General features: G+C 68.4%; 110 protein-coding genes, 1 tRNA gene and 3 pseudogenes (1 of these 114 running past the window's edge). 64 read left to right on the forward strand and 50 right to left on the reverse strand.

Translation table 11 applies throughout. The features are described from left to right. The first annotated feature begins 116 nt into the window (after positions 1-116). The 4 genes and pseudogenes from A5781_RS23695 to A5781_RS26620 all read left to right on the forward strand — a co-directional run. Positions 117-497, forward strand: coding sequence for an MmpS family transport accessory protein (locus A5781_RS23695; RefSeq protein ID WP_067213181.1), 381 nt, complete (start codon positions 117-119; stop codon positions 495-497). Beyond that, positions 494-3,430 (forward strand): RND family transporter, encoded by a 2,937-nt coding sequence (locus tag A5781_RS23700; RefSeq protein WP_067212885.1) that lies wholly within the window; start codon positions 494-496, stop codon positions 3,428-3,430. The genes A5781_RS23695 and A5781_RS23700 overlap by 4 nt, the downstream gene beginning before the upstream one ends. Positions 3,431-3,621: 191 nt before the next feature. Next, the gene (locus A5781_RS26480) at positions 3,622-4,851 is read left to right on the forward strand and encodes a PPE family protein (RefSeq protein ID WP_067212887.1); all 1,230 of its coding nucleotides are present in this window, start codon (positions 3,622-3,624) and stop codon (positions 4,849-4,851) included. A gap of 18 nt (positions 4,852-4,869) precedes the next feature. Beyond that, positions 4,870-5,055: pseudogene (locus A5781_RS26620) on the forward strand (PE/PPE C-terminal domain-containing protein); the annotation flags it as partial. A 35-nt stretch (positions 5,056-5,090) separates the two neighbouring features. On the opposite strand, the gene A5781_RS23710 reads toward A5781_RS26620, so the two are convergent. From A5781_RS23710 to A5781_RS23720, 3 genes are read right to left on the reverse strand one after another with little or no spacing between them, the layout of a single operon-like run. Further along, complete coding sequence (locus tag A5781_RS23710; RefSeq protein WP_067212890.1) at positions 5,091-6,944, reverse strand: GMC family oxidoreductase N-terminal domain-containing protein; 1,854 nt, start codon at positions 6,942-6,944, stop codon at positions 5,091-5,093. Next, positions 6,941-7,270, reverse strand: a complete 330-nt coding sequence (locus tag A5781_RS23715; RefSeq protein WP_067212893.1) for a hypothetical protein — start codon at positions 7,268-7,270, stop codon at positions 6,941-6,943. Before A5781_RS23715 ends, A5781_RS23710 begins: the two co-directional genes overlap by 4 nt. After that, positions 7,267-8,223 carry a hypothetical protein gene (locus tag A5781_RS23720; protein WP_067212895.1) on the reverse strand — a complete coding sequence of 319 codons (957 nt, stop codon included), beginning with the start codon at positions 8,221-8,223 and terminating at the stop codon, positions 7,267-7,269. The genes A5781_RS23715 and A5781_RS23720 overlap by 4 nt, the downstream gene beginning before the upstream one ends. 42 nt (positions 8,224-8,265) lie before the next feature. On the opposite strand from A5781_RS23720, the gene A5781_RS23725 reads away from it, so the two are divergent. After that, the gene (locus A5781_RS23725) at positions 8,266-9,018 is read left to right on the forward strand and encodes a FadR/GntR family transcriptional regulator (RefSeq protein WP_067212897.1); all 753 of its coding nucleotides are present in this window, start codon (positions 8,266-8,268) and stop codon (positions 9,016-9,018) included. On the opposite strand, the gene A5781_RS23730 is transcribed toward A5781_RS23725, so the two are convergent. Next, positions 8,981-9,766, reverse strand: coding sequence for a hypothetical protein (locus A5781_RS23730; RefSeq protein WP_067212899.1), 786 nt, complete (start codon positions 9,764-9,766; stop codon positions 8,981-8,983). The genes A5781_RS23725 and A5781_RS23730 overlap by 38 nt on opposite strands. Before the next feature lie 115 nt (positions 9,767-9,881). Here A5781_RS23730 and A5781_RS23735 point away from each other — a divergent pair, with 115 nt between their 5' ends. From A5781_RS23735 to A5781_RS23775, 9 genes are all read left to right on the forward strand, one after another. Then, positions 9,882-10,898 (forward strand): Ppx/GppA family phosphatase, encoded by a 1,017-nt coding sequence (locus A5781_RS23735; RefSeq protein ID WP_067212902.1) that lies wholly within the window; start codon positions 9,882-9,884, stop codon positions 10,896-10,898. Next, complete coding sequence (locus A5781_RS23740) at positions 10,895-11,830, forward strand: hypothetical protein (RefSeq protein ID WP_067212905.1); 936 nt, start codon at positions 10,895-10,897, stop codon at positions 11,828-11,830. The genes A5781_RS23735 and A5781_RS23740 overlap by 4 nt, the downstream gene beginning before the upstream one ends. A 24-nt stretch (positions 11,831-11,854) precedes the next feature. Beyond that, the gene (locus tag A5781_RS23745; RefSeq protein ID WP_067212909.1) at positions 11,855-12,697 is read left to right on the forward strand and encodes a sugar phosphate isomerase/epimerase; all 843 of its coding nucleotides are present in this window, start codon (positions 11,855-11,857) and stop codon (positions 12,695-12,697) included. Between the two features lie 14 nt (positions 12,698-12,711). Then, entirely contained in the window at positions 12,712-13,557 is an 846-nt protein-coding gene (locus A5781_RS23750) for a thioesterase family protein (RefSeq protein ID WP_067212911.1), read from the forward strand. A 27-nt stretch (positions 13,558-13,584) separates the two neighbouring features. Then, positions 13,585-14,460: a pyrroline-5-carboxylate reductase gene (proC, locus tag A5781_RS23755; RefSeq protein ID WP_197503839.1), complete on the forward strand. Its 876-nt coding sequence runs from the start codon at positions 13,585-13,587 to the stop codon at positions 14,458-14,460. 140 nt (positions 14,461-14,600) lie between these two features. Then, positions 14,601-14,855, forward strand: coding sequence for a cell division/environmental response transcriptional regulator (locus A5781_RS23760; protein WP_066956383.1), 255 nt, complete (start codon positions 14,601-14,603; stop codon positions 14,853-14,855). A gap of 159 nt (positions 14,856-15,014) precedes the next feature. Next, positions 15,015-15,116 (forward strand): 30S ribosomal protein bS22, encoded by a 102-nt coding sequence (locus tag A5781_RS25355; protein WP_003402602.1) that lies wholly within the window; start codon positions 15,015-15,017, stop codon positions 15,114-15,116. A 51-nt stretch (positions 15,117-15,167) separates the two neighbouring features. After that, positions 15,168-16,295 (forward strand): SDR family oxidoreductase, encoded by a 1,128-nt coding sequence (locus A5781_RS23770; RefSeq protein ID WP_067212914.1) that lies wholly within the window; start codon positions 15,168-15,170, stop codon positions 16,293-16,295. Further along, positions 16,277-17,365 carry a lysophospholipid acyltransferase family protein gene (locus tag A5781_RS23775; RefSeq protein WP_197503841.1) on the forward strand — a complete coding sequence of 363 codons (1,089 nt, stop codon included), beginning with the start codon at positions 16,277-16,279 and terminating at the stop codon, positions 17,363-17,365. Before A5781_RS23770 ends, A5781_RS23775 begins: the two co-directional genes overlap by 19 nt. Before the next feature lie 59 nt (positions 17,366-17,424). Here the strand turns inward: A5781_RS23775 and A5781_RS23780 are convergent, their stop codons facing one another. From A5781_RS23780 to A5781_RS23800, 5 genes are all read right to left on the reverse strand, one after another. Continuing rightward, positions 17,425-18,354, reverse strand: a complete 930-nt coding sequence (locus A5781_RS23780; protein ID WP_067212920.1) for a cyclopropane mycolic acid synthase family methyltransferase — start codon at positions 18,352-18,354, stop codon at positions 17,425-17,427. Between the two features lie 10 nt (positions 18,355-18,364). After that, positions 18,365-18,874, reverse strand: coding sequence for a MaoC family dehydratase N-terminal domain-containing protein (locus A5781_RS23785; protein WP_067212923.1), 510 nt, complete (start codon positions 18,872-18,874; stop codon positions 18,365-18,367). Between the two features lie 45 nt (positions 18,875-18,919). Beyond that, positions 18,920-19,825: an HAD family phosphatase gene (locus A5781_RS23790; RefSeq protein ID WP_067212926.1), complete on the reverse strand. Its 906-nt coding sequence runs from the start codon at positions 19,823-19,825 to the stop codon at positions 18,920-18,922. 176 nt (positions 19,826-20,001) lie between these two features. Then, positions 20,002-20,292 (reverse strand): WXG100 family type VII secretion target, encoded by a 291-nt coding sequence (locus A5781_RS23795; protein WP_067213184.1) that lies wholly within the window; start codon positions 20,290-20,292, stop codon positions 20,002-20,004. Further along, entirely contained in the window at positions 20,285-20,593 is a 309-nt protein-coding gene (locus A5781_RS23800) for a WXG100 family type VII secretion target (RefSeq protein WP_067212929.1), read from the reverse strand. Before A5781_RS23800 ends, A5781_RS23795 begins: the two co-directional genes overlap by 8 nt. Before the next feature lie 59 nt (positions 20,594-20,652). Between A5781_RS23800 and A5781_RS23805 the strand changes: the two are divergent. From A5781_RS23805 to A5781_RS23835, 7 genes and pseudogenes are all read left to right on the forward strand, one after another. Then, positions 20,653-21,017: pseudogene (locus tag A5781_RS23805) on the forward strand (glutaredoxin family protein). 7 nt (positions 21,018-21,024) lie between these two features. Then, positions 21,025-22,395: a glutamyl-tRNA reductase gene (locus A5781_RS23810; protein WP_067212932.1), complete on the forward strand. Its 1,371-nt coding sequence runs from the start codon at positions 21,025-21,027 to the stop codon at positions 22,393-22,395. A 13-nt stretch (positions 22,396-22,408) separates the two neighbouring features. Further along, positions 22,409-23,353, forward strand: coding sequence for a hydroxymethylbilane synthase (hemC, locus tag A5781_RS23815; RefSeq protein WP_067213192.1), 945 nt, complete (start codon positions 22,409-22,411; stop codon positions 23,351-23,353). 23 nt (positions 23,354-23,376) lie between these two features. Then, positions 23,377-25,032 (forward strand): uroporphyrinogen-III synthase, encoded by a 1,656-nt coding sequence (locus tag A5781_RS23820; RefSeq protein WP_067212935.1) that lies wholly within the window; start codon positions 23,377-23,379, stop codon positions 25,030-25,032. Between the two features lie 3 nt (positions 25,033-25,035). After that, positions 25,036-26,016, forward strand: coding sequence for a porphobilinogen synthase (gene hemB / locus A5781_RS23825; protein ID WP_082939499.1), 981 nt, complete (start codon positions 25,036-25,038; stop codon positions 26,014-26,016). A gap of 1 nt (position 26,017) precedes the next feature. Beyond that, positions 26,018-26,584: a DUF3093 domain-containing protein gene (locus tag A5781_RS23830; protein WP_067212938.1), complete on the forward strand. Its 567-nt coding sequence runs from the start codon at positions 26,018-26,020 to the stop codon at positions 26,582-26,584. Next, entirely contained in the window at positions 26,581-26,844 is a 264-nt protein-coding gene (locus tag A5781_RS23835) for a hypothetical protein (RefSeq protein ID WP_067212940.1), read from the forward strand. The genes A5781_RS23830 and A5781_RS23835 overlap by 4 nt, the downstream gene beginning before the upstream one ends. On the opposite strand, the gene A5781_RS23840 is transcribed toward A5781_RS23835, so the two are convergent. After that, on the reverse strand, positions 26,831-27,256 hold the full coding sequence (locus A5781_RS23840; protein ID WP_067213199.1) for an STAS domain-containing protein: 426 nt from the start codon (positions 27,254-27,256) through the stop codon (positions 26,831-26,833). The two genes, A5781_RS23835 and A5781_RS23840, sit on opposite strands and share 14 nt — an antisense overlap. A 312-nt stretch (positions 27,257-27,568) precedes the next feature. Here A5781_RS23840 and A5781_RS23845 point away from each other — a divergent pair, with 312 nt between their 5' ends. Together A5781_RS23845 and A5781_RS23850 are read left to right on the forward strand one after the other, a co-directional pair. Beyond that, on the forward strand, positions 27,569-28,807 hold the full coding sequence (locus tag A5781_RS23845; protein ID WP_067212943.1) for an acyltransferase: 1,239 nt from the start codon (positions 27,569-27,571) through the stop codon (positions 28,805-28,807). 91 nt (positions 28,808-28,898) lie between these two features. Next, a complete protein-coding gene (locus tag A5781_RS23850) occupies positions 28,899-29,585 on the forward strand; it encodes a GDSL lipase (protein ID WP_067213202.1) in 687 nt (228 codons plus the stop codon). 1 nt (position 29,586) lies between these two features. On the opposite strand, the gene A5781_RS23855 is transcribed toward A5781_RS23850, so the two are convergent. The 3 genes from A5781_RS23855 to A5781_RS23865 form a co-directional block, all read right to left on the reverse strand. Next, on the reverse strand, positions 29,587-32,904 hold the full coding sequence (locus A5781_RS23855) for a LuxR family transcriptional regulator (protein WP_067212946.1): 3,318 nt from the start codon (positions 32,902-32,904) through the stop codon (positions 29,587-29,589). A gap of 257 nt (positions 32,905-33,161) precedes the next feature. Beyond that, positions 33,162-35,309: an acyltransferase family protein gene (locus A5781_RS23860; RefSeq protein ID WP_067212948.1), complete on the reverse strand. Its 2,148-nt coding sequence runs from the start codon at positions 35,307-35,309 to the stop codon at positions 33,162-33,164. Between the two features lie 8 nt (positions 35,310-35,317). Then, positions 35,318-36,211, reverse strand: coding sequence for an alpha/beta hydrolase-fold protein (locus A5781_RS23865; RefSeq protein ID WP_156625020.1), 894 nt, complete (start codon positions 36,209-36,211; stop codon positions 35,318-35,320). Positions 36,212-36,570: 359 nt separating this feature from the next. Between A5781_RS23865 and A5781_RS23870 the strand changes: the two genes are divergently transcribed. Genes A5781_RS23870 through A5781_RS23885 form a run of 4 tightly spaced genes read left to right on the forward strand, consistent with a single transcriptional unit; the run spans position 36,571 to position 41,287 of the window. Then, entirely contained in the window at positions 36,571-37,716 is a 1,146-nt protein-coding gene (locus tag A5781_RS23870) for an LLM class flavin-dependent oxidoreductase (protein WP_067212952.1), read from the forward strand. 4 nt (positions 37,717-37,720) lie between these two features. Next, on the forward strand, positions 37,721-39,076 hold the full coding sequence (locus tag A5781_RS23875; RefSeq protein ID WP_067212955.1) for an MFS transporter: 1,356 nt from the start codon (positions 37,721-37,723) through the stop codon (positions 39,074-39,076). 55 nt (positions 39,077-39,131) lie between these two features. Next, the gene (locus A5781_RS23880; protein WP_156622574.1) at positions 39,132-39,872 is read left to right on the forward strand and encodes a class I SAM-dependent methyltransferase; all 741 of its coding nucleotides are present in this window, start codon (positions 39,132-39,134) and stop codon (positions 39,870-39,872) included. A 20-nt stretch (positions 39,873-39,892) separates the two neighbouring features. After that, entirely contained in the window at positions 39,893-41,287 is a 1,395-nt protein-coding gene (locus A5781_RS23885) for an amino acid permease (RefSeq protein ID WP_067212959.1), read from the forward strand. Here the strand turns inward: A5781_RS23885 and A5781_RS23890 are convergent. Next, positions 41,284-41,811, reverse strand: a complete 528-nt coding sequence (locus tag A5781_RS23890; RefSeq protein ID WP_067212962.1) for a hypothetical protein — start codon at positions 41,809-41,811, stop codon at positions 41,284-41,286. The genes A5781_RS23885 and A5781_RS23890 overlap by 4 nt on opposite strands. A 144-nt stretch (positions 41,812-41,955) precedes the next feature. Between A5781_RS23890 and A5781_RS23895 the strand changes: the two genes are divergently transcribed. After that, complete coding sequence (locus A5781_RS23895) at positions 41,956-42,342, forward strand: MarR family winged helix-turn-helix transcriptional regulator (RefSeq protein ID WP_369817787.1); 387 nt, start codon at positions 41,956-41,958, stop codon at positions 42,340-42,342. A gap of 106 nt (positions 42,343-42,448) precedes the next feature. Next, positions 42,449-43,411: a non-homologous end-joining DNA ligase gene (gene ligD, locus A5781_RS23900; protein WP_067213213.1), complete on the forward strand. Its 963-nt coding sequence runs from the start codon at positions 42,449-42,451 to the stop codon at positions 43,409-43,411. Positions 43,412-43,438: 27 nt separating this feature from the next. Here the strand turns inward: ligD and A5781_RS23905 are convergent, their stop codons facing one another. Further along, positions 43,439-43,831, reverse strand: a complete 393-nt coding sequence (locus tag A5781_RS23905; RefSeq protein ID WP_067212968.1) for a nitroreductase family deazaflavin-dependent oxidoreductase — start codon at positions 43,829-43,831, stop codon at positions 43,439-43,441. 73 nt (positions 43,832-43,904) lie between these two features. Here A5781_RS23905 and A5781_RS23910 point away from each other — a divergent pair, with 73 nt between their 5' ends. From A5781_RS23910 to A5781_RS23945, 8 genes are read left to right on the forward strand one after another with little or no spacing between them, the layout of a single operon-like run. Then, the gene (locus tag A5781_RS23910) at positions 43,905-44,249 is read left to right on the forward strand and encodes a hypothetical protein (RefSeq protein ID WP_067212971.1); all 345 of its coding nucleotides are present in this window, start codon (positions 43,905-43,907) and stop codon (positions 44,247-44,249) included. Between the two features lie 57 nt (positions 44,250-44,306). Continuing rightward, a complete protein-coding gene (gene hemL / locus A5781_RS23915; protein ID WP_067212974.1) occupies positions 44,307-45,638 on the forward strand; it encodes a glutamate-1-semialdehyde 2,1-aminomutase in 1,332 nt (443 codons plus the stop codon). Then, a complete protein-coding gene (locus tag A5781_RS23920; RefSeq protein ID WP_067212977.1) occupies positions 45,638-46,246 on the forward strand; it encodes a histidine phosphatase family protein in 609 nt (202 codons plus the stop codon). The genes hemL and A5781_RS23920 overlap by 1 nt, the downstream gene beginning before the upstream one ends. Before the next feature lie 2 nt (positions 46,247-46,248). Further along, entirely contained in the window at positions 46,249-46,836 is a 588-nt protein-coding gene (locus tag A5781_RS23925) for a TlpA disulfide reductase family protein (RefSeq protein ID WP_067212980.1), read from the forward strand. Next, on the forward strand, positions 46,833-47,612 hold the full coding sequence (locus tag A5781_RS23930) for a cytochrome c biogenesis CcdA family protein (RefSeq protein ID WP_067212983.1): 780 nt from the start codon (positions 46,833-46,835) through the stop codon (positions 47,610-47,612). The genes A5781_RS23925 and A5781_RS23930 overlap by 4 nt, the downstream gene beginning before the upstream one ends. Before the next feature lie 47 nt (positions 47,613-47,659). Continuing rightward, a complete protein-coding gene (locus A5781_RS23935) occupies positions 47,660-49,237 on the forward strand; it encodes a cytochrome c biogenesis protein ResB (RefSeq protein WP_067212985.1) in 1,578 nt (525 codons plus the stop codon). Continuing rightward, entirely contained in the window at positions 49,234-50,211 is a 978-nt protein-coding gene (ccsB, locus tag A5781_RS23940; RefSeq protein ID WP_067212988.1) for a c-type cytochrome biogenesis protein CcsB, read from the forward strand. Before A5781_RS23935 ends, ccsB begins: the two co-directional genes overlap by 4 nt. 42 nt (positions 50,212-50,253) lie before the next feature. Continuing rightward, a complete protein-coding gene (locus A5781_RS23945) occupies positions 50,254-51,552 on the forward strand; it encodes a MinD/ParA family protein (protein WP_231990849.1) in 1,299 nt (432 codons plus the stop codon). Between the two features lie 8 nt (positions 51,553-51,560). Here A5781_RS23945 and A5781_RS25745 read toward each other — a convergent pair whose 3' ends face one another. Beyond that, entirely contained in the window at positions 51,561-51,722 is a 162-nt protein-coding gene (locus tag A5781_RS25745) for a hypothetical protein (protein WP_156625004.1), read from the reverse strand. Positions 51,723-51,807: 85 nt separating this feature from the next. Between A5781_RS25745 and A5781_RS23950 the strand changes: the two genes are divergently transcribed. Continuing rightward, positions 51,808-52,128 (forward strand): DUF4229 domain-containing protein, encoded by a 321-nt coding sequence (locus tag A5781_RS23950; RefSeq protein ID WP_067212992.1) that lies wholly within the window; start codon positions 51,808-51,810, stop codon positions 52,126-52,128. Between the two features lie 6 nt (positions 52,129-52,134). Here A5781_RS23950 and A5781_RS23955 read toward each other — a convergent pair whose 3' ends face one another. Beyond that, positions 52,135-53,142 (reverse strand): beta-ketoacyl-ACP synthase III, encoded by a 1,008-nt coding sequence (locus A5781_RS23955; protein ID WP_067212995.1) that lies wholly within the window; start codon positions 53,140-53,142, stop codon positions 52,135-52,137. A 168-nt stretch (positions 53,143-53,310) separates the two neighbouring features. Next, a complete protein-coding gene (locus A5781_RS23960) occupies positions 53,311-54,183 on the reverse strand; it encodes a 1,4-dihydroxy-2-naphthoate polyprenyltransferase (RefSeq protein ID WP_067213218.1) in 873 nt (290 codons plus the stop codon). 70 nt (positions 54,184-54,253) lie between these two features. Here A5781_RS23960 and A5781_RS23965 point away from each other — a divergent pair, with 70 nt between their 5' ends. Together A5781_RS23965 and A5781_RS23970 are read left to right on the forward strand one after the other, a co-directional pair. Further along, on the forward strand, positions 54,254-55,033 hold the full coding sequence (locus A5781_RS23965) for an S-methyl-5'-thioadenosine phosphorylase (protein WP_197504034.1): 780 nt from the start codon (positions 54,254-54,256) through the stop codon (positions 55,031-55,033). After that, the gene (locus tag A5781_RS23970; protein WP_067213000.1) at positions 55,030-56,058 is read left to right on the forward strand and encodes an NAD(P)-dependent oxidoreductase; all 1,029 of its coding nucleotides are present in this window, start codon (positions 55,030-55,032) and stop codon (positions 56,056-56,058) included. Before A5781_RS23965 ends, A5781_RS23970 begins: the two co-directional genes overlap by 4 nt. A gap of 5 nt (positions 56,059-56,063) precedes the next feature. On the opposite strand, the gene A5781_RS23975 is transcribed toward A5781_RS23970, so the two are convergent. After that, on the reverse strand, positions 56,064-57,737 hold the full coding sequence (locus tag A5781_RS23975) for a hypothetical protein (RefSeq protein ID WP_067213003.1): 1,674 nt from the start codon (positions 57,735-57,737) through the stop codon (positions 56,064-56,066). Positions 57,738-58,015: 278 nt separating this feature from the next. Between A5781_RS23975 and A5781_RS25750 the strand changes: the two genes are divergently transcribed. The 3 genes from A5781_RS25750 to A5781_RS23990 are packed head-to-tail and all read left to right on the forward strand — an operon-like array spanning position 58,016 to position 60,949. Beyond that, entirely contained in the window at positions 58,016-59,632 is a 1,617-nt protein-coding gene (locus tag A5781_RS25750) for a hypothetical protein (protein WP_067213005.1), read from the forward strand. Between the two features lie 7 nt (positions 59,633-59,639). Beyond that, positions 59,640-60,293, forward strand: a complete 654-nt coding sequence (locus A5781_RS23985) for a glycosyltransferase family 2 protein (RefSeq protein ID WP_067213009.1) — start codon at positions 59,640-59,642, stop codon at positions 60,291-60,293. Then, positions 60,290-60,949, forward strand: a complete 660-nt coding sequence (locus A5781_RS23990; RefSeq protein ID WP_067213012.1) for a DUF2064 domain-containing protein — start codon at positions 60,290-60,292, stop codon at positions 60,947-60,949. Before A5781_RS23985 ends, A5781_RS23990 begins: the two co-directional genes overlap by 4 nt. 7 nt (positions 60,950-60,956) lie before the next feature. Here A5781_RS23990 and A5781_RS23995 read toward each other — a convergent pair whose 3' ends face one another. The 10 genes from A5781_RS23995 to A5781_RS24040 form a co-directional block, all read right to left on the reverse strand. Continuing rightward, positions 60,957-62,309, reverse strand: a complete 1,353-nt coding sequence (locus A5781_RS23995; protein WP_067213015.1) for a hypothetical protein — start codon at positions 62,307-62,309, stop codon at positions 60,957-60,959. 11 nt (positions 62,310-62,320) lie between these two features. Next, positions 62,321-63,409, reverse strand: coding sequence for an o-succinylbenzoate--CoA ligase (gene menE, locus A5781_RS24000; protein ID WP_369817790.1), 1,089 nt, complete (start codon positions 63,407-63,409; stop codon positions 62,321-62,323). Positions 63,410-63,468: 59 nt separating this feature from the next. After that, positions 63,469-63,771 carry a DUF3349 domain-containing protein gene (locus A5781_RS24005; RefSeq protein WP_067213021.1) on the reverse strand — a complete coding sequence of 101 codons (303 nt, stop codon included), beginning with the start codon at positions 63,769-63,771 and terminating at the stop codon, positions 63,469-63,471. 56 nt (positions 63,772-63,827) lie between these two features. Then, a complete protein-coding gene (locus tag A5781_RS24010; protein ID WP_067213024.1) occupies positions 63,828-64,127 on the reverse strand; it encodes a hypothetical protein in 300 nt (99 codons plus the stop codon). Then, positions 64,127-65,362, reverse strand: a complete 1,236-nt coding sequence (locus A5781_RS24015) for an inorganic phosphate transporter (protein ID WP_067213027.1) — start codon at positions 65,360-65,362, stop codon at positions 64,127-64,129. Before A5781_RS24015 ends, A5781_RS24010 begins: the two co-directional genes overlap by 1 nt. Positions 65,363-65,459: 97 nt before the next feature. Continuing rightward, positions 65,460-65,867, reverse strand: a complete 408-nt coding sequence (locus A5781_RS24020; protein ID WP_067213030.1) for a VOC family protein — start codon at positions 65,865-65,867, stop codon at positions 65,460-65,462. Between the two features lie 27 nt (positions 65,868-65,894). Further along, a complete protein-coding gene (locus A5781_RS24025; RefSeq protein WP_067213033.1) occupies positions 65,895-66,791 on the reverse strand; it encodes an SDR family oxidoreductase in 897 nt (298 codons plus the stop codon). A 40-nt stretch (positions 66,792-66,831) separates the two neighbouring features. Further along, positions 66,832-67,734, reverse strand: coding sequence for a 1,4-dihydroxy-2-naphthoyl-CoA synthase (locus tag A5781_RS24030; RefSeq protein WP_067213034.1), 903 nt, complete (start codon positions 67,732-67,734; stop codon positions 66,832-66,834). Between the two features lie 13 nt (positions 67,735-67,747). Beyond that, entirely contained in the window at positions 67,748-68,203 is a 456-nt protein-coding gene (locus tag A5781_RS24035) for a nitroreductase family deazaflavin-dependent oxidoreductase (protein ID WP_067213038.1), read from the reverse strand. A gap of 11 nt (positions 68,204-68,214) precedes the next feature. Then, positions 68,215-69,138 (reverse strand): aldo/keto reductase, encoded by a 924-nt coding sequence (locus A5781_RS24040; RefSeq protein WP_067213041.1) that lies wholly within the window; start codon positions 69,136-69,138, stop codon positions 68,215-68,217. Positions 69,139-69,219: 81 nt separating this feature from the next. On the opposite strand from A5781_RS24040, the gene A5781_RS24045 reads away from it, so the two are divergent. Beyond that, on the forward strand, positions 69,220-69,774 hold the full coding sequence (locus A5781_RS24045) for a TetR/AcrR family transcriptional regulator (protein WP_369817788.1): 555 nt from the start codon (positions 69,220-69,222) through the stop codon (positions 69,772-69,774). A gap of 117 nt (positions 69,775-69,891) precedes the next feature. Here A5781_RS24045 and fadD8 read toward each other — a convergent pair whose 3' ends face one another. Further along, positions 69,892-71,493 (reverse strand): fatty-acid--CoA ligase FadD8, encoded by a 1,602-nt coding sequence (gene fadD8, locus A5781_RS24050; protein ID WP_067213046.1) that lies wholly within the window; start codon positions 71,491-71,493, stop codon positions 69,892-69,894. A 66-nt stretch (positions 71,494-71,559) separates the two neighbouring features. Here fadD8 and A5781_RS24055 point away from each other — a divergent pair, with 66 nt between their 5' ends. The 6 genes from A5781_RS24055 to A5781_RS24080 are packed head-to-tail and all read left to right on the forward strand — an operon-like array spanning position 71,560 to position 78,338. Beyond that, the gene (locus A5781_RS24055) at positions 71,560-73,164 is read left to right on the forward strand and encodes an amidohydrolase (protein ID WP_067213049.1); all 1,605 of its coding nucleotides are present in this window, start codon (positions 71,560-71,562) and stop codon (positions 73,162-73,164) included. Positions 73,165-73,214: 50 nt separating this feature from the next. Beyond that, on the forward strand, positions 73,215-74,141 hold the full coding sequence (locus A5781_RS24060) for an o-succinylbenzoate synthase (protein ID WP_231990854.1): 927 nt from the start codon (positions 73,215-73,217) through the stop codon (positions 74,139-74,141). Continuing rightward, positions 74,138-74,920 carry an alpha/beta fold hydrolase gene (locus A5781_RS24065; RefSeq protein WP_067213055.1) on the forward strand — a complete coding sequence of 261 codons (783 nt, stop codon included), beginning with the start codon at positions 74,138-74,140 and terminating at the stop codon, positions 74,918-74,920. The genes A5781_RS24060 and A5781_RS24065 overlap by 4 nt, the downstream gene beginning before the upstream one ends. A 58-nt stretch (positions 74,921-74,978) precedes the next feature. Then, complete coding sequence (gene menD / locus A5781_RS24070; RefSeq protein ID WP_067213057.1) at positions 74,979-76,604, forward strand: 2-succinyl-5-enolpyruvyl-6-hydroxy-3-cyclohexene-1-carboxylic-acid synthase; 1,626 nt, start codon at positions 74,979-74,981, stop codon at positions 76,602-76,604. Further along, positions 76,579-77,145: a DUF3592 domain-containing protein gene (locus A5781_RS24075; protein WP_067213060.1), complete on the forward strand. Its 567-nt coding sequence runs from the start codon at positions 76,579-76,581 to the stop codon at positions 77,143-77,145. The genes menD and A5781_RS24075 overlap by 26 nt, the downstream gene beginning before the upstream one ends. A 38-nt stretch (positions 77,146-77,183) precedes the next feature. Beyond that, positions 77,184-78,338, forward strand: a complete 1,155-nt coding sequence (locus A5781_RS24080) for a glycosyltransferase family 1 protein (protein WP_067213063.1) — start codon at positions 77,184-77,186, stop codon at positions 78,336-78,338. Between the two features lie 89 nt (positions 78,339-78,427). Here A5781_RS24080 and A5781_RS24085 read toward each other — a convergent pair whose 3' ends face one another. Further along, complete coding sequence (locus A5781_RS24085; RefSeq protein WP_067213066.1) at positions 78,428-79,282, reverse strand: hypothetical protein; 855 nt, start codon at positions 79,280-79,282, stop codon at positions 78,428-78,430. Between the two features lie 395 nt (positions 79,283-79,677). Between A5781_RS24085 and A5781_RS24090 the strand changes: the two genes are divergently transcribed. Next, the gene (locus tag A5781_RS24090; RefSeq protein WP_067213069.1) at positions 79,678-80,301 is read left to right on the forward strand and encodes an FHA domain-containing protein; all 624 of its coding nucleotides are present in this window, start codon (positions 79,678-79,680) and stop codon (positions 80,299-80,301) included. 10 nt (positions 80,302-80,311) lie between these two features. Here the strand turns inward: A5781_RS24090 and A5781_RS24095 are convergent, their stop codons facing one another. From A5781_RS24095 to A5781_RS24120, 6 genes are all read right to left on the reverse strand, one after another. Then, positions 80,312-81,064: an RNA polymerase sigma factor gene (locus A5781_RS24095; protein WP_082939510.1), complete on the reverse strand. Its 753-nt coding sequence runs from the start codon at positions 81,062-81,064 to the stop codon at positions 80,312-80,314. Positions 81,065-81,262: 198 nt separating this feature from the next. Beyond that, positions 81,263-81,448, reverse strand: a complete 186-nt coding sequence (locus A5781_RS24100) for a hypothetical protein (RefSeq protein WP_067213074.1) — start codon at positions 81,446-81,448, stop codon at positions 81,263-81,265. Positions 81,449-81,662: 214 nt separating this feature from the next. After that, on the reverse strand, positions 81,663-81,899 hold the full coding sequence (locus tag A5781_RS24105; protein ID WP_067213077.1) for a hypothetical protein: 237 nt from the start codon (positions 81,897-81,899) through the stop codon (positions 81,663-81,665). A gap of 89 nt (positions 81,900-81,988) precedes the next feature. After that, positions 81,989-85,072: a lantibiotic dehydratase gene (locus A5781_RS24110; RefSeq protein WP_067213079.1), complete on the reverse strand. Its 3,084-nt coding sequence runs from the start codon at positions 85,070-85,072 to the stop codon at positions 81,989-81,991. A 9-nt stretch (positions 85,073-85,081) separates the two neighbouring features. Further along, on the reverse strand, positions 85,082-87,238 hold the full coding sequence (locus A5781_RS24115) for a peptidase domain-containing ABC transporter (protein WP_067213082.1): 2,157 nt from the start codon (positions 87,236-87,238) through the stop codon (positions 85,082-85,084). Then, the gene (locus tag A5781_RS24120) at positions 87,235-87,690 is read right to left on the reverse strand and encodes a hypothetical protein (RefSeq protein ID WP_067213084.1); all 456 of its coding nucleotides are present in this window, start codon (positions 87,688-87,690) and stop codon (positions 87,235-87,237) included. The genes A5781_RS24115 and A5781_RS24120 overlap by 4 nt, the downstream gene beginning before the upstream one ends. A 291-nt stretch (positions 87,691-87,981) precedes the next feature. Here A5781_RS24120 and A5781_RS24125 point away from each other — a divergent pair, with 291 nt between their 5' ends. The 4 genes from A5781_RS24125 to A5781_RS25370 all read left to right on the forward strand — a co-directional run bounded on the left by A5781_RS24125 (position 87,982) and on the right by A5781_RS25370 (position 89,993). Beyond that, positions 87,982-88,230: a hypothetical protein gene (locus A5781_RS24125; RefSeq protein ID WP_067213087.1), complete on the forward strand. Its 249-nt coding sequence runs from the start codon at positions 87,982-87,984 to the stop codon at positions 88,228-88,230. A 244-nt stretch (positions 88,231-88,474) separates the two neighbouring features. Further along, complete coding sequence (locus A5781_RS24130; protein ID WP_067213090.1) at positions 88,475-89,149, forward strand: LuxR C-terminal-related transcriptional regulator; 675 nt, start codon at positions 88,475-88,477, stop codon at positions 89,147-89,149. Positions 89,150-89,406: 257 nt separating this feature from the next. Further along, entirely contained in the window at positions 89,407-89,718 is a 312-nt protein-coding gene (locus tag A5781_RS25755; protein ID WP_156622579.1) for a hypothetical protein, read from the forward strand. Next, the gene (locus tag A5781_RS25370; RefSeq protein ID WP_231990856.1) at positions 89,718-89,993 is read left to right on the forward strand and encodes a DUF3761 domain-containing protein; all 276 of its coding nucleotides are present in this window, start codon (positions 89,718-89,720) and stop codon (positions 89,991-89,993) included. The genes A5781_RS25755 and A5781_RS25370 overlap by 1 nt, the downstream gene beginning before the upstream one ends. 101 nt (positions 89,994-90,094) lie before the next feature. Here the strand turns inward: A5781_RS25370 and A5781_RS24140 are convergent, their stop codons facing one another. Further along, entirely contained in the window at positions 90,095-90,919 is an 825-nt protein-coding gene (locus A5781_RS24140) for an SDR family oxidoreductase (protein ID WP_067213094.1), read from the reverse strand. Between the two features lie 55 nt (positions 90,920-90,974). Between A5781_RS24140 and A5781_RS24145 the strand changes: the two genes are divergently transcribed. Continuing rightward, a complete protein-coding gene (locus A5781_RS24145; protein WP_067213096.1) occupies positions 90,975-91,667 on the forward strand; it encodes a demethylmenaquinone methyltransferase in 693 nt (230 codons plus the stop codon). Positions 91,668-91,674: 7 nt separating this feature from the next. Here the strand turns inward: A5781_RS24145 and A5781_RS24150 are convergent, their stop codons facing one another. Both A5781_RS24150 and menJ read right to left on the reverse strand, forming a co-directional pair. Beyond that, on the reverse strand, positions 91,675-92,028 hold the full coding sequence (locus A5781_RS24150; RefSeq protein WP_067213104.1) for a DUF732 domain-containing protein: 354 nt from the start codon (positions 92,026-92,028) through the stop codon (positions 91,675-91,677). A gap of 91 nt (positions 92,029-92,119) precedes the next feature. Continuing rightward, complete coding sequence (gene menJ, locus A5781_RS24155) at positions 92,120-93,358, reverse strand: menaquinone reductase (protein ID WP_156622580.1); 1,239 nt, start codon at positions 93,356-93,358, stop codon at positions 92,120-92,122. A gap of 15 nt (positions 93,359-93,373) precedes the next feature. On the opposite strand from menJ, the gene grcC1 reads away from it, so the two are divergent. The 3 genes and pseudogenes from grcC1 to A5781_RS25375 all read left to right on the forward strand — a co-directional run. After that, positions 93,374-94,390, forward strand: coding sequence for a nonaprenyl/(2E,6E)-farnesyl/geranylgeranyl diphosphat synthase (gene grcC1 / locus A5781_RS24160; protein ID WP_067213111.1), 1,017 nt, complete (start codon positions 93,374-93,376; stop codon positions 94,388-94,390). An 84-nt stretch (positions 94,391-94,474) separates the two neighbouring features. Beyond that, complete coding sequence (htpX, locus tag A5781_RS24165; protein WP_067213114.1) at positions 94,475-95,335, forward strand: zinc metalloprotease HtpX; 861 nt, start codon at positions 94,475-94,477, stop codon at positions 95,333-95,335. 39 nt (positions 95,336-95,374) lie between these two features. Then, a pseudogene (locus tag A5781_RS25375) lies at positions 95,375-95,529 on the forward strand (toxin-antitoxin system HicB family antitoxin); the annotation flags it as partial. A gap of 9 nt (positions 95,530-95,538) precedes the next feature. Here A5781_RS25375 and A5781_RS24170 read toward each other — a convergent pair. From A5781_RS24170 to A5781_RS24195, 6 genes are all read right to left on the reverse strand, one after another. After that, on the reverse strand, positions 95,539-97,092 hold the full coding sequence (locus tag A5781_RS24170; protein WP_067213117.1) for a SulP family inorganic anion transporter: 1,554 nt from the start codon (positions 97,090-97,092) through the stop codon (positions 95,539-95,541). Positions 97,093-97,337: 245 nt separating this feature from the next. Next, entirely contained in the window at positions 97,338-98,363 is a 1,026-nt protein-coding gene (locus A5781_RS24175; protein ID WP_156625012.1) for an NAD(P)H-dependent glycerol-3-phosphate dehydrogenase, read from the reverse strand. Between the two features lie 71 nt (positions 98,364-98,434). Next, positions 98,435-99,946 carry an NAD(P)/FAD-dependent oxidoreductase gene (locus tag A5781_RS24180; protein WP_067213123.1) on the reverse strand — a complete coding sequence of 504 codons (1,512 nt, stop codon included), beginning with the start codon at positions 99,944-99,946 and terminating at the stop codon, positions 98,435-98,437. Between the two features lie 71 nt (positions 99,947-100,017). Continuing rightward, a complete protein-coding gene (locus A5781_RS24185) occupies positions 100,018-100,644 on the reverse strand; it encodes an RES family NAD+ phosphorylase (protein ID WP_197504032.1) in 627 nt (208 codons plus the stop codon). Then, a complete protein-coding gene (locus tag A5781_RS25760) occupies positions 100,641-101,147 on the reverse strand; it encodes an antitoxin Xre/MbcA/ParS toxin-binding domain-containing protein (protein WP_067213130.1) in 507 nt (168 codons plus the stop codon). The genes A5781_RS24185 and A5781_RS25760 overlap by 4 nt, the downstream gene beginning before the upstream one ends. Positions 101,148-101,210: 63 nt before the next feature. Beyond that, positions 101,211-101,702, reverse strand: a complete 492-nt coding sequence (locus tag A5781_RS24195; protein WP_067213133.1) for a YajQ family cyclic di-GMP-binding protein — start codon at positions 101,700-101,702, stop codon at positions 101,211-101,213. A gap of 69 nt (positions 101,703-101,771) precedes the next feature. Between A5781_RS24195 and A5781_RS24200 the strand changes: the two genes are divergently transcribed. Then, positions 101,772-101,855: transfer RNA gene (locus A5781_RS24200), tRNA-Tyr, on the forward strand. A gap of 166 nt (positions 101,856-102,021) precedes the next feature. Here A5781_RS24200 and A5781_RS25765 read toward each other — a convergent pair. From A5781_RS25765 to A5781_RS24215, 4 genes are all read right to left on the reverse strand, one after another. Beyond that, the gene (locus A5781_RS25765) at positions 102,022-102,255 is read right to left on the reverse strand and encodes a hypothetical protein (protein ID WP_156622583.1); all 234 of its coding nucleotides are present in this window, start codon (positions 102,253-102,255) and stop codon (positions 102,022-102,024) included. Between the two features lie 241 nt (positions 102,256-102,496). Next, the gene (locus A5781_RS24205) at positions 102,497-103,633 is read right to left on the reverse strand and encodes a PPE family protein (protein ID WP_067213136.1); all 1,137 of its coding nucleotides are present in this window, start codon (positions 103,631-103,633) and stop codon (positions 102,497-102,499) included. Positions 103,634-104,461: 828 nt separating this feature from the next. Continuing rightward, positions 104,462-105,391 carry a DMT family transporter gene (locus A5781_RS24210; RefSeq protein WP_067213139.1) on the reverse strand — a complete coding sequence of 310 codons (930 nt, stop codon included), beginning with the start codon at positions 105,389-105,391 and terminating at the stop codon, positions 104,462-104,464. A 46-nt stretch (positions 105,392-105,437) separates the two neighbouring features. Continuing rightward, complete coding sequence (locus A5781_RS24215) at positions 105,438-106,307, reverse strand: oxidoreductase (protein ID WP_067213142.1); 870 nt, start codon at positions 106,305-106,307, stop codon at positions 105,438-105,440. A 91-nt stretch (positions 106,308-106,398) separates the two neighbouring features. On the opposite strand from A5781_RS24215, the gene A5781_RS24220 reads away from it, so the two are divergent. The 4 genes from A5781_RS24220 to A5781_RS24235 form a co-directional block, all read left to right on the forward strand. Continuing rightward, complete coding sequence (locus A5781_RS24220) at positions 106,399-107,385, forward strand: diacylglycerol kinase family protein (RefSeq protein ID WP_067213146.1); 987 nt, start codon at positions 106,399-106,401, stop codon at positions 107,383-107,385. A gap of 459 nt (positions 107,386-107,844) precedes the next feature. Beyond that, positions 107,845-111,084: a fatty acyl-AMP ligase gene (locus A5781_RS24225; RefSeq protein WP_067213149.1), complete on the forward strand. Its 3,240-nt coding sequence runs from the start codon at positions 107,845-107,847 to the stop codon at positions 111,082-111,084. 18 nt (positions 111,085-111,102) lie between these two features. After that, positions 111,103-112,011, forward strand: coding sequence for a metal-dependent hydrolase (locus tag A5781_RS24230; protein ID WP_067213151.1), 909 nt, complete (start codon positions 111,103-111,105; stop codon positions 112,009-112,011). A 17-nt stretch (positions 112,012-112,028) separates the two neighbouring features. Beyond that, positions 112,029-112,475: the beginning of an alpha/beta fold hydrolase gene (locus A5781_RS24235; RefSeq protein WP_067213154.1), read on the forward strand. It continues 459 nt past the right edge of the window; the window shows 447 of its 906 coding nt (coding positions 1-447); its start codon is at positions 112,029-112,031; its stop codon lies off the right edge, out of view.

The following is a 112,475-nucleotide window of genomic DNA, read 5'->3' on the forward strand; positions in this document are numbered from 1 at the left end:
ATGCGATCGTCGGCAGCGTCAGATGTGTATAAGAGACAGGAATTAATTCCTGCGGTGGGCCGCCGTGTCGCAACCACGTCACCGCCCGGGCCGTGACCGCGCCGCTCGTCGTGGTCGTGGCAGCGGTGATCGGAGGCGTTGCGGTGGACCGCCTCAACGGTGTCTTCCCGGGGCCCGGCGTACCCAAGCCCGATCCGCGGGACGCGACCCCGCCGTACGCGGCCAAGACCGCCATCTACGAAATCCTGGGACCGCCCGGCACGACCGGCGTCGTCAACTGGATGGATGCGGACGCGCAACCGCAGAAGGCCAGCTTCACCACGCTGCCGTGGTCGCAGACGATCGTCGCCGAGATGCCCGGCATCTTCGCCTACGTCATCGCCCAAGGTGACAGCCCCTCCCTCGGCTGCCGGATCACCGTCGACGGCAAATTGGTCGACCAGCAACAGGTCGACGCGCGTGATGCGCAGGTTTCCTGCTTGGACAAGTCCGCGTGACCGACGACGCCGGCGACACTGACGAAATCCCCGTCGCACAGCCCACCGACGTTGAGCACAAACCGCGGCTGGCCCGCACCATCCGCGTGCTGGCGCTGCCTATCGTCGTGTTCTGGGTGCTGATCGCGGTCGGCGTCAACGTCTTTGTCCCACAGCTGGAAAAGGTTGCCGAGGAGGTCTCGGTGCCGCTCTCGCCATCCGACGCGCCGTCGGTGACCGGGATGAAGAGAATCGGGGAGAAATTCAAGGAGTACGACTCCGACAACCTCGTCCTGGTGACCCTGGTTGGTGACAAACCCCTCGGCGAGGACGCTCACCGGTACTACGACGATCTGGTCAAGAAGCTGCAGCAGGACACCGAACACGTCGAGCATGCGCTGAATTTCTGGGGGCAGCGATTCACGTCTTCGGGTGTCGAGAGCTACGACCACAAGGCCGCCTACGTCCAGGTCAACCTGCGCGGTGACCAGGGCGGGGCCGTCGGCGACAAGTCGGTCGCCTCGGTTCGCAAGATCGTTGCGGACTCGAAGCCGCCGCCGGGGGTGAAGGCATACGTCGCCGGTCAGGGAGCCCTGACCGCCGACACGATCGTTGTCGGCGACGCGAGTCTGGCCAAGATGACGATCATCACCATCGTGATCATCGCGATCATGCTCACGTTCGTCTACCGATCCGTCGGCACCGTGCTGTTGACGATGGTCATCCTGTTCGCCGGACTGGCCACCGGCCGAGGCGTGGTCGCGCTGCTGGGCGCGACCGGCATCATGGGGCTCTCCACCTTCGCCGTCAACTTGCTGACGGCACTGGCCATCGCGGCCGGTACCGACTACGCGATATTCATGGTGGGCCGCTACCAGGAGGCTCGCGAACGGGCCCTGGACCGCGAAGCCGCCTACTACGACACGTTCGCCGGTGTCAGCAAGGTGGTGCTGGGCTCGGGACTGACGATTGTTGGGGCGCTGGCCTGTCTGCATTTCACTCGGCTGCCCTACTTCAGTTCGCTGGCATTTCCGTGCGCAGTGGGTCTGCTGGTCGTGGTGGCCGCCGGGGTGACCCTGACGCCGGCGCTGATCGTAGTCGCCAGCCGCTTCGGTCTTTTCGACCCGAAACGAAAGTTCAACTACACGCGCTGGCGCCGTCTGGCGACGGCCATCGTGCGGTGGCCGGCGCCCATCCTCGCGACTTCCGTCATCCTGGCGATCGTCGGCGCCCTGGGCTTGATGGGCTTCAATCCGCGCTACAACGACCTGTACTACCTGCCGCAGAGTGCTTCCTCTATCCGCGCGTACACCGCGGCCGATCAACACTTCACCCAGGCCCGTTTGAATCCGGACCTGCTGATGATCGAATCGGACCACGATCTGCGCAATCCCGCCGACATGCTGGTCCTCGACAAGGTTGCTGGAGCAATCTTCCGGGTGCCGGGCATCGAACGGGTGCAGAGCATCACCAGGCCACTGGGTCCGCCAATTCAAAACGGATCCATCCCGTTTCAGCTCAGTGTGCAGAGCGCGCCGATCCGGGACAACCTCAATTACCTGAAGGCCCGTGTCGGCGACATCAAAAAGATTACCGGGTTTCTCGACACCCAGATCGCCCTGTTGGAGCGCCAGTACGCGGTGACGCAAAAGCTTGCGAACGCAGCGGACGACAGCTCGAAAACCACGGGGGAGACGGCTGCCATCACGGACGAGATTCGCGACCATATCGCGGATTTCGACGACTTCTGGAGACCGATTCGCAGTTACTTTTATTGGGAGAGGCACTGCTACGACATCCCGATCTGCTGGTCGTTACGATCGCTCTTCGACGCGCTGGACGGCTTCGATGAACTCGCCGAAAAGTTCCACGCCCTCACCAGCGACCTCACCAACACGGCTGCGGCCACCCGCGAATTGCTGGCGATCATTCCCGAGAATATCGCTGTCTCGAAAGCGATCCGGGATACGACGCTGACCATCTACAGCACATTCGACAACCTCATCGTCCAGTTCGACCGGCTGACCGACACGAACTCCGTGATGGGCAAGTCCTTCAACGACTCTCAGGTGGAGAGCCTCTTCTACTTGCCGCCGGAGATCTTCCAGAACCCGGACTTCCAGCTGGGGTTGAGCTTGATGGTGTCGCCGGACGGCAGGGCCGCTCGCTTCATCATCACTCACACAGTGGATCCCGCGACGACGCAGGGAATCTCGTCGGTTGATCAGGAGCGCCAAGCGGCCAAGGAGGCGCTGAAACTCACCTCGCTGCAGAACGCCGACATCTACCTCGGCGGTACGGCAGCGACGTTTTACGACATCGCCAACGGCGCGAAGTATGACCTGATGATCGCCGGGGTGGCCTCGATCGTGCTCATCTTCATCATCATGGTGCTCGTCACCCGCGCCTTGGTCGCTGCGGCAGTCATCGTCGGCACGATCGTGATGTCGCTGGGGGCCGCGTTCGGGTTCTCGACACTGATCTGGCAACACCTTCTCAATTTCCAGTTGCACTGGGTGGCAACCGAATTCGCACTTATCGTGCTGTTGGCTGTGGGCTCGGATTACAACCTGATGCTGGTGTCGCGGATCGAGGAAGAGATCGGAGCCGGCTTGAAAACGGGACTCATCCGCGGCATGGGTGTTACCGGCCCGGTGGTGACTGCCGCCGGTGTGGTGTTCGCCGTAACCATGGGCGCGATGATCACTAGCGATCTGCGGGCGATCGGCCAATTCGGCACAACGATCGGCCTCGGCCTCCTGTTCGACACCTTCGTCGTCCGGTCGCTCATCACGCCGTCGATCATGACGGCGATGGGACGCTGGTTCTGGTGGCCGAAGCGGGTGCGCGTCCGTCCGGCCAGCCAGATGCTTCGGTCCGTCGGACCGCGCCCGCTGGTGCGTGCGCTGCTGTACCAACCGCGCCACGCGGTTTCGCGGGATTCGCAGACCTAGCACGCGTCAGAGGGATTCCCGCAGCTGCGGGCCGCCGGCCTCAGGGCCGAATGGGCGCGCGGCTTGATTTTCACGCGCCGTCTACGCCAAACGCTGGTGCTTTACCACCTCGACCGTTATTCTATCGCCGTTGAAAAATTATTCCATAACTGTTGAAAACCGCCCTGACGGCCGCGGAGAGGACTGACGACATGGACTTTGCGTCAGTGCCTCCGGAGGTCAACTCCGGACTGATGTATGCCGGCCCCGGGGCGGCGCCGATGCTTGCGGCGGCGGCGGGTTGGGACGCGCTGGCCGCCGAGCTGGAGTCCACGGCCGGCGGCTACGCGGCAGAGCTGGCCGGACTGACCGGCCAGTCGTGGTCGGGCCCCTCGTCGCTGCTGATGACGGCCGCGGCCACCCCCTATGTGGAGTGGCTATCGATTGCAGCTGCTCAGGCTGCGCAGACTGCCGCCCAGGCCTACGCGGCGGCCGCGGCCTATGAGGCGGCGTTCGCGATGACGGTGCCCCCACCGGTGATCGCGGCCAACCGGGCACAGCTGATGGCGCTGATCGCGACCAATTTCTTCGGGCAGAACACAGCGGCGATCGCGGCCACCGAAGCCCAATACATGCAGATGTGGATACAAGACGCCACGGCGATGTATGGGTATGCCGCCGCGGCTGAGACCGCCGGCACCCTGACCCCGTTCGACGAGCCGCCGCAGACCACCAACCCGGCCGGGCAGGGCCTCCAGGCCCAGACGGTGGCGCAGGCCACCGGCAACGCCACCCAGCAGCTGGCCTCAACCAACGCCACGATGCACACCCTCAGCTCCACCACCGTCGGGCCCGTCGCTCCCGGCGAAACCGCCACCGCCGCGCCGGGCGACACCATCACCCTCGGGGCAAACACCGGCATGTTCGTCAACAGCGGCTCCATCGCGATCACCGGCCCGGGCACTAACCTCATCAGCTTCGGCTCCGTGATCGTCAACCCCGGCAGCACAATTCACACGATCATCGACTGTTCCGAGGGCGGTGTTCTGATCCCCGGGGGCGTTGACGTGACCGCCGGCTCCGGCCCCCTCGTCCTTGCCCCCGGCTCGTTCCAGGAAGTCTTGGTCACCCTCGTCAACGGCTCCGCCACGCTCCCCGTTGTCGGCACGGAACAGGTCGCCGTCCAGACCTTCGCAAACACCGCCACCGCTATCGCCGGCCCCGCCGGCGCGTCCATCACCAACGTCTTCGGCACCGTCAGCATCGCCTCCGTTACCCCCATCCCCAGCTCATCGAGTGCATTGGGGGCCGCTGTAGGCGGGCTGGCCTCGCCAGGCCTGGCGGGTACCGCAGGCATTCAGCCTCAGCTCGACGTGGATGGGTTGTTGGAATGGGCTCAAACCATTTCCGGTGCCGACCTGGCAACTGCCGGTTCAGGGTAGGCAATGGCAGGAGGCGACATGCGGTGGCCGTTCCACCCCTCGTCCGGGGTTGGCGCGCCGTCCGCAGGGGTCGGCGAGGCGGCCTCACTCGGTTCGCTGTCCGTTCCGCCCGCCTGGACGATGACCGCCCCGCAGGTCGAACCGGCGCTGTCCGCAACGGTTTTCAGCGTCGACGCCGCCCCGCCGGGGCGCACGTTCCGGGAGGCGCTCATGGCAACGGTGACTGGGCGCGCACTCGATCAGCTGCGTGCGCCCACCACTTCGTCGGCCACGCCCAACGCCAGCGCCATGATCGACACCTGCGGGTTGACCTCCGGGCAGCTCGGCAGGATCGAGGCGTCGGCGACCCATACACCGTCCACGCCGCGCAGCCGCCCGGTCTCGTCGACCGGACAGAGCTGAGTGTCGACGCCGGCGGCGGCCGTGCCGGTCGGGTGAAAGGCGGCCAGGTGCAAGCTCTTTGGGTCGCTGCTGCGCAAGGCGTCCTGCAGGGCGGGCAGTGATGTCACCGTCGTCGCGCCCGGTAAACCCGTGAGCACCTCGGTCGCCCCCGCCGCGAACAACAGCCGGCCCATGGCCTCGATTGCGACGAGGAGCTTGGCGATGTCGGCGCGGGAGATGTTGTAGCGCACCAGTGTTTCGCCGCGCACCGACGACACCGAGCCGACGCCGCGATCGGCCACCATGGCGCCGAACGTCGCTACCCGGGGCGCGGTGTCCAGCCAGCCGAGCAACTCGGCGCCATAGCCGGGAAACACCATCGAACCCATGCCGGGTGGGGTTGAGGTCGCTTCGATCAGCACGCCGTGTGATTCGTGCAGCTCGTGAACCGCGGCGCTTTGCAGCACCCCGTGCCAGGCGACGACGTCGTCCTCGAAACGCCCGGCGAGCATCGTCGCCGGATGCAGCGCCAGGTTGCGACCGAGCCGCGGGTGCGCACCGAACCCGCTGCGCCGCAACAGCCCCGGCGTCTCGGTGGCGCCGGCCGCCACGATGACCGTGTCGGCCAGCACGTCCAGCGCCGTGCCGTCGGCCCGGCGGGCCCGCACGCCCCGGGCGCGCCCGTGCCGATGCAACGCCCGCTCGACGCGGGCATCGGAGATGATCCGCGCGCCCGCCGCGCACGCCTCGGGCAGCGCGTTGAGGTGCACGCCGAACTTGGCGTTGCGGGGGCAGCCGATCGCGCACTGGCAACAGCCTTCACAGCCCGGCGCGTTGCGCGGAATCGGCGCCGCCCGCCAGCCCAGCGTGGCAGCGGCATCCAGCAGCAGCCGCCCGTTGCGGCCCATGACCTCCAGCGGCACCGGGGCGACCCGCAGCGTGTGCTCGACGTCGTCGAGGCGCTCGGTCAGCCGGTCCGAATCGGCGAGGGCAAGCCCGAACTCGTCACGCCAGCGCCGCTGCACGGCCGCCGGCGGGCGGTAGCAGGTGCCGGAGTTCACCACCGTGGTGCCGCCGACCGCCCGGCCGATGGGCAGCACCACCGACGGACGCCCCAGGGCGATGGTGGCCCCGGCGCCGCGGTACAACCCGGCATAGCGGTCGATGGGATGAGTGGTGCGGAATTCCTCGACCGTCCACCGGCGCCCCTCCTCGAGAACGACGACGTCCAGTCCGGCCCGCGCCAGGGTGCGGGCCACCATCGCGCCGCCGGCACCGGACCCCACAATCACCGCATCCGCGGTGACGACGGACCCGCTCTCCGCCGAGGAGACGACGTTCAACGTCGCGTCGGGCCGGGCCGTTCCCTGCTCTTTGGCGTGCGAAAGCAGTTCCGGTGCATAGGTTTCCGCGCCGTTGGCCAAGAGTACAACCGCCTTCATGGCCTCGACGGCCGCGCCGGCGTCCGGGCTCAGCGCGGCGACGCGCCGCACCACCTGCTCGCGCCGGTCGGGGCCGAGCCGGGGCAGTGACCGCCCGGTGGTGACGTAGCTCGCCGCGGCCAGCGCGAGCATCCCGGCGCGCATCGCGACCCGCGATGTCGTCGGCAGCTGTCGCAGGTAGCGCTCGACGCGGTCGGTCAGCTCGGGCGGTGTCGGGCCGCCGTATTCCTCGGGTAGTAACGCGCTCCCGAACGACGCGACCAGGCTCATATCACCCGCGCGAGCCGGCGGCCCATCTTGATGAAGAACGGATAGGTGGCGAAGATGGCAGCCGCCGCGGCGTGCAGCGGCCAGTCCGCTTCAGCGGTGTTCACGCCGAAAACCCCGCTGTTCCACATGAAGTCGCGGCCATTGCGGGCGCGGAAGGGCCGCCACAACACCCCCAATCCGGGGACGTTGTTGTACAGCCCGAACGACCCGCCGAAGAAGACGCCCAGCGTGGCGGCCTCGGCGACATCGCGACGGTCGGCGGGCAGCCGCCGCTCGATGAGCACGCCGGAGGCGAACAGCAGTGGTGGGTCCAGCAGAAAGCTCATGTCGGAATCCTTTCGTTGACGTCGGGTGCCGCGCGGCCGCGCAGGCCCACTTCGGCGTGCCCGGTGCCCAGCACCGACCAGTGCCGGTCGTCGATCTCGATGTGGACGTCGGCTTGTTCGGTGTTGGTGCACACCGCCTTGCCGCCGTCGGGATCGGTGTATTGCAGGCTCACGCATCTGTCCGCCGGCTGGTCGATCCGGATGAGCACCCGGCGGCCACCGATGCGTCCCTCCAGCTGCCAGTGCTGCAGACCGAGTGTCGTGCGCATCCGCAGTGACGGCAATGGGCTTGCGGGCCAATCCTTTCCGTCGATCCGAAACCGGACGAACGCCATCGGCGCGAGCCTGTTCAGGCCCGGCTTGTGCGAGACGGCGGTGACCGCCTCGCACACGTCGCCGTTGCCGAGGTCGGCATGGACCCATGCCCAGCGTTTGGCATTGCCGTGTCCGTAGATGTGGGCGACGCCGCCGCGCCACCCCTCGATGCGCGCGGCGGCGTCGTTGATGGTCAATGAGCCGGTGAAGTCGGCGGTGGGGGCCAGGACGACCTGGGCGCCCGGCAGCAGCTCGCGCTCCCAGGCGGCGCGGGGAAACGTCCACAGCGGTGCGCCGGTGTCGGTCCAGGACAGATCCCAGGCGAGTGATCCGGCGCGTCCGCTCAGCCGTTCGTCGCCCACCCGCACGTCCTCGGAGTCGAACCACCAGGGGCCGGCCGCGGGCCGGGCGGGCACGGGCCCGAACCGCTCGGTGCGGGGCGGCCCGTCGGGCGCAAACCAGGTGGCCCAGCCGTGCGCGTAGGCAGCGTCGGCGCCGGCCAGCGGGGCCACCGTCTCGCAGTGCACCCACAGCCCGGCGCGCGTCACCGGATCCGAGAGGGTGGCGTACCAGACCTCCAGGCGCCCGGCCTTGCCGCGCCAGCGCGGGGCCGCTGCCGATCGCATCTCGCCGTCCATTGCTCACCTTCCGTGGATTCGTCCACTATATTGGTTGAGCCAATGAACCAGTCAAGTCCGCTGCGTCCGCCCGACCGCCAACGCGTCGATGAACAGATCGCCGCGTCCATCACCGACGCCATCCTCGACGGCGCGTTTCCGCCGGGTTCGGCGTTGCCGCCCGAGCGCGAACTGGCCGAACAGCTCGGTGTCAACCGCACTTCGCTGCGGCAGGGTCTGGCCAGGCTGCAGCAAATGGGCTTGATCGAGGCCCGGCACGGCAGCGGCAACGTGGTCGCGGACCCGCAGGCGCTCACCCACCCCGCGGTCGTCGAGGCGCTGGTCCGCAAACTGGGCCCCGAGTTCCTGGTGGAACTGTTCGAAATCCGGGCCGCCCTGGGCCCGTTGATCGGCCGGTCGGCCGCGCGGCACGGCGCCCGCGGGGATGCCCAGGCCCTACGCGCCGCGTTGGTCGCGGTCCGTGAGGCCGACAGCCCGGCCGCGCGCCAGGCCGCCGACCTCGCCTACTTCCGGGTGCTCATCCATCACAGCCGCAACCGCGCGCTGGCGTTGCTGTACCGCTGGGTCGAGCACGCCTTCGGCGGCCGCGAGCACGACCTCACCGCCGCTTATGACGACGCCGCACCCGTGGTAGCCGGCCTCAGTGCCATCACCGACGCCGTGCTGTCGGGCGACGAGGCTGCGGCGGCGGCCGCGGTGGAGGAGTACCTGCGCGCCAGCGCACAGCGAATGGTCTTGTCTTACAACAAGACTGGAGCTACTCGGCGAGGCGAGTCGCCGGATGGACCGCTATGAGCCCCAACTTGCTGCGGCGCTTGCACATCGCCGCCAGTTCCGCGTAGGCCTTGGCGCCGAGCAGCTCGGTGAGCTCATCGGCCATGCTCTCCCACACCTGCTTGGCGCCGACATGGGCGCCGGGGTCGCCGGTGCAGTACCAATGCAGGTCGGCACCCCCGGAGCCCCAGCCGCGCCGATCGTATTCGGTGACAGTGGTTTTGAGGATTTCGGTGCCGTCGGGCCGCGTCACCCACTCCTGGCTGCGCCGGATGGGCAACTGCCAGCAGACGTCGGGCTTCATGGTCAACGGCGCGACGCCCAGCTTGAGGGCTTTGCTGTGCAGCGCGCACCCGGGGCCGGCGGGGAAGCCGGGCCGGTTCAAGAAGATGCAGGCGTCCTTGTGTTTGCGGGTGCGGTACTGGGCCTGTCCGTCGTGCTCGTCGAGCTCCAGATATCCCTTGCGGCCCAAGCCCTTTTCGCGGAACTGCCAATCTTCGTCGGTCAGGTGCTGCACGGCGTCGTCGAGCCGGGCGCGGTCGTCGTCGTCGGATAAGAACGCCCCGTGCGAACAGCATCCGTCGTCCGGGCGGCCGGCCACCGTGCCGTGGCAGGCGGGCGTGCCGAACACGCATGTCCAGCGCGACAGCAACCAGGTGAGATCGGCCGCGACCAGGTGCTCGGGATTGTCCGGGTCGTAGAACTCCACCCACTCACGGGCGAAGTCGAGTTCGACCTCGTGCCCCGGCTCCGGATAAGCATTCGCCACGGGTCCACGTTAGTCGACGATTCCGGCTCTTCGGCTTGCTGACACTCTGGGCCCGACGGTGCAACATCGGCAACCTCCACAGCGGGCCGCATCTTCGCCGACTAGGTTGTTTCCCGTGCGATTGGGCGTGCTCGACGTGGGCAGCAACACGGTGCATCTGCTGGTGGTTGATGCGCACCGTGGTGGGCATCCCACGCCTATGAGTTCGACCAAGGCCACGCTGCGCCTCGCCGAGTCCATCGACAGCTCGGGCAAGATCACCAAGCGCGGCGCCGAGAAACTTATCTCCACGATCGACGAGTTCGCCAAGATCGCGGACAGCTCGGGCTGCGCCGAGCTGATGGCCTTTGCCACGTCCGCGCTCCGTGACGCGGTGAACTCCGACGACGTGCTCACCCGCATCCGCAAAGAAACCGGTGTCGAGCTGGAGGCTCTCAGTGGCGTCGACGAGTCGCGGCTGACTTTTCTGGCCGTGCGCCGCTGGTATGGGTGGAGCGCGGGGCGGATCATCAACCTCGACATCGGTGGCGGCTCGCTGGAAATGTCCAGCGGCGTCGACGAGGAGCCCGAGGTTGCCCTGTCGCTGCCGCTGGGTGCCGGCCGATTGACCCGCGAATGGCTGCCCGACGATCCGCCCGGCCGGCGCCGGGTGGGGATGCTGCGGGACTGGCTGGATGCCGAGCTCGCCGATGCCGCCGTCACCGTGTTGGAAGCCGGCGCCCCCGACCTGGCGGTGGCGACGTCGAAGACGTTCCGCTCCCTGGCACGGCTCACCGGCGCGGCGCCGTCGGCGGCCGGACCGCGGGCGAAAAGGACGCTCACAGCAAACGGCCTCAGGCAACTCATATCTTTCATCTCTAGGATGACGACCGCTGACCGGGCCGAACTGGAAGGGGTGAGCGCCGAGCGGGCGCCGCAGATCGTGGCGGGTGCGCTGGTGGCGGAGGCGAGCATGCGAGCGCTGTCGATTGAATCGGTGGATATCTGCCCGTGGGCATTACGGGAAGGTCTCATCTTGCGCAAACTGGACAGCGAAGCCGACGGAACGCCCCTCATGAAGCGATCCGTGCGCGATGCTGGAGGCCAGGCAGGTGATCGGGACGGGAACCGATCGAGAGGCGACAAAGCATGACCGGACCACATTCCGAGACCGAGAGCCCCGGCACTCGGCCGATCTCGGTGGCCGAACTTCTGGCCAAGAACGGAACCATCGGCGCCCCGGCAGTCACGCGGCGTCGGCGCCGCCGGCGCGGCGATAGCGACGCGGTGACCGTCGCCGAGCTGACCGGCGAGATCCCGGTCATCCGCGACGACCAAGAGGACCCCCGCACGGCCGAACGGCCCGGCGCCGAACCCGTCGTTGCCGCCTCCGAGCAGCAAACCGAAGACAAGCCCGCCACCGCGTACTGGTCGCAGCCGGAGCCGCGCTGGCCCAAGTCGCCGTCGCAACCCGGCAAGGCGGCGGGGCCTGAGCGCAGCGCGTACCCGCGCCCCCTGAGCCACGTCGAGCCGGGGGACGCCAACGGCACCGGGCAGTCCGGTGCCGAGGGCATGAATCCCGACCCGCTGGACCACTACAGCGATCTCCCGGTGGACGTGATGGATTCGGAGGTGCGCGACGCCGAACCCGCGCTGGAGGACTCCGCATATGTGCGTTCCTTCCTGCGCACCGAGATCGATGAGGCCGAAGAGGACGCAGACCCGCTGGCCACCGGATTCGTAGCGGACGAGCATCACCTCGACAGCGAGACCGTGCGCGCGGGCGCGGCCACCGACGTCCACCCGGCGCAGGGCAGGCTCGAGTCGCTGTGGCGTGGCAGCTTGGTCGTATTTCAGTCGATTCTGGCCGTCGCTTTCGGCGCGGGATTGTTCGTCGCCTTCGACCAGTTGTGGCGCTGGAACAGCATCGTGGCCTTGGTGCTCTCGGTGCTGGTGATCCTGGGCCTGGTGGCCGGCGTTCGGGTGGTGCGCAAGACCGAGGACATCGCCAGCACGTTGATCGCGGTCGCGGTGGGGTCGCTGATCACCCTGGGCCCGTTGGCGCTGTCGTTGCAGTCGGGCTAGGCGGACCCGGGACCACACAGACCGTTGCGCCCAGCTATCAAAGTCGGACTTTCGACGGCCTCGGTGTACCCATTGCGGGCCGAGGCCGCCTTCGAGTACGCGGCCCGGCTCGGCTACGACGGCGTCGAGCTGATGGTGTGGGCCGAGTCGGTCAGCCAGGACATCGACGCCGTCCAGAAGCTGTCCCGCCGCTACCGCGTACCGGTGTTGTCGGTGCACGCGCCCTGCCTGCTCATCTCGCAGCGGGTGTGGGGCGCCAACCCGATCTCCAAGCTGGACCGCAGCGTGCGGGCGGCGGAGCAACTCGGCGCGCAGACCGTCGTCGTGCACCCGCCGTTTCGCTGGCAGCGTCGTTACGCCGAGGGATTCAGCGACCAGGTCGCCGAGTTGGAAGCGTCGAGCGACGTGATGGTCGCGGTGGAAAACATGTTCCCGTTCCGGGCGGACCGGTTCTTCGGGTCCGGCCAATCGCGGGAGCGGATGCGCCGGCGCGGCGGCGGCCCGGGGCCGGCGATATCGGCGTTCGCGCCCTCGTACGACCCGCTGGACGGCAACCACGAGCACTACACGCTGGACCTGTCCCACACCGCGACCGCCGGCAGCGACTCGCTGGACATGGCGCAGCGGATGGGGGGCGGGTTGGTCCACCTGCACCTGTGCGACGGCAGCGGCCTGCCCGCCGACGAGCACCTGGTCCCCGGACATGGCACGCAGCCCACCGCCGAGGTGTGCCAGATGCTGGCCGGCAGCCACTTCGCCGGCCACGTCATTCTGGAGGTGTCCACGTCCAGCGCGCGCAGCGCCAGTGAGCGCGAAAGCATGCTCGCCGAATCCTTGCAGTTCGCCCGCACACACCTGCTGCGCTGATAACCCAGGAGACCATGAACGCGTTATTCACCACCGCAATGGCCTTGCGGCAGGTTGACCCCGGCGTGTTTGAGGGTGAGCTCAACAAGCACTGGACCATCGGTCCGAAGGTGCACGGCGGCGCGATGCTGGCGCTTTGCGCCAACGCCGCCCGCACCGCCTGCGGCGCACAGTCGCCGTCCGGCTTCGAACCGGCCCAGCAACCCGTCGCGGTGTCGGCGAACTTCCTGTGGGCCCCCGATCCGGGCCCGATGCGGTTGGTGACCTCGATCCGTAAGCGTGGCCGCCGGATCAGCGTCGTCGACGTCGAGCTCACCCAGGGCGACCGCACCGCGGTGCACGCCGTGGTCAATCTCGGCGAGCCGGAACATTTTCCGCCCGACGGTGATGCCAAGCCGCTGCTGTCGGCCAACCCGGTCGTGGGCCTGATGGCGCCCGAGCCCCCCGACAACATCGCGCCGATCGGGCCCGGGCACCCCTTGGCCGGCCTGGTGCACCTCGGCGAAGGCTGCGATGTGCGTCCGGTGCTGTCGACCCTCGGGCCGTCCGCCGACGGTGGCCCGCCGGTGATCCAGATGTGGGCGCGCCCGCGCGGGGTGGCTCCGGACGCGCTGTTCGCGCTCATGTGCGGGGATCTGTCGGCGCCGGTCACCTTCGCCGTGGAGCGCACCGGCTGGGCTCCCACCGTCCAGCTGACCGCCTTCCTGCGCGGACTGCCCGCCGACGGGTGGCTGCGAATCATCGCGACGTGCACCGAGATCGGACATGACTGGTTCGACGAGGACCACACCGTCGTCGACAGCCTGGGTCGCCTGGTGGTGCAAGCCCGCCAATTGGCGTTGGTCCCTGCCGCCGGGTAGCCGCCGCTGTCTGCGATGCTGTCGGGCATGGCAAGAATCGCGATCGTCGGTGGCGGCAGCATCGGGGAGGCACTGCTGTCGGGTCTGCTCCGCGCGGGCCGGCAGGTGAAAGACCTGGTGGTCGCCGAACGTGTTCCGGAGCGCGCCCAGTATCTGGCCGACACCTACTCGGTGTTGATCACTTCGGTGGCCGACGCGGTGGAGAACGCATCCTTCGTCGTGGTCGCGGTCAAGCCCGGCGATGTGGAGCCCGTGATGGCGGAGCTGGCGAAGGCGGCCGCCGCGTCCGAGAGTGACAGCGCCGAGCAGGTGTTCGTCACCGTCGCGGCGGGGATCAGCATCTCGTATTTCGAGTCGAAGCTCCCGGCCGGAACGCCGGTGGTCCGCGCGATGCCGAACGCGGCGGCACTGGTCGGCGCGGGGGTGACGGCGCTGGCCAAGGGCCGGTTCGTCACCGTCCCGCAGCTCGAGGGCGTCTCGGCCCTGTTCGACTCGGTCGGCGGGGTGCTGACCGTGCCGGAAGCCCAGATGGACGCCGTGACGGCGCTGTCGGGGTCCGGCCCGGCGTACTTCTTCTTGATGGTCGAGGCCCTGGTGGACGCCGGGGTTGCCGCGGGCCTGAGCCGGGACGTGGCCGCCGACCTGACGGCGCAGACGATGGCCGGGTCCGCGGCCATGCTGCTGGAACGGATGGACGCCGAGCGGCGGCCGGGCGAGGGGGAGGCGCCGGGGTTGCGGGTGGACGCCACGGCGACGCAGCTGCGGGCGACCATCACGTCACCCGGTGGCACCACCGCCGCGGGGCTTCGCGAACTGGAAAAGGGCGGACTGCGGGCGGCCGTCGATGCGGCGGTTCAGGCCGCCAAAACGCGCTCTGAGCAGCTAAGAATTACATCGGAGTAATCCAAGAATTTTAAACTGATTGTCCCCCACCAGTACCAGTAACCCCATTAGTCCCGCTATTCTCCTCTTTGTATGCACGTGTGGGTGCCAGCGGAGGGGAAGCCGCTGGCATTGCGCGGGCCTGACACGATTGGGTTGCGATGACGTCTACGAACGGGCCATCGGCGCGAGATTCCGCTGGTAAGCGGGACGCCGGTTCCGGCGAGGGCCAGCAGGGCAGGACACAATTCTTGACGGTCGCCGAGGTGGCGGCGTTGATGCGGGTCTCCAAGATGACGGTGTACCGACTGGTGCACAACGGCGAGCTGCCCGCGGTCCGGGTCGGGCGGTCTTTCCGGGTGCACGCCAAGGCGGTGCACGACATGCTGGAGACGTCTTACTTCGACGCGGGCTGACCCCGAAACTGGCTGCTTGCGCGGAGTGTGCGGGCAGCCGGCGGTGCGCTTCGCGGTTACGCGGCGGTCGTCGACGCCGGTTTGGTGTTCGGTGCGTCCCGCCGGGTAAAGTATCCGGGTCAATCCTGCTTGCAGGTCACGGGTCAGATAGCGGAGTTCATGGGTTCAGTAATCAAGAAGCGGCGCAAGCGCATGTCCAAGAAGAAGCACCGCAAGTTGTTGCGCCGCACACGGGTGCAGCGCAGAAAACTCGGCAAGTAGGCCCGCCCGCGGCGTAATGCTGCGGTCTCTCCCGGTGGATAGGCTGTTTGGGTGGATCAGTCGAGTGGGGATGGCGCCGGAACCGGCGACACCGCGAGCAACACGGTGCATTACCCCAAGGTTGTGCTGGTTACCGGTGCGTGCCGGTTCCTGGGCGGCTACCTGACCGCTCGGCTCGCGCAGAACCCGATGATCAACGCGGTCATCGCGGTGGACGCGATCGCGCCCAGCAAGGACATGCTGCGCCGGATGGGCCGCGCCGAGTTTGTGCGTGCCGACATCCGTAATCCCTTCATAGCCAAGGTGATTCGCAACGGCGACGTCGACACCGTGGTACACGCGGCAGCGGCGTCGTACGCCCCGCGGTCCGGGGGCACCGCTGCGTTGAAGGAAATCAACGTGATGGGTGCGATGCAGCTGTTCGCGGCCTGCCAGAAGGCGCCCTCGGTGCGCCGCGTCGTGCTCAAGTCGACCTCCGAGGTGTACGGGTCGAGCGCTCACGATCCGGTGATGTTCACCGAGGACAGCACCAGCCGTCGACCGCTGCGCGGGGGTTTCGCCAAGGACAGTCTCGACATCGAGGCGTACGCGCGCGGCCTGGGCCGGCGCCGCCCCGATATCGCCGTGACGATCCTGCGGCTGGCCAACATGATCGGGCCGGCCATGGACACCACGCTGTCGCGGTACCTGGCCGGGCCGCTGGTGCCCACGATGTTCGGCCGCGACGCGCGCCTGCAGCTGCTGCACGAGCAGGATGCGCTGGGCGCGCTGGAGCGCGCGGCGATGGCCGGCAAGGCCGGCACCTTCAACATCGGCGCCGACGGGATCATCATGCTGTCGCAGGCGATCCGGCGGGCCGGCCGGATTCCATTGCCGGTGCCCGGTTTTGGCGTCTGGGCGCTCGATTCGCTGAGGCGGGCCAATCGCTACAACGAGATCAGCCGCGATCAGTTCGCCTACCTGAGTTACGGCCGGGTCATGGACACCACCCGGATGCGCTCGGAGCTCGGATATCAGCCGAAATGGACGACGGCCGAGGCTTTCGACGACTACGTCCGCGGCCGCGGCATGACTCCCATTATCGACCCGCATCGGGTACGCTCCCTGGAGGGTCGAGCCATATCTTTAGCTCAGCGCTGGGGTAGCCGAAATCCAGTTCCGTGGGGTGGGGTCAGGTAGGTATCGTGGCTGGTGAAACCAGAGCCAATGTCATTCCACTGCATACAAATCGGGGTCGGGTAGCGGCGCGTAAAAGAGCCGATCAGCGGGCGGAGTCAGCTCGCCAGCATCCTTCCTTGCTTTCGGACCCGCACGGCCGGGCTTCAGCCGAACAGATCGCCGCCGTCGTCCGCGAGATCGACGAGCATCGGCGTGCCGCGGGCGCTGGATCGGCGGACGCCCCGCTCAACGAACTCGCTCAGCGCGTCGCCGCGGTTGCCGGCTTCCTGCGTCAGCGGCTCACGGGTGACTACACCGTCGATGAGTTCGGCTTCGATCCGCACTTCAACAGCGCGATCGTCCGGCCGTTGCTGAGGTTCTTCTTCCGGTCGTGGTTCCGGGTCGAGGTCAGCGGAATCGAAAACCTGCCCAGCGACGGGGCCGCGTTGGTGGTGGCCAACCATGCCGGGGTGTTGCCGTTCGACGGGCTGATGTTGTCGGTGGCCGTCCACGACGAGCATCCCGCCCAGCGGGACATGCGGTTGCTCGCCGCCGACATGGTGTTCGACCTGCCCGTGGTGGGTGAGGCCGCCCGCAAGGCGGGCCACACGATGGCCTGCACGACGGACGCGCACCGGCTGCTCGCCGCCGGGGAACTGACCGCCGTGTTCCCGGAGGGCTACAAGGGGCTGGGGAAGCGCTTCGAGGACCGCTACCGGTTGCAGCGGTTCGGCCGCGGGGGCTTCGTGACGGCTGCGCTGCGCACCAAGGCGCCCATCATCCCGTGCTCGATCATCGGTTCGGAAGAGATCTATCCGATGCTGACCGATGTCAAGATGCTCGCCCGGCTGTTCGGCCTGCCCTACTTCCCGATCACGCCGCTGTTCCCGCTGGCGGGGCCGGCCGGGCTGGTGCCTCTGCCGTCGAAGTGGCGCATCGCGTTCGGTGAGCCCATCTACACCAACGACTACGCCGCCTCCGACGCCGAGGACCCGATGGTCACCTTCGAGTTGACCGATCAGGTTCGCGAGACGATCCAGCAGACGCTGTACCGCTTGCTCGCCGGCCGGCGCAACATCTTCTTCGGCTGAAGCTCTCCTGACGCGAAAACGCCCCGGAGCCAACGGCTTCGGGGCGTTTTGCGCTTGGATTACTTGACCATTGTGAACTGGCAGACGTTGGTGTAGCCGTCGCGGAACAAGTCCGAGCAGCCCCGCAAGTACTTCAGGTAGATGTCGTAGGTCTCCTGCCCCTTCAGGGCGATCGCCTCGTCCTTGTGCGCCTCGAGGGCATCGCCCCAGGCGGTCAGCGTCGGCACGTAGTTCTTGCCGATGAAGTGGCGTCGCTCGATCTTGAAACCCGCATCGGTCGCGTACTTGTCGACCAGGTTGACCTGGGGCAACTTTCCGCCCGGGTAGATCTCCTTCAGGATGAAGCTGATGAACCGCAGCAGGGTCATGTTCACCTGCAAGCCCATCGCTTTGCCCTCCTCGGCGGTGGGCACCACGATCGAGTGCAGCAGCATGCGGCCGTCGTCGGGCAGCAAGTCGTAGTACTTCTTGAAGAAGGTGGCGTACCGCTCGTATCCGGCGTCGCCGGCTCCGTCGGCAAAGTGCTCGAACGCGCCCAGCGACACGATGCGGTCGATCGGTACGTCGCCGGGGAATTCCTCCCAGCCTTGGATCCGCACCTCCTTGCGGCGGGGGCTGTCCATCTTCTCGAATTCGGCCACGCAGTGGGCGTACTGGTTCTCGCTCAGCGTCAGGCCGATGACGTTGACGTCGTACTCGGCCACCGCGTGCCGCATGGTCGAGCCCCAGCCGCTGCCGATGTCGAGCAGCGTCATGCCGGGCTCGAGGTTCAGCTTGTCCAGGGCCAGCTTGCGCTTCGCGTACTGCGCCTCTTCCAGAGTCTTGGTCAGATTCTGCGGGTCCGGATTCTCGTCGAAGTATCCGCAGCTGTAGGTCATCGACGGGTCAAGCCAGAGCTTGAAGAATTCGTTCGACTTGTCGTAATGGGACCGGACTTTCTCGACCGGTGGCTTGAGCTGGGTGCTACCCGTTTCCCCCTGTGAAGTCATTGATTTGACCCTACTTTCCGGCTGATATGGATGCGATTGCGGCCACTGTTGCATCAGTGTCGGCTTGGGTTGTGGCTTCCCCCAGCATCGTCACGACGCTGGTGATAAGCGGGTTCCCGTCGGCATCGGTGACTTCGCTGCGGATCTCAGCGAGCACGGTGCCATGGGATTCGATCACCGAGTCTAGATAGGTGTCGAAGAAAAGCATATCGCCGGCCACGATCGGTCGGTGGAACTTGAACTTCTGATCGCGGTGGATCACCCGGGCGATATTGATCGGAATGCTGAACTTGGTGAAGATCTCCAGCTGCACGCGCCGTCCGGCGATAGCGAGGAACGTCAGCGGGGCCAGCAGCGAGTCGTAGCCGGCAGCGGCGGCATCGGCCTCGCTGAAGTGCGTCGGATGCTCATCCTTGATCGCGATCGCGAACTCCCGAATCTTCTCGCGTCCGACCAGGAAGTAATCCGGGGCCCGATAATGGCTGCCGATGAGTCCTTCGGCTTCTTTGGGGGTCGTCATGCCGCTGTCGCTCTCCGCTCGAATAGGTCTCAGCGGCGCAGCCTATCAGCGCGATTGTCGTCGGGACGCCACCGCGGCCAGTGCGCCACCCGCCGCGCCCAGCGCCAATGCCGACGGCACTCCGATCCTCGCGGCCTTGCGGGCGGTGCGAAAGTCGCGGATCTCCCAGCCGCGTTCGCGGGCCAGTGTGCGCAGGCGGGCGTCGGGATTGATGGCGACGGCGGTGCCAACCAGCGACAGCATGGGCACGTCGTTGAAGCTGTCGGAGTACGCCGTGCAGCGTTTGAGGTTCAGCCCCTCCCGGATGGCCAGCGACCGCACGGCGTGCGCCTTCCCGGTGCCGTGCAGGATGTCGCCGACCAGCCGCCCGGTGAATACGCCGTCGACGGACTCGGCGACGGTGCCCAGGGCGCCGGTCAGGCCGAGCCGCCGCGCGATGGTCGCCGCGAGTTCATACGGCGTGGCGGTGATCAGCCAGACCTGCTGGCCCGCGTCGAGGTGCATCTGCGTGAGCTCGCGGGTGCCCGGCCAGATCTTGTCGGCGATGATCTCGTCGTAAATCTCCTCGCCCAGGGCCACCAGTTGTTCGACGGAGCGGCCCTCGATGAAGGCGAGCGCTTTGCGCCGGCCGGCGGCGACGTCGTTGCTGTTCTCCTTGCCGAGGATCTGGAATTTGGCCTGGGCGTAGATGAAGCCGAGCACATCGCGGTACGTGAAGTAGTTGCGCGCCGCCAGCCCGCGGCCGAAGTGCACCGCCGAGGAGCCCTGCACCAACGTATTGTCCACGTCGAAGAAGGCGGCCGCGGTCAAGTCGATCGGCGGCTGCGGGCGATCCTCGGCGGCGGTTTCCTCCCGCAGGCCTTCCAGCGCGCGGGCGGCGCTGGCCTCGGCGGCCAGCGACTCCAAGTCAACGCGACTGAGGTCTCCGTTGACCGGGTCAGAGGAAGTCATCGCCAAACCTCCTAGATCGCTGTGTTGCCTGGCGACCCAGTGGGTCCCGATGTTCAACCCTATCCGGGAGGCGTGGCGAGGGCTGTGTATGTCCGGCTTCTCGTCCACGTCCGATGCGCTCGGGGGTGCGGCCTAATTGTCTTCCCCGGGCAGCGCCGCCCAGCGGCGCCATCTGCTCACGACCACATACCGAGATTCGTCGACATGGCGCCGGTGTAGTTGCCGTGCGCGGTCGTGGCTACCTTCTCGAGTTGCGCCAGCGCCTCACGCATCATCGCCTCGCCGCGCACCCAGTGCTGATGCGCCTCGGCATGGGCCGCGGCGGCCTCACCCGTCCACGCGGCGTGCAAACGTGTTACCCGAGAATCGATTTCGGCGATCACGTCCTCGGCGTAACGCTGAAACGTCGCCATCCGCTGCACCGCATCGGCCAGCGCCTGGGGATCCACCCGGAACGCCTCAGCCACCACGCACCGCCCGCTCCGCCTGGGCGGACCCGGCCTCGTTGGCCTGGTAGCCCTCGCCGGCCTGACCCACCAGGTGCGCCAGCATCGACAGCCCGAGCTGTACCTCTCGGGCGCCCCGATGCCATAGCTCCCATGCCGAGGCGTATGCCGTTCCCGACGCCCCCTGCCAGCCGCCCAGCACCTGACCGACCTGATCGTCGAGCCGGCTCAACTCGGCCGAAAGATGCTCGGCCGCGCCGCCGATGGAAACGGCATGGCTTTGCATCACCACCGGATCAACCCGCAGCGTGTCGTCAGCCATAGCCGGAACATAACGCCTGGTAGGTGGCCTCACAAGTCACCGATGCCACACTGGTGGCCATGACCGACGCCCCCCGGCGGCCGCACGTGGAGCTACTGACCCGAGACGGCTGCACCATCTGCGAACGCGTGCACGCGCGACTCGGTGAATTGGCGGCTGAGCTGGGCTTCGACCTGTCGACGATCGACGTCGACGCCGCCGCATCGGCCGGCAACCCGGCGCTGCGGGCCGAGTTCGGCGACCGGCTGCCCGTGATCCTGCTCGACGGCCGCGAGCACAGTTACTGGGATATAGACGAGGCCCGGCTGCGCGCGGATCTCGCTCGATGAGGGCCGCCGGGCAATTATTTGGTAGCCCACCTGATAAACGATTACCGTGGAAACCAGTTCAATTACTGGAGAAAGCAAGGGAGCTGGCCAGGTGATGCTGCCGTGAGCGTCTTGCTTTTCGGGGTTTCGCACCGCAGTGCGCCGGTCTCCGTCCTGGAACAACTCACCATCGACGAATCCGATCAGGGCAAGATCGTCGACCGGGTGTTGCAGTCGCCGCTGGTAACCGAGGCGATGGTGCTGTCGACGTGCAACCGGGTCGAGGTCTACGCGGTGGTGGATGCGTTCCACGGCGGGCTGGCGGCAATCGGGCAGGTGCTGTCGGATCACTCCGGAATGTCGATGGGGGACCTGACCAAGTACGCGTACGTCCGCTACAGCGAGGCCGCCGTCGAGCACCTGTTCGCGGTGGCCAGCGGTCTGGACTCCGCTGTCGTGGGTGAGCAGCAGGTGCTCGGCCAGGTGCGCCGCGCGTATGCCACCGCGGAAACCAACCGCACGGTCGGCCGGGTCCTTCATGAGTTGGCCCAGCGGGCGCTGTCGGTGGGAAAGCGGGTGCATTCCGAGACCGCCATCGACGCGGCCGGCGCCTCCGTGGTGTCGGTCGCCCTGAACATGGCCGAACGCCGGCTGGGCGGGCTACAGGGCAAGACCGCCGTGCTGGTCGGTGCCGGCGCGATGGGCGCCCTGGCGGCGGCCCACCTGACCCGGGCCGGCATCCGGCACGTGCACGTCCTGAATCGGTCGCTGTCCCGGGCGCAGCGGTTGGCCCGCAAACTCCGCGAATCCGGTATCCAGGCCGACGCGATGTCGCTCGACCGCTTGGCCGACGCGGTGGCCGACGCCGACGTCATGGTCAGCTGCACGGGCGCGGTGAGCCCGGTCGTCACGCTGGCCGACGTGCACCACGCGCTGGCCGCCGCGCGCCGCGACGAGTCGGCCCGCCCGCTGGTGATCTGCGACCTGGGCATGCCGCGTGACGTGGACCCCGCGGTCGCCGGTCTGCCCGGGGTCTGGGTCGTCGACGTGGACCGCGTGCAGCACGAGCCGTCGGCGCACGCCGCGGCCTCCGATGTCCACGCCGCGCGCCACATCGTGGCCGCCGAGGTCGCCGCCTACCTGGCGGGGCAGCGCATGGCCGAGGTCACGCCGACGGTGACCGCATTGCGCCAGCGCGCCGCCGACGTGGTGGAGGCGGAGCTGTTGCGCCTGGACAACCGGCTGCCCGGCCTGGAGAGCGCCCACCGCGAGGAGGTGGCCCGCACCGTGCGACGGGTGGTGGACAAGCTGCTGCATGCGCCCACCGTGCGGATCAAACAACTCGCCAGCGCCCCCGGCGGGGACAGCTACGCCGAAGCGCTGCGCGAACTCTTCGAACTCGACCAGACCGCCGTCGACGCCGTCGCTGCGGGCGAATTGCCCGTCATATCAACGGGATTCGACGCCGGAACGCAAGAACCGTCCGCCGAGTAGCCGATTGGCGAACGTGATCCGGATAGGTACCCGGGGCAGTCTCTTGGCCACCACCCAGGCCGGCGTCGTCAGGGACGCCTTGATCGCCAACGGTCATCCCGCGGAGCTGGTGATCATCACCACCGCCGGCGACCGCTCGTCGGCGCCCATCGAGACCCTGGGCGTCGGCGCCTTCACCACCGCGCTGCGGGAGGCCATCAATGACGGCCGGGTGGACGCCGCCGTGCACTCCCACAAGGATTTGCCCACGGCGGACGACCCGCGGTTCACCATCGCGGCCATCCCGCCGCGCAACGACCCCCGCGACGTGGTGGTTGCCCGCGACGGGCTGGTACTCGGGGAGTTGCCGGCCGGTTCGCTGGTGGGCACCTCGTCCCCGCGGCGGGCAGCGCAGCTTAGAGCATTGGGTCTCGGTTTGGAAATCCGCCCCCTACGAGGCAACCTAGATACCAGGTTGAACAGGGTAAGCAATGGTGATCTCGACGCGATCGTGGTAGCTCGGGCCGGACTGGCCCGGCTCGGTCGCCTCGACGATGTCACCGAGACGTTAGAGCCGGTGCAGATGTTGCCAGCACCGGCTCAGGGCGCGCTCGCGGTCGAATGCCGCGCCGGCGATGGGTTGGTGGCAGTGCTGGCGGAGTTGGACGACGCCGACACGCGTGCATCGGTCACTGCGGAGCGAGCCCTGTTGGCCGAACTGGAGGCCGGTTGTTCCGCACCGGTGGGCGCGATCGCCGAGGTGGTCGAGTCCATCGATGAGGAAGGCCGAGTCTTCGAAGAGCTGTCGCTGCGCGGGTGCGTGGCGGCACTGGACGGATCTGACGTGATCCGCGCGTCCGGCATCGGCACCGCCGATCGGGCGCGTGAGCTGGGGGTTTCGGTCGCCGCAGAGTTGTTCGAACTCGGCGCCCGAGAACTCATGCAGGAAGCGCGGCAGGACCCGGCACGAGGAAATTAATTGCGAGTGACGTGGGAGCGACAATGACGACGCGAGGGCGTAAGCCGAGACCCGGCCGCATCACGTACGTGGGCTCTGGTCCCGGCGATCCGGGACTCTTGACTACCCGGGCCGCCACGGTATTGGCGAACGCCGCCTTGGTGTTCACCGACCCCGACGTGCCGGAGCCGGTGCTGGCGCTGATCGGCAAAGACCTGCCGCCGGTTTCGGGCCCGGCGCCCGCCGATGCCCCTGCCGGGCACGGCGACGCCGCCACCGGCGCGGAGCAACCCGCGGTGATATCGGCCGGTCCCGATGTCCGCCCGGCGCTGGGCGAGCCCGCCGAGGTGGCGAAGACGCTGACCGCCGAGGCCCGCACCGGCGTCGACGTGGTGCGGCTGGTGGCTGGGGATCCGCTGACGGTCGACGCGGTCATCACCGAGGTGAACGCCGTCGCGCGGAGCCACCTGCACCTCGAGATCGTGCCCGGCCTGGCTGCCACGGACTCCGTGCCCACCTACGCGGGGTTGCCGCTGGGCTCGTCGCACACGGTTGCCGACGTCCGCGACCCACATGTGGACTGGGACGCGTTGGCCGCGGCGCCCGGCCCGCTGATCCTGCAGGCGACCACGTCGCATCTGGCCGATGCAGCGCGCACCCTGATCGAGCACGAGCTGGCCGAGTCCACTCCGTGCGTGGTGACCGCGCACGGCACCACCTGCCAGCAGCGTTCGATCGAGACCACGCTGGGCGGTCTGACCGACTCGGCCGTGCTGGGCGCGACGGACCCGGCGGGCCCGTTGACCGGGCCGCTGGTGGTGACCATCGGCAAGACGGTGGCCAGCCGGGCGAAGCTGAACTGGTGGGAGAGCCGCGCCCTGTACGGCTGGACCGTGTTGGTACCGCGCACCAAGGACCAGGCCGGCGAGATGAGCGAGCGGCTGACGTCCTACGGTGCGCTGCCGATCGAGGTGCCGACCATCGCCGTCGAGCCGCCGCGTAGCCCCGCGCAGATGGAGCGGGCAGTCAAGGGCCTGGTCGACGGCCGCTTCCAGTGGGTGGTGTTCACCTCCACCAACGCGGTGCGCGCGGTGTGGGAGAAGTTCGGCGAGTTCGGTCTGGACGCCCGCGCCTTCTCGGGCGTGAAGATCGCCTGTGTCGGCGAGTCCACGGCCGATCGGGTGCGCGCCTTCGGGATCAGCCCCGAATTGGTGCCGGCCGGGGAGCAGTCGTCGCTGGGTCTGCTGGACGACTTCCCGCCCTACGACAGCATTTTCGACCCGGTGAACCGTGTCCTGCTGCCGCGGGCCGACATCGCCACCGAGACGCTGGCCGAGGGGCTGCGCGAACGGGGCTGGGAGATCGAGGACGTCACCGCCTACCGGACGGTGCGGGCCGCCCCGCCGCCGGCGGAGACGCGGGAGATGATCAAGACCGGCGGGTTCGACGCGGTGTGCTTCACCTCCAGCTCCACGGTGCGCAACCTGGTGGGCATCGCCGGCAAGCCGCACGCGCGGACGATCATCGCCTGCATCGGTCCCAAGACCGCCGAGACCGCCGCCGAGTTCGGTCTGCGGGTGGACGTGCAGCCCGAAACGGCCGCGGTCGGTCCGCTGGTCGACGCTTTGGCCGAGCACGCCGCGCGGTTGCGCGCCGAGGGTGCGCTGCCACCGCCGCGTAAGAAGAGTCGCAGGCGCTAGCCGATGGCCTACCCGCGGCAGCGCCCGCGTCGGCTCCGCTCCACCCCCGCGCTGCGTCGTTTGGTGGCGCAAACGTCTTTGGAGCCAAGGCATTTGGTGCTGCCGATGTTCGTCGCCGACGGTATCGACGAGCCGCGGCCGATCGCGTCGATGCCCGGCGTCGTGCAGCACACCCGCGACTCGCTGCGCAGCGCCGCGGCCGACGCCGTCAACGCCGGCGTTGGTGGGCTGATGCTGTTCGGCGTGCCTCGCGACGAGGACAAGGACTCGATGGGGTCGGCCGGCACCGACCCCGATGGCATCCTCAATCTCGCCCTGCGGGACCTGGCCAAGGATCTCGGCGACGCGACGGTGCTGATGGCCGACACCTGCCTGGACGAGTTCACCGACCACGGCCATTGCGGCGTGCTGGACGCCAGGGGCCGGGTCGACAACGACGCCACCCTGACCCGGTACGTGAAACTGGCCGTCGCACAGGCGGAGTCGGGCGCGCATGTGGTCGGGCCGAGCGGGATGATGGACGGCCAGGTGGCCGCGATCCGCGACGGCCTGGACGCCGCCGGTTACACCGACGTGGTGGTCTTGGCCTACGCCGCGAAGTTCGCCTCGGCGTTCTACGGCCCCTTCCGAGAGGCGGTCAGTTCCAGCCTGTCCGGGGACCGGCGCACCTATCAGCAGGAGCCGGGAAACTTCCGCGAGGCGCTGCGCGAGATCCGGCTGGACCTCGACGAGGGCGCGGACATCATCATGGTCAAACCCGCGATGGGTTACCTCGACGTGGTGGCCGCCGCGGCGGACGTCTCGCCGGTGCCGGTGGCGGCCTACCAAGTCTCGGGGGAATACGCCATGATTTGTGCTGCGGCCGCGAATAATTGGATCGACGAGCGGGTGGCGGCGCTTGAGTCGTTGACCAGCATCCGCCGTGCCGGAGCCGATATCGTGCTGACCTATTGGGCCGTGGACGCGGCCGGTTGGCTTTCGTGAGATGGGGCTTGCTTTGACATCACAGTCGACTAGGGGCGAGCCGAAGCCGTTGTTCTACGAGCCGGGCGCCAGCTGGTGGTGGGTGGCATGGGGCCCGGTGGCCGCGGGCTCGATGATCCTGATCGAGGTCTGGAGCGGCGCCCCCGTGTCGTTCTTGATCCCGGTGATCTTCCTGATCCTGGTGTCCGGGTTCGTCGGATTGCAGGTCAAGGCCGCCCGGATCCACGTCTCGGTCGAGCTCACCGAAGACGCCCTGCGTCAAGGCACCGAAACCATTCTGGTGCGCGAGATCCTCAAGGTGTATCCCGACGCCGAAAACCACGAAGCGTCCGGTAAGGAGCTGGCCCGGTGGCAGTCGGCGCGGGCGCTCGGCGAATTGGTCGGGGTGCCCCGGGGCCGGATCGGGATCGGGCTCCAGCTCACCGGAAAACGCACCGTTCAGGCCTGGGCCCGCCGGCATCGCCAGCTCCGCGAGGCGCTGACCCCGCTGGTTCAGGAGCGGGTCGAACCCGCCGGCTCGGATGCCATCGACGCCGACCGTGACGACGAAGCCGGGCCCGCACAGTGAGCGCCCCACGCTGGGGTACCAGGGTCCTGGTCGAACTGGGCCTGGCCTGCGCGGCGTTCGTCGGCGCGGGAGTGAGCTCGTCGCGTTCGCACCACCTGGTGGCGGTGGCGCCCATCGCGGACGGGCAGCCGTTCACCACGTCAACGGTGTATGACCCGCAGCTGCTGTTGCTGACCCTGTTGCTGCTGGCGAGTGCTGGGGTGCTGGCGGTGGTCGGAACCGCCCGACACCTCCGTGAGCGGCGCTCTAAGACGTCCTGACCAGCGGTAGTGCCAGCCGACGGCGCCGGGCGATGGCGTCGGCCAGGTCATGCAGTGCCTCGGGCACCGAGTGTTCGTCCGAAAACCCGCTGTCACCCAGGGATTCGGTGACCGCCGGGCTCGCGACCAGCGTCCATTGCACCCCTTCGGCGCGGCAGTCGTCATCGAAGGTTTGCAAAAGCGAAATGCCCGGCCCAGCAAATTGGGTGACGCCGCTCATGTCGAGCACCACGCGGTCTTCTCCGACGATGAAACGGCGAATGTACCCGGCGACTCGTCCGGCATTGAGAGCGTCGATTTCACCCCGGATCGTCACCACGGTGGCCAGCTGGCGACGGTGGGCCCGGATCCAAGCGCCGTCGCAGTGGAGGATGCCGTTTTGCTCCCGCGTCAGGACTTCGGCGATCGTCATGAACACCCCTCGCTTTCCGTGGCGTTCGCTGTGCTTCTGACGCTAAACCCCAAGCTTAAGGAGGGTGAAAGCCGCATCTAACGTTTTGCTAAGAAGCGATTGTCCCCGCCATTCCCGCCCTTTCCGAGCAAAGGTCGCCAGGCGCGAATTGTCGGCGAAAGGCCGCATGCCACACCACAACCGTCCGCGCGCCGGGGCCATTGCGCTGCTAGGCTGCCATGGCTGCCGGTTGCGATGCGGGGGCTTGTGACATCGCGTGGTCAGCCGACTAACAGGCGAACGGAACAGCAGAGTCCAGGCGGAAAGAGCATCGTGCGCGGCGCAGAGATCAGGGGCGAGATCAAGGCCCTGACGGGGCTCCGCATCGTCGCCGCGCTGTGGGTCGTGCTGTTTCACTTCCGCCCGATGCTGGGCGACGTGGGGACCGATTTCCACGATGCCCTCGCGCCGGTGCTCAACTGCGGAGCCCAGGGCGTCGACCTGTTCTTCATCCTCAGCGGATTCGTACTGACCTGGAACTACCTCGACCGGATGGGCCGGTCATGGTCGACGCGCGCGACCCTGCACTTCCTGTGGCTGCGGCTGGCCAGGGTGTGGCCGGTGTACCTGGTCACGCTGCACCTCGCCGCCCTCTGGGTGATTTTCACCCTGCACGTCGGCCACGTTCCGTCGCCCGACGCCGCCCAGCTCACCGCGATCAGCTATGTGCGCCAGATCCTGCTGGTGCAGCTGTGGTTCGTGCCGTTTTTCGATGATTCGAGCTGGGACGGGCCCGCCTGGTCGATCAGTGCGGAATGGCTGGCCTATCTGCTTTTCGGCCTTCTGGTGCTGGTGATTCTGCGGATGAAGCAGGCGACGCGGGCGCGGAGCCTGATGTTGCTGGCGTTCGCGGCGGCACTGCCGCCCGTGGTCATGCTCCTGGCCAGTGGCCACTTCTACACCCCGTGGAGCTGGTTGCCGCGGATCGTCACCCAGTTCACCGCCGGCGCGCTTGCTTGCGCCGCGGTGCGCAGGCTGCGGCTGACCGATCGCGGCCGCCGACTGGCGGGCTACCTGTCCCTGCTTCTGCTGGCCGCCATGGTGGGCGTCCTCTACTGGTTCGACGCGCACCCGATCTCCGGGGTGGTGGAGAACGACAGCGGCGGCGTGGTCGACATCCTGTTCATTCCGCTGGTGATCACGCTGGCCATCGGCGTCGGCAGCCTGCCGAGAGTGCTCTCTACCCGGTTCATGGTCTACGGAGGCCAGATCTCGTTCTGCCTGTACATGGTTCACGAGCTGGTGCACACCGCATGGGGCTGGTCCGTCGAGCAGTTCGAGCTTCGGCCGCAGGACAATCCATGGAAATGGAACATCATTGGCCTGCTTGCGATCGCCGTGGTCATCTCGATCGTGATGTATCACTTCGTCGAAGAGCCCGCCCGCCGCTGGATGCGCCGGATGGTCGACGTCAAAGCCGTCACCGCGAGAAGCGAGCCCGACGAGCCGCCGAACGGCACGGTCCATCCGATCGACCGCTCGCTGGAAGCCGTTTCGGTCCGCGCGGTGTGACGGTTGCGTTAGCGCACGGCCGCGAGCCGGCGGCGGATAATCGATGAAAATACGGTGGCACATGACGATGCCGTTGACGGGGGAGGTAGTGGTGAGTCGTCTGGCCACCTTTGTCATCGGCCTGACTTTTCTGGTCGGCGTCGGCATCGCATACCCCGCTCAGGTGCGCACGTACGACACGCTGACCCTGGATTTCCGGTTGAACCACATTGCCGTAGTAGGGGACTCATATACCACCGGCACCGGTGAAGGTGGGCTGGGCCCGAGGTCATGGCCCGCCCGCGCCTGGGACGTACTCGCCGCGCGCGGCGAACGGATCTCGGCCGACGTCGCGGCCGAGGGCAGGGCCGGCTACGGCATGCCGGGCGACCATGGCAGCGTGTTCGAGGACCTGACCGCAAGGGCGGTGCAGCGCGACGATGTGCTGGTGGTGTTCTTCGGCTCCCGCAACGACGAGACCATCGATCCGGGTCTGATAGCTCAAAAGGCCCGCAGCACATTCGATCTGGCTCGCCAGCTGGCGCCGTCCGCGCGGTTCCTGGTGATCGGACCGCCGTGGCCGACCGCCGATGTGCCCATCCCCATGCTGCAGGTTCGCGACGTGCTCGGCGCGGCGGCGGCGGCCGCGGGTGCGACGTGGGTCGACCCGATCGCTGAAAGCTGGTTCGTGGGTAGGCCCGATCTGATCGGGGCGGACGGTGTGCACCCGAACGACGCCGGGCATCAATACATGGCGGACAAGATCGCCCCGCTGATCCGCACGCAACTGTCGACCTGACCTAGCCGTGCCGGGCCGCTTCCTGAGCGAGCTGCACACGCGATGACACGGCGAGCTTGGTGTAGACGTGCGTGAGATGAGACTGCACGGTGCGCGGCGAGACGAACAGCCGCGCGGCAATGTCCTTGTTGGGCAGCCCTTCGCCGACGAGCCGTACGACGTCGAGCTCGGTCGGCGTCAGCGACTCCCAACCGCTGGCCGGTCGCCCGCGTGAACCGCGGCCCCGCTGCGCGTAGCTGATGGCCTCGGCGGTGGACAGCGCGCTGCCCTCGGACCATGCGGTGTCGAAAGGTTTGGGACCCAAGGTTTCTCGTACCTGGGCCAGCGCCGCGTCGAAGTCCGCTTGAAAGACTTCGAAGCGCACCTCGCCGTGCCGCTGCCGCATGCCGTCGGCTGCACCCAGAAGCCGGGCGGCGTGCTCGGGATTGGCTTCGGTGGCCAGTGCTGCCAGGCGTTCCAAAGTGTCGGGGATCTGCAGGTACCTCCCGGTACCCTCGGCGGACTCGATGGCCGCGTGCAGGTCGCGCTCGGCCTGTTGGAGCTCACCTTGGGCGGTGGCAATCCAGGCGCGCGCCGTCAGCGCCTTCACCTGATGACATCCCGGAACCGACGCCACCGTTTCGTCCGCCCAGCGGCGGGCGGCAACCAGGTCGCCGCAGGCCATGGTCGCCTCGGCCGTCGGCACCAAGCTTCTGACGAACAGTTCCTTCAGGTCAGAGGTGTGCCCCCAGGCGGCATCGCAGGCCTGCTTGGCCGCCGCGAAGTCGCCGCTTGCCAGCGCCGCATTCGCCAGTGCCAGGTACGCGGTGTCCTCGTGGAAACCGCCCATGGCTGCGCCGTTTTCGAGGGCGGCTTGCGCCGCGGCCCGGGCAGCCGCGGCATCGCCGGTGAAGGCGAGCGCTTGTGCCAGCGTCATCAGACCGAAAGTCTCCATCGGCAGGTCCTCGGCGGCGCGCGCCTCCTCGACCAGCCAATTGGATACCTGCAGAGCCTCGGCCAGCTTGCCCTGCAAGGCAAGCGCACCGCTGAGGAAAACCCGGCTGTACCGAGACATGAAGCTGTCGCCGAGCGCGTCGGCGAGGGCTCGCCCCTCCTCGCCGGCGGCCTGCGACGGGACGGGATCACCGGAGACGTTGCCGACGAAGCACTGGTAGGCGCGCACGTGGTAGAGCGCCGCATGATCGCCCGTAGCGCGAGCCAGATCGGCCGCCTCGGCGAAATACGACCCCACCAGTTCGGCGTCATTCATCGCCAGCATCCCGCAGGTCAGCAGGGTGTGCACGACGAGCTCCTGATCGTCGAGCTGGCGCGCGGCGGCCAGGGCTTCTTCCGCGCGCTGCAGGCTGAATGGGGCGGAGAACCAGACCGCCAGCAGACCCGCGTCGGCGACCGCCCGCGCCCAGACCCCGGGCGCGACGTCGGCGTCGCGGTACCGCTCGTCGCCGAAGACGGCCTCAAACCCCGCCACGCCTTCGCGGAACCGTGCGCGCGTCACCCATAGCCGCTGCAGGGCCGAGACGAGCTGCAACGCCGGCTCGAACTCCCCGGCGTCGCAACTCCACGAGTGGGCCGCCCGCAGGTTGGCCATCTCGAGTTCGGCCCACGGGACCAATGGCGTCCCGTCGCCGCGCATCCGCGCTTGCAATGCCACTGCAGCGCCGGTGTAGTGATCGCGGTGCCGAATGCGCACGGCCTCGGCCTCGCCCGACTCGGCCAGCTTTTCCAGGCCGTACTGGCGGACGGTCTCCAGCAGCCGGTAGCGCATCATGCCGTCGATTTCCTCGGTGACGATCAGCGACTTGTCGACGAGCAGCCCGAGCAGGTCGATGAGCTGGAATTGCTCCACGTCGGTGCCGGCGCCGACGGCGTGGGCGGCGTCCAGGTCGAACCCGCCCATGAACACTGCCAGACGGCGAAACAGGATGCGTTCGGGTTCCGTGAGCATGGCGTGGGACCAGTCGATGGAAGCGCGCAGCGTCTGCTGGCGGCGAACCGCGTTGCGCGCGCCTCCGGCCAGGAGGCGGAAGTTGTGATGGAGGCTGTCGACGATCTGGGTCAGCGACAGGGTGCGGGTCCGCGCAGCCGCCAGCTCGATCGCCAGCGGCATGCCGTCCAGGCGCCGGCAGATCTCGGCGATGGTAAACGAATTATCCTCGGTGCGTTGGAAATCCGGTCTGGTGCGGCGGGCGCGGTCGACGAACAATTCGAGGGCTTCGCCGTCGACCGACAGTGACGGCACGCGCCAGGTCAGTTCTCCGGCGACGCCGATCGGCTCCCGGCTGGTCGCCAGCACGGTGACATCCCGGCCCGCATCGAGCAGCGCCACGACCAGAGCCGCGCTGGCGTCCAGTAGGTGCTCGCAATTGTCCAGTACCAACAGCATTTTGCGGTCCCGAACGAACTTCGACACCGTCTCCATGGTGGAGCGGCCCGGCTGGTCGGCAAGACCCAAGGTGCGCGCCAGGGTGACCGGCACGACGAGGGGATTGGTGACGGGAGCAAGATCGACAAACCAGGCCCCGCCGGGGAACGCGTCCGCAACCTGCTCGGCGACCTGCACCGCCAACCGTGTCTTGCCGACACCCCCAGCGCCGGTCAGGGTCACCAACCTGTTGTCCCGCAAGATCTGTCCGATGTCGCTGATCTGCGTGCCACGGCCGACGAAGCTGGTCAACTGTGTCGGAAGATGGGCATTGGCAACGTCATTCGCCCCGCGCAACGGTGGGAAGTCGTTGGTCAGGCCGGGATGATTGAGTTGCACGATGCGTTCCGGCCGCGGCAGGTCGCGCAACGGGTGGACGCCCAGATCGGTCAGCCAGGCATCGGCCGGTAACCGGTCGAGCACCAGCGGTTCGGTGGCACCGGACAGCACGGTCTGCCCACCGTGGGCAAGGTCGCGCAGCCGCGCCGTGCGATTGATGGTGGGTCCGGCGTAGTTGCCCGCATCGCGCAGCTGGACCTCGCCGGTGTGCAGGCCGATACGGATCCGGATCGGCGGCAACACGGCTAGTTGAAGTTGAAGCGCACAGGCGACGGCGTCGCTGGGGCGCGCGAAGGCGACCACGAAGCTATCGCCCTCGCCCTGCTCGACGGGCCGGACCCCGCCGTGGTCGGCGACGAGATTGTTCACGGTTTGATTCAGCTGCTCGAGCGCCGTCGTCATGGCGTCGGACTGGGTCTCCCACAGCCGGGTGGAGCCCTCCACGTCGGCAAGCAGCAATGTCACGGTCCCTGTGGGCAGCTCGCTCACGCTCTGCTCGCTCCAGTCCAGCAGCGGCGTGTCCGCCGACGAATGAATGTCGATCATGTTAGCCAGCATGCAGGGACGGTGAGTGGCAAACATCAGCGAAAGCGCGTAACTCCGCCTGCCACTACGCGGAGCTTCGACCCGGGTTCAGTCCTCGGCGTGCCGTTCGTAGTCCCATCGCTCCAGGCGGGCTTGCAAGTTCAGCAAGCCGAACCCGGCGATCGGAGCGGCGGCCGTAATGCAGGCCAGCAGCAGCGGAGTCATCTCCACAACCTCCTAAAACCCTTTGCTGATATGACGTTCGTCGACCACCAGAAGTTCATTGCCGTTCACCCGCCTGCCAGGGCGCGGTCTGCCAGCGCGCCCATCACCGGTGCGAGCAACTGCGCGCACTCGGTCGTCACGTGGTTGTCGTCGCGGAACACCAGCGTGTTGCCGACGATCGTCGGGCAGCGGTCGGGGGTGCAGAACAAGTCGGTGAGATCGGCGTACTGGCCGCCGCCGGCCGTGGTTACCGCCCGCTCGGCGGCGATGCCGTCGTCATCGACCGCGGCGGACCGCGCCGGCGCGCAGGCGCCGGCGTCGTCGAGGTGGGCGGAAAGGCAGGTGGGCACGGAGGAGTGGGGATCCGGGGCGGGTCCCAGAATCAGTACCGCCGCGCCGGTGCTGCGCAACTGCGCCACGGTCCGGCCCAAGGTATCGGTCCAGGCGGGGTCGTAGGAGTTGAAGCTGAAGTCCGCGCCGTACCGCCGGCTCATGTCGACCACGACCAGGCGCGGGTGTTCGGCGGCCAGGCGGCCCTTGATCTGGCCGCGCCACTGCTCGCACTCGGTGTACTCGCGGCCCAGGTAAGGGCTGAGGATGTGCAGATCCTGCAGCGGGCAGGTCACTTTGGCCAGCGTCTCCAACCGCCAGTGCCGCTGCTCGGCGACCAGCTGGAACGCCGGGTCCCACATCGCGGCGTGCGAGTCGCCGATCAACGCGACCGTTGTCGGCGACGCGAAATCGCCTGTAGCACACTCATTTTGCCCGACCTCGCGCCAGGAGCGCACACACCCGTTGACGAAGACGGCGGCCTTGTCGGCGGGCGCTTTGGCGAGTGGGGGATCCAGATTGGCGGGGACGGCTTTCAGGTTCGCCGATGCGGCGACGGCCGCGCGGGCCTGCGCGAAGACGTCACGCACCGCGGCCTCCTGCGGGCTGACGTTGGGGGCGGCGGTGGGAGGCACCGCGAGGATGTTGGCCCGCGGGGCGGCCATCCCGTGACCGACCGGCACCGGCATCACATTCAGCAGCAGCACGCAGGCACACGCGGCGGCCGCGCTGGCGGCGCCCGCGACGGCCAGGCTCGCCTTCGCCGACCGCCGCAGGGCGGCGGCGAACCGGCCGGGGTTTTCGACCAGGTGCAGGGTGATGATGGCGAGCCCCGCCGAGACGGCCGTCGCGGTCAGCCTGGCCGGCAGGCCGGCGGGCTCACCGAGCAGCGCCGGCATGAGCAGCAGCACTGGCCAGTGCCACAGGTACCAGGAATAGGAGATCCGGCCGATCGCGCGCATCGCCGGCCTGCACAGCAGCCGACCGGCCCCCAGGCCGCGGGTGACGCTGCCGCCGCCGATGACCAGCGCGGTGCCGAGGACCGGCAGCAGCGCGGCGGTGCCGGGGTAGGGGGTCCGGGCGTCCAGCTGCGTGCAGGTCAGCAGGATCAGTGCCAGGCCGCCCCATCCGGCGATCGACGCGGTCAGCAGCGACAGGTGACGCCAGTGCCGGATCGAAAGGGCCACCAGGCCACCCGCGGCCAGTTCCCAGGCGCGGGTCGGCAGCGAGAAGAACGCCCAGGGCGGCGACGTCCGGGTCCACAGCACGGCCGCCGCCAGCGACGCCGCCCCGACCACTCCCAGGACCACCGCGTACGGCGCCGCGCCCCGCAGCGCCGGGACGCGCCGCACCAGCCAGGCCGTGCCGATGATCAGGACCGGCCAGACCAGATAGAACTGCTCCTCCACGCCCAGGGACCAGTAGTGCTGGAACGGCGACGCCAGGTGCGTGGTCAGGTAGTCGGTGCCCTGGGTGGCGAACCGGTAGTTGCCGACATAGAGGGCGCTGGCGATGCCGTCGAGGAACACGCTGCGCGCCTGCAGCGGCGGCAGCACGGCGGCCGCACCGATGGCGGTGACGACGCCGACGACGGCCGCGGCGGGCAGCAGGCGACGGGCGCGCGCCGCGTAAAAGCGCTCCAGCGCAACGGTATTGGTGTCATTGACTTCGCGGACCAGCAGCCCGGTGATGAGGAACCCGGAAATGACGAAGAACACGTCTACGCCTATGTAGCCGCCGGTTACCCCCGGGATGCCCGCGTGGTACAGCACGACCGCGATGACCGCGACCGCCCGCAAGCCCTCGATGTCGGGGCGAAATCCGGTCCGCTTCACCGCCCGCTCCTCGGGACGGGTGGGGAGTTCGTTCGGCCGGACGCTCATGGTCTCCGCTAGGACGCCATCCAGGCAAGCTCGCCGGGCAATTGCGCCCGCCAGTAGACGATGTCGTGGCCGCCCAGCGAGAAGCTGCCCGCCGGCGGTGTCTTCAGCTGATTCACGAATTGCCGGGTGGCCGAATAGAACCGGTCGAAAGTGCCGCAATCCACGCGCAGCGGAATCTGCGACAACGCCGGCATGCCCAGCACGCTGTTCTGCGTGAAGTCGTCATCGCTGTCGAACGCCTTGGGGGCGCTGTCGGCGAACGAGGTATACAGCGCCGGACTGATCGCGCATATCCCCGCGGTCCGCGCCGGCCCCAGCTTGGCGCCCAGGTGCAGCGCCCCGTAGCCCCCCATCGACCAGCCCATGAAGCCCACCCGGGAGGTGTCGAAACCCATCGAGGACAGCATCGGTAACAGCTCGTCGAGCACCATGGCGCCGGAGTCGGTGCCGTCGGCCCGTTTGTGCCAGTAGGAGTCGCTGCCGCCGTCGACGCCCACCACCGCGAACGGCGGCTTGCCCTCCTTGACCAGCTGCGCCAGGCCCCTCTCGACGCCGCAGTCGAGCATCATGTTCGCGTCGCCGTCCTTGCCGTGTAGGGCGATCACGGGTCGCAGCATCCCGGTTTGGCCCGGCGGCAGCGCGATCACGTAATTCGTCTTGACCCCCCCGCGGGCGGCGGAGACGAACGAACCCGTGAGCTTGGTCGGGAGGTTGCTGCTCGCCGCCGACGGCTCGAACGGGGCGGGAGCCTGCGGCAACGTCGCGGCTAGCGGCCTGACCGGATCGAGCAGGGCGCTTAACGCGAACACGCCAGCGGCTCCCAGGCCGGTGCCGGCTCCCCTCAGCACCGCCCGGCGTGTCAGGTCAGGCATGATCGCAATAATGCCGCGCTGACCGGGCATTCCTGCCCGAGCCACGCCGAAATGGAACATTTGTGTGATCTCGCGTGACCGATCGGTCATGAACCGGTTACCTATGGTGCACCGGAGGGCGGGTTTAGCGGCCGAGTTGCGCCACCGTGCTACGGCCATCATTGCGACGCCTGCCGGTATCACCGCGCGCTGCGATTCCCTTGTGCCAGAGGAGAAAAGACGGCTATGGGGCGGGTTAGGTCGATTCCCCGGCAGGACGCCTCCCGCCGCGGCGCCACCACTGCCGGACGGGGATGCAATCTCGACGGTTTCAACCCTCCCGTGCCGGACGCAAGTTCCGCAGGATGGAGCTTTCGTGCCTGGCGTCGTGGAGTGAAAGAGGATTGAGGATGAGTCTGGCGTTCCATTGGTTTCTGCCGACCTACGGTGATTCCCGGAACCTGGTGGCGGGCGGACACGGGACGCCGATGTCCGGGGACCGGCCCGCCACGCTGAAGTACCTGCACCAGATTTGTGCGGCCGCCGAAGACAATGGCTTCGAGGCGGTGCTCACCCCCACCGGATTGTGGTGTGAGGACGCCTGGTTGACGACGGCGATGCTGGTCGAGGCTACCGAGACGCTGAAGTTTCTGGTCGCCTTCCGGCCCGGGCTGCTGAGCCCCACCCTGGCCGCCCAGATGGCCGGGACCTTTCAGCGGCATTCCGGCGGGCGGCTGCTGCTCAACGTCGTCACCGGCGGCGAACCGCACGAGCAGCGGGCCTACGGGGACTTTCTCGACAAAGAGGCGCGTTACGCGCGCACCGCCGAGTTCCTGCATGTGGTCCGCCGACTGTGGACCTCATCGCAGCCGGTCACCTTTGCGGGAGAGCACATTCGCGTCGAGGGCGCGCAGCTGAACAATCCGCCCGATCCGGTGCCGGCGGTGTTCTTCGGCGGATCGTCGGCATCTGCCGGCCCGGTCGCCGCCAAACACAGCGACGTCTACCTCACCTGGGGTGAGCCGCCTTCGGCGGTCGCGCAGAAGCTCGACTGGATCCGTGGGCTGGCCGTGGACGCCGGCCGAATCCTGCGGTACGGCTTGCGGATTCATGTGATCAGCCGCGAAACGTCCGAGCAGGCGTGGGCCGAGGCCGACCGGCTGCTGGCCGCCGTCGACCCGGCCGACGTCGAGCGGGTGCAGGCCAGCCTGGCCCGCAGCGAATCGGAGGGCCAGCGCCGCATGCTGGACCTGCATGGCGGAAGCAGCAGCCGGCTGCTGGTCGGACCCAACCTGTGGGCCGGCGTGGGGCTGGTCCGCGGGGGAGCGGGCACCGCGTTGGTCGGGTCGCACGCCGAGGTCGCCGAACGGCTGGCCGAATACGCCAAACTCGGCATCACCCACTTCATCCTGTCGGGATATCCGCACCTGGAAGAGGCCTACTGGTTCGGCGAGGGTGTCCTGCCGCTGCTGGAGCGAATGGGCTTGTGGCGCCATCCCAACGGCCAGCCGCACCCGGCATCGGCGACGCCGTTCGCGGTCGCCTCGGCCCACTAAGACCATGGCGGCCACCCTGCCCGCGCCGGCGACCGGCGCAGGCCTCAACGCGAGCGCCCGCGCGGTCGAAGAGTCCGCAGCGCAGCAACGCGGGCGGCTGCGCATCGTCGTCGCGGCCAGCCTGTTGGGCACCACCGTGGAGTGGTACGACTTCTTCCTCTACGCGACCGCGGCGGGCCTGGTGTTCAACAAGGTCTTCTTTCCCAGCGAGAGCTCACTTGTCGGCACGCTGCTGGCCTTCGCGACATTCGCCGTCGGGTTCGTCATGCGGCCGGTCGGCGGGCTGGTCTTCGGCCACATCGGCGACCGGATCGGCCGCAAGCGCAGTCTCGCGCTGACCATGCTGATCATGGGCGTCGCCACGGCGTTGATCGGGGTGTTGCCCACCGCCGCGCAGATCGGGGTGTGGGCGCCGCTGTTGCTGTTGGCGCTGCGGATCCTGCAGGGATTCGCCCTCGGCGGCGAGTGGGCCGGTGCCGTGTTGCTCGCCGTGGAGCACAGCCCAAAGGGCCGGCGCGGCCGCTTCGGGGCGATCCCGCAGATCGGACTGGCGCTGGGATTAGCTTTGGGCACAGGGATTTTCGCGTTCCTGCAAATCGCCTTGGGTCCGGCCCGCTTCCTCGCCTACGGCTGGCGCATCGGTTTTCTGCTCAGCCTGGTGCTCGTGGTGATCGGAGTCGTGGTGCGGTTGCGGGTCGAGGAGACACCGGCCTTCCGCGAGCTGCGTGAGCTCGAGGCCACGGCCACGGTGCCAATCCGCGAGATCGTCCGCGAACCCCGCTCGCGGCGAAACACCGTCTTGGGCTTGCTGTCTCGCTGGGCCGAAGGCTCGGCGTTCAACACCTGGGGCGTCTTCGCGATCAGCTACGCCACCGGGTCGCTGGGCTTCAACCGGGTGTCGGTACTCGTCGTGGTGACCATCGCCGCCCTGTTGATGGCGGTGCTGCTGCCCGTGTCCGGGGCGCTGACCGACCGGTTCGGCGCCCGCCGGGTGTACCTGGCCGGCGTGGCCTGCTACGGCATCGCGGCGTTCCCCGCCTTCGCGCTGTTCGGCACCAGGAACCTGGTCTGGTTCGCGGTGGCGCTGATCGTCGTGTTCGGCGTGGTGCACGCGCTGTTCTACGGGGCGCAGGGCACGCTGTACTCGTCGCTATATCCCACCAGCACGCGCTACACCGGTCTGTCGTTCGTGTATCAGTTCTCGGGCATCTACGCCTCCGGCGTTACCCCGATGATCGTGACCGCGCTCATCGCGGCCCTCGGCGGTGCGCCATGGCTGGCGTGCGGGTACTTGGTGGCGACGGCCGTCATCAGCGTGCTCGCCACGGCACTGATCCGCGAGCAAGACCTACATCTTTGAGCTGACTTCGCACTAGTGTCGTTCCCGTCGGGAGTCGCGAGGAAGCGAGAAGGCAATGACTGACGGGAACGTCGCCGGTTTCGAGCCGCTGTATGACGAGGCAGAACATACCGACGGGTGGATTCCCTGGGACATCGGCGGCCCGCAGCCGGCCGTGCAGCAGTTGGTGGCATACGGCGGGATCCGCGGCGACGTACTCGATCCCGGCACGGGCCCCGGGTATCACGCCATTCACTTTGCGGCGCATGGATATTCGGCAACAGGGATCGATGATTCCCCCTCGGCTATCGAGCGCGCCAAGCGCAACGCCGAGCGGGCCGGGGTCCAGGTCGATTTCCAGGTGGCCGACGCCACCAGGCTAGAGGGTTTCGAGGGTCGATTCGACACGGTGGTGGACAGCGCGTTCTATCACGTGTTCCTGAATGACGAGGACACCCAGACGCGGTACGCGCAGGCGCTGCACCGGGCCACCAGGCCCGGGGCGCGGCTGTACATGTTCGAATTCAGCCCCCACAACGTCAACGGCCTGCAGTGGACGGCCATACCCGCCGACAACTTCGAGCGGGTGTTCGGCGCCAACGGATGGCGCATCGACTACCTGGGCAGCACGACCTACCAGGCCCGCTTCCTCAAGGAGACGTTCGACGCCATGAAGACGCTCGCGTCCGAGCAGCAGGGCGAGATTCTGCAGCGGATGCGGCCGCTGGTACACCGGCTGGGCGTCATCGACCCCCTGCTGGAAGACCACCGGGTGCACCTCCCGGTGTGGTCGGTGGTGGCCACCCGCCTCGACTGATCACCGCTGCACCGACCGGCATGGCTAGCACTCCGCAACTGCGCCAAGGGCTGTCACAGCGCCAGCTCAGCATGATTGCCCTCGGCGGCGTCATCGGTGCCGGCTTGTTCGTCGGCTCGGGTGTGGTGATCAAAGACACCGGCCCCGCGGCGTTTCTGACGTACGCGCTGTGCGGCCTGCTGATCGTCCTGGTGATGCGAATGCTGGGCGAGATGGCGGCCGCGGACCCGTCGACCGGATCGTTCGCCGATTACGCGGTCAAGGCGCTGGGCGGCTGGGCGGGTTTCTCGGTTGCCTGGCTGTACTGGTACTTCTGGGTGATCGTGGTCGGCTTCGAGGCCGTCGCCGGCGGGAAGGTCCTCAACTACTGGTTTCACGCGCCGCTGTGGCTGCTGTCGCTGTGCCTGATGGTCTTGATGACAGCGACCAACCTGTTCTCCGTCTCATCCTTCGGTGAGTTCGAATTCTGGTTCGCCGGAATCAAAGTCGCGACCATCGTGATCTTCCTCGGTGTGGGCACGGCCTTCGTGCTGGGACTCGTGCCGGGCCATCACGGCGGGCTGGCCAACCTCACCGCGCACGGCGGCTTCTTCCCGAAGGGCGTCGGGGCCGTCTTCGCCGCCATTGTGGTGGTGATCTTCTCCATGGTCGGCGCCGAGATCGTCACCGTGGCCGCCGCGGAAAGCCGGGACCCGGAACTGGCGGTCCAGAAGGCCACGAGATCGGTGGTGGCGCGGATCGGCGTCTTCTTTGTGGGGTCGGTGTTCCTGCTGGTGGCGATATTGCCTTGGGACTCCGTGGAACTCGGCGCCTCGCCATACGTGGCCGCGCTGAACCACCTGGGGCTGCGTGGCGCGGACCAGGTGATGAACGCCGTGGTGCTCACCGCCGTGCTGTCCTGCCTGAACTCCGGACTGTATACCGCGTCGCGCATGCTGTTCGTGCTAGCCGAGCGGGGCGAAGCCCCGACACGGTTGGTCAGATTGAGCGGGCGTGGTGTTCCACACATCGCGATTTTGTGCTCGTCGGCGGTCGGGTTCGGCTGCGTCATCATGGCGCGCGTCGCGCCCAACACCGTGTTCCTGTTCCTGCTCAACTCCTCGGGCGCCATCATCTTGTTCGTCTACTGGCTGATCGCGCTTTCGCAGATCGTCCTGCGCCGCCGCACCCCCGCCGAAAAGCTGCGGGTGAAGATGTGGTTCTTCCCGGTGTTGTCCATCCTCACCCTGGCCGGAATCACGGCCGTACTGGTGCAGATGGCCTTCGACCGCTCGGCGCGCAGCCAGCTCTGGCTCAGTCTGTTGTCGTGGGGGGTGGTGATCGGGGTGTACTTCGCCGCCCGCGCCCGCGGCCGAATCGGTAGTCGCGGCGCGATGCCCGCGGGGGAGCAGGGAACTGAGGCCTCGGGCCGTTAATCGTCGGCGCTTTGCCGATCGGGCGCCATGCGGCGGGGCATCCGCATGTGTTCCTCGGCGCGACGCCATGTCACCGTCGGGACGAATCGCTCGTCAGTCCAAGTCGCCGATTCCACCCGCACCCGTCCCCGCCAGTTCTTCACGATTTCGGCGTGCACCGGCCAACGGATGAAACGGCGTAAATCGCTTCTGCTGTCCCAGACGGATAGCGATCCGCCGCGCCGCTCCGCAGGCTTGCCCCAGAGCCACAGCCCGACCGCCCCGTGCATGATCGGCCAGCTTTCCGCCAGCTTGATACCGAGTTCGGCGACCTGCTGCCAGTCCTTTTCGGATTCGGTATGAAAGTCGGTGAAACTCACCACAACCGGGAGCCGGGTTGAGTCGGACGGGCCCGGCAGCCAGTCCGTGCTGATGAGTCCGGCGCCGGGCGTGATCGGCGGTTGGCCGGCCGCTTTCGCCCCACCCGAGGATGACCGGCCGTCCTCACCGTTGGCCAGGACGTCGCCGGGTTGGGTTGTGGTCATGGACAGCTCCTATGTCAGATGGCAGGCCCGTACCGGTGCGGATAAAACAATAAGCGATAGCAGATGATATGCTAACGCATATAAAACGCCAATGTCTATCATCACGACATGGCACGAAAGTCGACGCGTCCAGATCTTGCGGCAATGCTCGTGCCGCTGACCCGTCAAGCCGTGGCCGCCGAGCGGCCGGTGCTGGCGGCGCACGGCCTGTCGATGTGGGGTTACGTCATTCTCAGCGCGCTTGACGGCTCGCCGATCCGCACGCAGGCGGCCCTCGCCGAGGCGATCGGCGCCGACAAGACGCGCATCATTCCCACGCTCGACGAACTGCAGGAGCGCGGCTACATCGAACGCTCACCCGATCCCGATGACCGTCGCGCGCGCCTGCTTGCGATCACTAGCGCCGGACGCTCGATCAAGAGTGCCGCCCAGCGCGACATCCAAAGCGGCGAGGAGCGCTGGCTTGGGCAGCTGTCCACCAGCGACCGAAACGTATTTCTGCGTGTGCTGCGCCAGCTGGCGTTCGGTTGAACAAGTCGACCGATGACCTAGTGTTCTGCTATGTGACCCACGCCGTGAACCGCGCCGCGTGGCGTCGGTCCCGTCGCGGCTGGTGTGGACCGCCGGTCGGTGTGTCATGACAGCCGACGAGCGGCGCGCCGGTGTTGATTTGACCAACCTGGACCAGCCGCTGAGCCCGGACGCCGGAGCCACCAAGCGCGACCTGATCGACTACCTGGATGCGGTGGCCGACCGAATGTTGCCCGTCCTGGCCGGTCGCGCGCTCACGGTGTTGCGCTTGCTGCGGGGCCAAGCCGCATTCATGCAGAAGAACGTGCCGAAATACGCACCGGCCTGGGTGCGGACCGTCCCGGTATGGGCTGAAGCATCGAAACGCCAAGTGCACTATGTCGTCTGCGATGACCTGCGGACGCTGCTTTGGCTGGCCAATCAGCGCGCCCTCGAATACCACCCGTCGCTCGGACTGGCCGATGACCTGCGTCGGCCCACCCATTTGGTGCTCGACCTCGACCCGCCGGCCGACGACGACTTCCCCGCCGTGGTCGCCGTCGCCCACCTGGTCCGGCAGGCGTTGGCCGACAGCGGCTTGGCGGGCGCGGTGAAGACCAGCGGCGCCAAGGGGATTCACGTCTTCGTACCGGTCGACGGTGCCGCCGCGGTGGACGACGTCGCGGCGGCTACCCGGGCGCTCGCCGCCCGCGTCGAAGCACTCGACCCGCGAAGGGCGACAACGGCTTTCATCGTGGCCGACCGCGCCGGGAAGGTGTTCGTCGACTCCACCCGGACCGGCGGGGCGACCGTCGTCGCCGCCTACAGCCCGCGCCTGCGCCCGGGCATGCCGGTGTCCTTTCCGCTCGCCTGGTCGGATCTCGATTCCGCACGCCCCGGCGACTTCACCATCCACACGGCGATCGATGCCCTTGCCGGGCGCGACCCGTGGGCCGAGCACATGCCCGATCCGCAGCGTCTGCCTGACGATCTGATCGAGCAGGGCCGCGCGATTCCGGTCGCCCGGGTGGCCGCGATGCACGAGGGCAAACGGCGCGCGCGGGCCCGCCGGACGACTCCTGGGGCTTGACGACCTTCCGGGCGTGCGGGCACCACCTCACTCGGTCCTGGTGAGCATCACCGCCTGCTCGAACGGCAGCCGGGCGAACACCGAGCGGCCCCGTGTCACATACCGGGCCGCCTCGTCCTTGGTGACCACTCGCGGCTCGGCGATGCCGAAGCTCTTGCCGTTGCGGCGCATGCGGCCGCCTCCCGCCGCGGTCAGGTTCTTCAGCCAGTCCCGGTCCGGGCCGTAGGTCAGCAGGATCGCCACCCCGGGCTTGCCGTCGACATCTGTGCTGAACACATTCACCGGGGTGCGATACGGCTTGCCCGAGCGGCGGCCGACGTGTTCGACGATGGCGAACGGTGGCAGCCGGCCGGCCCACACCCGCTGAACCGGATTGGTGACGCGACGGTTGAACCGGGCGAGCCCCTGCGGCATCTGCATAACGCTATCCAACTCGCCTGCGCCGCCGGGTATCAACCCAACTCTTGGCTGCGATCGGGTCTAGTGTCTGAACATGGGCGACTCGCCAGGTAACGAAGCGGCCCAGCGTGCCGAGGAATTGCTGCTCAGGGGCCGAGACTTGGCGGCGCGCAAGCCCGTCACCTGCGAAGACGTCGAGCGCGCGACCGACCGCGCCCAGCATGCGCATGAGCGGGATCAGGAGGCGCACCGCCGGGAGCGGCAGCGTCACTACGAGGCCGCCGCCGCGCACGAGCGGGCCGCCGAAGTGCACGAGCTGGCGGTCGACGAGGGGCTCGGGGACGTCGACGAGCACCGGCGCTCCGCGGAACGAGAGCGCGAGGCCGCCCGGCGTGACTTCCAGGCCGCGCAGGAAGCGGAGCGGCAAGGCGATGCCTAACCCTTCCTGCTACACCCTGTAGTTGAACCGGCCGCGGGGGCTGGGACACTGGTTGTCATGGGAAGCAATGACCAGGCGACAGCGCACGCCGCGACGACGGCGGCGTCGGCCCGGTTGTTCGAGGATGCCTGCGCCGTCATCCCCGGCGGGGTGAACTCCCCGGTGCGCGCGTTCACCGCGGTAGGCGGGACCCCGCGCTTCATCACCGAGGCCCGCGGGTGCTGGCTCACCGACGCCGACGGCAACCGCTACGTCGACCTGGTCTGCTCCTGGGGCCCGATGATCCTGGGCCACGCGCACCCCGCCGTCGTCGAGGCGGTCGTCCGGGCGGCGTCTCATGGGCTGTCGTTCGGCGCGCCCACGCCGTCGGAGAGCGAGCTGGCCGCCGAGATCATCGGGCGGGTGGCGCCGGTCGAACGGATACGGCTGGTCAACTCCGGCACCGAGGCGACGATGAGCGCGATCCGGCTGGCCCGCGGGTTCACCGGCAGGCCCAAGATCGTCAAATTCTCCGGCTGCTATCACGGCCACGCCGATGCGCTGCTCGCCGACGCGGGCTCCGGGGTGGCGACGCTGGGTCTGCCGTCCTCGCCCGGGGTCACCGGCGCGGCGGCCGCCGACACGATTGTGTTGCCGTACAACGACATCGACGCCCTGCGGCGGGTGTTCGCCGAATTCGGCGACCAGATCGCCGCGGTGATCACCGAAGCCAGCCCGGGCAACATGGGCGTCGTCGCGCCCGCGGCCGGCTACAACGCCGGGCTGCGCGCGATCACCGCCGAGCATGGCGCGCTGCTGATCGTGGACGAGGTGATGACCGGGTTCCGGGTCAGCCGAAGTGGTTGGTACGGAATCGATCCCGTCGCCGCCGACCTGTTCACCTTCGGCAAGGTGATGAGCGGCGGACTGCCCGCGGCCGCGTTCGGCGGGCGCGCCGAGGTGATGGAGCGGCTGGCGCCGCTGGGGCCGGTGTATCAGGCCGGCACGCTGTCGGGCAACCCGGTGGCGGTGGCCGCCGGCTTGGCGACGCTGCGCGCCGCTGACGCCGACGTCTACGCCGCGCTGGACGCCAACGCCGACCGGCTGGCCGGCCTGCTCTCCGAGGCATTGACCAGCGCCGCTGTGCCGCACCAACTTTCGCGGGCAGGCAACATGCTCAGCGTGTTCTTCGGCGACGCGCCGGTGACCGACTTCGCGTCCGCGCGGGCCAGCCAGACGTGGCGTTATCCGCCGTTCTTTCACGCCCTGCTGGACGCGGGCGTCTACCCGCCCTGCAGTGCTTTCGAGGCATGGTTCGTCTCGGCGGCGCTGGACGACACGGCGTTCGACCGGATCGCCGACGCCCTGCCCAACGCGGCCCGCGCGGCCGCCCAGGAGGACAAGCCCTGATGGCCGAGCAAACCCGCATCCACGTCGTGCGCCACGGCGAGGTGCACAACCCCAGCGGCGTCCTCTACGGCCGGCTGCCCGGGTTCCACCTGTCCGACCGGGGCCGTGAGCAGGCGGCCGCGGTCGCCGATGCGCTGTCCGGCCGCGACATCGTCGCGGTGGTCGCCTCCCCGCTGCAGCGGGCCCAGGAAACCGCCGCGCCCATCGCCGCCAAGTACGACGTGGCCGTGGACACCGACCACGACCTGATCGAATCGGCGAACTTCTTCGAGGGCCGCCGCGTCGGCCCCGGCGACGGCGCCTGGCGCGACCCGCGGGTCTGGTGGCAGCTGCGCAATCCGTTCACCCCGTCGTGGGGCGAGCCGTACGCCGAGATCGCGGCGCGGATGGCGACCGCGGTGGACAAGGCCCGAGCCCGCGCAGCCGGCAGCGAGGTCGTATGCGTCAGCCATCAGCTGCCGGTGTGGACGCTGCGGCTGCACCTGACCGGCCGGCGGCTGTGGCACGACCCGCGGCGCCGCGAGTGCGGGCTGTGTTCGATCACCACCCTGGTGTACGAGGGGGAGCGGCTGGTCGACGTCGAGTACCAGGAACCGGCGGGCGCTTGATCATGCGGCGACTGGCGACGGCCGGGGTCGTACTGACGACCCTGGTTGCCGGCTGTTCTTCCGGTCGCGACGCGGTGGCGCAGGGCGGCACGTTCGAATTCGTCTCGCCCGGCGGGAAGACCGACATCTACTACAACCCCCCGTCCGGCCGCGGCCACCCCGGTCCGCTGTCCGGGCCGGACCTGGCGGACCCCGCTCACCCGCTGTCGCTGGACGATCCGATCTTCGCCGGCCGCGTCGTCGTCATCAACATCTGGGGGCAGTGGTGCGGCCCATGCCGGGCCGAGGTCAGCCAACTGCAGCAGGTGTACGACGCCACCCGCGACAAGGGGGTGTCCTTTCTCGGCATCGACGTGCGCGACAGCAACCGGCAGGCAGCGCTGGACTTCGTCAACGACCGGCACGTGACGTTCCCCTCCATCTACGACCCGGCGATGCGCACGCTGATCGCGTTCGGCGGCAAGTACCCGACCACCGTGATCCCGTCCACGCTCGTTCTCGACCGTCAGCACCGGGTCGCGGCGGTATTCCTGCGCGAACTGCTGGCGGCCGACCTGCAGCCCGTGGTGCAGAAGGCGGCCCAGGAGTGAGCGGGTTCACCCAGATCGCCGCCGCCGGACCGCTCCTGGTGGCCCTCGGCGCGTGCCTGCTGGCGGGGCTGGTGTCGTTCGCCTCGCCCTGCGTGGTGCCGCTGGTACCCGGCTACCTGTCCTACCTGGCCGCCGTCGTGGGCGTGGACGAGCAGCCGCCGCCCGGCGCCATCAAGGCCCCGCCGTCGGCGCGGTGGCGGGTCGCGGGCTCGGCGGCGCTGTTCGTCGCCGGATTCACCCTGGTGTTCGTGCTGGGCACCGTCGCCGTCCTCGGCATGACGACGGCGCTGATCACCAACCAGCTGCTGCTGCAACGGGTCGGTGGCGTGCTGACGATCGTGATGGGGCTGGTGTTCGTCGGCCTCGTTCCCGCCCTGCAGCGCCAGGCCCGGTTCAGCCCGCGGCAGCTGACGACGGTCGCCGGGGCGCCGCTGCTGGGCGCGGTGTTCGCGCTGGGCTGGACGCCGTGCCTGGGGCCGACGCTGGCCGGGGTGATCACCGTGGCCTCGGCCACCGACGGCGCGAGCGTGGCTCGGGGGATCACGCTGGTGATCGCGTACTGCCTTGGGCTGGGCATCCCGTTCGTGCTGCTGGCCTTCGGCTCGGCGGGCGCGGTGGGGGCGCTGGGCTGGCTGCGCCGCCACACCCGGGCCATCCAGATATTCGGGGGCGCGCTGCTCATCGCGGTCGGTGCGCTGCTGGTCAGCGGCGCGTGGAACGACTTCGTCTCGTGGCTGCGTGACGCCTTCGTTTCCGACGTGAGGCTGCCGATTTGAGGCAAGTTCTCGCTTGGGCCCGCAACACCTGGCGCGCGCTGACGTCGATGGGCACCGCGCTGGTGCTGCTGTTCCTGCTCGCGCTGGGAGCGATCCCCGGGGCGCTGCTGCCGCAGCGCAGCCTCAACGCCGGCAAGGTCGACGACTACCTGAAGGCCCACCAGGTCATCGGGCCATGGCTGGATCGGCTGCAGGCCTTCAACGTGTTCTCCAGCTTCTGGTTCACCGCCATCTACGTCCTGCTGTTCGTCTCGCTGGTCGGCTGCCTGACCCCGCGGATGATCGAGCACGCCCGCAGCCTGCGCGCCACACCGGTGGCCGCCCCGCGCAACCTGGCCCGGCTGCCCAAGCACGCCAGCGCCGAGATCGAAGCCGACGCCAACGAACTGAACGCGCTGGCGAACCAGATCACCGGCCGGCTGCGCGGCTGGCGCACGGCCATCCGGCATGACGGTGAAGCCGTCGAGGTATCCGCCGAGAAGGGCTATCTGCGCGAGTTCGGCAACATCGCCTTCCACTTCTCGTTGCTGGGCCTGCTGGTCGCGGTGGCCGTCGGCAAGCTGTTCGGCTACGAGGGCAACGTCATCGTGATCGCCGACTCCGGCCCGGGCTTCTGCTCGGCCTCGCCGGCCGCATTCGACTCGTTCCGCGCCGGCAACACCGTCGACGGCACGTCGCTCAACCCGATCTGCATACGCGTCAACGACTTTCAGGCGCACTACCTGCCGTCCGGGCAGGCCACCTCGTTCGCCGCCGACATCGACTACCAGGCCGGGCACGATCTGGCGGCCAACAGCTGGCGGCACTACCTATTGGAGGTCAACCACCCGCTGCGGGTCGGCGGTGACCGGGTGTACCTGCAGGGCCACGGCTACGCGCCCTCCTTCACCGTGACCTTCCCGGACGGTCAGACGCGCTCGTCGACCGTGCAATGGCGACCCGACAACCCGCAGACCCTGCTCTCGTCGGGGGTGGCGCGCATCGACCCGCCCGCGGGCAGCTATCCCAACGCCGCCGATCGCCGACAGCACGAGATCGCGATCCAGGGCCTGCTGGCGCCGACCGAGCAGCTCGACGGCACGCTGTTGTCGTCGCGCTTCCCGGCCCTGAACGCCCCCGCGGTGGCCGTCGACATCTACCGCGGTGACACCGGGCTGGACACCGGACGACCGCAATCGCTGTTTACGCTCGATCCGCGGCTGATCCAGCAGGGCAGGCTGACCAGGGAAAAGCGTGTCAACCTGCGCGCCGGGCAGGAGGTGCGGATCGACCAGGGTCCGGCGGCCGGGACCGTCGTCCGCTTCGACGGCGCCGTGCCGTTCGTCAACCTGCAGGTATCCCACGACCCCGGGCAGGCCTGGGTGCTGGTCTTCGCCATCACGATGATGGTGGGCCTGGTGGTATCGCTGCTGGTGCGCCGGCGCCGGGTGTGGGTCACGCTTACCCCGGGGGCCGGTACGGTGAACGTCGAACTGGGCGGGCTGGCGCGCACCGACAACTCCGGCTGGGGCGACGAGTTCGAGCGGTTGACCGAGCGGGTGCTCACCGGCCTCGATGAGCCCGGCGCGGCGCAGTCACCCAAGCCGCCCGCGTCCAAAAGGAGTTCTCAGGTGGACGTCAAATGAACACGGTGCACGTCAACATCGGCTTGGCGCGGTACTCCGACTGGGCCTTCACCTCGGCCGTGGTGGCGCTCGTTATCGCGCTGTTGCTGTTGGCCTTCGAGCTGGCCTACGCCGGCGGCCGCCGCGTCGACCGGCGCGAGCAGATGCTGGTCGGTGCGGTGTCCTCCGACAGCTTCACCCCCGGCATCGTCGAGGAGGCGCCCGGCCGGCCGTTGGACGAACGGGTGGGGCGGGCCGGGCTGGCCGTCGTCTACCTCGGCATCGGGCTGCTGCTCGCCTGCATCGTGCTGCGCGGCCTGGCCACCCTGCGGCCGCCGTGGGGCAACATGTACGAGTTCATCAACCTGACCTGCATGTGCGCCCTGCTCGCCGGGGCCTTCGTCCTGCGCCGCCCGCAGTACCGCCCGCTGTGGGTTTTCCTGCTGGTGCCGGTGCTGATCCTGCTTACGGTGTCCGGCCGCTGGCTCTACACCAACGCCGCGCCGGTGATGCCCGCCCTGCAGTCCTATTGGCTGCCCATCCACGTGTCGGTAGTGAGCCTGGGCTCCGGGGTGTTCATGGTCGCCGGCATCGCCAGCATCCTGTTCCTGTTGCGTACGTCTCGGCTGGGCGAACCCGGGGCCGAGGGCGCCCTGGCCCGGATCGTCCGGCGATTTCCCGACGCGCAGACCCTCGACCGCGTCGCCTACCGGACCACGATCTTCGCCTTCCCGGTGTTCGGCTTCGGGGTCATCTTCGGGGCGATCTGGGCCGAGGAGGCCTGGGGCCGGTACTGGGGTTGGGACCCCAAGGAGACCGTGTCCTTCGTCGCGTGGGTGATTTACGCCGCGTACCTGCACGCCAGGTCGACGGCGGGCTGGCGCGACAGGAAGGCGGCCTGGATCAACGTCGCGGGGTTCGTGGCCATGGTCTTCAATCTGTTCTTCGTTAACCTGGTGACTGTGGGCCTGCATTCGTATGCGGGCGTGGGGTGACCGCAGCGACCGACCCAAGTAACACAACAAGGGGGAGTGCACGTGTCCGACCATCCAATGACGGGCGTCGGAACGCCCGATCAACCGACGACGCAATTGCCTCCGCAGGAGTTGTCCGCCTCGCCATCGCCGGAAAACGCTGACGAGTCGCTTGCCGACGGCGGCGAAGCGCCGACTCGCGCCTTCGCCGGATTCCGCACCGAGCGTCGGGTCCCCGGCCCCGAGCGGCGCGAGGCGGCGCCGCCCACCACGCCCAGGCCCGCGGGGATGCCGCCGTGGGACGCCACCCCGGTGACCGGCATCCCGCGGGTCGACCCGACCGCGTACGGCGCCTACTACACGGGCCCGGCCGACGCGCCGCCCCCGCAAGCCCCGCCGCGCCCGGAGCCGCTGCCGCACACGCCGTACCCGGAGCTGTCCACCGGCATGCTGCTGCGGCCCGTCAAGCCGCCGCCCTCCGAAGGCTGGCGGCGACTGCTCTACGAACTGTCCGGCCACCTGATCAACCTCGGGGAGGGCCCCCGGGCCGCCCGCTACAACAACCTGGTGGCGCAGGTGAACCGGCCGTTGCGCGGGTCCTACCGGATCGCGCTGTTGTCGCTCAAGGGCGGGGTCGGCAAGACGACCATCGCCGCGACCATGGGCGCCACCTTCGCCTCCATCCGCGGTGACCGGGTGGTCGCGGTCGACGCCAACCCGGACCGCGGCACCCTGAGCCAGAAGATCCCGCTGGAGACGGCGGCGACGGTGCGCCAGCTGCTGCATGACGCCGGCAGCATCGAGCGCTACAGCGATGTCCGCCGCTACACCTCGAAGGGCCCGAGCGGGCTGGAGGTGCTGGCGTCGGAGACCGACCCGGCCATCTCGGAGGCGTTCGGCGCCGACGACTACACCCGGGTCCTGGACGTCCTGGAGCGGTTCTACGGCTTGGTGCTCACCGACTGCGGCCCGGGACTGCTGCATTCAGTGATGTCGTCGGTGCTGGAGAAGGCCGACGTTCTCGTCGTGGTCAGCTCGGGATCCATCGACGGGGCCCGTAGCGCGTCGGCGACGCTGGACTGGTTGGACGCGCACGGCCACGAGGAGATGGTTCGCAACTCGGTCACGGTCATCAACGGGGTGCGGTCGCGAACGGGCAAGGTCGACATGAACAAGGTGGTCGACCACTTCTCCCGCCGCTGCCGCGCGGTTCAGATCGTGCCGTTCGACCCGCACCTCGAGGAGGGCGCCGAAATCGAGTTGGACCGGCTCAAGCGGTCGACCCGCGAGGCGCTCACCGAGCTGGCGGCCATTGTCGCCGACGGGTTCCCGGGTGACCAGCGCAATCCCGGAGTCGCGTAGAGCGAGCCTTAACGGGGGTTGTTGTCCCCGTGCCCTAACCGCCGTAAGAAGTCTGGATCGTCGTCGGGCCCGATAACGCGCGTCTTCGCCCGGCTGGTTTGTGACCGAGCCGTCCGCCAGCCAACGTAGATCAGCGTCCCCAACATCAGGACGAGCAGCAGGTAGAGCACTCAACACCTCCGTTGACGAATATACCCGCGTCGTAGGCTCTCCCCTGTGTCAGAAGGAGCTAGCGACAACAGCGCTGGGGACCGCGTGGATGAGGGCGGGCCGCAACGCGCCGGCCGTCGGGCGGTCGTCGACGTTCTGCTCTACGCGGGGGCGCGGCTGCTGCTGGCGGTGGCGCTTGCCGCGGCAATCTACGGGGTGGCGCGCCTGATGGGTGTCAGCCAGTTTCCGATCGCGGTCGCCGCGTTGTTCGCTCTCATCATCGCCATGCCCCTGGGCATTTGGCTGTTCGGCCCGCTGCGCCGGCGCGCTACCGCGTCCCTGGCGATCGCCGGCGAGCGCCGGCGCCGGGAGCGCGAGCAATTGCGGGCGCGGTTGCAGGGTGAGGCGCCGACCGACGACGCGTGAGACCGGTCAGAAGTTGGGCATCCGGACGACCTGCGCGGCGTAACTGAGGCCCGCGCCGTAACCGATCAGCAGGGCGAGGTCGCCCGGCCTGGCCGCCCCGGTCGCCAGCAGTTCGGCCATCGCCAGGGGGATGGAAGCCGCCGACGTGTTGCCGGTGTGCTCGATGTCGTTGGCGACGATGGCGTCCGGTCGCAACTCGAGGCCCTTGGCCAGGACCTCGTTGATGCGGCTGTTGGCCTGGTGCGGCACGAACACGTCGATCTCATCGGGCCTGACGCCCGCCGCGTCCATCGCCTGCCGGCCGACCTTGCCCATCTCGAATGCCGCCCACCGGAACACCGCGCTGCCCTCGAGCCGCAGGAACGGGCGCGGGCCCGTCGGGCTGTCCATGTAGTCGATCCAGTCGATGTCCTGGCGTATCGCCAGGGCCTGCTCGCCGTCACTGCCCCAGACGGTTGGCCCGATGCCCTGATCGGGCGTCTCGCCGACCACCACTCCGGCCGCGCCGTCGGCGAAGATGAAGCAGTTGGTGCGGTCCTGCATGTCCACGGTGGGGGACAGCTTCTCCGAACCGAGGACCAGCACCTTGGCGGCGGTCCCGCCGCGGATCATGTCGGCCGCGACACCGAGCGCGTAGCCGAACCCGGCACACCCCGCCGAGACGTCGAACGCGGGCACGCCGGTGGAGCCCAGCGCCGCGGCGACGGCCGGGGCGCAGGCCGGGGTCTGCAGAAAATGCGTGCTGGTCGCGACGATCACGCAGTCGATGTCCGACGACGTCAACCCGGCGTTCGCGATCGCCTGCCGCCCGGCCTCCGTGGCCATCGACGCGGCGGATTCATCGCGGGCGGCGAACCGGCGGGTTTTGATCCCGGTGCGGGAGTAGATCCACTCGTCGGACGATTCGATGTTCTCGCAGATCTCGTCGTTGGTGACCACCCGTTCGGGGCGGTACGCCCCGACGCTGAGCATGCCGATGTTCGTCGGTCCACTGGTCGCGGCGATCTGCTTCATTGCTGTCCCCGATCGGTGCTCGCTGTGAACGGCCATCGGTCCCCGACGCCGGTCCCTCATTGTTATCGGATCCGGTCGCGCCAGTTCACTCGAGTGTGCAGTTACGGCGGCGACACGCCGTGAAACGCCGCCGCCAGTGCACAGTCAACGCCGTGGGCGCACGCGCGGTCAGCCGGCCAGCGCCAGCGCCGCGGCCACCGCGATCGCCCAGGCGACCATGGCCAGCCCGGTATCCCGCAGCACGGGAATCAACTCCCGGCCGCCGCGTCCCGACCGCACCGGACCCGCCGCACGCAGCGCCAGGGGCGTGGCAACGAATCCCACGGCGCACCACGGCGTCGCCGCCATCAGCACCAGGGTCAATATCCCGGCGGTCGCCAGCAGCGCCTGGTACAGCAGGCGGGTGCGGGCGTCGCCCAGCCGCACCGCCAGCGTGATCTTCCCCGACTGCGCGTCGGTGGGAATGTCCCGCAGGTTGTTGGCGACCAGCACCGACGACGACAACGCCCCGATCGACACCGCGAGCGCCACCCCCACCCAGTCCACCCGCAGCGACTGGGTGTACTCGGTGCCGAGCACGGCCACCAGGCCGAAGAACACGAACACCGCGACCTCACCGAAACCGGCGTAGCCGTAGGGTTTCGAGCCGCCCGTGTACAGCCACGCGCCGGCGATGCACACCGCCCCCACGGCGATCAGCCACGGCGCGCTGACGAGCGCGAGCGCCAGGCCGGCCGCCGCCCCGAACGCCAGGCTCGCCACCGCGGCGGCCAGCACCGAGCGGGGGGAGGCCAGCCGCGAGCCCACCAGGCGCACCGGGCCGGCCCGGTCGTCGTCGGTGCCGCGGATGCCGTCGGAGTAGTCGTTGGCGTAGTTGACACCGACGGTCAGCGCGACCGCGACGGCCAGCGCCAGCAGCGCCTTCCACCACACCGCGGATCCCAGCCACGCCGCCGCGCCGGTGCCCGCGACCACCGGCGCCACCGCGTTGGGCAGCGTCCGCGGCCGCGCACCAGAGATCCACTGCCCGAAATTGGCCACGCACGCATCCTGCCAGGGCCCGGCGCGCCCCCGCACCCGCGATCGGCGTGGGGCCATGCACCACAATGGGCTGATGCTCGGAGTCATCGGCGGCAGCGGCTTCTACACCTTCTTCGAGTCCGACACCCGCGCCGTCGACGTCGACACCCCGTACGGCCCGCCCAGCGCCCCGGTGACGATCGGCGCCGTCGGGGGACACGAGGTCGCGTTCTTGCCCCGGCACGGGACCACGCACCAGTTCTCGGCGCACACCGTGCCGTATCGGGCGAACATGTGGGCGCTGCGCAAGCTCGGGGTGCGACGGGTTTTCGGCCCGTGCGCCGTCGGCAGCCTGAACCTCAACAACGGCCCGGGCGCGGTGGTGGTGCCCGACCAGCTGGTGGATCGCACCAGCGGCCGCCCCGACACGTACTTCGACTCCGGCGGAGTCCACGTCGACTTCGCCGACCCGTACTGCCCCACCCTGCGCGCCGCGGTGGCCGGCCTGCCCAATGTGGTCGACGGTGGCACCATGGTCGTGATCCAGGGCCCGCGGTTTTCCACGCGCGCGGAAAGCCAGTGGTTCGCCTCCGCCGGGTTCTCGCTGGTCAACATGACCGGCTACCCGGAGGCGGTGCTCGCGCGTGAACTCGAAATGTGCTATGCCACAATCGCTTTGGTCACCGACCTGGACGCCGGTATCGCGGCCGGCGAGGGCGTGACGACCGGCGAGGTGTTCGCCGAATTCGAGAAGAACATCGGGGGATTCAAGGAGGTGGTGCGCCAGGCCATCGGCCGCGTCGCCGACGAACGCAACTGCACGCACTGCCTGCCGCACACCGGCGTCACGCTGCCCCTCGAGCTGCCGTGAGGGTGTTGCTCACCGGGGCGGCCGGTTTCATCGGTTCGCGGGTGGCCGCGGCGCTGCGGTCGGCGGGCCACGACGTGGTCGGCGTCGACGTGTTGCTACCGGCGGCCCACGGTCCGAATCCGGTGCTGCCGCAGGGATGTCACCGCGTCGACGTCCGCGACGCCGACGCCCTGGCGCCCCTGCTGGACGGGGTGGACCTGGTCTGCCACCAGGCGGCGATGGTCGGTGCGGGCGTGGACGCCGCCGACGCCCCCGCCTACGGCGGCCACAACGATTTCGCCACCACGGTCCTGCTGGCGCAGATGTTCGCCGCCGGGGTGCGCCGCCTGGTGCTGGCGTCGTCGATGGTGGTGTACGGGCAGGGCCGTTACCACTGCGGGCAGCACGGGCACGTCGACCCGTTGCCGCGGCGGCGCGCCGACCTCGACGCCGGGAGCTTCGAACACCGTTGCCCGATCGGGGATGAGGAACTGCAGTGGCGCCTCGTCGACGAGGACGCCGCGCTGCGACCGCGCAGCCTGTACGCGGCCAGCAAGACCGCGCAGGAGCACTACGCGCTGGCGTGGTCGGAGTCGACGGGCGGTTCGGTGGTGGCGTTGCGCTACCACAACGTCTACGGCCCCGGGATGCCGCGCGACACCCCGTATTCCGGGGTGGCGGCCATCTTCCGGTCGTCGCTCGAAAAGGGCGAGCCGCCAAGGGTTTTCGAGGACGGCGGCCAGATGCGGGACTTCGTCCACGTCGACGATGTGGCCGCCGCGAACCTCGCGGCGACCCAGGAGATCGACGGATTCACCGCGGTCAACGTCTGTTCCGGGCGGCCCGTCTCCATCCTGCAGGTGGCCGGCGCGCTGTGCGACGCGCGCGGCGGTGCACTCTCGCCCGTGATCACCGGCCAGTACCGCAGCGGCGACGTGCGCCACATCGTCGCCGATCCGTCCCGGGCGGCCGAGGTGCTCGGCTTCCGGGCGGCCATCGACCCGGCCGAGGGCCTGCACGAGTTTGCGTTCGCCCCGCTGCGCTGAGCGCGCTACGCCTGCGGCGGCCGGTAGATCTTGGGCTTCTGGACCGGAATCTGTCGCGTCGCGGAGTCGTCGCCGCGGAAGAGCCGCGGGCCGGTGGTGATCCGGGTGGTGGCCGCGGCCGACGGCGGGGCGGCGTGGCCCACCGGGACCCGCGCCCTCGGCGCGGCCGGAACGCCGCCCGCCGGCACGGCGGGCTTGGGGACGGCGCGGCGGCGGCGCACGCGGCGGCCGCGCAGCTGCCCGGTGACGATGGCGGCCCCCAGGATGCACAACGCCAGTCCGCACAGCGTCACATCGAAGGTGCTGGTGATCTGCTGGGCGAGGTTGTTGCCGTAGACCGGGTGCTGCGCGGGGGAGTTGGCTGAGTCCGCGAACCGTGGCGCCAGCACCACGCCCACGACGACGCGGGCGACGCTGAGCGTGGCGACCAGACCGCACAGCGACGAGATCAGTCGCGCCGAGTGGGCGGCGTGGCGCAGGTTGATGCGCAGCCAGATCGCCAGCACCGCGGTGGCCAGATCGAACGCGGCCAGGACCATGCTGTCGTACCGGGAGAAGGGGTAGTCCAGGCTCACGGCGACGAAGAGGTCGGTCAACCGCATCAGCATCGAGCCCACGCTCCATACGGCGATGAGCAGCAAGCCATTTCGGGCCGCCACCCGCCAAGCGCTCTCCTCGGCCCCGGTCGTGTTGCGGTGACCGAACAGGGTTTGCGGCGCGAACATCGCGGCGGCCGCCGCCCACGCCAAATAGCCCTCGAAGCCCACCCCGGCGGTCGACGTGTTCTGCGCGATGCCGTGGAACGCGTCGAGATCCCGCCCCAGGGGCAGGATCCACACCAAGATCCCGGCGACCAGTGTCGACGTGCCGAGCGCGACGGTGGCCAGCCGCCCGGCCCTGGTGCTGCGCAGCAACCACCTGGCGCCGACCAGCACGGCCACCAGCGCCACGGCGCCGTACACCACCGCCGTCACAATGACCGCCACGTTCTGCTTGCCGAATGCGCCGGCGCCGCCGGTGTTCTGCAGCGCGTAGCGAACCCGCCAGTACAGGTTGAAGCCAAAGCTGAGCGCCGCCAACGCCATCGACGCGTAGCCGATGAGCCGGGCCGATCTCAGCCAGCCGGTGTGCTCGTCGCCCTCGGGAACCGGTCCCGTGTGGGCGCCGGCGGCCACCGCTTGGGCGCTCAGCATGCAGCCGGCGATTCCCACCCACGCTCCCGGCCCCACCCCGCCCGGCACGTTGACCGTGCCACCGAACCGGACGGTCTCGAACGCGTCGAAGACCACGAACGCCAGGACCAGCAGCGCGTAGGGGACGTTGAGTCCCAGGCGAATCCGGCCCGCCCTCGCGGGGTTGAAACGCGCGCCGGAGGACCTCCAGGAACCGGCCACGGCGACGGCGATGACGGACAGCGCGGTCACGGCGAGCAACATCGCGAAGAGGGTCGGACTGCTGCCGGGGATCCCGACGCCGAAGTACAGATTCCACGGCAGGAACAGCGCGACGACGAGCAGCGCGATCGCGGTCAGGTCGCTGACGATGTGCCAGCGCCGTGTCGTCGCGTTCCCCGCCACCGGCGGAGCGCCGGTGGCCGGCCGGATGATGCGAGCGGTTTGCTGCGCCTGTCCGGGATCGATGGGGCCGGTGGGCGCGTCGTCACTGCTCTGGATCACCATGCCCCCCGGAATTCAAGGACGGTCAATCGTGGCGCAGGTTCGGTCGCGCGGCGGGTGAATACCCTGCCGAGGCGGCCGGACTGCTCGCTTGCGAACATATTCTCCGTTCGGACGCCCTCGCAGATTCCCCCGCGACCGTCCTGTCGTTCGAGAAGCTGGTTACGCTGCGCTATGGGCAAACGTTGTCGCCCGAATAACGGATACTGCCAACGGTATCGCAAGTGTAATGATGCCGGGACATTGCTGGTCGTGGGGTAGCCAGCCGAAGGAGAACCGGGATGGACGTCGTGTTGGGGGTCGCGGTCACGGGCCCGGTTGCCCGCTTGGCGCTTGTCGGGCCGGGCGCGGACGTGATCGACCAATCCGTCGTCGACCTGGAGGAGAACCCGGTCGGCAAACTCACCGAGACGGTGGTGGGCACCAATCGGCTCCTGGCGGACGAGAACCACCGGCTGGTCGGCACCCGGGTGTGCTGGAGCGACGATCCTCGGGCTGGCCAGCTGCGGCAGGCGCTGGAAGATTCCGGCGTTTCCAACGTCGCGTTGCTCTCCGATTCGCAGGCGGTGGCCGCCCTGATGCGCGCGGCCGGCCGCCCCGGCGCCGCAGCGCTGGTGCTGGACGACGCGACGGCGACGCTGTCGGTGCCGGGTTCCGCCGATGACCAAAACGCGCCGCCGACCGTGCTGGTCAGGGAGGCGGTCGCCGGCGGCGACGCGACCGCGACGTTCAACACGATGATGGCCCAACTCAGCGCCCGGCCCGACGCCCCGGGCGACGTGTACCTGGTGGGCGCTTCGCCCGAGCTGGCCCAGGTCGCCGACCAGTTCCGCGATGCGTCGACCATGCGGGTGCAGGTCGCCGATGACCCCTCCTTCGCGATCGCCCGGGGCGCGGCGATGGCCGTCGCGGCGCAGACGGCGTTGTCGGCCGGGGATGCCACCGCGATGGCGCCGGCCGTGGGACTCACCGGCGACGAAACCGCCATGGCGCCCGGGCTCACCGGGGATGAGACCGCCATGGCGCCCGGGTTCACCGGGGATGAGACGACGCTCGTGCCGCCGGCAGATGTGGAGGAACCACAGCTGGCGTACTCGATGACCGACGATGCCGAGCCGTTCGCCGGCGACGAGTACGGCCCCGAATACGACGACGTCGACGACTTCGACGAGACCACGGCCATCCCCTCGCGGTTGAGCCGCCGATCCTTGGTGGTGGGCAACGCCGTGCTCGCCTTCGCGGTCATCGGTTTCGCGTCGCTGGCCGCCGCGGTTGCCATTGCGGTCCGTCCCACCGCGAGTCAACAGCCGGTGGTGGGACACCAGAACGCCGCCCCGGGCAAGTTCATGCCGTTGCTGCCGACCCAGCAGCAGGCGCCGGTGCCACCGCCCCCGGTTGATCAGCCCAACGCGGGTTTCCAGGGCGGCGTCATCCCGGACGCCAACGGTCTTATTCCGGCACAGGGCGGCGGGCCGGCCGTCCCCGCTGCGCCGGTGTCGCCCGGCTTCGTACCCAACCCGAATCCCGCTGTGCCCGTTCCGGTCCCGATCATCGTTCCGGTCCCGGTGTATCCCCCATACAACCCGCCGACGTTCACGACGCCGACGACCACGACGACGATCACTACCACGACACCGACCACGACGACGCCCACCACGACGACGCCCACCACGACGGAGCCGTCCACCACAACGCCAACCACGACCACGCCGACGACAACGACACCGCACGTGACCACGACCACCCCGCCGACGAGCTCGAAGGAGCCGTACACCTCGACCCAAGCGCCGACAACCCAGGCGCCGCCGCCGAGCACGCACGAAACGACGGCGGCGCCGCACACGCAGAACCCGCAAACGCTCGCCCCGCAGGAGCCACGCATCCATCGCGGGTTCTGAGGCGTCCATGCCCGAGGCCGTCACGGTGGTGCTGCCGTGTCTCAACGAGGAGGAGTCGCTGCCCGCGGTGCTGGCGGCCATCCCCGCCGGATACCGGGCGCTGGTCGTCGACAACAACAGCACCGATGACACCGCCGGGGTCGCGCGGCGGCACGGCGCCGAGGTTGTGGTCGAGCCGCGGGCCGGGTACGGCTCGGCGGTGCACGCGGGCCTGGTGGCGGCGAGGACGCCGATCGTGGCGGTGATCGACGCCGACGGCTCCATGGACGCCGGGGAGTTGCCGCGGCTGGTCGCCGCGCTCGAGCAGGGTGCCGATCTGGTGATCGGGCGGCGCCGGCCGGTAGCCGGGCTGCATTGGCCGTGGGTGGCCCGGGTCGGCACCGTGGTGATGAGCTGGCGGCTGCGCACGCGCCACGGATTGCCGGTGCACGACATCGCGCCGATGCGGGTGGCCCGGCGCGAGGCGCTGCTGAATCTCGGTGTCGCCGACCGGCGTTCGGGTTACCCGCTGGAGCTTCTGGTCCGGGCCGCGGCCGCCGGCTGGCGCGTGGTCGAACTCGACGTCAGCTACGGCCCCCGCACCGGCGGTAAGTCGAAGGTCAGCGGTTCGCTGCGGGGGAGCATCACCGCGATCCTCGACTTCTGGAAGGTGATCTCGTGACACTGCCGGTGACGCTGCTGGTGGTGGCGAAGGCGCCCGAGCCGGGCCGGGCCAAGACCCGGCTCGCGGCGACGGTCGGGGACCTCGTTGCCGCCGAAATCGCCGCCGCCGCACTGCTGGACACGCTGGACGCGGTGGCCGCGGCGCCTGCGGCGAACCGGGTGGTGGCCATGACCGGCGACCTGAGCGCCGCGGCCGCCGCCGACGAGATCCGGCAACGGCTGGGGTCCTTCACGGTGATTCCCCAGCGCGGCGACGACTTCGCCGACCGCCTCGCCAACGCCCATGCCGATGCGGCGGACGGCTATCCGGTGGTGCAGATCGGAATGGACACCCCGCAGGTGACCGCCGACATGTTGATCGACTGCGCGCGACGCTTGCAGGAGGCGCCGGCCGTGCTCGGGCCGGCCGTTGATGGCGGCTGGTGGGTGCTCGGTTTACGGAGCCCCGAGGCGGCCGAGTGCCTGCGCACGGTCCCGATGTCGCGGCCCGATACGGGACTGCTGACGTACCGGGCGTTGCACGACTTGGGAATTGGGGTGTACCCGGCGCCGGAGCTGGCCGACTTCGACGTCGTCGACGATGTGGCCGCGGTGCGCGAGGCGTGCGGGCCCGCCAGTCGCTTCGCGAAGGTGACCCGGGCGGCCGGCCTGTAGCCCGCGCCTACCAGTTCGTGACGATGAGGGTGTTGAGCAACAGGGCGCCGGCGACGTTGAGCGCCAGCCACACCCGGTGCGACCGGACGGGCAACAGCGCGGGCGCCGCGGTGAGCCAGATGGTGAAGGGCAGCCAGATGCGCTCGACCTCGGCCTTGCTGAGCATGCTCAGGTCCGCGCAGGCGATGGCGGCGAGCGCCGCCAGCAGCAGCAGGTGGAACCCGGAGCGGCGGCGGATGGCCACCGCGTCGAACACCCGGCTGACGCCGGCGACGCTGCCCAACCCGATCGCACACACCACCGCCGCCAGGTTGGCCCAGCTCCAGTACGCAAACGGGCGGTCTTTGGCGATGCCCTGCCAATAGCGTTGCTGCACAAGGGTATAGCCGTCGAACCAGTAGAACCCCGCGACCGCGAAGGCGACCGCCACCGCCACCGCGGCCAGCGTCGCCGGGCCGAGCGCCCGCAGCACCGCGCGCCAGTCGGTGGCCGATGCCAGCACCGCCAGGGCCGGGAGCCCGATCAACATCAGGCCGTAGTTACAGAACACGCCCCAGCCCAGCAGCAGGCCCGCGGCGGCGCCTGTCAGGGCGGGGAACCGGAGCGGTCGGTGCACCGCCATGGCCAACAGCGCGATGCCCCATGCCGCGACCCCGGCGAAGTAGCCGTCGGCGGAGACCGCGACCCAGATTGCGGTCGGCGCCACGGCCACGAACGGCGCGGCGCGGCGCGCGGTCTGCTCGTCGGCCAGCGCGCGAACGGCAATCAGCACCGCGGCCGCGGCGCTGGAGCCGACCAGCAGGCACAGCAGCCCAGCCCACGCGCCCCCGTGCAGGCCGATCCGATCCAGCCAGACGAAGGTCAGCAGCGCCCCGGGTGGATGCCCGGACACGTGGGTGGTCCAGGAGTTCGGTTGGTAGTCGACGATCCGGCTCGCGAACGTGCGCACCGTAGCCGGGATGTCGGCGATGCTTCCCACCTGGGACAGGTACTCGTCCCGGGTGGTCAGCCGGCCGGCGAAGCCGCGCTGCCACCCGTCGATCATCGCCAGCGCGAAGGCCCAGGCGCAGGCGGTCGCCCAGGTGCTCAGCGTCAGGATCCGCCACGAAAGGCGTTGCGCCAGAAGCGGTCCCCACGCAACGGCGGCAATCGCTAGGGCGACGGCAGGCCCGGTACCCCAACTGGCGTGGATCTCCCAGGCGCCGAAAATCGGCGCGGCCCCGGTGTGCATGCCGAACCGCTCCTGCCCCACATCGGTCCGCGGCCGCACGCCCCAGTGCAGCCGCGGCAGGATGAACGCCGCCCCGACCAGAACCACCCCGGCCGCGACGGCCGCTAACTCCCGACGTGCCACCCTCACGGTCGACCAGCCTATTGATCGCCAGAACCGGCGAAGCGGCGCACCAACGCCGCCCGGTCGACCTTGCCGATGCCGCGCCGCGGCAGCGCGTCGACCACGTGCAACTCGCGCGGGGTGGCGGTGGCGTCCAGGGTGCGCGTCACGTGGGCGCGCAGCGCGTCCAGCGTCGGCGCCGAGCAACCCTCGGCCAGCACGATCGCGGCCACCACCCGCTGGCCCAGCCGGTCATCGGGCACGCCGAAAACCGCGCAGTCCACCACGGCGGGATGGGCGCCCAGCGCCGCCTCGACCAGCTGCGGCAGCACGGTCAACCCGCCCGTGCTGATCGCGTCGTCGGCGCGGCCCAGCACGGTCAGCACGCCCGCCTCGTCGACAACGCCGAGATCGTCGGTGCGGAACCAGCCCGGCTCGGCGAACGGGTCGGGGTCCACCGGATTGCGATAGCCCTTGGCCAGGGTCGCGCCCCCGAGGGCGATGCGCCCGTCGTCCACCCGGACCAATACGCCGCGCAGCGGTACGCCGTCGTAGACGCAGCCACCGGCGGTCTCACTCATGCCGTAGGTTCGAACCACGGTGATGCCGGCCGCCTCCGCGGCGTCGAGCACGCCCTCCGGGGCCGGTCCGCCCCCGAGCAACACGGCATCGAGTTCGGCGAGCGCGCCCGCGGCCGCCGGATCGGTCAGCGCCTTGGCCAACTGCGCCGCGACCAGCGACGTGTAGCGTCGGCCGGGTCCCAATCGCCTTATCGCGCCGGGCAATTCGGCCGCATCGAAGCCGTCGGAGACGTCCAGCTCGACGGGCGCCGAGCCCGCGAGCGCGCTGCGCACCAGCACCTGCAGCCCGGCGATGTGGTACGGCGGCAACGCCAGTAGCCAGCCGCCCGGGCCGCCGAGGCGGTCATGGGTGGCCGCGGCGCTGGCCGTCAGCGCGGCCGCCGTCAGCAGGGCGCCCTTGGGCGCACCCGTGGTTCCCGAGGTCGTCACCACCAGGGCCACGTCGTCGTCGATGTCTGCCCCGACCCGCAGGGCCGCCGCCAACGCTTCCGAGCCGGGGGCCAGGGCAACCAGGGCTGGGTCGCGGCCATCCAGCACACGTTCCAGGGCGGGCAACAGTGATGAGACCGCCGAACCCGGCAGGACGGTCTGGGCGCGCAGTACGGCTATGCGGGGTCCTCGACCTGGTCCGCGTCATCGAACGGCCAGCCCTGCGCTTCCAGCCGGACCCGCACCCGCTCGACGTCGTCGGGGGTGGGCAGCTCGTCGGTGATCTTGCTGATCAGCACCCCGATGTCGACGTCGTCGAACTCGCCGCGCCGGATCAGCTCGCAGGCAACCTCTTTGACCTCATCGTTGGACATGCGGCGCGCCAGCAGCGCCAGCACCGGGAAGGTGTCCGTCGGCGGGACACCTTCCGGGTATCCCGCGCGCAGCCACGAGACGATCGAATTGAGAAATCCGTTCACGCTGGTCCAACTCCCCCCGGTGTCCGGCTCGTTGACGCGGTGGGCATCGCTCGATGCTACTTGGGCTTGGCTCCAAGGAACGCGACGCCGGTGTGATGGGCGATGAAGTCCCGGGAGATGTACGCCAGAGCAAAGGCGATCGCCAGCAGGACCACCGCATAGATCGCCCATGCGAGGGCCAGCAGCATCGGGTTCTTCTGTGCCGAGCGGCCATCGGTGCTCACCTGCCCGGCTCCCACCGCGTGGAATCGGAGCCCCAGGGCGAACAGCCCCGGCAACGCGGCTCCGGCCAGCATGGCGAAGAGCAGGATCTTGAGGGAGGCCTGGTAGTTGAACCAGTCGCTGAAGTGACTCATCAAGCGTTCGCCTTCATCGTGGGGTCGTCGGAGTCGTAACGCGGGGTGCTGCCCACCTTGGGGCCACCGTCGGAGGGCGGTTCGTGGCCGTCCGCGGCGTCGAGCCCGGCGGTCAGATCGCCCTGCCATTCGGCGTTGACGTTGTTGTGGTCGACTTTGACCTTGCGCGACCGGACGTAGATGGTCGCCGAAACCGCGATCAGCAGCGCGAAGCCGACGATCGCCCCGGGGTAGCCGCCGATGTAGTGCACGATCCAGTAGGTGACCGCACCGACCAGCCCGGCCAGCGGCAGCGTCACCAGCCAGGCGACACCCATGCGGGCGGCGACGCCCCAGCGGACCTCGCCGCCGGGCTTGCCGAGCCCACTGCCCAGCACCGAACCCGTGCACACCTGGGTGGTCGACAGCGCGTAGCCGAAGTGGGCGGAGAGCAAAATCACTGCGGCCGAGGAGGACTCGGCCGCCATGCCCTGCGGCGACTGGATCTCGACCAGCCCCTTGCCCAGGGTGCGGATGATGCGCCAGCCACCCAGGTAGGTGCCCAACGCCATCGAGACCGCGCAGCCGACGATGACCCACAGCGGGGGCATGGCGGCATTCTTGCTGATCGAGCCGTAGGACATCAGCGCCAGGAAGATGATGCCCATCGTCTTCTGCGCGTCGTTGGTGCCGTGCGCCAGCGAGACCAGCGAAGCCGAACCCCACTGGCCGTACCGGAAGCCGGCCTCGGTGCGCTTGGTCGGGATGCCGCGGGTGATCCGGTAAACCAGCCAGGTCGCCACCGCGCCGACCAGGATGGCCAGGATCGCCGACACGACGGCCGGGATGATCGCCTTGGACACCACGCCCTTCCAGATCACCCCGTGCGCGCCGACGGCCGCCATGGTGGCGCCGACGATGCCGCCGATCAAGGCGTGCGAGGAGCTGGAGGGGATACCGAGGAGCCAGGTCATCAGGTTCCACACGATGCCGCCGACCAGGCCGGCGAAAACCAACTCCAGCGTCACGATGTGCCCATCGATCAGGCCCTTGGCGATCGTGGCGGCGACGGCGGTGGACATGAACGCGCCTACCAGATTCAGCACCGCGGACAGTGCGACCGCCGCCTTGGGCTTGAGCGCGCCGCTGGCGATGGAGGTCGCCATCGCGTTGCCGGTGTCGTGGAAGCCGTTCGTGAAATCGAAAGCCAGTGCCGTGATTACGACGATGATCAAGAGGAACAACTGGATGTTCACAGCGCCCGATTCTGGTGGTAGTGGGATTCCATTGTCGAATGCAGGAAGACCTGAATCGCGGGTGTATTTTGAGTCGTCGCCAGATGTTACCTCTCAGTTAACCGGAATTTCCCTGCGGTTTACCCCGGGTGTCGCGGCGTAGCGGGTGGTCAGGCGGGATTTGAACGAAGATCAGCGTGATCCCGTCCGGGTCGGTCACGTGCATCTCGTATAGGCCCCACGGTTCTTGGCGCGCCTCGCGTGCGATCGGCACGCCGCGGCTTTGCAGCTCGGCCTGGGTCGCTTCGATGTCGCGAACCTGGAGCCACAGCGCGCCGGGGAACGGGCCCCGGGAATGGTCCGGGGAGCCGTAGCCCGCCAGCTCCAGCAACGACTGGCCGGCGAAAAAGACTGTGCCCGCGCCGTATTCGCGGGCTATCGCGAGCCCGATCTGGTCCCGGTAAAACGTCAACGACTGCTGATAGTCCGCCGGCCGGAACAGCATCCGGCTGGCCAGGATCTCCATAGCGTCGTGTCTATCACATGGGCGGGTTCAGCTGCCGTTTTCGCGGTTGGGTTGGATCCGCTGCCGCTGCATGAGCGTGTTCACCAGCCGGGGACCAAACGTGTCGATCGCCTTCGCGGCGATCGCCATCCGCGGCGCGATCCGCACCGGCCGGGTGCGGGCGGCGGTCAGCATCCACTCGGCCGCCTCTTCCGACGTGAGCGCCGGCATGCCCTCGTACGCCTTCGTCGGCGCGATCATCGGTGTGGCCACCAGTGGGTAGTACAGCGTCGTCGAATGCACACCCTTGCGGCCCCACTCCGTCTCCACGACGCGGCTGACCGCCGACAGCGCCGCCTTCGATGCGTTGTAGACCGCGAACAGCGGCGACGCCTCCGACAGCACCCCCCAGGTGGAGACGTTGATGATGTGGCCGTCGCCGCGCTCGAGCATGCCGGGCGCCAGCCCACGGATCAGCCGCAGCGGCGCGTAGTAGTTGAGCGTGATGGTCCGCTCGACGTCGTGCCAGCGCTCCAGCGACTCGGCCAGCGGCCGGCGGATGGACCGGCCGGCGTTGTTGATCAGGATGTCCACCCCGCCGAGCCGCTTCTCGACGTCGGCGACCAACGTGTCGACGGCGTCCATGTCGGAGACGTCGCACGGCAGGGACAGCGCGGTGCCGCCCGCCGTGGTGATCCGTTCCGTGAGCGCATCGAGCAATTCCTGGCGGCGCGCGACGACGGCCACCGTCGCGCCCTCGCGGGCCAGCAGTTCGGCGGCGGCCTCGCCGATGCCCGACGAGGCGCCGGTGAGCAGGATGCGCTTGCCGTTGAGGTCGACCGGCCTGATGGCGGGCCGGTTGATCAGCACCTGCGGGGCCATCGGGGGGCGCATGGTGGCCAGGACGAGCTGATCGGTGATCCGGCGCAGGGGACTCTTGCTCACGTGGGGAGTCTAGGGGCGGGGCTCGTCGGCCCGTTCGGCGCTAGAAGTAGCGCGGGAACCGGCTCCAGTCCGGCGGCCGCTTCTCCAGGAAGGCGTCGCGGCCCTCGACGGCCTCGTCGGTCATGTAGGCGAGCCGGGTGGCCTCGCCCGCGAACAGCTGCTGACCGACCAGCCCGTCGTCGAGCAAATTGAAGGCGAACTTCAGCATCCGTTGCGCCTGAGGCGATTTGGCGTTGATCTCGGCGGCCCACTCGATTGCGGCCTGCTCCAGGTCGGCGTGGTCGACGACCGCGTTGACCGCGCCCATGTGGTGCATCTGCTCGGCGGTGTACGCGCGGCCGAGGAAGAAGATCTCGCGGGCGAACTTCTGTCCGACCTGGCGCGCCAGGTAGGCGCTGCCATAGCCGCCGTCGAAGCTGCCGACGTCGGCGTCGGTCTGCTTGAACCGGGCGTGCTCGCGGCTGGCCAGGGTGAGATCGCAGACCACGTGCAGGCTGTGCCCGCCGCCGGCCGCCCAGCCGTTGACCAGGCAGATGACCACTTTCGGCATGAACCGGATCAGCCGCTGCACCTCGAGGATGTGCAGCCTGCCGGCGCGGGCGGGGTCGACGGTCTCGGCGGTGTCGCCGCTCGCGTACTGGTAACCGCTGCGCCCGCGGATGCGCTGATCGCCGCCGGAGCAGAACGCCCAGCCGCCGTCTTTGGGGGAGGGGCCGTTGCCGGTCAGCAGCACCACGCCCACGTCGGGGGACATCCGGGCGTGGTCGAGCACCCGGTAGAGCTCGTCGACGGTGTGCGGCCGAAACGCGTTGCGCACCTCGGGCCGGTCGAACGCCACCCGCACGGTCGCATCGGTGACGTGGCGGTGGTAGGTGATGTCGGTCAGGTCGTCGAACCCGGCCACGGGCCGCCAGGCCTGGGCGTCAAAGGGATTGTCAGTCAAGGTTTTCGAACTCCTATACCGGGTCCAGGCGAAACACTGCGCAGCGGCCGGCCAGGGCTTCGAACTCGTCGGGGCGCCCTTCGCTGACGAGCCCCGCCCGCTTCATGAAGCCGACGCCCGTCGGCACTTCGGTGGGGAAGAGCCGCAGGATCGGCCGCGCGTCGTCGGCGGACAGCTCGGCCATCCGCACCCTCTGGACGTGACGGCCGCGCGCGATCGTGGCATCACCGGAGGCCCGCACGTTGGCCACCCAGTCGGCGCCCGGGAACCCGGCGACGACGTACTGCCGGCCGTCGACGGTCATGGGGGTCACCGGGGTCGAGCGGGCCGCGCCGGACTTGCGGCCGGTCACCGTCAACACGACGGGGCTCTCGCCGCCGAAACTCATTCCCAGCCGCGACATCTGGATGAAGACCTTGTTGGCCGGCTTCAGCCACCACGGCGGCTTGATCGGTTTGCCGCTTCCCATACCCAGCGACGTTACCTCTGGAAGGACTCCACACCATGGGGCTGGGCCTCGGTTGTGCCGATGGCGTCCAGCCTTTCCAGCGCTTCGGCATCCAGGGTGACGTCGCCCGCGCCGAGGTTTTCCTCGAGGTGCCCGACGGATCGCGTGCCGGGGATCAGCAACGTGTTCGGCGCGTGCGCCAGCAGCCACGCCAAGCCGACCTGGGCGCCGGTGGTGCTGAGCTGGCCGGCGATCTCGGCCACGACCGGCTGATCGGCGACCTTCGGAAAGCCCGGGAGCGACGAGCCCAGGGGGAAGTAGGGCACCCACGCGATGCCCTCGTCCGCGCAGAGTTGCAGGGCGGCTTCCTGTGAGCGGTCGAGCAGGCTGTAGGCGTTCTGCACGCAGACGATGCCCGCCGGCAGCGCGCGCCGCACCACGTCCACCGGCACGGCGCTGATGCCGATCGCGCCGATCTTGCCCTCGTCGCGCAGTGCGATCATCTCGGCGAGCTGGTCGTCGACGTCCACGAGCTGATCGCCCTCGGCGGCCACGCCGGGCCCGAGGTCCATGCGGCGCAGGTTGACCACCGGGACGCAATCCAGGCCGAGCTGTCGCAGGTCGTCCTCGACCGCGGCGCGCAGCTCCGCGGGCTTTTGCGCTGCCGCCAGCGGGATGGGCTGTTCGCCCGTGAAGCGCGCCCCGACCTTGCTGACGATGACGAGGTCGTCGGCGTAGGGGAACAGCGCCGCCCGGATCCGGCGGTTCACCTCGCCGGGGCCGTAAAACGACGCCGTGTCGATGTGGTTGACGCCGAGCTCGACCGCGCGGCGCAGCACCGCGGCCGCGTCCTCGACGGACGGGGCCGCGAACAACTGCATTGCGCCGTAGCCGATGCGCGCGACGGTCGACGCGCCGATGGTGCCGGGACCGCCGGGCCGTGGTTTGTCCGTCATGGTGCTCCCTAGTGCCACACTGGAGGAAATGCGGAGGATCCTCCGCTTATCGCAGCGTAGCAGAAACGGAGGTGCCTCCGCTTGGTGGAGATCCGATCGGACGCGCGCCGGAATCGCGAGCGGCTGCTCGAGGTGGCGACGGCGGCGTTCGCCACCGCCGACGGGCGACCGGTGTCGCTGGAGGCCATCGCGCGCGAGGCCGGCGTGGGGATTGGCACGCTGTACCGCCACTTCCCGAATCGAGAGGCGCTCGTCGAGGCGATCTACCGCGCCGAGCTCGACGAAGTGGCCGCGGCGGCCGAACGGCTGCTCAAGCGCCACCCGCCCGAGACGGCGCTGCGCCGCTGGATGGACCGCTACGCATCATTCGTGGCCGCCAAGCGTGGGATGGCCGAGTCGCTGCAGGCGATCTTCGCCTCCGGCGCCATGCAGGCCAGCCAAACTCGTGACAGCATCGTCGGCGCCGTCGACCTGCTGTTGCGGGCCGGCGTCGAGGACGGCAGCCTGCGCCCCGACGTGCAGGCCGACGATGTGGTGTCCAGCCTGATCGGCATCTTCCTGGCCAGCGGCTCGCCCGAGCAGACCGGCCGCATGCTGGACCTGCTGGTCGCCGGCGTCACTGCACCCCGAACGTGAAGCTGGTTTCACGCACGGCCCCGAACGTGAAGCTAATTCCACGCCCGGCGCAGCCCGACGCCCGGCTGGCCGGGCGCTAGGCCGCGAGCGCCCGCACAGCCGGGCGCTCGAGCACAATCAGCCGACGGCGCGGCCGGCGCCCTCCCAGAACTGGGCGCGCACGGCTTTCTTGTCCGGCTTGCCCAGCGCGGTCACCGGCACCGACTCGACGACGATCACCTGCTTGGGCGATTGCACCGAACCCTTGCGCTCTTTAACCGCGGACTGGATCTCGACCGTCACCCGCGCCACCGACTCCTCGTCGGAGGGATGGTCGGGTCGCAGCACGATCACCGCGGTAACGGCTTCGCCCCACTTCTCGTCCGGCGTGCCGATCACGCACACCTGCGCGACGGCCGGGTGCTCGGCGACGACGTCCTCCACTTCCCGGGGGAACACGTTGAATCCACCGGTGACGATCATGTCCTTGACCCGGTCCACGATGAACCAGAAGCCGTCCTCGTCCTCGCGGGCCATGTCACCGGTGTGCAGCCAGCCGTCCTTGAAGGTCTTGGCCGTCTCCTCCGGCAGGTTCCAGTACCCGCCGCTCAGCAGTGGCCCCGACACGCAGATCTCGCCGACCTCGCCCGGTGGCACCTCGTTGCCATCGGCGTCCAGCAGTGCGGTGCGGGCGAACAGGGTGGGCCGCCCGCAGGAGGTGAGCCGCTTCTCGTCGTGGTCCTTCTTGGCGAGGTAGGTGATCACCATCGGGGCCTCGGATTGCCCGTAATACTGGGCGAAGATCGGCCCGAAGCGGCGGATGGCCTCGGCCAGTCGCACCGGGTTCATCGCTGACGCGCCGTAATAGACCGTCTCCAGCGAGGACAGGTCGCGGGTGTGCGAATCCGGGTGATCCATCAGCGCGTAGATCATCGACGGCACCAGCATGGTCGCGGTGATCTTCTGTTCCTCGATCACCCGCAGCACCTCGGCCGGATCGAACTTGGTCAGCACGACCAGCTCGCCGCCCTTGATGATCGTCGGCACGAAGAACGCCGCCCCGGCATGCGACAGCGGCGTGCACATCAGGAAGCGCGGGTTCTCCGGCCACTCCCACTCGGCGAGCTGGATCGTGGTCATCGTGGTGATCGACTGCGCGGTGCCCAGCACACCCTTGGGCTTGCCGGTGGTGCCGCCGGTGTAGGCCATCCCGCCGATGTGGTCGGGCGGAAGGTCGGCGGCCACCAACGGCTGCCGCGGATACTTCGCGGCTTCGGCCACCAGGTCCACCGCGGAATCACCCAACGCTTCGGGGACCGGGCCGATTGTCAGCACCTGCTTGAGGCCGGGCACCTTCTCCAGCAGGCCCAGCGCCCGCTCGACGAACATCGGGTTGGGATCGATGATCAGCGACGTCACGCCGGCGTCGCCCAGCACGTAGGCGTGGTCGTCCAGGGAGCCCAGCGGGTGCAGTGCCACGCGCCGGTAACCCTGGGTCTGGCCGGCGCCGATGATCATCAGCACCTCGGGCCGGTTCAGCGACAGCAGCCCGACAGTCGCGCCGGTGCCCGCACCGAGCGCCTCGAACGCCTGAATGTACTGGCTGATGCGCTCGGCGAGCTGTCCACCGGTCAGCGTGGTGTCGCCGAGATGCAGCACCGGCTTGTTCTTGTTGCGCTTGAGCGCACCGACGGTCAGGTGTCCGGAATGAATGGGATGGCGCAGCAGATCGTCACTCATGGGGCAAGACTAGAACGTGTTGCAATTCCGGTCAGCCACCCCCTCGCAGCACTAGCATCCCTGCACATGGCCGATGCAGAGCTCGTCATCACCGGAACGATCCTCACCGTCGACGACGCGCGGCCCACCGCCGAGGCGCTCGCCGTCGCCGGCGGGCGCATCGTCGCCGTCGGCAGCCGCTCCGATGTGGCCAAGCTGACCGGCCCCGACACGCAGACAATCGAAGTCGGCGACGGCTGCGTCATGCCGGGATTCGTTGAGGCGCACGGTCATCCGCTGATGGAGGCCTTGGCGCTGTCGGACCGCATCGTCGACATCCGGCCCGTCACCATACGAAACGCCGACGACGTCGTCGCCGCCGTCCGCCGTGAGGTCGCCGCCAGGGGAGCGGCCGGCGCGTACCTGAATGGCTGGGATCCGCTGCTGCAGTCCGGGTTGCCTCAGCCGACGCTGGCCTGGCTCGACGAGGTCGCCCCCGATGGGCCGCTGATCATCATCCACAATTCCGGGCACAAGGCCTACTTCAATACGCACGCCGCACAGCGCGCCGGCCTGACTCGTGACACGCCCGATCCCAAGGGCGCCCGGTTCGGCCGCGACGCGAACGGGGACTTGGACGGCACCGCCGAGGAAACCGGCGCGGTGTTCCCGCTGCTGGCCGGCGCCATCGCGCCCGGCGACTACCCGGCGATGCTGCGCGCCGAATGCGCCCGGCTCAACCGCGCCGGCCTGACCACCTGTTCGGAGATGGCCTTCGACCCGGTGTTTTTGCCGCTGGTCGAGCAGCTGCACGACGAGCTGACCGTCCGGCTGCGCACCTACGAGATCTCCAATCCGCAGATGCACACCGACGCCACCCCCGGCCAGGGCGACGACATGCTGCGCCAGGTCGGCATCAAGATCTGGGTGGACGGCTCCCCGTGGGTCGGCAACATCGCCCTGTCTTTTCCGTACCTGGACACCGACGCCACCCGCACCATCGGGGTGCCGCCCGGCTCGTGCGGGCACGCCAACTACACCCGCGAGCAGCTGAGCGAAATCGTCGGCGCCTACTTCCCGCTGGGCTGGCCGATGGCCTGCCACGTGCAGGGGGACGCCGGGGTGGACACCATCCTCGATGTCTACGAGGAGGCGCTGAAGCGCCACCCGCGCGACGACCACCGGCTGCGCCTCGAGCACGTCGGCGCCATCCGGCCCGAGCAGCTGCAGCGCGCCGCCGACCTCGGGGTCACCTGCAGCATCTTCGTCGACCAGATCCACTACTGGGGTGACATCATCGTCAACGGCCTCTTCGGGCCGGAGCGCGGATCCCGTTGGATGCCGGCGGGTTCCGCGGTGGCCACCGGTATGCGCATCTCGCTGCACAACGACCCCCCGGTCACGCCCGAGGAGCCGCTGCGCAACATCAGCGTCGCCGTGACCCGGACGGCGCCCAGCGGCCGGGTCTTGGCGCCCGAGGAGCGGTTGACGGTCGAGCAGGCCATCCGCGCGCAGACCATCGACGCGGCCTGGCAGTTGTTCGCCGACGACGTGATCGGCTCGCTGGAGGTGGGCAAGTACGCCGATCTGGTGGTGCTGTCGGCCGACCCGCGGGCCGTGCCGCCCGAGCAGATCGCCGACCTGGACGTCCGCGCGACGTTCCTGGTGGGCCGGCAGGTCTACGGCGCGTGACGCCCGCGTGTCAGGACCTGCTTGACGGCCTGCACGTGGTGGCGCTGCCGATGCGGGTGCGGTTCCGCGGCATCACCACCCGCGAGGTCGCGCTCATCGAGGGCCCGGCGGGCTGGGGCGAGTTCGGGGCCTTCGTGGAATACGCGCCGCCCGAGGCCGCGCACTGGCTGGCCGCCGGCATCGAGGCCGCCTACCGCCCGCCGCCACCGCGGCGGCGCGACCGCATTCCGATCAACGCGACCGTGCCGGCCGTCGACGTCGGCCGAGTGGCCGAGGTGTTGGCCCGGTTCCCGGGCGCCCGCACGGCCAAGGTGAAGGTCGCCGAGCCCGGCCAGACGCTGGCCGACGACGTCGACCGGGTCAACGCCGTGCGCGAACTCGTGCCGACCGTGCGGGTGGACGCCAACGGCGGCTGGACCGTCGAGGAGGCGGTGCGGGCGGCCATCGCGCTGACCGCCGACGGCCCGCTGGAATACCTCGAACAACCGTGCGCGACCGTCGACGAGCTCGCGGCCCTGCGCCGACGGGTCGACATGCCGCGCGTGCCGATCGCCGCCGACGAAAGCATCCGCAAGGCGGACGACCCGCTCGCCGTGGTCCGCGCCGGCGCCGCCGACATCGCGGTGCTGAAAGTCGCCCCGCTGGGCGGCGTTGCGGCCATGCTTGCAATCGCCGCGCAGATCGACATCCCGGTCGTGGTTTCCAGCGCGATCGACTCGGCGGTCGGCATCAGCCAGGGCCTGGCCGCCGCGGCGGCCCTGCCGGTACTGAGCCACGCGTGCGGGCTCGGCACCGGCGGGCTGTTCGTAGAGGATGTGGCCGACGTCGCCGCCCCGGTCGACGGCACCCTGGCAGTCGGGCCGGTCACCCCCGACCCGGCGCGGCTACGGGCCCTCGCCGCGCCCGCGGAGCGGCGGCAGTGGTGGATCGACCGGGTCAGGGCATGCCACGCACTCCTTGTACCGTCGTCCGAGTGATCAACCTGGCTTACGACGACCGCGGCTCCGGTGAGCCGGTGGTGTTCATCAGCGGTCACGGCGGGGCCGGCCGGACCTGGCAGCCGTATCAGGTTCCCGCGTTCTTGGCGGCCGGCTACCGCGTCATCACCTTCGACAATCGGGGCATCGGCGCCACCGAGAACGCGCAGGGTTTCACGACGCAGACCATGGTGGCCGACACGGCGGCGCTGATCGAAGGACTGAATGCGGCTCCGGCCCGCATCGTGGGGATGTCGATGGGCGCGTTCATCGCCCAGGAACTCATGCTTGCCCGGCCCGAACTCGTCAGCTCCGCGGTGTTGATGGGCACCCGGGGCCGCATGGACAAAACCCGCGAGTTCTTCCGCGACGCCGAGGCCGAGCTGGCCGACGCCGGTGTCCAGTTGCCGAGCTCGTATGAGGCGAAACTCCGTCTGCTGGAAAACTTTTCGCACAAGACGCTCAACGACGACGTCGCGGTCGCGGACTGGATCGCCATGTTCAGCATGTGGCCCGTCAAGGCCACCCCGGGAACGCGTTGCCAGCTCGACATCGCCCCGTACACCAACCGGTTGCCGGCCTACCGCAGCATCGCGACGCCGGTGCTGGTGATCGGCTTCTCCGACGACGTGTTGACGCCGCCCTACCTGGGGCGCGAGGTCGCCGACGCGCTGCCCAACGGCCGTTACGTGCAGATCCCCGACGCCGGCCACCTCGGCTTCTTCGAGCGCCCGGACGCCGTCAACGAGGCCGCGCTGAAGTTCTTCGCCAGCAACTAGTTTCTGGCGCCACCTCTGCTCCGCGCCCCCGGTGGGCAGGTTGTGACAGGCTGTACTGGTGAACCCCTCGACGACACAGGCGCGCGTCGTCGTTGACGAGCTGATCCGCGGCGGCGTCCGCGACGTGGTGCTTTGCCCCGGGTCGCGCAATGCGCCGCTGGCGTTCGCGCTGCAGGACGCCGACCGTTCCGGCCGGATCCGGCTGCACGTCCGCATCGACGAGCGCACCGCCGGCTACCTGGCCATCGGGCTCGCGATCGCCGCCGGCGCCCCGGTGTGCGTCGCGATGACGTCGGGCACCGCGGTGGCCAACCTCGGGCCGGCCGTGGTGGAGGCCAACTACGCGCGGGTGCCACTGATCGTGCTGTCGGCCAACCGGCCCTACGAAATGCTGGGCACCGGGGCCAACCAGACCATGGAGCAGCTGGGCTACTTCGGCACCCAGGTCCGCGCCGCCATCAGCCTGGGCCTGGCCGAGGACGCGCCCGAACGGCTGGAGGCCCTCAACGCCACCTGGCGATCGGCCACCTGCCGGGTCCTGACTGCCGCTACGGGATCTCGCACCGCCAACGCGGGCCCGGTGCAGTTCGACATCCCGCTGCGCGAGCCTCTGGTGCCGGATCCCGAACCGCACGGCGCCGCGATCCCGCAGGGACGACCCGGCGGACGGCCGTGGACGTACACACCGCCGGTCACGTTCGACCAGCCGCTGGACATCGACCTGTCGCCCGACACCGTCGTCATCGCCGGACACGGCGCGGGCGCGCACCCCAACCTGGCCGAGTTGCCGACCGTCGCCGAGCCGACGGCACCGGCCCCGGCCAACCCCCTGCATCCGCTGGCCCTGCCGCTGCTTCGTCCCAAGCAGGTGATCATGCTCGGCCGCCCGACGCTGCACCGGCCCGTCTCGGCGCTGCTGGCCGACCCGAAGGTGCCGGTGTACGCGTTGACCACCGGGCCGCGCTGGCCGGACGTCTCGGGCAACTCACAGGCGACCGGCACGCGGGCGGTGACCACCGGGACGCCGAATCCGGCGTGGCTGAAGCGCTGCGCGGAGGTCAACAGGCACGCGATCGACGCGGTGCGCGGCCAACTTGAGGCGCACCCGCTCACCACCGGCCTGCACGTCGCCGCGGCGGTGGCCGGCGCGCTGCGGCGCGGAGACCAGCTGGTGCTCGGCGCGTCCAACCCGGTCCGGGACGCGGCGCTGGTCGGCCTGGACACCCACGGCATCCAGGTCCGCTCCAACCGCGGGGTCGCCGGCATCGACGGCACCGTGTCCACCGCGATCGGGGCCGCGCTCGCCTACGAGGGACGCACCGTCGCGCTGATCGGTGACCTGACGTTCGTCCACGACAGCTCCGGTCTGCTGATCGGCCCCACCGAGCCGACACCGCGCAACCTGACCATCGTGGTCTCCAACGACAACGGCGGCGGCATCTTCGAACTGCTCGAGCAGGGCGACCCGCGGTTCTCCGATGTGTCGTCGCGAATCTTCGGAACGCCGCACGACGTCGATGTAGGCGCGCTGTGTCGCGCCTATCACGTTGAGAGCCGCCAGATCGAGGTGGACCAGCTCAGCGCGGCCCTCGATGAACCCGCGGCCGGGATGCGGGTGCTGGAGGTCAAGGCCGACCGGTCTTCGCTGCGGCAGCTGCATGCGGCCATCAAGGCGGCCCTGTGAGGGTTTCGTGAACTACCCGAAAAGGGTGCTGCACATACTGATTCATGGCCGCAGCGATAAGCCGCCGAGCACCCCGCCGAGAATTGCGTTGCGCTGGGCGCGGATTGCGGTGCTTATCGTGGCCGGCTTGGTCACCTTGCAATCGGCCCTGCTCGTCGCGGGCGCCTGGCGCAACGACCTTGCGATCCAACACAACATGGGGGTGGCGCAGGCCGAGGTGCTCAGTGCCGGGCAGCGCCGCTCGACTATCGAATTCGTCACACCCGAGCGGGTCACGTACCGTCCGGAGCTCGGCGTGCTGTACCCGTCGCATCTGGCCACGGGCATGCGAATTTACGTCGAGTACAACAAGAACGACCCGAATCTGGTTCGTGTGCAGCACCGCAATGCCGGGCTGGCCATCATCCCGGCGGGGTCGATCGCGGTGGTGTGCTGGCTGGTGGCGACGGTCCTCCTGGTAGGCCTGGCGCTGCTGGACAAGATGCTCGATCGTCGCGCTGAGGCTCCCGACCAGCAGATTTCGCACGACGTATGCCCGTAGGCAACCTTGTCGAAAGTCGGTGCTGACACTGTGGTGTTGTGCGCGTTGCCATCGTCGCCGAATCGTTCCTGCCGGAAGTCAATGGTGTCAGCAACTCGGTGATCCGGGTGCTCGAGCACCTGCGCCGGACCGGTCACGAAGCCCTCGTCATCGCCCCGGACACCCCGCCCGGTGCGGCCCCGGCGGATCGCGTCTACGACGGGATCCGCGTGCATCGGGTTCCGTCGCGGATGTTCCCCAAGGTGACCACGCTGCCCCTCGGTGTGCCGATGCCCCGGATGGTGAGCGTGTTACGCGGATTCGACCCGCACGTTGTGCATTTGGCCTCGCCGGCGCTGCTGGGGTACGGCGGGGTGAAGGCGGCCCGGTGGCTGGGGGTGCCGACGGTCGCCGTGTATCAAACGGACGTACCCGGTTTCGCGGCGAGCTATGGCATTCCCATGACGACACGGGCCGCGTGGGCCTGGTTCCGCCATCTGCACAGCCTCGCCGACCGAACCCTGGCGCCGTCCAGCGTGACGATGGAATCACTTGTGGCGCATCGCTTCCCGCGGGTTTACCACTGGGCACGCGGGGTCGACGTGCTGCGGTTCGCCCCGTCGGCGCGTGACGAGGCACTCAGGCGGCGATGGTCGCCGCAAGCCAAGCCGATCGTCGGCTTCGTGGGCCGGCTGGCGCCCGAGAAGCACGTCGAGCGGCTGATCCCGCTGGCGGGCCGAGACGACGTGCAACTCGTCATCGTCGGTGACGGCGTCGACCGAAGCAGGTTGCAAAAGGCAATGCCGACAGCGGTTTTCACCGGCGCGCTGTACGGCGACGAACTCGCAACGGCGTACGCCAGCATGGACGTCTTCGTGCATCCCGGCGAGCACGAAACGTTTTGCCAAGTCGTGCAGGAAGCGCTGGCGTCGGGGCTGCCGGTGATCGCCCCCGACGCCGGCGGCCCACGCGACCTCGTCACGCCGTGGCGCACCGGTTTGTTACTGGGCGTCGGCGAATTCGAGGCGAGGTTGCCCTCGGCCGTCACCCATTTGATCGACGAACGCCACCGCTACGCGCTGGCCGCCCGGCGCAGCGTGCTCGGCCGCAGCTGGCCGGTCATCTGTGATGAGCTGCTCGGCCACTATGAGGCGGTGCTCTCGCCGTTCGCCCGCAGGCGGATGTTCGCCAAGCGGTACGCACAGGGCCAGTGAGCTAACGGTCAGCCCTGCGGACAACGCTTATGGCGAGTCCTCGAAAGAGCTGGCTCCGACGTCTCGTAGTTAACCCCAGGGTACTGACGTCAGTCCTCAGGCCGATGGAATTCGCCGGGCGGGGCGTCCTGAATCGGATTGTCGGGTCGCCCCATGTGTGGTCGCTCTCCTGCCTGGCCGGAGCGCGCCGCTAGCAGATGCGCAATCCGTTGCGGATCTGCCACACCCGCCAGTTCCTTGAGAAAGGAATAGACCCCCTGCAAGGGAAAGCGGAACGGTTCGTCCGTCGTCTTACGCAGCACGGCGCACGCGAGACTGTCCCGGATGCCCGGATTGGCGGCGACTAACTCGGAAGTGATCTGGCCTGGGATGATCGGCACCATCATGCTGTCGCTCGACAGCACGGCTAGCAGGACCTCATAGCCGTTCGCGGTGGCCAGGTCGTGGAAGAACCCCGGCTGAATGTTGTATAAGCCGTGGTCGACCCATCCCAGGCACGGCGTCCAGTGGATCATCACGCCCCCCGGGGCGGTGTGATCGTGAATCGCCTTGTAGCAATTGGCCTGATTGAAGACATGTTCAGTCGTGCCGTTGTTGATGCAGACGTCGAACCTTGTCCCAAGATCGAAGGGCAGGTTGAGATCCTGCTGCAGGCGGTAGTGATTGGGCGGGAGCAGATCGATGGCGTTATAGCTGCGGAAGTCGAACAGGGCTCTGTAGATTCGCTTGGCGTCGGCATAGACCTGGGCCATGCCGTCCGGCGCCGTCTCGGCCAGCAACGCGTCGCTCCGTGGCCCTTCGGGGAGCAGGAGCGGGATCGCCTGCGCCACATCGATCATGGTCTCGGCTTCGCCGAATTCCAGGAGGCGGCCTTGCTGAGGAAGCAGACCGCGGCGCGACGCCTCCAGCAGGAAGCTGAGCTCGATATTCGTGATTGCCATCATGAAGTTGGGCTAGGGATGCTGCGACGCATGCTCGTAGATTTTATGGCTTGTCGCCGGCACGGAAGACGGCTTCCAGCGATACCGTTATCTTCGGAACATATCCCAGGCCTGGCCTGTCGGCCTTCGTCGCGGCTAATGAGCTGTGTCGAAAATGCCCACCACGGTCCAACCGCAACTGGGCATCCCCGACCCGAATACTCCGATAGGAGTCGATCCCGACGCACGGCGGCGACGCCATCGACACCGGTCGGTGATGGTCAGACGATGACGGGATCCCGGACAGGCTTGCGATACTGGGGGAATCTCGGCAGCCAACGGGCGATTTTGGCTCGGCGGACGGTTCCCGGCCAAGCTCTGCGTCGCAGGGGCAGAATTGGCCTGATAGGAGGGTCAGCATGTCTTCCCATTTGGAGGTGTGGAAACCGTCAGGGCGGGAGCTGATCGCCCTGAGCGGTGAACGACTGACCCTCGGCAAGTCCTTGACCAACGCGGTGTCGTTCGAGCACGACCCGACCGTGTCCCGCGTACACGCCGTCTTGGAGAACTTCGGTCAAGCGTGGTCCGTGCGGGACCTGGGTAGCCGCAACGGCACCTATGTCAACGGAGAAAAGATCGCTGCGGAACGGATTCTGCGGTCTGGCGACGAATTGCGGCTCGGCAGTTCACGGTTGGTCTTCTGGATGACCAGGGGCGCTGGCGAAGCACCGGCCGATCAAGAGACCGAAACCGGCAAGTCCATCCTGCGGCCGCCTCGGATGACCCAGCGCGAACTCGACGTCCTCAAAATTTTGTGTCGCCCCTTCGTATCCGACGACCCGTTTCCCGAGCCTGCATCGGTTCGTCACATGGCCCAGGAGCTATTCGTCACGGAAGCAGCCGTCAAGCAACATCTGCAACATCTGTACGACAAGTTCGGCATCAAAACCGATGGAGATCGACGGGTAAGACTGGCCAACGCGGCCATCCGGCTCGGTGCCGTCAATCGCTCCATGCTGCGTGACCGTCGCACGCAAGGGTGAGCGCGCGGTACTAGGAGATCTTGTCGAGCACCCCGCCGCCGAGCATGGCGACCGCATTGAGGGCACTGCGACGGTATTCGTCACATGTGGGGCACGACTCGATATGGCGGGCAATGCGTTTCCGCATCAGCACGGTGAACTGTTCGTCCCAGCCCGACAGATCCGCGGCGAGCCGGGGGCACCCGTTCCGCGGGGCGCGCCGTGCCACCAATAGCGCACCCAGCGAGCGTTCGATGGTGTCGCGCAGCCGCTGCAGGAGCTTCTTGGTGGAGTCATAGCTGATGCCCAGCGCTTGCGCGAGCTCGGTTCCGGTCACGCCGTGACGGTAGGCAAGATCCAGCACGTGGCGGTCGCGCTCGGACAATCCGCAGGCGGCCTGGGCGATCAGTTCGCGGAGCTCGTTCTGGGCCGTCAGCGTAAACGGCCCCGGACCCGTCGCCACATCATCGGGCAGCTCGTCACAGGCGGCCTCCCGGCGACGTTCGGATAGGGCCCGCAGGGCGCGGCGACGGGCGATGGCGTAAAGCCAGGGCCTCAGCTTGTCCGCATCACGGAGCTTCGGCAACTCTGTCGTCGCGATGCAGAAGACCTCCTGTACGCAGTCGGAGGCCGCGTGGCGGTCACGCAGCATGCCGACGCAGTAGGCGTGAAGTGGGGCTGCATAGCGGTTGTAGATGCTGGCCAACGCCGCCCGATCGCCGGTCGCCGCGGCGCGGGCGAGGTCCGTGTCGCTGATAATGCGATGCTTCGGCACCGTGGTCATGAAAGTCATGACTGAAATGCTCGGGGATGGTGGGTGATTTCGTAATTACCGTGGAAGCCAGTTTCACCTTCCGCAGGGGAAGGGTTTCCTACCTATTTGGTAAGGGTCGGTACCTGGAGCACGCGTACGACCACCGCCCCATAACCGATGTAACGGTTATGGGGCGGTGGCGACGATTGTGACGTGTGTTGGAGCAGCTCACGCCTTCGTCTTGGTGTGCGCCGTGCGCGTGCCGGTGCCGTTTCCGGTGCCCGTTCCGGTGCCGTTTCCGGTGCCGGTACCGGTGCCGTTGCCGCGGCCGCCGTGGGCGATGCGCAGCTCGTCAGCGGTCAGGGTGCGGATGCTCTGTCGGCGCAGCGCAATCTTGTCGTGGTTGATACTCATTTGATCTTTCCTTCTTGTGTGATGTGGTGACGGCAAGCCCGGGTGGGCCCGCTCATAGGTAGGAGCGCCGGCGACCTCGAAGGGTGACCATTTTTCAGCGGGATTCGCAGATTCGTGGCACCCGGCCGGTTACTTGCCGCACGGCGAGAACCGCCCCGCAGCCGATGGCAAATCGGTTGTGGGGCGGTTTGTTTGGGACGAGCGCCGTGCTCTGCTAGGCCACCGTCAGCGTCTGCGGGGGTGAATGCGTAGCCGTCAGCGTCGGATTGGGGCGGGTGCCTGTGTGCGTTCCCGCGGTGGGCAGCGTGGTGTGCTTGGTGGTCTGGCCCGTGCCGTTGCCACCGCCGGTGCCGTTGCCGCCCTCGCCGCCGTGGGCCATGCGCAGCTCGTCGGCGGTCAGGGTGCGGATGCTCTGCCGGCGCAGTGCCAGCCTGTCGTGATTGGTGTTCATTTGTTTCTCCTTGCTGTGATTTGTGTTGGCGCGGAACGGTTTTAGGCCGTGCTCACAGGTAGGAGCGTCATGCCAGGCAAAACGTGACGCTATTTTGCCCGCGCTAATTGGCTCGCGTAGTGGCGATCAAGAAAGCTCAGCAGGATGAGTTCGTGGGTGCGGGCGGCCGAGCGCAGCAGCCGCACGGCGTTCAGGTGGCTGAGGCTGTGCAGGAGCTGTGGATAGGACTGGCTCAGCTCACCCCGCTTGGACAGGTCCGCCAGCTCCGCGAGCAAGGGCGCCATTCGCTCGGATCGCCGCCTGAATGCTTGGCGCGCGGGTTCGTACGGGTGGTCCTTGGTGTCGTCGAGCAGCGCCGTGACGTCGGCGCGCTCGCGCCGCCAGAGCTGCCCTATCCCGGGATCCAGGTTGGCCGCGTTGGGGTATTCGTGCCGGTAGCCGTCGGCCCCGTCCTTGGCCCAGTCGCGCCGCTCCTGTATGTCCAGGCCGGCATCGGCCAGCAGGCGATCGGTGGCGTAGAGGCACAGCTTCCAGCGGGCTTCGGCCGCGTCGTCGCCATAGAGGTCAAGCAGGCCCATGATCTTCAGCACGGCCTCGCTGTCGGCGGCGTGGATCCGCTCGGCCAGTTCGATGCCGGCGTCGCCGCCGTACCGTTCGATCTCGCGGTGGTACGTGTCGGTCGCGAACTTCCATGCCGTCCCGTCACCGAGGTGTGGGGCCAGTGCGTCGGTCAGTGCCGGCAAGGCGTGGTCCCGCAATGCCGTCGGGTCACCGTGCAACCGAAGCCGCAGATGATGTTCGGGGTCGGCGTAGCGCAGGAAGAACCAATGGTCGACGACGCCGCTTTCGCGCAGCTGTTTCATGACGGGTCCCACGGCGCCGGTGAGAATGCGATCGGCGGACGCGGTGCCCGTATACGCCTTGAGGTAGAGCCACTGGCTGCCCGGGCCGAAGGTCCGGCGCACCTTCGGCGCGGTCCACAGCCCGGGCGCCGGTGCCGGCTCGCCACGTCGGATGAACGGCACGATGAGTTCGTGGGCGAATCGGCCCTGTGGCCCGGTGGCGATCCCGGTGGGCAGGACCTCCTCGATGATCGCCTCGGTCCGCCCGCGCAGCACCTTGGCGGCCGCGGCCGTGAGAACAGGGCTTGTGGTGTCGACGTACAGGCGGTTGTCGCCGTCGGCGATAAGCAGCTCACCGGGCAGTCCCCGCTCGCGAGCCAGGGCCGCCCATCCGGCTAAAGCGTCGGAGGCGTCGGGTTTCGTGACCTTGGAGATCTCAGCCGCCGACAGCCGCCAGCGGGCCCGGGCCAGCACCAGGCGCCCGGCGGTGACCCGCGGCAACGCCGGCGCCGCTGACAGGGCGCCCCAATCCCACGCCAGCCCGCCGGTCACCCCGTCGCTTTGCAGCGCCGCGAGGAACCGGTACACCCCGAAGCCGCGCCACGCCGGATTGTGCGCCGTGGTCAGCCGCGGCCTTACTTCGGCGCCCAGCCGCGGGCTGTGGAGGACGACGCGGTCACCGTCGAGACGCACGGTCAGCTCATCGACACTGAGCTGACGATCCGCGGGTGCGCCCGAACGCCCCAGCAGGACCAGTTCGTAGTCGCGCAGCACCGGCCGGGCCAAGACATTGCCGACTCGGCCTTCCGGCAGGTGCACGATCTCGGCGAACACCACACCGGGGGACTGGACTTCCTCGGCGCGCAGGTGGGCTCGTACCGCGTCGTGCAGTCGCGTGTCGCCGTGACAGAACCGGCCGAGCAGCTGTGCTCCCGAAGGCCCGTAGGCGCAGTCGATTTCGACACCGTCCTCGAGCAGGTTCGCGTTGACCGCCAGGCCGTCGGGCAATGGCAACGGCGGTGGCAGATCTTTCTGTGACGATTCAAGGCGCGCGACCGTGGGGGCGTCGAGTTCGAGGCTCGCGGCGCCGCTCTCACGCGTGCGCATGACCAGATCGAGCAGGGCGGCGTCGCGCGCGGTGAACGTGTACTGCGGAGTGACGCCGCCCAGGTCGAGGCCGGCCAGCAGCGGCGACTCGTCGGCCGCCGGGTGCGTCGACGGGTCGAACCCGATCCCCATCTCCTCGTCGAGCGCCTCCATCAGCGCGACCTCTCGGTCCTCGTAGCGCGCCGCGAACTGCTGCTTGAACCGAGTCAGCGCCAGATCCTCGCCGCCGGTGGACAACCGGTGCAGCAGTTGCACCCCCTCGGCCAGCAGCTTCACCGTGTCGGATCCCAGGGTCAGACCCGACCCGGCCCGGTGCAGGTCGACCTGGATCAGCCGGGCTTCGTCGCCTTCACCGGCCAGCTCGAGCAGCTGTGCGGCGGTCGCCGCGTAGGCCTCGGGCGGATTACCCAGCCCGGCGGCGTCCAGGCGCGCGAGCTCGTCGGAGACCCGCCGCAACGCGTCCGAGGTGGCGGCGAAGTCCGGCTCGCTCAGCGACGACATCAGCTGGGTCAGCGGTTCCGGGCCCGTCACCGCGGGCTCGGCCACCGGCGTCAAGACCTTGGCCTCGATCAGGGCATCGACGTATTCGCGTGCCTCGTCGCGCTCGACCCCCACCCGTTTGGCCACGGCGTCGACAACCTTGTCCACCGCGCAGCCACCGGCTGCCGCATCCAACGCACAACGCAACGGCGCGTCGTCCTCGACCACGACCAGATGATGCGTGCGACGGCCCTCGCGAAGCCGGCTTTCGATGAGCCGCATGGCCCCGGCGGCGTGGTAGCGGCTGGAGTTGGGCTCCACCATCATGGTCTGTCGTGTCGACGCATCCGCCAACAGCCGCTCGACCAGCGCCGCCAGCACCTCCGTGTCGGGTCGGCTGTGCCGGCTGATCCCCTCCGGGCCGTCGACCACCAACGCGGTGGTGTCGCTCAGCTCTCCCAGCGAGCAGCCGGCGAAGAGTCCGAAAGGCGTTGCGCGGGTGCACATGCGGGTCAGATACGCAGTCACCGAGGCGATCACCCGGTCGTCCGCATCGCCGGCTGCCAAGCGGCGCATCAACCCGGGCGAGGCGAGGTGGAGCGCCTCACGAATCTCCGGCCGTGCGACCAGGTTGCGCCAGTAGGTGGAATCGGCGCGCAGGCGCTCCAATTCGTTCAGCGGCAGCAACGGCGCGCGCATCACGAAGAAGCCACTCGGCGTCAGCGCGGATGTTGAATCGTTCATTTCCAGCTCCTAATGCGTTGTCTCGCCGACGAGTTGGCCCGCGACGAGTTGTGCGTAGTGACCACCCGCGGCCATCAGGTCGTGGTGGCAGCCTGATTCGACGACCCGGCCCGCGTCCATCACCACGATGTGGTCGGCGTCGATCACGGTGGCCAGTCGATGCGCGATCACGATGACGGTGCATCCGAGCCGGGCAATGTTGTCGTGGACCCTCGCCTCGGTGACGGTGTCGAGACTGCTCGTCGCCTCGTCAAGCAACAAGATCCGCGGCCGGGGAGCGAGCGCGCGGGCCAGGGCAAGCCTTTGACGTTGACCACCCGACAGCGAGGCGCCCGCGTCCACGAGCGGGGTGTCGAGCCCCATCGGCATCGCGCGAATGTCCTCGGCGATGCCGGCCAGCTCAGCCGCCGACTCGAGCCGGTCCAGCGGCAGGCTGGGGTTGCCAAGCACCAGGTTGTCGCGAATGGACAGCCCGAAAATGTAGGGGTCCTGCGTCACGACTCCGATTTGAGAGCGCACACTGCGCGGGTGCAGGGTGGCAAGGTCCACGCCGTCGAGCAGGACACGCCCCTCCGAGGGCGAGTAGAGACCGAGTAGCAGCCGGCCCAGCGTGGATTTGCCTGAGCCCGAACGCCCCACGATGGCCAGGACCTGTCCGGGCTGCACCTCGATGCTGGCACCATCGACGACCGGTGGGCCATGTGGGGTGTAGCGGAAGGTGACCCGTTCGGCGCGCACCGATCCGGTTAGCTCGGGCGCTTGCCGGAGCTCGCGGCCGGCGGTTTCGGTGGGGGTGTCGAAGACGTCGTCCAGGCGGGCGAGGTAGCTGCCGAGCAGCTGCACCTGCAGCGCGGTGGCGACCAAGATGCCAAGTGGCTCAAGGAATCCGGTTGCCAACGCAGCCAGGGCAAGCATCATGCCCAGCGAGAGCCTTCCGCTCGACGTCAGGTCGGCGCCAACCAGCAAAACCGCGATCGGGGAAAGTAGCGCCAGCCCATGGATGGCGGTCGACACCAATGCCTCGAGGCGCCCGCGGCGCATCGAAACGTTCAGTTCGGCAACGAACAGGTTGGTCCAGTGCGATACCGCGCGACGCTCCGCTCCGGCTGCCTTGAGCGTTTCGACCCCGGAAAACATCTCGAAGGCATAGGACTGGGATCGGGCTTCGGTCGCCAGTGCTTCCCCCATCAGGTGCTGGTTGCGGCGGCGGGCGGCCAGCAGAACCGCGACCTGGGCGGCGCCCAGCGCGAAGACCAGAAGTCCCAGGGCCGGCGACAGGGCGAATATGACGACCAGATAGAGGGTGGCCAGCGTGCCGTCGAGTAGCGCGGAAATGGTTCCCGTGGTCAGGATCTCGCGGACCGTCGCGTTGCTGCGCAATCGCATCATCAGGTCTCCGGATGAGCGCTTCAGGAAGAACGCGTACGGCAGGTCCACCAGGTGCTCGAGGAAATCGAGCGTCATGTCGACGTCCAGCCGGCTGCGCAGCCGCAACAGCAAGTGCGCGCGCAGGTACGTCGCGAGCACCGAGTAGGCGATCAGCGCGGTCATCACCGCGGCGAGCACCTTCAGCAACTGCCCATCGTTGTTAGGCACCACGCGATCGACGACCACGCCGGTCAGCACCGGCACCGCCAGCGCCATCACCCGCACCACCACCGAAGTGGCCAGTACTTTGCCGAGTCCGCTCGATCGGGACAGCAGGCGACGGGCGTGATGGAGCGCGCCGGGGGCCCGGCGCCCACCTGACGCAAATGTGTCGGTGGGTTCCAGCATGACCGCGACGCCGCTGTAGAGGTCGTTGACCGCGGCCCAGCCGAGCCGATAGCGGCCGGCAGCCGGATCGACGATGGTCACACCACGCCGCGATGTCGAATCCAGGACAACAAAATGCGCTGCACCCCAATGCAATACGGTGCCGCGAGGCAGGTACCGCAGGTCGTCGAGCTCGGTGGCCACCCCGCGCGCCCGCAAGCCGAACGAGGACGCGGCTTCGGCAAGGCGCAACGCGTCGACACCGTCGCGCCCGGTCCCGGTGGCGTCGTGCATCTCGGCGAGCGAAACGTGGCGGCCGTGATACCCGAGTGCCATGGCAAGCGCGGCGGCACCACAGTCGGCCATCTCAGCTTGGGCGATATACGGGATCGCGCGCCGGCCCCGCATCATCGCAGCCTCGGCAGCAACACGCTGATCAGCCGCTGCCGGCCCTTGGGGACGACTAGTTCGCCGGCCGGTTCCGAAGCGGGCCGCTGCAACTGGGCCGTCACCGCAGTGGCCGTCACCTCGACGACGACCGCGCCCTGCGTTGTGCCGGAAGCGCCGCGAAATCGCGCGGCCGCGCCGCGGGCCGGCGGTGTCCCGCCATCACGGGTCGCCGTGACCGTCGTGCCTTGCGCGACGGCCGGCAGCGCCTCGGTCTGTGCGGCGCTGACAGTGCCGGCGGCAACGGCGCCGGCCGCCAACAGCACACCGAGTGTGACGAGTCCCGCGTTAATCCACCCCTGTTGCTTGATCAGTTCGCCGGGGCGGGTGGCCGCGGACTGGCGGTCGCGCCAGCGCTCACGAAACACTGACTCGTGACGGATTTCGCCGTCGTCGCCGTCTCGGTCGGCTTTCATTCGTCTCTCCTAGGTGTCGGTCCCGGAAGGGCCACTCACACGGGTAGGAGGACTGACGGCGGGAAAGGGTGACACATTTTGCGGACGTGTCGGCGTCGACGCTGAATCTGCCGTCGACGCAATCCATGGCGGTGCGGGGCGCCCGCGCTTTCTGCGCGCAGAGGTCACTGACGCAATCGCCAGGGTTACGCGGGCGCGTTGGCGCGACGCCGATCTTCCATTCGATACCCTGACTGCAGATACGTGACGAGGCGAAAGAATTGGACCCGCAACAGGAGTGGAAGCGAAGCGATGATCACAACACGTGCTGAAGCGGCGCAATACGTCAAGGACGCCGGAGGGTTGAAGCTTGTCGTTTTTGGAGCCGACGGGCACGAGGTTGCAGCGATGTTCGTGCAAGGATCGGTGACCTACAACCCGGAGGAGTCGACCTTCATCGCCGTCGCTGAGGACGGCCACCCGGTGGGCGAGCTGTTCGTGGATGAGTCGGTCGACTATGACGAGAACATCGATGCCTTTGTCATCCGCCCCGTGCGATAGCCATCGAGACGAGCCCGGCTCCGCACCACTGGCGTGACGGTCTCGTCTGGCTCCAGGTGCATCACTAGGAGCGCCGCAGGCATCCGAGGAATTTAGCGCTCAGCAATCGATGTCCTCCATCGGCTCCCGGTCCGTCGACGAGTCGACAATCCAGCAATGCCCCAGCCGGCAATGTTTGCCGATTAGTCGAAAGGGGAATTTTCGGGCTTTGGAGTGCGGCTCGTTTAGCAGGGGATTTTGCGAGGTGTCTGGGGCAGGTGGCGTTCAGCCGGAGGTGTCGCTCGTCATCATCGACGGCCAGCACGTCGTGCACATCGGCATCGAGGCATGGGTAAGTGGGGCGGAGCCGCCCATCAAGATCGTGGGAAATTACCTGAATCCGGCGGAGTTCATGTCCGTCGACCCGGCGGCAGCCGGCGATGTGGACGTCGTCCTGTTTGCACTGCAATACGACGACGGTCCCGAGTTCGGCGCCCTTCGTCGGCTCAGTCAGGCGGGCAATCGAGTCGTCGTCTACTCGTACCTCGCCAGCGACGAAATCATTCTGACCAGTCTTGACGCCGGAGCCGTGAGCTACGTGGCAAAGGCGGAGAGCGGCATTCATTTGTGCGAGGCGATCTGGGCGGCGTGCACGGATACGCCCTACGTTGCCCCGAGGATGGCCAAAGCGCTGCTGAGCGACCGGACCGTCGGCCGACCCCGCCTGAGCGAGCGGGAACGAGAAGTCCTCATCGCGTGGTTTCAGACCGAGAACAAAGAGCAGGTTGCCAAGAGGCTTTTCATCGAGCCGTCGACGGTCCGTACCCATTTGCAGCGAGCCCGCGCGAAATACGCGGCGGTCGGCAGACCAGCGCCGACCAAGTCGGCACTGATTGCCAGGGCGATCCAGGACGGCATCCTCAGCGTCAACGACCTGTGATCTAGTTTGCGGGCGCATCCGCCGGGCTAAGCCGCACATTTCAACAAAGGGGCTACAGTCCCTGTCGTCCGTTCGGCGGATGGTGACCTAGCAAATGTTGGCTTACTGTGACGTCCGGGGGAAAGTCACGCGTCGCGTCCGTCAGCGGATGTTCAACGACTGCACCGCAATCAATCAATAAACAACGTGGGTCGTGGGGCTCTAACTCACGAACCAGAGGAGATCAATCCATGACGAGAATGCTCGCGGGAGCACCTATGAAGAAAGTCATCGCTGCGGCCGGTATCGGCGCAGCGCTCATCACCATCCCCGTGGTGGCGGCCGAAACCGCCTCGGCAGATCCCGGCCAGAACTGCAGGACCGAGTGGAACACCATGTACAACGTGCCCGTCGGCGTCCGCACGACCTGTTTCAACCCGGACGGTAGCTATCACGTGTGCACATCCATCGGCACGGATGGCAAAGGACCCGGGACGTGCTGGGACTATCCGGCTCCTCCTCAGATGGCCGGACAGCCCACGTTCAGCCCGCCCGTGCCTGGTGTGCCGCCTCCACCGCCGCCAGCATGATGATTCGCAAGATTTTGGCCGCGACGGCTATTGCGGTAGCAGCCATCGGCGCGGCGTCACCCGCCGCTGCCCAACCAACGACACCGACGCCGACACCACCACCGTCTGGGCCCACCGCCATCTGTACCGACGGCACCGCCTCCAACAGTCTGCACAGGAGCGGTACCTGTTCCCACCACGGCGGTGTCGCGCAATGGTGTCCATGCCGTACCAACTCACCCGCAACCGGGCGATATGACGAGCACGGAGGGTTCATTACCAGCCGCGGCGTGTGATGGAGCGCGGCCCCCGCCGTGGCGGCACGTATCACCCTGCTACACAAGGTGATTCGCAGCACTGCGCGGGAGCGACCGGCTCGTAAGCCGGTTGTCGCTAGCTACCCTTGCGCCAGCTCCGCAACGGGCTGCCATTCCTCCCAGGTGCGCAGCCGGCTCTCATAGTCGGCCTTGGCCGTTTCCAGCGGCGATGCGCCGAAAAACACTCGCAGGGGCGGCTTTTCGGCGTCGACGACCTTCAGCAGCGCTGTGGCGGATGCCTCCGGGTTGCCCGGGCTGGCCCAGCGCTTGCTGCGCTCGGCCTGCACGGCGGCGCGAACGTCGTCGTACGCCGGGAGCGGATCGGCCAGCTTGGCAGAATCTCCGGCCCAGTCGGTGTCGAAGCCGCCCGGCTCGATCAACGTGACGTGCACGCCGAACGGGGCGACCTCCAGAGCGAGCGCCTGCGAGAAGCCTTCCAGCGCCCACTTCGATGCGTGGTAGGCGCCGAGCAACGGGAACGCGGTGATGCCCCCGATCGATGACACCTGGATGATGTGGCCGCCGCGCTGCTCGCGCAGGTACGGCAACGCGGCCTGGGTGATCCACAGCGCCCCAAACACGTTCGTCTCGATCTGTTCGCGTGCCTCTTGCTCGGAGAGCTCCTCGACGAACCCGAACTGGCCGTAGCCGGCGTTGTTGACCACGATGTCCAGGCGCCCGAAGTGGTCGTGCGCCTCCTTGACCGCGGCGAAGTCAGCGTCCCGATCGGTGACGTCCAAACGGAGCGGCAACAGCGCGTCGCCGTACTTCTCGGCCAGGTCCTCCAGCGACGCCGTGTTGCGCGCCGTCGCCGCGACCCTGTCGCCGCGCTCCAGCGCCGCGATCGCCCATGCCCGTCCGAAACCCCGCGATGTACCGGTGATAAACCAAACTTTTTCAGTCACGCAGCGGTACAACGCCGATGTCGCCACCTAATTCCCGGCAGGTAGCGTCTTCATCGTGAATCGCGCGGCGTTGGACAAGGACCCCCGGGATGTCGCGTCGATGTTCGACGGCGTTGCCCGCCGCTATGACGTGACCAATACCGTGCTGTCGTTGGGGCAGGACCACTACTGGCGGCAAGCCACCCGGTCGGCGCTGGCGATCGGACCTGGCCAAAAGGTGTTGGACCTGGCCGCGGGCACCGCGGTATCCACCGTCGAGTTGAGGAAATCGGGGGCGTGGTGTGTTGCGGCCGATTTCTCGGTCGGCATGCTGGCGGCGGGTGCCGCGCGCAACGTGCCCAAGATCGCCGCCGACGCCACGCGGCTGCCGTTCGGCGATGACGTATTCGACGCTGTCACAATCAGTTTCGGTTTGCGCAATGTCGTGGACCCCCAGGCGGCGCTGCGCGAGATGGCGCGTGTCACCCGGCCGGGTGGGCGGTTGGTGGTGTGCGAATTCTCCACGCCCACCAACCGGATCTTCGCCACGGCCTACAAGGAGTATCTGATGCGTGCACTGCCGCGGGTGGCGCGCGCGGTCTCCAGCAACCCCGATGCCTACGTCTACCTCGCGGAGTCGATCAGGGCGTGGCCGGACCAGGCGAGCCTGGCGCACGACATCTCACGTGCGGGATGGGCGGCGGTGCGGTGGCGCAACCTGACCGGCGGCATCGTGGCCTTACACGCGGGGTACAAGCCCCTGCGTTGAGAAGGACCTAGTGGGTACCGGCGCGCTGGACGAAGCCGACCTGGTCGGGGCAGTAGTGGTCAACCGCGGCGCCGAGGAACTGGAACGCCTGGCCCTGGGTGGTGCCCCGCGGCAGGTTGTGCTGAATGAAGTTGGCCGACTTGTACGGGTCGCCGTCCACACCCCTGCCGATCCGGTCGCAGGTGATCTTGCCCAGCCAGGCGAGCTGGTCCTGCGGCTGGTAGATGCCGAAGCCGTTGACAGTGTTCTTGAACGGGGCGTCGTAGTCATTAGACGGCGGCGGCGAGGCCAGCGCGGGCGCGGCCAGCGCGATGGCGGCGGCGGCCAGGCCGCCGATAGTAGCCAGCTTCGTTCCCTTCATTAGCCGGACTATACACCGCTCGCCCGAAGCGCGCGGAAAATTGTCAACTGCCGCCACCAGGCCGGTAAGTCTCTTTCCGCACGTCAGCGGCTCAACTGAACGGCACTCGGCGATCGATCAGCCGAGACAGCCGCCCACCGCCCCGCCAGGCCCGCGCCACCCAGTCGGCGTCGTCATCGGTGACCAGGTTGGCCATGACCCTTACGGCGAGGGTCATCAGCTTCGGGGAGCGCATCGCGATCGGCCCCGTAGAAGGCAGAAACCGCTGAAAGGTCAGCAACAAGGCCAGCCGGCGCGCGACCGAGAACCCCCGGCCGTAGTGCTGCTGCAGCAGCGACGGCCACACGTGGGACAGGTCTTGAGAGGGGCGACAGCAGTCCAGCAGTTCGGCCGCCAGCCGCCCCGTTTCCAGCCCGTAGTCGATGCCCTCGCCGTTGAGGGGGTTGACGCAGGCCGCGGCGTCGCCGATCAGCATCCAGTTGGGCCCGGCCACCCCGGACACCGCGCCGCCCATCGGCAGCAGCGCCGACGCCACGGCCCGCGGCGGCCCGGTGAAGCCCCATTCGTCGCGGCGCAGGTCGGTGTAGTAGTTGATCAGCGGTCGCAGCGCCAGGTCGGCCGGTCGTTTCACCGTTGACAAAGCCCCGACGCCGATGTTCACCTCACCGTTGCCCAGCGGGAAGATCCAGCCGTAGCCGGGGAGCACCGCGCCGTCGGGGGAGCGCAGCTCCAGATGCGACGTCAGCCACGGGTCGTCGGCGCGCGAAGTGGCCAGGTACCCGCGGGCCGCGACGCCATAGACCGTCTCCTGGTGCCAACGCCGACCTAGCTTGCGGCCCAGCGAAGACCGGGCCCCATCGGCCACGATCAACTGGCGGCAACCCACCTCCGTGCCATCGGCCAACGTCAGCGACACCACTCGTCTGGACGAGTCATGATGCACCGCAACGGCTTTCGTTCCCAGCATCATCCGCGCACCGGAATCCTCGGCGACCTTGCGGATCCGGTCGTCCAACTCGAGCCGGGCCACTGCGCTGCCGGTCGAGGGAAACGACGGGCCCGGCCAGTCGACTTCCACCTCGCCGCCGAACCCGCTCATCCGCAGGCCGCGATGCCGGATGCGGGTGTCCAGCCAGTCGCCCAGCCCGAGGCGCTCGCACTCGGCGACCGCGCGGGGGGTCAGCCCGTCACCGCAGGGCTTGTCCCGCGGAAAGCTGGCGGAGTCGATGACCAGGACGTCGTTGCCCGCGCGTGCGGCCCACGCGGCGGCAGCCGAACCGGCGGGTCCGGCGCCCACGACCACCAGGTCGGCTTGGGTCTCCACGCTCACCAGTATGTTGGTCGAGTGAGTACTCCGGCGACGGTGGTGGCGGGCGTTGACTTCGGTGACCCCGCGTTCGCCGCGACGGTGCGCGACGGCGTCGGGCGGATCGAGCAGCTCATGGACACCGAACTGCGCAGCGCCGACGAGGTGATGACCGAGTCGCTGACGCACCTATTCAAGGCCGGCGGCAAGCGATTCCGGCCGTTGTTCACGGTGCTGTCCGCCCAGATCGGGCCGGACCCCGACGCGCACGACGTGACCATCGCCGGCGCGGTCATCGAACTGGTTCACCTGGCCACGCTCTACCACGACGACGTGATGGACGAGGCGGAGGTGCGCCGCGGCGCCCCCACCGCGAACGTCCGCTGGGGAAACAACGTCGCGATCCTGGCCGGGGACTACCTGTTTGCCACGGCATCGCGGTTGGTGTCGCGGCTGGGACCCGAGGCGGTGCGGCTGATCGCCGAGACGTTCGCCCAGCTGGTGACGGGGCAGATGCGCGAGACGCGCGGCCTGACAGGCCCGGCCGAAGGGGCCGACCCGATCGAGCACTACCTGAAGGTGGTCTACGAGAAGACCGCCTGCCTGATCGCCGCGGCGGGCCGGTTCGGCGCCATGTTCTCGGGCGCCGATGCCGAGCAGGTCGAGCGGCTCAGCCGGCTCGGCGGCATCGTGGGCACCGCCTTCCAGATCTCCGACGACATCATCGACATCGACAGCGACTCGCACGAGTCCGGCAAGCTACCGGGCACCGACGTCCGCGAGGGCGTGCACACCCTGCCGATGGTCTACGCGCTGCGCGAACCCGGGCCCGACGGGGCGCGGTTGCGTGAGCTGCTGGCCGGGCCCATCGAGGACGACGATGCGGTGGCCGAGGCGCTGGCGCTGTTGCGGGCGTCCCCGGGCATGGCGAAGGCCAAGCACACCTTGGCGGAATACGCGGCCCAAGCGCGCGACGAGCTGGCCCTTTTGCCCGACGTTCCCGGCCGGCACGCGCTGCAGACGCTGGTCGGATACACCATCAGCCGGCACGGATAGCGCGTCGGTGGAACCCGGAGGGTCATCTCGGGCGTTGAATTGACAACAGTCAAGCAATGAACGGGCTCTCGTAGGAGGACATCGATGACCTGGCATCCCCATGCCAACAGGGCTAAGACCTTCGCCCTGCTGGTCGGTATGTCCGCGTTGATCGTGTTTGTCGGGTCGCTGTTCGGCAGGACGGCGATGTTCCTGGCGGTGCTGTTCGCCGTCGGGATGAACATCTACACGTACTACAACAGCGACAAGCTCGCGCTGCGGGCGATGCACGCGCAACCGGTGTCCGAGCTGCAGGCGCCGATGATTTACCGGATCGTGCGCGAGCTCGCCACCGCCGCGCATCAGCCGATGCCCCGGCTGTACATCAGCGACACCAACGCGCCCAACGCGTTCGCGACCGGCCGCAACCCGCGCAACGCCGCCGTCTGCTGCACCACCGGCATTTTGGACATCCTCAACGAGCGTGAGCTGCGAGCGGTGCTGGGACACGAGCTGTCCCACGTCTACAACCGGGACATCCTCATCTCCTGCATCGCCGGCGCGATGGCGTCGATCATCACCGCCCTGGCCAACATGGCGATGTGGGCCGGCATGTTCGGCGGTAACCGGGACGGCGAGAATCCCTTTGCGCTGCTGCTGGTTTCGTTGCTGGGCCCGATCGCCGCCACCGTGGTGCGGTTGGCGGTGTCCCGGTCGCGCGAGTACCAGGCGGACGAATCGGGCGCGGTGTTGACGGGCGACCCGCTGGCTTTGGCGTCTGCGCTGCGCAAGATCTCGGGTGGTGTTCAGGCCGCCCCGCTGCCGCCGGAGCCGCAGCTGGCCAGCCAGGCGCACTTGATGATCGCGAACCCGTTCCGCGCGGGCGAGCGTATCGGGTCGCTGTTCTCGACGCACCCGCCGATCGAGGACCGCATCCGGCGCCTGGAGGCGATGGCCCGGGGCTAGCTAGCGCGAAGCGCCGACCGCGCCGCAGGCTGTGGCCGCTATAGCGGGAAATTCCTGGTCAGAACGTCGCCGCAGCTGCATGGCCGCCTGGTGCTGGAAGCTGTCGAGCAGGGGTGCCGATGAACCAGTGGATAGTCCAGAAACTCAGCGGGCGAAGGCCGAGCAGCACCTTCGGGCTCTCCGGGTGGGATTAAGCACGCCACTCAGGCGGCGGCCTCGGGCCTTTCGGGTCCGATGGCCTCACTTGCATCCCTGCGAGTGGAATGGCCCGTCTCGAGCCCTCCCCGGATGCGCACCGTGCCGCCGTTGGCCTCATGCTGGTGCTGCCAGTCGCTGATCGCCTGGTGCGCCGCGTGATCCAGGTAGTGCACCGAAACCTCAACGGTGACAACGGATCCGGCGGGTATGGACGCCAGCACCCGCGTCAGCCGCGGGAGCGCCAGGAATGTGCAGGCCGCACCCTCGATGAGCACCTGCCACCCGCCGTCGACGGGATTGGCATCGACCTTGGCCCGGATCACCCGCCAACCGGTCAACGCGATGGCCAACGCGAGCCCGATCAGGACGCCGTGCAGCAGATTGAGGAAGACGACGCTGACGGCGGTCACGACGTACACGGCGAGATCGCCATGCTTCATGGCGGTTTCGATGTGTGCCGGCTTGAGCAGCTGAATGCCGATGACGATGAGCAGGCCGGCAAGTGCGGCGGTGGGGATCTCGTCGACCAGCCCGGCGAACGGGATGGTGAACAACAGGATCCATACGCCGTGCATCAAGGCCGAGGCGCGCGATTTGGCGCCCGCGTTGACATTGGTGGAGCTGCGGACGATGACACCGGTGACCGGCAGCCCTCCGACGGCCCCCGACACGATGTTGGCGGCGCCTTGTCCGACCAGCTCGCGGTCGAAGTCGGTGCGCGGCCCGTTGTGCATGCGGTCGACCGAGACCGCCGACAGCAGGCTCTCGACGCTGGCGATGAGCGCGACGGTGATCACGCCGATCGCCACCGCGCCCCAGTTGTCGTGCGGAATGTCGGGCAGTTGCAATGCGTCCAGCGGCGACCCCTCGAGGTCGATCCGGCGCACATGGAACGGAAAGACTACCGACACCACCGTCACGGCCACGATCGCGACCAAAGGTCCCGGAACGCGGCGCACCTTGGCCGGAACCCACCGCCAGCCCACGAGGATGACGATGACCAGTACGCCCAGGATGACCCCGGGCCGGTGCGCGCCGATGATCTGGCCCGGCAGGCCGATGAGATTGTGCCAGGCCGTGCTCTTGGACTTTCCGCCGAGCAGCACGTGCGCCTGCTGCAGCGCGATCGTGATGCCGATGCCGGCCAGCATCGCGTGCACCACCACCGGTGAGATCGCCAGGGCCGCCCGTGCGACGCGGCTGAGGCCCAACAGCACCTGCAGGGCGCCCGCGGCGACGGTGATCAAACACGTTACGCCCCAACCGAAGTCGGATACCAGGTCGGCGACGACGACGGTCAGGCCGGCCGCGGGGCCGCTGACTTGCAGCGGTGATCCGCCGATGGCGCCGACCACGATGCCCCCGACGATCGCGGCGATGAGGCCGGCGAGCACCGGGGCGTTGGATGCGATCGCGATGCCCAAGGACAAGGGGAGTGCGACCAGGAAAACCACGAGTGATGAAGGAAGGTCGTGGCGGATGATCGATCGCACCCGATCTTTGCGTGAGTCCTTGGCCTGGTCGGGAGGTTGATTGCCGAGCTGTTCGATGTTTTGCATCGGTCGCGTCCCTCGTTAGGAGTTAGCGGGGGAAGTTCCGATATCCGCCCCGAATTGCGTTGTATTACGTCGGCGTAACACCTTGGCGCACAAACGGTTACGACCCGGCCGGATCCACAGGATCATGGCCGGGAACCCCTGGCTGCGTTAGTGACGGTATTTTGCTGGCAAACCCGGGGTCAAGCGGACGGGCCAATCCCATATGGAACGCAAAGATTTAAATTCCGCATCATCTGACGGACATCTCAGAATCCCGAACCGTGCACCTCGTGGCCCGGGACCTCGGCGATCAGGCCGCGGTAGGCCTCTTCGACGGTCGACCCGTGGTTGATCACCGCGTCGACTTCGCGGGCGATCGGCATGTTCAGTCCGAACTCGTTGGCGAACTCCATGATCACGCTGGCGGCCTTGACGCCCTCGGCGACCTGGTTCATCGAGGAGATGATCTCGTCGATCGGCTTGCCGGCGCCCAGTTGTTCGCCGACGTGACGGTTGCGGCTGCGCTGGCTGGTGCAGGTCACGATGAGGTCGCCCAGGCCGGCCAGGCCGGGGAAGGTCTCGGGATTGCCGCCCATGGCCACGCCGAGCTTGGTCATCTCGCGCAGCGCGCGCGCGATCACCAGCGCGCGGGTGTTTTCCCCGATGCCCAGGGAATAGCCCATCCCGACTGAGATGGCGTAGACGTTCTTCAGCGCCCCGGCCATCTCGACGCCGATCACGTCGTCGGTGGTGTACACCCGGAAACGCCGGGTGCGGAACAGTCCGGACAGCCGGGTCGCCAGATGCTGGTCGGGCATGGCCAGCACCGCCGCGGCGGCGTAGCCCTCGCCGACCTCGCGCGCGATGTTCGGCCCAGCCAGGATGCCCGCGGGATGGCCGGGCAGGACCTCCTCGATGATCTGCGACATTCGCATGTTGGTGCCCTGCTCGAGGCCCTTGACCAATGACACCACCGGCACCCACGGCCGCAGTTCCTTGGCCAGCTCGGCCAGCACGCCCCGGAAGCCGTGGGAGGGCACGCCCATCACCACGACGTCGGCGGAGTTCGCCGCCTCGGCGAAGTCGGTGGTGGCGCGCAGGGTGTCGCTCAACACCACGTCGTTGCCGAGATAGCGGCTGTTGCGGTGCTTGTCGTTGATGTCGCTTGCGGTCTCCTCCGAGCGGACCCATTGCAGCGTCGGGCCGCGGCGCGCGCAGATGGACGCCACCGTGGTTCCCCAGGAACCGCCACCAAGGACAACGACTTTGGGTTCACGCTTCTCAGCTGCCATGGCGATCAGCGTATTGCCGACACCTGTCATTTAGTAGCAGTTCACGAACTTCCGGCAGCACCGGATAGCGGTCAGCCCGCCAGCGGTGCCCGGTCGGATGCCCGGCCGAACACCATCGATTCCTCGACGCGGTCGAAGCGGTAGTCGATGGCGTCGGCGAGGTAGTTCTGCCGCACGTTCCAGGGCCGCTTGGTTCCCGATTTCGGCAGCGCGTGCACCGACCGCAGCACGTAGCCGGCGTTGATGTCCCACGACGGCTTCTCGGTCATCGGCTCGTTGCCCCGATGCGGGTAGGCGTGGGTGTAGCCGTGAGCGGTCATGTGCGCCAGCAGCTTTGCCGTGGCCCGGGCGGTGATGTCGGCGCGCAGCGTCCATGATGCGTTGGTGTAGCCGACGCACCAGAACAGGTTTGGCACGTCCTCGAGCATGTGGGCCTTATAGACGAAGCGGTCGTTGGTCTTGATCTCGTTGCCGTCCAGGCTGATCGCGGTCCCGCCCAAGGCCTGCAGCTGCAGGCCGGTGGCGGTGACGATGATGTCGGCGTCGAGGTGCCCGCCGGACTTCAGCGCGATGCCGGTCGCGTCGAAATGGTCGATGTGATCGGTGACCACGTCGGCGCGGCCGGCGGCGATGGCGTTGTACAGGTCGGCGTCGGGGATCAGGCACATCCGTTGGTCCCACGGGTTGTAGCGCGGTTTGAAGTGGGTGTCGACGTCATAGCCGGCGGGCAGGCTGCTGATCGCCTTGCGCCGCAGCAGCCATCGCACCAGCCCGGGCGCCTTGCGCGAGAGGGCGAAGAACACCGCTTCGGTCAGCGCGCTGTACATCCGGACCACGAGATGGGCCGGCCTGCGGGGCAACACTTTCCGCGCGGCGGCGGCAACCGTGCCGTACTTCGACGCCGAGATGAGATAGGTGGGCGAGCGTTGCAGCATGGTCACTTTGGCGGCCCGGTCCGACAGCGAGGGAAGCAGCGTCACCGCGGTGGCCCCGCTGCCGATCACCACGACCTTCTTGCCGGTGTAGTCCAGGCCTTCCGGCCAGTGCTGGGGATGCACCACTGCGCCGCCGAAGGTTTCGATGCCGGGGAACTCGGGGGTGTACCCCTCGTCGTAGTTGTAGTAGCCGCTGCCGAAGAAGAGAAATCGGCAACGGTAGAGCTTCCGCGCGCCGTCCTGCTCGACGGTGACCGTCCAGGTGTCTGTGGACGAATCCCAGTCGGCCGAGCGGACGTAACTGTTGAACCGAATGTGGCGATCGATGCCGTACTTGTGCGCGGTGGCGGCGAGGTACTCGCGGATGTGGACGCCGTCGGCCACGCCTTCCTTTCGCGTCCACGGCTCGAACGGGAAGGACAGCGTGAAGATGCTGCTGTCCGAGCGCACCCCGGGGTAGCGGAACGAGTCCCACGTGCCGCCGATCTGCGCGCGCCGCTCCAGGATGGTGTAGGTCAGCTGGGGGTTGCGCTCGCTGATTCGGTAGGCCGCGTCGATGCCGGAGATGCCGGCGCCGACGATGATTACGTCGGAGTAGTCGGCCTCGGTCGGCGTCTGGCCGTCGGCTTCCTGGGGAGTCACGGTCATCGTGAACCTCGCTCACATTGTGGGACTGGTCACTAGAGTAGGCACCCACCCGTTGGCCGGGCCAGTGATCGTCATAACGGCTCCATCAGCACGTCGACGTGCAGCGGCGCGCACCGGTCGATCAGCCAGATCTGGTCGGCCGGGCTGGCGAAGATGCGCGCGTGGGACGGGTCCTGAGCGAAGGCTGGGTCTGTTCCGGGGCCGCACCTGTCGCCGAAGAACACGTAGGCCTTGGTGTCGTTGCATTGCCGCGACATCCACACCAGCCCGTCCAGCCCGGCGCCGTGCGCGGCTTCGGCCCAACGCACCGTGGTGTCGTAGCTCGACGCTGGGCTCGCCGTCAGCTCGGCGGCGGTGACCTTGAGGCGTCGCAGCCCGGTGCCATGCAGCACGCCCAGACGCACGGGCCGGGTCACTTCCAGCCGGACGAGCACTTTGTCCGCGTATTGGTCGTAGGGGAGCAGGCCACCCTCGACGGGAATGTCGTGCAGGAGCGTCTCGGCGATGGCCGCATCCTCGGTATCGGCCGCGTACATGATCGGCACGACCGGGTCGCCGAAGAAACCGAAGCGGGTGCGCGCGCCGATGCCGGGGTTGAAGTCGGTGGCGGTGCGCGCCGCCGACAGCACGCGGTAGAGCGGGTGTCCCGCCGGCAGGGTGGCCGTGGCCGGGTCGAACGGGTCCGGGGGTCGCCTCACCACGAGACGGCCAGGGCCTCCGCAGCGACCGCAACGACGCGATCCGGCTCGGTGGCGAGGCGGTCCACGGGCCGCTGCCCGTCCAGGTAGGTGGTGGGCGAGCACAGCCACTGCACCAACCCGGCCTCCGACCAGCCGTTGTCCTCCGCGATCTCGCGCAGCCGGGCGATGACCGCCAGCGGTTTCCCGTCCGGGCCGAACTGGAAGCCGGGGTAGGCGAGGTAGTTGCCGCGCCGCACGGCGACCAGCGCCTTGTTGCGGTGGGCGGTGGTGGCCAGGTTGCGCGGCGCGCTGGACCGTGAGCCCATCCGCTTACCGGCGTCGGTGCTGCTCAGCATCCCGAACTCGGCCTCGATGCGGGCGTACAGGTTCTGCTCGGCCTGTACCGCCCGCGCCACCGCGGGTTCGGTGTAGACGGCGACCGACGACAGCGCAACGCCCACCGCCTGCGCGCTTTCGCGTAGGCGCTCGTGGGCGGTGGCCAGCTCGGCGACGGTGGTCATGGGGATCGCTCCAAAGTTCGGTTCGTGCAGTTCATTCTACTGCACGAACCGAACGCACGGGAGCTACCGGTAATTGACGAACTGCAGCGCGACGTCGAGGTCGGCCTGCTTGAGCATCGCGATGACGGCCTGCAGGTCGTCGCGCTTTTTGCTGCTGACCCGGATCTCGTCGCCCTGGATCTGCGTCTTGACGCCCTTGGGCCCGTCGTCGCGGATCAGCTTGGTGATCTTTTTGGCGTGCTCGCTGTCGATGCCCTGCTTGAGGGTGCCGCTGACCTTGTACGTCTTTCCCGACGCCTGCGGTTCGCCGGCGTCGAAGGCCTTCATCGAGATGTCGCGGCGGATCAGCTTCTCCTTGAAGACGTCGACGGCCGCCTTGACGCGCTCCTCGGTCGACGACGTCAGCTCGATAGCCTCGTCGCCCTTCCACGCGATCGTGGTGTCGGTGCCGCGGAAGTCGAAGCGGGTGGCCAGCTCTTTGGCGGCCTGATTGAGTGCGTTGTCGACCTCTTGGCGCTCGACTTTGCTGACAATGTCGAACGATGAGTCCGCCATTCGATCCGTCCCTTCATCCGGTGATGGCCGTTTGTGCTTTGTCTACCCCCTCGTTGTAACCTGTCTGGCGGCAGGTTGCCCGAGCGGCCAATGGGAGCGGACTGTAAATCCGTCGCGAAAGCTTCACAGGTTCGAATCCTGTACCTGCCACCAACGTTCGTCAGGGACTAGTTTGTCCCGCTGCGGCCGGCTTCAGTGCAGAGTGAGTAGGCATGAGCTGATCGGCCCGCCACAGCCCGTCCCGGGCCCATTGGTTTGAGCGCCCCAAGGGGTGCAGGGCTATGTGGGAAGGGCTGAAACCCGGGGCGCGGACCCAGAGTTACCCACAAACTTGGCCCAACTGCCCGTCAAAGGGGCTTGCGCCTTCGCAATCGCCCAGCAGATGTCTGCGCATGGCGTTATCGTGCGGGAATCCGCCGATGCAAGCCTGATGGGCGGCGGGATCAGTGATGCCGCTACAGGGATCGTCGGCGTGTGCTTGTGCCGCCGGAATGCAGAGCAGCGCCAGCGCTATGGCTGCCGCCGCCGACACCCCCGTTAATGCCTTCTTCACGGGTTGTCCTTTCTTGACCCCTGATGGTCACCGATTATGGGGTACATCGAGGCAGACGGCGACTCGACGCGCATGTGGTAGTCGCCGAAAACCCAACCAGCAAACTAGTTAGATCGATCGATCAATCAGGCACGAGAGCGGCACCGCTGTCTCGAGACCTTCATGGCCCAGAGTAAATGCTTGCAGTACAACGTATTTGGTCGAGACCGGCGAACGCGCTATACCCGCCGGATGCCTTCGTCTATCCGCCTGACGGAGGTGGCCGCATGATGTTGCCGAAGATCGGCGGGCCATAGCCCTTCTCGTCGGGCTTATCCCGCTGGGCTTTACGTGCCCCCGGTGGCATCGGTGGGATGAACATCGGGGTGAGCGGCGCGCCCTCGGCTGTCGTTGCCATCAATGGGGCCTGTGCGGCCGACAGCTGGATCGGGGCGGTGACCGCCGAAGGCGGGACCACGAGATTGCCGACGTACATGCCCTTGCCCAGAGAAGCGGTGGCCGAACTCTCTACCGCACCGGCCGTAGCGGCGGGCGTGGGATAGGGCGTGGCATAGATGTTGGGAGCCCCTCCCACAGCCTCGGGACCGGTGATGTTGTAGGCAATGGCCAGGTTGCGGGGGGTGGCGGCCAGGACGTCTGGGAACTGACCGGGGAAGTAATCGTGGCCGCCCGTGACCAAACCTATCAGGGACTGCGGGTTGAAGACGCCGCTGCTGACCAGGTTTTGCAGATAACCGTTGACGGTCTGAACGAACGGATTGGCGAAGAATTGCGTGGGGTCGGGTGTTGCCGCCGGGGCGAGCGCCAGCGGGGCGGCCGCTGCCGCCCTGCCCACCGCAGCCGTTTGAACCGTAGTGGCGGTCGGACTGGTCATCGGGGACGGCGGGTTGAACGTCGGCATCGCCATGGTCTGCAGGCTGCTGGCGTTGTAGCCCAGCATCGCGGTCGTGTTATCCGCCCACATCTGCAGGTACTGGGTCTCGGTGACAGCGATGGCGGGAAAGTTGATACCGAAAACGTTTGTCGCGATCAGGTGCGCCAGCAGCGCGCGGTTGGCGGTGACCACGCTGGGGTGCACCATGGCCGCCTGGGTGGCGGCGAACGAGCTGGCCATCGTGGTCGCCGCCATCGACATATGAGCGGCCTGCAGCGAGGTGGTCTGTAGCCAGGCGACATAGGGAAGGGTGGATGCGGTCATCGCCGTCGCTGATGGCCCTTGCCAGGGAATGGCCGTCACGATCGAGGCGTAGCCGGTGGCGGTCTGTCCCAGCTCGATTGCCAGCTGGCGCCAGACTTCGGCGGCGGTGAGCAATGATCCGGGCCCCGGCCCTGAATGAATCAGCGCCGAGGTGATCTCGGGAGGAGCCCAAAAGTCCATCGCTGACCCCTGTCAAAGCTTGGAGTCGGTAATCCTCATGCCACGCATGCGGGCCCGCACGGCCTGAGGTCCGCTAAGGAACCGATTTTCGCGTCCCACGTGTTGTCCCTTTCGGTGACGTTCCTGCCCCCTACGTGGCCCGACTGGTCGATTGACAGCGTATTCGCCCGCGGGGTTACTCACTTCGGGAATTGTGAGATTCATTTGGTCAAGCCGCGGCGCCGATTCGGCGGCGCTTCGCGACGTCTATTCGTCACCAGCGCCGAAAGCCAGGGCAGTCGCTCCGGATTCCGACCCTGAATCTTTCCGCGAAACGCGCCAGTGGACGCCTGTGCGGGTCAGACCGCCAGGATCGGGTTCGGTCGAAAACCCCTGGCACACACATAGGGCCTAAGTGGCGAACCCATCTGGCCCACGGGAGGGCAGAGACTTTCGAACCCAGGCGTCCCGACAAATTTGGCCCAGTTGTCCGTAGTCGGGGCTGGCCTCGCAATTGCCCATTCGGGGGCCGTGCATCGTGTCATCGGTCGGGGATCTGTCGATGCAAGCCTGGTAGGCCGTGGGATCCGTGATGCCGGCACAAGGGTCGGCGCGCGCTTGTGCTGGTGGAATGCAGAGGGGTGCCAGTGCCATCAGCGCCGCCACGGACGCCCTCATTGCCCTCCTCATCCTTTCTTCCTCTCCTGATCCCCGATGGCCGCCGTGTTAGAAGCCACCGACACAAGTGTCGCACTTTGTGATGACGGCAGTCGAGCATCGCGCAAACCTGCGCAGCCGGCGACAGGCTCGAATCATGTACCTGCCCCAACGTTCGTCGGACCGGAGGGTTCACCCGCTCAAGCGTTGCGGCGACGGCGGTTTCGGCTCGTCGGCGGTCCGCACGTCGCGGCCGGAGCCGGCCGACACGGTCGCGGCCTCGCCGTGAGCCAGCCCCACCGTCGCGACGATCACCAACGCCGCCGCCACGGCCAGCACGACCCAATCAAAGCCGTGGGCGTCCAACGTCTCGCCGAGGACGGTGATCCCAAGAACCGCGCCGACAATGGGTTTCGCGGCGATGATCGTCGGCAACGACGCGGTCAAAGCGCCTGCGCGGTAAGCCGATTGATGGAAGATCATTCCGGCCGCCCCACAGAACACCCAGCCGTACAGCTCGGGTCTGGTCCACAACTGCTCGGGGTTGTGTTCGAGGATGTCGACTACGCCCTTCATCAGCACCGCGAACACCGCCAGCAACGAACCGGCGACCGCGGCCAGCAGCAGCGCGGCCACCGGGCGGTCCGACCAGATCCGGGCGCCCAGCAATCCCAGGAGCAGCGGCGGGCCCATCGCGATGGCGACGATCAGCCACACGTGTGGCGCTGCGCGCTGCTCGCCGCCGGTCGGATCGCCGACCGCGATGACGACCACCAACGCCGCGGTCAGCAACACCGCCCACACCCACTCCGCGCGGGTGACCGGGTGGCGGCTCATCCGCGCGTAGATCGGCAGTGCGAACAGCAGCGCGGTCACCTGCAGCGACATCACCAACAGCACCGAGCCCTTGTCCAGGGCCGCCGCCAGCAAGATGTAGCTGGCGATGTCTCCGAGACCGCCCATCCACCAACGCGTATCGCGCAACAGCATGCCGAAGAGTGCCAGGTGGCCGACGGGTTTGTCGGTGACCTCCTGGGCGGAGCGCTGACGGACCACGTTGCCGATCGCCGACGCCAGCGCGGCGCACAGGGCGAGAATCGCCGCCATATCAGCCCTCGACATGCCACTAATCTAGTCGGGCCCCGGCAAACCGCCCGCCGAGCTCGGTTCAGAGCGGGAACGCGGTACCCGTGAGCTCTTCGGATAAGTCCCACAGCGCCGCGGCGGTGCCGGCCCGCCTGGCCGGCCAGTTACGCCAAGTCGGCTGGGTGCGGCCGTACAGACCGAAGCGCGGACCGACGAAGGTGTCGCCCGGCAGATCCTGCGACACCGCGTACAGCGTCTGGCGGGCGCCGAAGTCGACATCGGTGGACACGATGCGGTCGACCGCCAACACCGCCGCGTCGCCCAGCTTTCGTCCGGAGTTGCCTTGCAGGTTCGTGTGCGACCAGCCGGGGTGGGCGGCCAGCGCGCGCAGGGGAGACCCGGCGGTGCCCAGACGCCGCTGCAGTTCACTGGTGAACAGCAGGTTGGCGAGCTTGGACTGGCTGTAAGCCAGCCACGCCGAATATGGGCGGGACTGCCAGTTCAGGTCTTTGAGGCTGATGTAGCCGAAGTGGTGCATCAGCGAGGACACCGTCACCACCCGGTCGGTCAGCTTGGGCAGCAGCAGGTTGGTCAACGCGAAGTGGCCGAGGTGGTTGGTGCCGATCTGGCCCTCGAAGCCGTCGGCGGTCACCGCAGGTTTGGTGGCCATGATGCCGGCGTTGTTGACCAGCACGTCCAGCGTGGCCATCTCGTCGGCGAAGCGCCGCACCGAGCCCAGGTCCTGCAGGTCGAGTTGGCGCACCTCGACGTCGCCGGCCATCCGCTCGGCGGCGGCCTTGCCCTTCTCCGTGTTGCGCACCGCCAGAACGACGCGGGCCCCGGCCCGCGCCAATTCCCGCGCGGTGACCTCGCCCAGACCGGCGTTGGCCCCGGTGATCACGACGGTGCGTCCGGCGAACGAAGGCAGGTCTGCAGCGGTCCAACCAGGCATGCAGCCCACCCTAACTACGTGATCTCACCCGCCGGGACGCCGCAGGTATCGTGCGTGGGATGGCCGGCGGAACCTCACCTGGACGCCACGGATGTACCTAGGGGTCATCGTCAATCCGCTCGCGCGCAGGAATCGCCGCGGGCGGGGCGACCGCGTCGCCGAGTTGCGCCGCATCGTCGGTCCGTTCGGCGAGGTGCACGAAACCGCCTCGATCGAGGACCTCGGCAAGACCCTGGACCAGCTCCATCCACGGGTCACCCACCTCGTCGGGGACGGCGGCGACGGCGCGCTGCACTGGTTGATCAACGAGATCGAGCGTTGCGAGAGCGACCCGGAGCGCTGGCCGACATTCGTCCCCACCAACGGGGGCAGTGTCAACGCCGTCGCCCGCAAGGCGCGCGTGCGCGGCCGGCCGGATGCCATCATCCGCGCGCTGGCGGCCGCCGCCGAGGCGGATCGGCCCCCGCCCGAGATGCGCCTTGACACCTTGCAACTCGACGGTGAGACCGCCGACGGCGCCGCGTTCCATCGTCTGTGCTTCGGACTGGCCGCCGGGGGTGTCGGAAATCGGTTCTACGACATGTATTACGGGAAACCCGATCATGGCCGAGGGGAAGTCGTTCGGGTGATCGGTCGCTCGTTCCGCGACTACCTCGGTACGAAAGTCGGCCGTTCGCAGAACTCCAATTACGCGTCCGTGCTGTTCGCCCCGACGCGCGCCCGGGTCGTCATCGACGGCGAGGAGGTTCCGACACGGATGCACCGCGTGCTGCACGCCGGCGCCATCGACCTGCGGATCGGCGGGCCGTTCCGGCTTTTCCCGAAAGCCGAGAAGCCCGGCGCGTTGCACTTCCAGGCCGGCGAGGTGCGGCCTTCGCTAATCGTTGCGCAACTGCCCGCGGCGCTCACCAACGGCACGCTCCGGGGTCGTGGGGTGCGCGACGTCAATGGCCGCGAAATGATCATCGAGGCCGACGGGGAGCCGCTCTCACCGATCATCGACGGCGAACGGTTCGTCGGTATCACCCGGCTGGTGGCCCGCGCCGGCCCGCTCATCCGCGTCGCCCAGACCGGCTGACTCCGCATCTCAGTAGATCCGCAACGCGGGGGCCGACTGAACCGTGGCGGAAATCACTTGCCAACGTCGTCCGCAAGCGCGAGATTTCCAATCGTTCGGGCGCGGCTATGCCCTTTGCGTCGGCGATACGAAATGGCGGCACAATTGCGTACGGATTCGAAGGCAAGAATTCAGCATCAACGTAAATACGCATCTCAGTATTCGCGGGCTTGCTGAACGCTTTACCGACCAAAGTCCCTGGTGAACGCGGAAACTGAAATACTGAAGTCCGTAGTTGAGGATGGGGCTCCCCGCAATGTGTGACTTTGGGAAAGCCTATCCTGTGAGATCAATGTGCAGTGTCGGAAAAGCCTCTGCACGCTTTGCCTCGTGTCCATTAGCGGCGTTACATTGGGCTTTATCGATTGATCCCAAAGTTCTTATCGCTCATAGTGGACCTGGAAGGGGGTGGCTCCTGCGATGGAGACGCTCATTGATCACCTGCACATGCGGGAAGCGCTGACTCCGGATAAGACCCTCTTCCGGTTCGTCGACGACGAAGGCCGCGAGCAGGAGCACTACACCTACCAGAGTTTCGCCGAGCGGACGCGCGAGCTGGCCGCCTACCTGTCGGCGGAGGCCGGGCTGCGCCCGGGAGATCGCGCGCTGCTGGTCTACCCGCCCGGCCTGGAGATGGTTGCGGCGTTCTATGCGTGCGCCCGCCTCGGGGTGGTCGCCGTGCCGGTCAGCCCCCCGCTGCCGATGTCGTTCGAGTCGGGACTGGCCAAACTCAGCTTCATCGCCCGCGACTGCCAGGCGAAGGCGGTGCTGTCGACCAAGCAGTTCGAATACGACTACCGCCTGCTGCTCAACCACCTCGACGATGGGTCGCCCTGGCCGGACGCCCAACGGCCCCCGGAACTGCCCTGGTACGGAACCGATGGCGCGCAGGACTTCGGCGGCACGCCCGTGCCCGACACGCCTGGACCGGTGCTCTTCCTGCAGTACACGTCCGGCTCCACCAGCGACCCCAAGGGCGTGGTGGTCAGCCACGCCAACGTCATCGCCAACGCCTCGGCCTTTGCCGGCGGCGAGGTGCTGGTCAGCTGGCTCCCGCAACACCACGACATGGGCCTGATCTCGGCCTACCTGTTCATCCTGCTGGTCGGCGGGACCACACACGCGATGTCCCCGCTGGACTTCCTCAAGCGACCGTCGGCCTGGCTGCGGCTCATCAGCGACGTGCGCGCCACCCACACGCCGGTGCCCAACTTCGCCCTCGAGTTGTGCCTGCGCGAGGACAAGCTGCCCACGTCCGAGCTCGCCGGGATCGACCTGAGCAGCCTGGAGAGCATCGTCGTCGGCGCAGAACCGCTGCGCGCCAGCACATTCGCCCGCTTCCGGCAGCGTTTCGCCCCCTACGGCCTGGAGCCGAACGCGCTCACCGGGGCGTACGGCATGGCCGAAAACACCCTGATCGTCTCGCTTCGCGGGCGCCAGACGCTGGCGCTGAACAAGCGCGCGCTGGAGAACAACCTGGCGCGGGTCGAAAAGGCCCAGCCCGAGAACAGCAACCAGGCCCCGGTGGTGAGCTGCGGCAAGCCCATCGACGGCAACGTCGTCCGCATCGTCGATCCGGAATCCGGGCAGGCTCTCGGCGAGGGCCGGGTCGGCGAGGTCTGGCTGGACGGGCCTTCCAAGGGCGGCGGCTACTGGAACCGAACGGAGCTGAGCGCGGATGCCTTCGCGGCCCGCATCCCCGGCGACACCGAGCACACCTACCTGCGAACCGGCGACCTCGGCTTCCTGTACGAGGGCGAGCTGTTCGTGTGCGGCCGCAGCAAGGACCTGATCATCGTGCGCGGCGTCAACTGCTACCCCTCCGACATCGAGGGCATCGTGGAGCGGTCGGCTCCGGAGGTCCGCGGCGGCTGCGTCGCCGCCTTCTCGGTGGAGCACGACGAGCAGGAAGTGCTGACCGTGGTGGCCGAGGTGCGCGGAGAGCATGCGCTACCGGATGGCAAGGCCCTGGCGCGGGCCATCCGGCGGCACGGCCACATCGACCCGCACACCATCGCGTTCGTGCCGGAGCACAGCATTCCCAAGACCACGTCGGGCAAGATCAGGCGCTCGTCGACGCGTCAGCTCTGGCTGGACGGCAAGCTGCCCGTCTTGTCGACCTACACGCACCAGCCGCACGACCGGGCCGAGGAGAACCCCGGGCCGCTGGACCGGTTCCGGAATCTGATCGAGAGCTACGACCTCACCGGCGAGGAGGACTGCTCCTTCGCGGACCTCGGCATCGACTCGCTGGCGCTCGCCGAGCTGCGCGCCGACCTGCAGACCCTGCTGGAAGAGCACGGCGCGGGGGAGCTGGCCGAGGAGGTCAACACGCGGCTGCTGCAGCGGCTGACGGTCGCCGAGTTCTTCCGTCTCATGCGGCAGTTCGGCGAGGGGTCAGGGCAGCCGCTGGACGCGCTACGTCAGGCACTGGAACAGATCTCGGCCGAGTACGAGGCCTACGAGATGTCGCGGATGCGTGCCGACGCGCAGCTTCCGCTGCCGGCGCTGCCGCCGGCGCGCTCGGGCGCGCCCAGCGACATCCTGCTAACGGGCGCGACCGGATTCCTGGGGCCGTTCCTGGTTAGCAGCCTGCTCGGCCGGACGTCGTGCACCGTCCACGCGCTGGTTCGCGCCACGGACGAGGCGCACGGCCTGGACCGGATCGTCGCGTCGCTGCGCAAGGCACGGCTGTGGTCGCCGGCCCTGGAAGCCGAGGTCCGCAAGCGGGTGCGCGTGGTCTGCGGTGACCTGGCCGCGCCGCAGCTGGGCATCGGTGAGCAGGGGTTCCAGAGGCTGGCCGAGGGCGTCGACGCCATCGTCCACAACGGCGCCCTGGTCAACTACGTCAGGACCTACGACGCCCTGCGGCCCGCCAACGTGATCGGGACGCACGAGCTGTTGCGGCTGGCCATGACCGCGCACCGCAAAACCTTCCACCTGGTCTCCAGCACCTTCATCTACGGGTGGAGCGTCAAGCCGGTGGTCGGGGAGTCCGACGCGAACCTGGAGATGAACGCCCTGGACTTCGGCTACTCACAGACCAAATGGGTCGCCGAGCAGCTGGCGTTCGCCGCCCAGCGGCAAGGGCTCGACGTGCGCATATTCCGGCCCTCGCTGATCTCGCCGACCAGCGCGGGGTTCGGCAGCCAGGACGACATCCTGGTGCGCACCATGGCGTTCATGATCGAGCACGGCGTCGCCGCCAACGCGCTCAACCAGCTCAGCCTGCTGCCCGCGGACCTGATCGCCGATCACATCGTCGCGTTGATGGAGTTGCCGGCCGAGGAGGGCACGGTCTTCAACATGACCGCGGACGATTACTACAACATGACCGACATCACCCGGGCCCTGACCGAGCGCTACGGCTACCGCTTCGATTACCGCGACATCCCGTCGTTCGCCGCCGAGATGAACCGTCGGTGCACGCCGCGGGATCCGATCTACCCGCTGGTCGATTTCCTCACCCGCTCGGCGGACAAAATCGCGGCGATGCGGGACAAGCGCTACGGCAACAGCCAATACCAAAGTGCGCGCGCGCTGGCTGCGGTCCGGCTGCGTGAGCCGGCGCTGGCGGAGACGGTCGAGAATCTCGTCCGGTTCTTGCGCAGTGAGCGCCTGATCACCGAGGCTGAGGCCGAGGCGCAACGCAGCGCCTAACAAGCAAGGGGGTCCACCATGTTCACCGTCGACGACCAGGCGACGGGTCCACATGACGCGTCGCTCGACCATGAGCGGATCGTCCTGCAGGCACGTGACGTCGACTTCGACTGGGCGACGCTGCCGTTCTACTACGTGCCCAACGAGCCCTTCACCACTCACTTCTGCAACGTGCTGCACCTGCTGCTGCCCGCCGGCGAGGAGTTCATCGTCGACGCGTTCAAGAACACGTTGCCGATGATCAAAGACGATCAGCTGCGGCTGGACGTGCAGGGTTTCATCAGCCAGGAGGCCATGCATTCCCAGGCGCATTCGGGGGTGCTGGGCCACTTCGCGGCCAACGGCGTCGACGTCACGCCGTTCACCGACCAGATGGCCTGGCTGTTCTCCCAACTCATCGGGGACCGGCCCGGATGGGGTTGGCGGCGACGCCAGAGCTGGCTGCTCGAGCGGGTGTCGATGGTGGCGGCCCTCGAGCACTACACCGCCATCCTGGGCGAATGGATCCTCGACACCCCGCAACACGACGCCCTCGGCACCGACCCGGTGATGCTGGACCTGCTGCGCTGGCACGGAGCGGAAGAGGTCGAGCACAAAGCGGTGGCGTTCGACACGATGAAGCACCTGGGCGCCGGCTACTGGCGCCAGGTGCGCACCCAGCTGCTGGTGACGCCCGCGCTGCTGTGGTTGTTCATTCGCGGCGTGCGGTTCATGTATTCGGTCGACCCGTACTTGCCGCCGGGGACCAAACCGCGCTGGCGCGACTACTTCAGCGCGGCACGGCGTGGCCTGGTGCCCGGTCCCTTCCAGTTCCTGCGGGTCATCGGCGCCTACTACACGCCGAGTTTCCACCCCTCCAAACTCGGCGGAGTCGGGCGCGCGGTCGACTACCTGGCCCGATCACCAGCCGCCCGCGCGGCGCACTGAGCCCCCGGAGTTCGCGAATGACTCAGTGCAGCAACGTAATCGCCTCCGACGGCGTATCCCTCGCGGTCCACGCCCGCTCGGAAATCGACCCTGGGCGCCCGACCATCTTGGCGATCCACGGCTACCCGGATAACCACCACGTGTGGGATGGGGTCGCCGAGGAGCTCGGCGGGCGCTTCAACTTCGTGGCTTTCGACGTGCGCGGCGTCGGTGCCTCGTCCAAGCCGGCGAGGCGGTCGGGATACCGCCTGCCCCAACTTGTTTCCGATATCGGCGCGGTGATCGACAGCCTCGGCGTGGACCAGGTGCACCTGGTCGCCCACGACTGGGGTTCCATCCAGGCCTGGTCGGCGGTCACCGACGAGTCGGTGATGGGCAAGGTCGCTTCGTTCACGTCGATCTCCGGCCCGCACCTGAACTACGCGGGCAAGTTTCTGCGGTCCGCCCGCTCACCCCGCGGCATG

The sequence above is a fragment of the Mycobacterium sp. 852002-30065_SCH5024008 genome (assembly GCF_001665645.1).
Lineage (GTDB): Bacteria > Actinomycetota > Actinomycetes > Mycobacteriales > Mycobacteriaceae > Mycobacterium > Mycobacterium paraffinicum.

Excerpts from the sequence above, each read along its gene's own strand:
- A5781_RS26480 (WP_067212887.1), top strand. The coding sequence starts at position 3,622 with ATGGACTTTGCGTCAGTGCCTCCGGAGGTCAACTCCGGACTGATGTAT.
- A5781_RS23710 (WP_067212890.1), bottom strand. The coding sequence starts at position 6,944 with ATGAGCCTGGTCGCGTCGTTCGGGAGCGCGTTACTACCCGAGGAATAC.
- A5781_RS23715 (WP_067212893.1), bottom strand. The coding sequence starts at position 7,270 with ATGAGCTTTCTGCTGGACCCACCACTGCTGTTCGCCTCCGGCGTGCTC.
- A5781_RS23720 (WP_067212895.1), bottom strand. The coding sequence starts at position 8,223 with ATGGACGGCGAGATGCGATCGGCAGCGGCCCCGCGCTGGCGCGGCAAG.
- A5781_RS23725 (WP_067212897.1), top strand. The coding sequence starts at position 8,266 with ATGAACCAGTCAAGTCCGCTGCGTCCGCCCGACCGCCAACGCGTCGAT.
- A5781_RS23740 (WP_067212905.1), top strand. The coding sequence starts at position 10,895 with ATGACCGGACCACATTCCGAGACCGAGAGCCCCGGCACTCGGCCGATC.
- A5781_RS23750 (WP_067212911.1), top strand. The coding sequence starts at position 12,712 with ATGAACGCGTTATTCACCACCGCAATGGCCTTGCGGCAGGTTGACCCC.
- proC (WP_197503839.1), top strand. The coding sequence starts at position 13,585 with ATGGCAAGAATCGCGATCGTCGGTGGCGGCAGCATCGGGGAGGCACTG.
- A5781_RS23760 (WP_066956383.1), top strand. The coding sequence starts at position 14,601 with ATGACGTCTACGAACGGGCCATCGGCGCGAGATTCCGCTGGTAAGCGG.
- A5781_RS25355 (WP_003402602.1), top strand. The coding sequence starts at position 15,015 with ATGGGTTCAGTAATCAAGAAGCGGCGCAAGCGCATGTCCAAGAAGAAG.
- A5781_RS23780 (WP_067212920.1), bottom strand. The coding sequence starts at position 18,354 with ATGACTTCACAGGGGGAAACGGGTAGCACCCAGCTCAAGCCACCGGTC.
- A5781_RS23785 (WP_067212923.1), bottom strand. The coding sequence starts at position 18,874 with ATGACGACCCCCAAAGAAGCCGAAGGACTCATCGGCAGCCATTATCGG.
- A5781_RS23790 (WP_067212926.1), bottom strand. The coding sequence starts at position 19,825 with ATGACTTCCTCTGACCCGGTCAACGGAGACCTCAGTCGCGTTGACTTG.
- A5781_RS23800 (WP_067212929.1), bottom strand. The coding sequence starts at position 20,593 with ATGGCTGACGACACGCTGCGGGTTGATCCGGTGGTGATGCAAAGCCAT.
- A5781_RS23820 (WP_067212935.1), top strand. The coding sequence starts at position 23,377 with ATGACGACGCGAGGGCGTAAGCCGAGACCCGGCCGCATCACGTACGTG.
- hemB (WP_082939499.1), top strand. The coding sequence starts at position 25,036 with ATGGCCTACCCGCGGCAGCGCCCGCGTCGGCTCCGCTCCACCCCCGCG.
- A5781_RS23830 (WP_067212938.1), top strand. The coding sequence starts at position 26,018 with ATGGGGCTTGCTTTGACATCACAGTCGACTAGGGGCGAGCCGAAGCCG.
- A5781_RS23840 (WP_067213199.1), bottom strand. The coding sequence starts at position 27,256 with ATGACGATCGCCGAAGTCCTGACGCGGGAGCAAAACGGCATCCTCCAC.
- A5781_RS23855 (WP_067212946.1), bottom strand. The coding sequence starts at position 32,904 with ATGCTGGCTAACATGATCGACATTCATTCGTCGGCGGACACGCCGCTG.
- A5781_RS23860 (WP_067212948.1), bottom strand. The coding sequence starts at position 35,309 with ATGAGCGTCCGGCCGAACGAACTCCCCACCCGTCCCGAGGAGCGGGCG.
- A5781_RS23865 (WP_156625020.1), bottom strand. The coding sequence starts at position 36,211 with ATGCCCGGTCAGCGCGGCATTATTGCGATCATGCCTGACCTGACACGC.
- A5781_RS23870 (WP_067212952.1), top strand. The coding sequence starts at position 36,571 with ATGAGTCTGGCGTTCCATTGGTTTCTGCCGACCTACGGTGATTCCCGG.
- A5781_RS23875 (WP_067212955.1), top strand. The coding sequence starts at position 37,721 with ATGGCGGCCACCCTGCCCGCGCCGGCGACCGGCGCAGGCCTCAACGCG.
- A5781_RS23880 (WP_156622574.1), top strand. The coding sequence starts at position 39,132 with ATGACTGACGGGAACGTCGCCGGTTTCGAGCCGCTGTATGACGAGGCA.
- A5781_RS23885 (WP_067212959.1), top strand. The coding sequence starts at position 39,893 with ATGGCTAGCACTCCGCAACTGCGCCAAGGGCTGTCACAGCGCCAGCTC.
- A5781_RS23890 (WP_067212962.1), bottom strand. The coding sequence starts at position 41,811 with ATGACCACAACCCAACCCGGCGACGTCCTGGCCAACGGTGAGGACGGC.
- A5781_RS23895 (WP_369817787.1), top strand. The coding sequence starts at position 41,956 with ATGCTCGTGCCGCTGACCCGTCAAGCCGTGGCCGCCGAGCGGCCGGTG.
- ligD (WP_067213213.1), top strand. The coding sequence starts at position 42,449 with ATGACAGCCGACGAGCGGCGCGCCGGTGTTGATTTGACCAACCTGGAC.
- A5781_RS23905 (WP_067212968.1), bottom strand. The coding sequence starts at position 43,831 with ATGCAGATGCCGCAGGGGCTCGCCCGGTTCAACCGTCGCGTCACCAAT.
- A5781_RS23910 (WP_067212971.1), top strand. The coding sequence starts at position 43,905 with ATGGGCGACTCGCCAGGTAACGAAGCGGCCCAGCGTGCCGAGGAATTG.
- hemL (WP_067212974.1), top strand. The coding sequence starts at position 44,307 with ATGGGAAGCAATGACCAGGCGACAGCGCACGCCGCGACGACGGCGGCG.
- A5781_RS23920 (WP_067212977.1), top strand. The coding sequence starts at position 45,638 with ATGGCCGAGCAAACCCGCATCCACGTCGTGCGCCACGGCGAGGTGCAC.
- A5781_RS23925 (WP_067212980.1), top strand. The coding sequence starts at position 46,249 with ATGCGGCGACTGGCGACGGCCGGGGTCGTACTGACGACCCTGGTTGCC.
- A5781_RS23935 (WP_067212985.1), top strand. The coding sequence starts at position 47,660 with ATGGGCACCGCGCTGGTGCTGCTGTTCCTGCTCGCGCTGGGAGCGATC.
- ccsB (WP_067212988.1), top strand. The coding sequence starts at position 49,234 with ATGAACACGGTGCACGTCAACATCGGCTTGGCGCGGTACTCCGACTGG.
- A5781_RS23955 (WP_067212995.1), bottom strand. The coding sequence starts at position 53,142 with ATGAAGCAGATCGCCGCGACCAGTGGACCGACGAACATCGGCATGCTC.
- A5781_RS23975 (WP_067213003.1), bottom strand. The coding sequence starts at position 57,737 with ATGGTGATCCAGAGCAGTGACGACGCGCCCACCGGCCCCATCGATCCC.
- A5781_RS25750 (WP_067213005.1), top strand. The coding sequence starts at position 58,016 with ATGGACGTCGTGTTGGGGGTCGCGGTCACGGGCCCGGTTGCCCGCTTG.
- A5781_RS23985 (WP_067213009.1), top strand. The coding sequence starts at position 59,640 with ATGCCCGAGGCCGTCACGGTGGTGCTGCCGTGTCTCAACGAGGAGGAG.
- A5781_RS24010 (WP_067213024.1), bottom strand. The coding sequence starts at position 64,127 with ATGAGTCACTTCAGCGACTGGTTCAACTACCAGGCCTCCCTCAAGATC.
- A5781_RS24020 (WP_067213030.1), bottom strand. The coding sequence starts at position 65,867 with ATGGAGATCCTGGCCAGCCGGATGCTGTTCCGGCCGGCGGACTATCAG.
- A5781_RS24035 (WP_067213038.1), bottom strand. The coding sequence starts at position 68,203 with ATGGGAAGCGGCAAACCGATCAAGCCGCCGTGGTGGCTGAAGCCGGCC.
- A5781_RS24040 (WP_067213041.1), bottom strand. The coding sequence starts at position 69,138 with ATGACGGACAAACCACGGCCCGGCGGTCCCGGCACCATCGGCGCGTCG.
- fadD8 (WP_067213046.1), bottom strand. The coding sequence starts at position 71,493 with ATGAGTGACGATCTGCTGCGCCATCCCATTCATTCCGGACACCTGACC.
- A5781_RS24055 (WP_067213049.1), top strand. The coding sequence starts at position 71,560 with ATGGCCGATGCAGAGCTCGTCATCACCGGAACGATCCTCACCGTCGAC.
- A5781_RS24060 (WP_231990854.1), top strand. The coding sequence starts at position 73,215 with ATGCGGGTGCGGTTCCGCGGCATCACCACCCGCGAGGTCGCGCTCATC.
- A5781_RS24075 (WP_067213060.1), top strand. The coding sequence starts at position 76,579 with ATGCGGCCATCAAGGCGGCCCTGTGAGGGTTTCGTGAACTACCCGAAA.
- A5781_RS24085 (WP_067213066.1), bottom strand. The coding sequence starts at position 79,282 with ATGATGGCAATCACGAATATCGAGCTCAGCTTCCTGCTGGAGGCGTCG.
- A5781_RS24090 (WP_067213069.1), top strand. The coding sequence starts at position 79,678 with ATGTCTTCCCATTTGGAGGTGTGGAAACCGTCAGGGCGGGAGCTGATC.
- A5781_RS24095 (WP_082939510.1), bottom strand. The coding sequence starts at position 81,064 with ATGACCACGGTGCCGAAGCATCGCATTATCAGCGACACGGACCTCGCC.
- A5781_RS24100 (WP_067213074.1), bottom strand. The coding sequence starts at position 81,448 with ATGAGTATCAACCACGACAAGATTGCGCTGCGCCGACAGAGCATCCGC.
- A5781_RS24105 (WP_067213077.1), bottom strand. The coding sequence starts at position 81,899 with ATGAACACCAATCACGACAGGCTGGCACTGCGCCGGCAGAGCATCCGC.
- A5781_RS24110 (WP_067213079.1), bottom strand. The coding sequence starts at position 85,072 with ATGAACGATTCAACATCCGCGCTGACGCCGAGTGGCTTCTTCGTGATG.
- A5781_RS24115 (WP_067213082.1), bottom strand. The coding sequence starts at position 87,238 with ATGATGCGGGGCCGGCGCGCGATCCCGTATATCGCCCAAGCTGAGATG.
- A5781_RS24120 (WP_067213084.1), bottom strand. The coding sequence starts at position 87,690 with ATGAAAGCCGACCGAGACGGCGACGACGGCGAAATCCGTCACGAGTCA.
- A5781_RS24125 (WP_067213087.1), top strand. The coding sequence starts at position 87,982 with ATGATCACAACACGTGCTGAAGCGGCGCAATACGTCAAGGACGCCGGA.
- A5781_RS25755 (WP_156622579.1), top strand. The coding sequence starts at position 89,407 with ATGAAGAAAGTCATCGCTGCGGCCGGTATCGGCGCAGCGCTCATCACC.
- A5781_RS25370 (WP_231990856.1), top strand. The coding sequence starts at position 89,718 with ATGATTCGCAAGATTTTGGCCGCGACGGCTATTGCGGTAGCAGCCATC.
- A5781_RS24150 (WP_067213104.1), bottom strand. The coding sequence starts at position 92,028 with ATGAAGGGAACGAAGCTGGCTACTATCGGCGGCCTGGCCGCCGCCGCC.
- htpX (WP_067213114.1), top strand. The coding sequence starts at position 94,475 with ATGACCTGGCATCCCCATGCCAACAGGGCTAAGACCTTCGCCCTGCTG.
- A5781_RS24170 (WP_067213117.1), bottom strand. The coding sequence starts at position 97,092 with ATGCAAAACATCGAACAGCTCGGCAATCAACCTCCCGACCAGGCCAAG.
- A5781_RS24175 (WP_156625012.1), bottom strand. The coding sequence starts at position 98,363 with ATGGCAGCTGAGAAGCGTGAACCCAAAGTCGTTGTCCTTGGTGGCGGT.
- A5781_RS24180 (WP_067213123.1), bottom strand. The coding sequence starts at position 99,946 with ATGACCGTGACTCCCCAGGAAGCCGACGGCCAGACGCCGACCGAGGCC.
- A5781_RS25760 (WP_067213130.1), bottom strand. The coding sequence starts at position 101,147 with ATGACCACCGTCGCCGAGCTGGCCACCGCCCACGAGCGCCTACGCGAA.
- A5781_RS24195 (WP_067213133.1), bottom strand. The coding sequence starts at position 101,702 with ATGGCGGACTCATCGTTCGACATTGTCAGCAAAGTCGAGCGCCAAGAG.
- A5781_RS24205 (WP_067213136.1), bottom strand. The coding sequence starts at position 103,633 with ATGGACTTTTGGGCTCCTCCCGAGATCACCTCGGCGCTGATTCATTCA.
- A5781_RS24210 (WP_067213139.1), bottom strand. The coding sequence starts at position 105,391 with ATGTCGAGGGCTGATATGGCGGCGATTCTCGCCCTGTGCGCCGCGCTG.
- A5781_RS24215 (WP_067213142.1), bottom strand. The coding sequence starts at position 106,307 with ATGCCTGGTTGGACCGCTGCAGACCTGCCTTCGTTCGCCGGACGCACC.
- A5781_RS24220 (WP_067213146.1), top strand. The coding sequence starts at position 106,399 with ATGTACCTAGGGGTCATCGTCAATCCGCTCGCGCGCAGGAATCGCCGC.
- A5781_RS24225 (WP_067213149.1), top strand. The coding sequence starts at position 107,845 with ATGGAGACGCTCATTGATCACCTGCACATGCGGGAAGCGCTGACTCCG.
- A5781_RS24230 (WP_067213151.1), top strand. The coding sequence starts at position 111,103 with ATGTTCACCGTCGACGACCAGGCGACGGGTCCACATGACGCGTCGCTC.